This is a genomic window from Nonomuraea sp. IBHARD001 (genome assembly GCF_056106265.1).
In genome coordinates, this window is record NZ_JBWBBW010000002.1 from 5,146,779 (window position 1) to 5,257,910 (window position 111,132).

The following is a 111,132-nucleotide window of genomic DNA, read 5'->3' on the forward strand; positions in this document are numbered from 1 at the left end:
GCCTATGTGATCTACACCTCCGGCTCGACCGGGCGGCCCAAGGGGGTCGCCGTCCAGCATCGGCAGGTCGTCAACTACCTGGCCGACGTGCGCGAACGGTTCGAGGTGGGCGAGGGCGAGTCGTTCGCGCTGCTGCAGTCGCTGGCCTTCGACTTCGGTATGACGGTGTTCTACCTGTCGCTGATGACGGGAGGTGCCCTGCACCTGCTGCCCTCGCGCATCTCCGGGCCCGAGCTCGCCGAGCGCATGGGCGGGATCGACTACCTCAAGATGACGCCCTCCCACCTGGGCGCGCTCGCCGCCGACGTGCCCGACGTCGGGCAGCTGCTGCCCAGGCGGCTGCTCGTGCTCGGCGGCGAGGGGTCGAGCTGGGAGTGGACCAGACGGCTGGCCGCACTGCGCCCGGTCGTCAACCACTACGGGCCGACCGAGGCCACCGTCGGCGTCTCGACCTACCGGGTACGGCCGGGCGTCGAGCCCACGGGACCGATCACCCCGATCGGCCGCCCGCTGGGGCATGCCGAGCTGCGCGTGCTCGACGCCCACCTGCGCCCGGTGCCGGTCGGCGTGCCCGGCGAGCTGTGCATCGGCGGCGACCGGCTGGCCCGCGAGTACCTCGGCAAGCCCGAGATGACCGCGGAGAAGTTCGTCGCCACGCCGTACGGCCGGTTGTATCGCACCGGCGACCTGGCGCGCTGGCTGCCGAGCGGCGACCTGGAGTTCCTCGGGCGGCGCGACCTTCAGGTGAAGATCCGCGGCTACCGGGTCGAGATGGGGGAGATCGACGAGACGCTGCCCCTGTGCTCGGGCGTGGCGCACGGCGTCGTCGACGCCCGCGACGGCGAACTCGTCGCCTACCTCGTCCCCGAGCCGGGCGCCGAACGGCCCAGCGTGGGCGACCTGCGCCGCGACCTGGCCACCCGCCTGCCCGAGTACATGGTGCCCACCAGGTACGTCTGGCTGGCCGAGCTCCCGCTCAAGGGCCACGGCAAGGTCGACCGTGCCGCGCTGCCCGCGCCCGAGGACGCGCGGCCCGACCAGGACGTGCCCTTCGAACCGCCCGCCGATGAGCTGGAACGGATCGTCGCGGCGGCCTGGTGCGAGGTGCTCGGGCTCAAGCAGGTCGGTGTGCTCGACGACTTCTTCGACCTGGGCGGCCACTCGCTGCTGGCCACCCGGGTGGTGGCCAGGCTGCGCCGCGAACTGCCCGAAGGGGCCAGTCCGATCGGCCTGCTGGACATGTTCCAGCACACGACCGTGCGCGCCCTGGCCGCCGTCGCCGGCGCCGATCCCGCCGAACGCGGCCTGCTGCACCGCCTCACCCCCGCTGCGGCGACCGCGACGCACCACCTGGTCTGCGTGCCGTACGGCGGCGGCAGTGCGGTGGTCTACCAGCCGCTCGCCGACGCCCTTCCCGGCGGGTGGGCGCTGCACGCGCTGGCGGTGCCCGGTCACGACCTGGGCCTGGCCGAGGATCCCAGGCCGCTTGAGGAGGTGGCCGCGCAGTGCGTGGCGGAAATCGTTTCCGGCATCGAGGGCCCGCTGACCCTCTACGGGCACTGCGGGGTCGGCGGCGCGCTCACCGTGGAGATCGCCAGGCGGCTCGAGGCGGCGGGCCGGCCGATCGAGGCGATCTACCTGGGCGGCATCTTCCCCTTCGCCAGGCCGACGCGCGGGCTGATGGGCCGCTGGGCCAAGCTCACCAGGCTGGAGCGCCTGCGCAGCGACAAGGGCCAGCTGAACTGGCTGACCGCGCTCGGGGCCGACCTGTCGGGCCTCGACGACGAGCAGAAGGCGTTCGTCATCCGCAACATGCGCCACGACGCGCGGGCGGCCGAGGACTACTTCACCCATCTCATCGACACCGGCGCCGACCGGCTCGCCGCGCCGATCATCTCGGTCGTGGGCGAGTACGACCCGGCGACCGACTACTACGAGGAGCGCTATCGGGAGTGGTCGTTCATCACCGGCACGACGGCGCTCGTCGTGCTGGACGAGGGCGGGCACTACTTCCTGAAGTACCGCCCGGACGAGCTCGCGGCCGTGGTGACCACGGCGCACACCGAGCTGGAACCCGAGCCGGAACCCGAGCAGGCCGAGCAGGCGCCGCGTGCGCTGAGCGCGGTGCGGCAGCGGCTGCTCGCCTCCGTGAGCAGGAGCGGCGAGCAGGCGCGCGGCGGTCCCGAGCCGACGATGAGCAGGTTCCTCGTCGTGGCGCTCGGGCAGATGGTGTGCCTGATCGGCTCGACGCTGACGGAGTTCGCGCTGCCGATCTGGGTGTACCTGCAGAACCGGTCGCTGGCCGAGCTCGCCGTGCTGCAGGTGCTCGCGATCATTCCCGGGGTGCTGATCGCGCCGCTGGCCGGCGCCATCGTCGACCGGAGCAGCCGCAGGACGGTGATGATCGCCGGCAATGCGGCGGCGCTGGCCGTACAGCTGGTCACGGGGGCGCTGGTGTGGGGCGGGGCGCTGCAGGTGTGGCATCTGTACCCGCTGCTGACCGTGCTGTCGTTCGCGCTGACGTTCCAGCGGCTGGCGTTCCAGTCGGCGGTGCCGCAGCTGGTGCCCAAGCGCTATCTCGGGCATGCCAACGGCGTGGCGCAGATGACGCTGGGGGTGGCGCAGTTCATGGCGCCGCTGGCCGCTGTCGGGTTGATGTCGGTGTCGGGGCTGACGGGCGTGCTCGTGCTCGACGTCGTCGGGCACGTGGTCACGCTCGGGGTGCTGGCCGTGGTCGCCTTCCCCGCGACGATGGCGCATCGGCGCAGGGAGACGGTCGGCAGGGAGATCGCCGAAGGGTTCCGGCTGTCGATCGGCAATCGGGCGTTCCGTGCGATGGTCGTCTTCTTCGCCCTGTTGTCGCTGGGGTTGTCGCCGGTGTTCATGATGTACTCGCCGCTGGCCCTGACGTTCGGCTCGCTCGCGGACGCGGGCACGATCGCGCTGGTCGCGGGCATCGGGGCGGTGGCGGGCGGTCTGACGATGGGGCTGTGGGGCGGTCCGGCCAGGCGCCGGATGCGGGGCATGCTGCTGGCCACACTGATCATCGCGGTGTCGTGCGTGGTCGTGGGGCTGGACAAGTCGGTGACGGTGATCGCGATCGGGGCGTTCGGGGTGTCGTTCGGGCTGGCGCTGGTCAACGGCGTCTACGCGACGATCATCCAGGTGAAGGTGCCGCAGCGCTTCCACGGCCGGGTGTTCGCGCTCAACCAGATGGTGGCCTGGTCCACGATCCCGATCGGCGTCGGTGTGATCGCGCCGCTCGGCACCCGGCTGCTGGGCGACATCTCGCTCATGTACCTGGTGTTCGGCGCCTACATCGGGCTCGTCGTGCTCGGCGCGCTCACCGTGCGGACGCTGAAGCGCTTCGACGCCGACGTGCCCGATGCCACACCCGACGACCTGGTCGGCCTGGAACGCAAGGCGGCCAAGGCGTCGTAGGACCCACCCGGGCGGGCGGTGTCAGCCCGCCCGGGTGAACACGATCGCCGCACCCAGCGCCGCGTCGGCGGGCACGAACACCTCGCCCGCCTCGGTGCGGCGCACGGCGATCCCCCGACCGGCGAGGAAGCGCTCGCTCTCCCGCGGATCGCGCACCGCCACCGCGTACCCGGCGAACCCGGGCAGGCTCGGCGGCGGGCGCTCACCGGGCAGCACCAGCCCCAGCGCCGACGCGGCGACCACCCGCAGCACCGCCGTGCCGAGGTCGAACACCCACGACGCCCCGTCGGCACGCGCCTCCCGCGCCAGGTACCCCTCGTAGCGCCGCAGCATCTCCTCCAGCTCCTCGTCGGCCACGCACAGCACGCACCCGGCCAGCCCGACGGCTCCGTTGGCATGGGCGGGCCGCGCCACCCGCGCCGCCGTCGCCGCGATGCCGATCCGCCCTTCGGCCGTGCCGTCCGCGTCGAACTCCAGGAAGCGCACCTCCTCCATCCGCGCGCCCGCCTCCCCCTCGACCGGCCGCCGTACGGCATGCACACCGCCGTGGCCCGTCGTGCGCCCGGCGGCGGCGTCTAGGTCGGGCGAGTCGAACATGACGATGTGCACGCCCTCGAAGCGCCGCAGGGAGGCGGCCAGGTTCGCGGCCGTGGCCCGCACGGCGGCCAGCACATTCGCCAGCCTGTCCCCTGGCACCTTCAGCTCGACGGTCTCGGCCCCGTCGGGCAGCACGCCGTCCGACACGGTGACGAGCTCGACGAAGTCGTCGGGGAAGTACGCATGGGTGTTGCCCGCGCCGACCGGCTGCGGCGCTCGGCCTTCGGCGGGGGCGAGCGCGGGGAAGACGGCGGGCGGCAGGGTGAAGCCGAGCTGCCGGTAGCGTTCGAGCGCCTTGCCCATGTCGTGCACGACGTGCCCCACGTGGTGCAGTTTCGCGATGTCATACGCCATGACCGGCCTCCTCACCCACACGCCTGACCGGGCCGTATGCCGCCTGCTCGAAGTCGCGGCCCAGCCGTTCGAAGACCGCGACGGCATCGGGCGCGGCGGCGGCGAACCTGTCGGCGGGCGGCGGCGGGTCCGGCTCGAACGCGCGGCGCAGTGTGTCGGCCAGGTGCCCGGCCTTGGCGTCGAGGTCGAGGCCGAGATCGGGCGGCAGCAGCGGTTCGACGGCGAAGAAGCCGTAGACGACGGTCGGCAGCACGTAGTCGAGGTCCTCGGCCTTCAGGCCCTCGCGCAGCAGCCCCGCCCCGGCGAGCACGCCGAGGTAGTCGCGCGAGGCGAGCAGCTTGGCGCTCTGCAACGGCTGCCTGGCCGGACTGGACAGGAACTTGTCGAGCATGTCGGCGTCCCGGGTGAACACCGCCCGCAGCACGGGACGCCGCATGGCCTCGACGAAGAAGCGCCGCATGTAGGCGTGCAGTGCGATCTCGGCCGGGTCGGCGCGCATGGCGGCGGTCACGGCGTCGAGCATCGCGACCGCCTCACGCGCGCCGACCGCGAGGAACAGCTCCTCGCGGGTGCGCCAATGCAGGTAGAGCGTGCCTTTGCCGACTCCGGCCCGTTTGGCGATCTCGTCGATCGTCACCCGCCGGTAGCCCCATCGCAGCAGGAGCTCCTTGGCGGTGTCGAGGATCCTGTCGGCCCGCTCTCGCCTGGCGTCTGACGCGTCCATGGCCTGCACTCCTATCTGGTGACCGATGACCAGATTAGCACTTTGGTCACACCTTGCCACCCGAAGGCCACTCCACCCGGCTGCGCGCCTGGGCGTTGTCCTCCTTGGCCTGGCGGTTGCGCTCGCCCACGACACAGACCTGGTCGCCGAGGAAGGCGTCACGCCACACATAGCCCCACACGCAACTGCGCGGGCCCCACGGGCCGTCGGTCCACCTGCTCGCCGCCGCGGCGTTGTCCTCGATCGTCTGCATCCTGGTCGCGAGCGTGACGCACACGTAGTCGGAGGAGTCGGCGCCGCGCCAGACGTGTTCGCCCGCGCAGAGGTTCGGGCCCCAGACCTGGCGGGCCGGGTTGGTCCGCGCGGGAGAGGCCTGGGTGTCGGCGGCGGTCTGCTGCCTGACCAGCGGCGTGACACACACGCCGTCGCCCGCGACGGCCTCGCGTGCGACCAGGCCGACCAGGCAGGAGCCGTCGTCGTCGCGCCGGTTGGGCGCGTCGAGGGTGTCGGCCGCCGCCTTGGCCCTGGCCTCGGGCGTCACACAGGCCGCGTCGCCCGGCGTCGCACGGCGGTGCACGTAGCCGGGCAGGCACCGGGTGGTCACGGTCGTGCTGACGGTGACGGTGGCGTACTCGGCGGCCACCTCGTCCACGCGCACGGTGACGCCGCGCGCGTCGAACGACTGGACGGGATCGCCGCCTGGCCCGGTCCTGACCAGGCGCGGGACGCCGGCGGCATAGTCGTGCACGAGTACGGTGTCACCGGGTATGCCCTGGCTCACGCCGATCCTCCTCCGGAACTCCACCGTGAGGAAGCGCGAGACGTCCTCCGGGTCGAACGGCACCCGGACCAGCAGGGCGCCCGGCAGGTCCGGCCGCTCCAGCGGCGCCAGCCGTACCGTTCTGGACGGCACACCGTCCTTGCCGAGGGTGATCACCCGTTCGCCCGGCAGCCAGCCGAGCTCGTCCAGGTGCGGGCCGCTGAGCCCGGCCGTACCCCTGCCGTAGTTGCGGGTGGGCGCCGGGTGGGTCCGCGTGCCGCTCATCGCGTCCCATTCGTCGGGGCCGGCGCCCTGGCCGAGGTCGGGCGTGGTGGAGGTCGAAGGGTCGAGGCCGAGGCGCAGCAGGACGCCGGCCACGACGTGGGCGAGCGTCCAGCTGGAGGAGTCCAGGACCATGGGGGCCTCACGACCGGCGCTCGCCGCGCTCTCGCCGCCCTGGGGGGTGTTGACCATGACGGCCAGCCGGTGGCCGGCGGGCGCGCGGTAGCCGTCGACGGTCTCGGCCGTCCTCGTGCAGTCGGCGACGCGCTCGGCGAGCGGCTTGGCCGCCCAGGCGGTCGCGGTGATCGGCATCCGGTACCAGCCGCGCACATGCGTACCGGCCATGGACACGCGCCCGCGTGACTGCTGCCTGACGAAGTCGGCCAGCCCGCCGGTGCCGACGCCCTCCTCGGTGAACAGGTGCCTGAAATACCCCATGTCCTTGGCCGGGGCCGGGGCGCCGGTGAAGTCGCACAGCAGCACCGCCCACGGCCGCGCCCCCTGGACGGACACGGCCGAGGCGGGCGCGGCGGGCAGCAGCAACAGCAGCAGGCCGAGGACGACCGGCAGCGAGAGGAACGTTCTTCGGGGCGACACGGGCTCTCCTCAGGGGACGACGCATGATCGCCTCGACCGTGCACCGGCGCACTTGCGCCGCCCTGGGATGTGACTGCAACCGCCCTTTCGCCCGGGCGGCGTCAGAGCGGCGCGATGTCGACCGAGGGCCACCGCTTCAAGGACTACGCGGTCAGGTCGCTGGAGTTGTGGGACGGCTACCGCGAGGGCGGGCCCGGCCCGTCGGCGCTGACCGGCACGCTCGGCCTGTTCGCCACCGTGACCGCGTGCCAGGCGCTGCTGCCCGATCTGCTCGCGCCCTTCCAGGCGGCGCACCCGATGGCACGCGTCGAACTGCGCACCGGGGACGCGGGGGCCGCGCTGGCCAGGGTGGACGAGGGCGAGAGCGACGCCGCCGTCGCGGGCATGCCCGCCCGCCTGCCCGAGTCGCTGATCGGCCGTACCGTGGCGCGGAGCGACCTGGTGTTCGTCACGGCGCGCGGACGCGAGGACGGCGCGCTGGCGGGTCCTTTCGTGCTCCCGCACCGGGGCCTGGTGCGGGAGGCCGCCGAACGCTGGTTGCGCGAGCGCTCGCCCGGCAGGCGCCGCCCCCTCGACGTGGCGGCCGAGCCCGAGGGGCACGAGGCGCTGCTCACGCTGGTCGCCCTGGGATACGGCACCGGCATCGTGCCCAGGCTGGTGCTCGACACCGGCGTCACCCGCGACCGGCTCTCGGTCGTGCCCGCCGAGCCGTCGCCCGGCGTGTACACCGTCGGCCTGTGCGTGCGCCGGGCCGATCTGCGCCGTCCGCTGGTCGCCGCGCTGTGGAGCCTGGCCGGGCGCGGTGTTGCCCCTGACACCGTGTGAGGGGATAGACCTGATGCCATGCATATCGAAGGGCATAGCGAAGGGGCGGATCGGCCCTGGTTCCTCTGGTCGGCCGGCGAGGCCGCCCGCGCCGTGGCCGACGGCCGGGTCTCGGCGCTTGAGCTGCGGCGGGCCCTGCTGGAGCGCATCGCATCGGTCGGCGCGGGCCTCAACGCCGTGGTGGCGACCGCCGACCACGACGACGGCGACGGCCCGCCGGGGCCGCTCGGCGGCGTGCCGATCACCGTCAAGGACTGCATCGACGTCGCGGGCCTGCCCACGACCTGGGGCGAGCCCGCGAACCGGGGCTACCTCCCGCCGCGCGACGCCACCCTCGTCGCACGCCTGCGCGCGGCGGGAGCCGTACCGGTGGGCAAGACGAATGTGGCTTACATGCTCGCCGACTTCGGGCAGAGTGCCAACGACCTCTACGGCGCGACGAACAACCCGTGGGACCCGGCCCTGACGCCCGGGGGTTCGTCAGGCGGGGCCGCCGCCGCGGTCGCGGCCGGGCTGAGCTTCCTCGACTACGGCACGGACCTGGCGGGCTCGATCCGCATCCCGGCCGCTTACTGCGGTGTCTACGGGCTCAAGCCGAGTGCGGGCATCGTCCCGCTGACCGGCTTCCAGCCGCCGGGGCCGCCCGCACCGCCCAGCGACATGACGTACATGTCGGCCGTGGGGCCGATCGCCCGCACCGCCGCCGACATCAGGACGGCGCTGCGCGCCACCGCCGGACCCGAGGGCGCCGCGGCCCGCGCCTACACCTGGTCGCTCGCGCCCGCACGACGGCGCGACCTGCGCGACTTCAGGGTCGGGTACGTGCTCGACCACCCGGCGGCTCCCGTCACCGCCGAGGTGGGCGACGTGCTCGCCGCCACGGTCGAGGCGCTGCGCGCGGCCGGAGTGACGCTGCGCGAGGGCTGGCCCGATGGGATCGACCCGCTGCCCGGCTACGAGTCGTTCGGCTACCACGTGCGGATGTTCCTCGCCTTCCAAGGCCAGGGCTTCGCCGAGGACGAGGCGAGCGGCCTGTCCGCACTCGTCGAGCAGGACCGGTTCAGGATGGCGGCGCGGGCCGCGTGGGAACGCTACTTCGACGACGTCGACGTCTTCCTGTGCCCGGTGAGCTTCACCACGGCCTTCCCGCACGACAGCCGCCCGTTCGAGGAGCGGGAGATCGCCGGACGCCCCTACGACGCCCAGGCGTTCTGGATCGCGCACGCCTCGCTGGCCGGGCTGCCCGCGCTCGCCGCGCCCGCCGGGCCCGGCCGGTCCGGGCTGCCGGTCGGTGTGCAGGTGGTGGGGCCGTCGCAGGAGGACGACACCGCGATCACCTTCGCCGAGGCGATGGCCGACGTGATCGGCGGCTGTGCGCCGCCTGCGGATTTCGCCGGGCCCTGAGCGGAAAGGCGTCCACATTCGCAGCGAAAGGTCTGCTGCGGCCGCGCGCGGCCCTAGGCTTCTGGAGTCGCTATTGGGGAGATTCGCTTCGGGGAGAGGTCGGGTCATGGCTACGGTTGTGTTGATCCATGCGTTTGGCGCCAGTGGCCGGGCATGGGAGTCGCAGGCGGCCCGCCTCCGCGCCAAGCACGTGGTGATCGCGCCCGACCTGCCGGGACACGGGCAGCGGCCCGGCCCGATGTCGGTCGACGGCGCGGCCGACGCCGTGCTCGACGTGCTGGCCGAGCAGAACGAGGCCGCGTACCTGGTGGCGATCTCGGGCGGGGTGAGCGTCGCCCTGCTGGCCGCGCTGGCCGAGCCCGGACGCGTCTCGGGGCTGATCCTGTCCGGCGGCGTGGCCAAGGCGCCCGCGTCCGACGCGGTGCAGCGCGCGATGATGGCATTGATGCCCGAGGCGGTGCTGGTCAACGTGCTCAAGGCCATGTACGCCGGAGGCGAGGAGCGCCTGCTGGAGCGGGCGGCCGAAGACCTGCGGCGGCTCGGCAAGAAGGGCTTCCTGGCCGGCCTGCGCGACCTCGGCCGGCTGGACCTGCGCCCGAGGCTGGCCGAGATCAAGGTGCCCACGCTGGTGCTGTGCGGCGAGAAGGACAAGGCCAACGTCGCCCACTCCCGGGCCATCGCCGCCGCGATCTCCGAGGCCGATCTGCGCCTGATCCCGCAGGCCGGGCACATCTGGAACCTGGAGCAGCCCGACCTGTTCTCCCGCATCATCTCCGACTTCGTGGACAAGGTGGAGCACGGCGAGAGCCCCTACGGCCCGCCCTCCGCCGACCACGAAGGCTGAGCGGCCCGGACATGGACGTGAGATACCCCGCTCCCCTGCGCCCCGGCGACCGCATCGGCGTCACCTCGCCTTCGAGCGGCGTCGCCCCGAGCCTGCACGGGCGCCTGCGCGTGGCGACCGGCCTGCTCGCCGAGCGCGGCTACGAGGTCGTGACCGGCGCCTGCATGGACGGCACCGGCCACCTCAGCGCGCCCGCCGCCGAGAGGGCCGCCGAACTGACCGCCATGCTCCTCGATCCGTCCATCAAGGCGATCGTGCCGCCGTGGGGCGGGGAGTGCGCGATCGACCTGCTGCCCCTGCTCGACTTCGACGCCCTGGCCGGGGCGAGCCCCACGTGGGTCGTCGGCTTCTCCGACATCTCGACGATCATCACACCGCTGACCCTGCTGACCGGTGTCGCGACCGTGCACGGCAACAACCTCATGGACACGCCGTACCTCACGCCGGACGGCCTGCTGTCCTGGCTCGACATCGTGACGATGGAGCCGGGCACGACGTTCACCCAGACGCCGCCGGGCAGGCACCGGGCCGCGGGCTGGGACGACTACGCCGCCGATCCGGGGGTGCGCGACCTCACCCTCGACACGCCCGGCCGCTGGACGCGGCTCGACGGCGAGGGCGAGGTCCGAGCCGAGGGCAGGCTGATCGGCGGCTGCGTCGAGACCCTGTGCAACCTCATGGGCACGCCCTACGCCGACACCTCGGCCCTGGCCGGCGAGGGCCTGCTCGTCTATGTCGAGGCGACGGAGGAGAACGCCGCCGCCATCTGCAGGTACCTGCACGGGATGCGGCTGGCCGGGTTCTTCGCCCACGCGAGCGCCGTGCTCGTCGGCCGCACCCGGGCGCCGGGCATCGCCTCGCTGACCCAGCACGAGGCGGTGCTCGACGCGCTCGGGGGGCTCGGCGTGCCGATCGTCGCCGACGTCGAGTGCGGCCACGTCCCGCCGTACCTGCCGATCGTCAACGGCGCGTACGGCAGGCTGCTGCACACGCCGGAGCGCCAGGAGCTCACCCAGTCGCTGACCTGACCCGCGCGGTCGCTGTGTCGGCCCGTACGGGCTCCTCGGTGAACGTCGCGCCGATCGCGGCGATGCGGCGCAGCGCGTAGCCGGGGTCGATCAGGGACTCGGGCGTGTGCAGGCCGGGTGCGACGGCGTCGCCGCGCAGGCCGAGCAGGCGTTCGGCGCCGAGCGCGACGCCGAGTGCGGTCAGCGGGCGCTGGCCTTCGGGGTGGGTCAGCCGCCACCGGGCGACGACCGGCGCGCCCGTCGCGTCCCGGCCTTCCAGGTCGAGCACGACTTCGGCGGACACGCCCTGCGAGCGGCCGAGCGCGAAGTCGAAGCGCACGTCCCGGGCGCCCGTGGCCAGGGCGATGCTGGGCACGTCCAGGATGGCGATGGCCTGCCCGGCGACCACACGGCCGTCGGCGCCGCGCACCTCGGCCTCGACCTCCTGCGGCGAGATCCACACGAACGCGCCGTCCCGCCGTACGAACGCCGACGAGGTGACGTCCATCCAGCGCGCCAGGTCGGCCACCCCGGCGGGCCCGCCCATGTCCTGCTCGTCGAACAGCGCCCCGGCCCTGACGCTCTCCACCTCGGCCAGCCCCTTGGCCGCCGCGCGCGCCGCCACGACGACGAGACCGGCCAGGCAGTGGCTGGCCACCAGGATCGGCGCCGCCCCCTGGCCCTGCGCCCCGGCCACCACCTCGGGCGCGATGTCGAGCAGCCCGCTGGAGATGCTGAGGTAGGGCAGGCCGCGGCGCTGGGCGTACCTCAGGCCGTTGAGCCGCTCGTCCCACAGCATGGCCAGCACGCCCGAGTACGCGCCCGCGTCCGGCAGGCCGAGGTCCTCGCGCGACAGGTCGACGGTCACGGCGTCGGCATGGCCGAGATCCCGGGCGACCTGCCGGGCCCGGCCGAGGTCGCGCCCGGCGATGGTCAGCGGGAGCTCCGGATGCCACCGGCGCAGCAGGGCCGCCGTTCCGGAGCCCGCCTGGCCGGAGCCGCCCAGGACGAGTACGGATGTCGAGTGCTTCATGGAACCGCCCTCTCAAGTTACATTTTGTAGCTTACATTTTGTAGCTAAACTGGGACGGCAACGCAAGCCGGAGGGGAAACGACGATGGGCCGCCTGCCGAAAGAGGCCAGACGTGAGCAACTGCTCGACACCGCCATGGCCACCGTGCGTGAACACGGCGCCGACGCCCTGACGCTCGTCACACTCGCCGAGGCCGCGGGCGTCAGCAGGCCGATCGTCTACGACCACTTCGGCACCAGGCCGGGTCTGCTGCTGGCGCTGTACCGCAGGCTGGACGCCAGGCACCGGGCCGCCTCCGAGCAGGCGCTGCGCGAGGCCGGGCCGGCGGCACGCGACGTGGCGCGTGTGCTCAGCGGCGCGTACTTCGCCTGCGCCACCGACATGCCCGAGCTCACCGCCGTCTCGGCCGCGCTCAGGGGCGATCCCGAGATGGAGCGGATCCAGCACGAGATGCTCGACGACTACCGCGACCTGATCGCCGCCGCACTGCGTCCGCACTCCGGCCTGTCGCCCGATGCGCTGCGGCTGCGCTGCGCCGGACTGCTGGGCGCCGCCGAGAGCATCGCCGCCGAGCTCAACAGGGGGCACACGACGGCCGACGGCGCGGTCGCGGCGCTGAGCGACCTCATCGTCGGCAGCATCGCCGCCGAACCGTCAGGCGCCGGGTGAGCGGTCCAGCAGGGCCAGGCCGGTCTCGGTGGCCCGGTGCAGCACGTTGCTGCGGTGCCTGCGGGTGGTGATCAGGCCGCCCTCGCGCAGCACGGCGGTGTGCTGGCTGACCGAGGGCGAGGAGATGTTCAGCCGGTCGGCCAGCGAGCCCGTCGTGCTCACGCCGTCGGCGATGGCGGTGAGGATCGCCGCGCGGGTACGGCCGAGCAGTCCGGCCAGCGCGCTGGGCGAGGCCGGGCTCCGCCAGATGTCGGCCGCCTGGCCGAAGCCGAGCACGGCGGGATAGAGCACCAGGCAGTCGTTCATGTCGCGCGGGTCGAACATCACACCCGGCGAGCGCAGGAAGAACGTCGACACCAGCAGCAGTCCCTGCCCTTGCAGGTGGATCTCCTGCGGGCTCTCGTCGCCGTTGCGCACGTGCAGCGTCGGCGCCTCCCACCTGACGTCCGGGTGCAGCGTCGACAGCAGGCCGTCGATGCCGTGGTCGAGCAGGATGGTGCCGCGCTGGGCGCGCTCGGCCTCCAGGTGGGCCTGGATGCGCTTCCAGTGCGGCGCGACGGCGCCGCGGTGGTAGGACTCGACCGTGGCCAGCACCTCACGGCGTTCGCCGAGGTCGTCGGCGATCCCGCCGAGCGTCGCGGGCATCCGGCCGTGGTGGTCGGCGTAGTAGTCGAGCTCGGCCCTGACGGCCTGCCTGCTCCTGGCCAGGAAGCGCTCGCCGCTCTCGGCGAACTCACGGCTGATGCCCGCCAGATTGGCCAGGTCGAAGCTCGGCGCCCTGACCGGGATCACCGCGCCGAGCACCGCGTGCCTGGCGTCCAGCCCGGCCCTCGCGCGGTGGCGCCAGGCGTTGAACGTCGCCTCCTGCGACCAGCCGCGCAGCATGGTCAGGCTGAACATGGTCTCGGCGAGCGGGCCCAGCGAGGAGGCCACCCGCACCCGGGCGAGGTCGGCTGCGGTCAGGTGAATCCGGTGCACTCCCACACTCCAGGTCGCGACGGCATCGGCGATCCGGGCAGCCCGAGTCTAACTCCCGCGAACGCGCGGCAGGCCCGGCGGTCGTAGAGTCTGGACCTGTGGAGGACTTCGAGGCCCATCGCCGTCACCTGTGGGCGGTGGCCTACCGCATACTCGGCTCGGTGGCCGACGCCGACGACGCGGTGCAGGAGACCTGGCTGCGCTGGCGGCAGGCGGACCGCGACGGCGTCGCCGAAGCCCGCGCCTACCTGACCACGACGGTGAGCCGCGTGTGCTACGACGTGCTCGGATCGGCCCGCTCGCGCCGCGAGTCCTACGTCGGGCAGTGGCTGCCCGAACCGGTCGTGGCGGAGCTCGGCCCCGAGGACAGGGTGACGATGGACGAGTCGGTCAGCCTCGCCCTGCTGACCGTGCTGGAACGCCTCACCCCCGCCGAGCGCGTCTCGCTGGTGCTGCACGACGTGTTCGCGATGCCGTTCAAGGAGATCGCGGGCATCGTCGGGCGCACGCCAGAGGCGGTCAGGCAGCTGGCCTCGCGGGCCAGGGGGCGCGTGCGGGACTACGCGCCGAGGAGCACGCCGGACCGGGCCGAGCATCTGAAGGTCGTCCAGGCGTTCGCCGCCGCCGCGGCCTCGGGCGACCTGCCGGGCCTGGTCGCGGTCCTGGATCCCGATGTGGTCTGGCGCTCCGACGGCGGCGGTGTGGTCAGTGCCGCCCCGCTGCCCGTCCTGGGCGCCGATCGGGTCTCCCGGCTGGTGGCCGGGCTGGTGGCCAGGTGGTACGAGGGGATGTCGGCGCAGTTCGCCGAGGTGAACGGCGCACCCGGTGTGGTGATCCGCACGGCGGAGGGCGCCGTGGACGGCGTCCTGGCCTTCGCCGTGGCCGACGGCCTGATCACCGAGGTCTCCTACATCCGCAATCCCCACAAGCTCACCCACCTGCCCACCGGTCCGCTCCCTGATCCGCTCACCGGTCCGCTCGCCGATCTGTGAGCGGGATCACTCTCACGTTCCGCGCCGCCGTGTCGTCTGTGCCGCAGACGACCTTCAGGAGGCGGGCATGGAATCGGACACCGGCACAGGCGCCGGCGCGGCGGGCACGGTGGTCATCGGAGCGGGCTACGCGGGGATGACGGCCGCACTGCGGCTGGACCGCAGCGACCGCGTCACCCTGATCAGCGCCGGAGCGCACTTCACCGAACGCGTCAGGCTGCACGAACTGGCGGCGGGCCGCCCCAGCGTGCGCATCCCGCTGGCCGACCTCACCCGGGGCACCGGCATCACCACCGTCGACGCCGAGGTCATCGCCGTCGACCCCGTCGCCAAACTGGTCCGTACGGCAGGCGGGCGGCCGGTCCCCTACGACACGCTGATCTACGCGCTCGGCAGCACCACCGACCTGTCCACACCGGGTGTCGCCGAGCACGCCCACACCGCCGAACGCGCCGCCGACCTGCGCGCCCGGCTCGCCGCCGGGCCGGGCAGCCTGCTGGTGGTGGGCGGCGGGCTGACCGGCATCGAGATGGCGAGCGAACTGGCCGAGGCCTGCCCCCAATGGCAGGTCGGCCTGGTGAGCGGCGGCGTGCCCGGCGCCGGGCTCTCGGCGAAGGGCCGTGCGCACGTGGCACGCGGCCTGGCCCGGCTGGGCGTCACCACACACGCCGGTATGACGGTCACCGCCGTCGAGGCCGGTCGCGTGCTCGTCTCGCCTGGCCCGGAGGCGACGCGAGGGCCGGGCGCGCTGACGGCCGATGTGATCGTCTGGGCCGGTTCGTTCGCGGTGTCGCCGATCGCGGCCGAGGCCGGGCTGGCCGTCGACGGGCAGGGGCGGATACGGGTCGACGGGACGCTGCGCTCGGTGTCGCACCCCGACGTGTACGCGATCGGCGACGCGGCGGCCGTCGAACTGCCCTGCGGCGACGTCTCGCGCATGTCGTGCGCGGCCGGTATGCCGATCGGCGCGCACGCGGCGGACGTCGTCAACGCCAGGGCGGCCGGGCGTGCGGCCGGGCCGTTCCGGTTCCGGTATGTCGTCCAGTGCGTCAGCCTGGGGCGGCGTGACGGGCTCGTCCAGTTCGTCCGGCCCGACGACTCCCCCGTCGAACGGGTGCTCGGCGGCCGGGTGGCGTCCTGGGTGAAGGAGGCCATCTGCCGTTTCACCGTACTGTCGCTGCGTCTCGAACGCCTGCGTCCCGGTAGCTACCTGTGGGCGAAGGGCGGTCGCAGGGCGCCGGATCGCGGGCAGGCCGGGGATTCGGTCCGGGCCAGGGCCGGTGGACGGTAGATACGCGACAGAGTGTCGCATCTCGCGACCCGTTGATGTTAGGGTTGGCTAACCTAACTCCGGAGTGTCCCGTGGCGTACTCGAAGCTCGACCGGCTGCAGATCAAGGTGATCGGCAAAGTCGTGTCGATGGTGATGGCGGCCCCCACCTCACGAGGGCAGTACGAACAGTTCCTCATGACCGTGACCCGCGTGGACAGGCTGGCGCCGCACATCACGCGCATCACCTTCCACGCCGAGGAGTTCCGCGTATTCGGCGTGAGCGGGCCCGACGAGTACTTCGCCCTCCTGATGCCGCCCCCGGGCGCGAGCGGCTTCACCCTGCCGGACGCCGACCGCATCAACGTACGGCAGGCCATCCAGAAGATCCCGGCCGACCGGCGGCCCGAACTGCGCTGGTACACCGTGCGCGCGCACCGGCCGGACCTGGGCGAGATCGATGTGGACTTCGTCCTGCACGGCGACGCCGGGCCCGGCTCACGCTGGGCCATCGCGGCCGGGCCCGGCGCCGTGGCGGGCTTCAAGGCCAGCGGATCGGCCTACGGCCCGCCCACCTCGGCGGGCACCCGGCTGATCGTCGCCGACGAGGCCGCACTGCCCGCGATGTCGGCCATCCTGGAGTCGGCGCCGCACTCGGACGGCCGGGTGCCGGCCCTGGCCGAACTGCCGGACGAGAGCTACCGGCTGCCGCTGACCTGCCGCGACGAGCCCCGCTATCTGTACCGCGACGCCGGGCAGAGCGCGCTGGCGGTGCTCGCCGAGGAGTCGCTCGACGACCTCGCCTACGCGTGGGTGTGCGGCGAGTCCAGCATGGTGAGCGCCGTCCGGCGTCATCTCGTACGGGAGCGCGGGGTCGACCGTCGCAAGATCATGTTTTCCGGCTACTGGAAAATCGGCCAGGCCCGTAACTAGGGACCATGTGCCTCGCACGACATGCGGCCAAGGCCCGATGGACCCCCTCCACCAGGCCTTGGCCGCACTCCACGCGGGCAACACCCCCGACTCGTTGCCACATGAAAAGCATAGAGTAACCAGCCCACTACACACAGCTTCTTTGAGTAAGCCCCCCGTTCACTCCCCCCACGCGTCAGGCGGTCACCGCACGACCGGCACGCCATTCACGGGCCAGCAGCCACACCAGGTAGCACCCGCCCGCCACTCCGGTCAGTACGCCGACCGGCAGCTGGGTGGGCGCGAGCAGCCGCTGGGCGGCCAGGTCGCCCGCCGTCAGCAGCAGCGCACCGGCCAGCACCGAGGCGCCCACATTCGGCCCCTGCGCCCGGGTCAGGCGCCTGGCGATCTGCGGGGCGACGAGCGCGACGAAGGCGACGGGACCGACGGCCGCGGTCGCACTCGCCGTCAGGGCCACGCCGACCACCATCACACCCGCCCTGACCGGCTCCATCCGCACGCCGAGCCCGGTCGCCACCTCGTCGCCGAGTTCGAGGACGCGCAGCGGCCCGCTGAGGGCCAGGGCGGCGGGCAACAGCAGGAGCAGAACGCCGAGCAACGGCCAGGCCTGCTCCCACCCACGGGCGTTCAGGCTGCCGACCATCCACACCGAGGCGCTCTGCGCGTCCCCGAAGGACGCCTTGGCCAGCAGGTAGGCATTGAACGACGACAGCAGCGCACTGACCCCGATCCCCACCAGGACCAGCCGGTACCCCCGGATACCGCCGTTCCACGCCAGCAGGTAGACGGCCGCGGCGGTGAGCGCCCCTCCGGCCACCGAGCCGCCCGCGACCACGGCCACACCGCCGCCGCCGATCATGATGGCCAGCAGTGCGCCCGTCGCCGAGCCCACCGTGAACCCGATCACGTCGGGACTGCCGAGCGGATTGCGCGCCAGGCTCTGGAACAGCGCTCCGGCCGCCCCCATCGCCGCCCCGACGAGCACCGCGACCACCAGACGCGGCAGCCGTACCTCCATGACGATGTAGCGCTGGGCGCGTTTGCCCGCGCCGCCGAGCACGCGCAGCACGTCCTCGATCGGCAGCACGTAGTCGCCGCTGGCCAGCGTGCAGGCGGCCACGGCGGCCAGTACGAGGCCGAGCGCCAGCAGCACCACGGCCGAGCGCAGGCCCTGCTTCGTCCTGTGTCTCACAGCTCAGCGATCTTCCTGCGCCGCACCAGCGCGATGAACAGCGGAGCGCCGAGGAAGGCGGTGACCACGCCCGCCTCCAACTCCTCCGGATGGAGCACGACCCGCCCGAGAATGTCGGCGGCCAGCACGACGACCGCCCCGAGCACCGCCGAGTACGGCAGCGCCCAGCGCAGATCCGGCCCGGCCACCCGCCGCACGACATGGGGTACGGCGAGCCCGACGAAGGCGATCGGCCCGACGGCGGCGGTGGCGGCCCCGCACAGCAGCGTGACGGCCAGCATGCTCAGCGCGGTCGTACGGGCGGGCCCGGCCCCCAGCGCGCGTGCGGTGTCGGCGCCGAGCGCCAGGGCGTTGAGCGAGCGCCCGAGCCCGAACGCGATGAGCGCACCGGCGGCGAGGAAGGGCAGCACCTGGAGCGCGACCGAGCCGCCGACCCCGCCGAACGTGCCGATCTGCCAGAACCTGAACCTGTTGAGCGTCAGCGGGTCCAGCAGGATGAGGCCGCTGACGAACGAGGTGAGCACGGCCGTGATCGCCGTTCCGGCCAGGGCCAGCCGTACCGGGGTGGCCTTGGTGGCGCCGAGGCTGCCGAGCACGTAGACGGCCACGGCCGCGAGCGCCGCGCCCAGCAGGGCGAACCAGACGTAGGAGGTGAAGGATCGCAGGTCGAACAGCGCCGTGCCCGCCGCGACCATGGCGGCGGCTCCGCCGTTGACGCCCAGCAGGCCCGGATCGGCGAGCGGGTTGCGGGTGAGCGCCTGCATGAGGCACCCGGCCAGGCCGAGCGCGGCGCCGACGGCCATGCCGAGCAGCGTCCTGGGCAGGCGTGAGGTGTGCACGACGATCCAGTCGTCATCGGCGGGCGCGTGGGTGAACAGGGCGTGCAGCACGTCGCCGGGCGCGATGGCCTTGGCGCCGATCGCGAGCCCGGCCACGCCCAGCAGCGCCACCGCGCCCAGCCCGGCCAGCAGCCCCCCGAACAGGCCGAGGCCGGGCGGCGCCGCAGGCTTGGCGGGAGCTTTCACGCGTGCTCGTCGTCCTCGTGGTGGTCGTGGTCGGCGGTGCCGCGCTTCCAGTAGCCGTCGACGTCGACCTGCTCCTTGGCCAGGCCGCACTCCTGGCGCAGGTAGCGGCGGATCGGCTTGAGCGTGTGCGCCTCGCCCGCGACCCAGGCGTAGCCCATGCCGCCCGGCAGGACGGTGTCCTTGATCGCACGCTCCAGCAGGTCGGTCGTGCCCGGCTCGGCCGATCCCCTGTGCAGCCAGGTGAGGGTGAGGTCGGCGGCCGTGGTGAGCTCCTGCTCCTCCTGCGGACCGCTCACCTCGGCGAACGCGACGACCTTGACGCCTTCGGGCAGCGCCTCCAGCCAGCGGCCGAGCGCGGGCAGCGCGGTCTCCTCGGCGGCCAGCAGGTACCAGTCGTGTACGAGCGGCACGACCTCGGAGCCACGCGGCCCGAGCACGCCGATCCGCATGCCCGGCTCGGCCGCCTCGGCCCACGTGGAGCCGACGCCCCCGCCGTGCACGACCATGTCGACGTCGAGTTCGAGCACGTCGGGGCGGTGGTGGCGCACGGTGTAGTCGCGGGTGATGGGCTCGACGGGCGCGTCCATCCACTGGTCGTTCTCGATGACGGGCTCGACGGGCAGTCCCGCGCCCGGCTCGGCGAAGCAGAGCTTCACGTGATCGGTCGGCGCCTGCTCGCAGAAGCCCGCCAGCGCGTCGCCGCCGAGGGTGACCCTGATCATGGAGGGGGTGATCCGCCGTACGCGCCTGACGTCGAGCAGGCGGTAGGTCAGCGGGTGGCGCACGATCGCCATCTTCGGCGGTGTCGCCGTCCTGTTCGGCATGTCAGGCATCTCAGGCATCTCAGGCATGTCGGGCTAGAGGCCCTTCAGGATGGTTTCGAGCTGGTTCAGCAGGTCGACCGAGGTGCCGTACCTGTCGGTGGTGGCGTAGGTGATCGGCAGCACCTTGCCGGACTTGGCGGCCTTGAGCAGCTTGAAGGCGGGCTTGGCGATGAGGTCCTGGGTCTCCTGCGGCACCTTGCCGGTCGCGAACATCTTCGGCACCAGGATCACATCCGCGTCCGCCAGCACGCCGATCTTCTCGTCGGAGTAGGTGACCTCGTGCTCCTTGCCGTCGTCTGCGGCCTTGGCGAAGCTCACGCCGGAGTCGGCGAGCACACGGCCGACCCAGGAGGTACGCGTGTCGACGAGGAACTCGCCGCCGCCGTAGGAGGAGGCGATGGCCCACTTGGTCGCGGCCAGCTTGTCGGCGTAGGTGCTCTTGATCGAGGCGGCCTTGGCGTCGTACTCGCCCTTGAGCTTGGCGAACTCCGCCTCCTTGCCCACCGCCTGGGCGATCTTCTCCTGGGCGTTGAGCAGGTCGACGGGGGTCTCGATGCCGAAGTACAGGGTGGGGGCGATGCCTTCGAGCTTCTTGACACCCCAGTCGAACGCGGTCGCGCCCTCGACGATGATCAGATCGGGGGCGAGCGAGGCCACCTTCTCGATATTGATCTCGATGCCCGAGCCGATGGACTCGATCTTGCCCGCCGCCTCCGTCTGCGAGGGCAGCAGCTCCATCGGGTTGTTCTCGTCGATGGCGCTGGTGCCGACCGGCTGTACGCCGAGGTCGAGCAGGGCGCCGGTGGCGTAGGAGATCGACACGATGCGCTCGACGCCGGCCGGGACCGTGATCTTGCCGTTGGTCGCCTCGATCACCCGCTCGGCGGGCGCGGCCTGGCTGCTCTCGGGCGCGGGCGCACCGGTGGCGGCGGGCGCGGCCGAGGTGCCGCCTCCGCACGCGGTCAGGGCCACGAAGGCGAGTACGGAAACACCGGCGAGCAGACCACGGCGCAGCAGGTTGGAACTCATCTCACTCCATTACTTAGGCAAGGCTCACCTAAAATGGCGGAGCGCAGGTCAGATGTCAAAACAACCGAAAAATCCCACCCCTTCACCCCACGTCACGGGGATCCGCTTCACACCCCGACCAAGCCGTTCCTCCCTATCCATCCGACACCTGAGCACTGAGCAACCCGGCGGCGACGCCTCGACCTCAGGCAGCCCCGTCTATCCGGCCGACGCCTCGGCCCTGGGCAGTCTGGCCCTGCGTACCGCCGGAAGGGCTGCCGCGACCACCCCGGCGACGACGACGCACACCACGCCGTTGACCACCGCGGCCCCGCCGGGGCTGAACAGCCTGGCCACCACGGCCGCCTCGGTGTTGCCGACGATCTCGCCCGATGTGCCCTGCACGGTCAGGACGCCGGTGATGCGGCCACGCAGTCCGTCGGGCGTGTGGTGCTGGATCAGCGCGTACTCCAGCACCTCGAAGATCACCCCGGCGGCCCCGGCGATCCCGAGTGCGAACAGCGCCACCCCGAGGCTCCCGCTCAGCCCGAACCCGATGACGCCGAGCCCTCCGGCCATCGCCGCCACCAGCAGCGCCACACCGGGCGAACGCAGCCGCCCGATCCACCCGCTGGCCGCCGAGGCCAGCAGCGCACCCGCGGCCGGAGCGGTGTAGAGCAGGCCGAGCACCATCTCCTCGCCGCCGAACCTGGTCGCCACGATCTCGGGGAACAGCGCCACCGGCACCCCGAACACCGCCACCACGCTCCCGAGCAGCAACACCCCGCCCACCACCCGCTCCCGCACCGCGAACCTGAACCCGTCGGCCAGCGCCGCGAACCCACCCCTGCCCTCATGCGGAGGCACAGCGGGCAGATCACGCACCCTGGCGACGAGCACGGTCGTGACGGCCGTGGCCACCGCGCCCACCACGTACGCGGGCCCGGTCCCCCAGGAGGCCAGCAGCACTCCCCCGAGGAAGGGCCCGACGATCGCCCCGATCTCCCCGGTGATCGACAGCAGCGCCCCGGCGGCGGGCAGCTGGTCCGGCCTGACCAGGGCGGGCATGACGGCCATCAGCGCGGTGACACTGATCCCGCTGGCCAGCCCGTCCCAGGCCACACACACGTAGACGACGACCAGGCTCGGCTCGCCGGAGAACGCGTTGATCGCGAGCGCGACGAAGGCCAGCCCGGCCGCGGCCCTGGCCACGACGATGAGCAGCCGCCTGTCGACCCGGTCGGCGAGCACGCCGCCGACCAGCGAGCCGATCAGCATGCTCAGGCACAGGATGACGCTGGTTGTGGCGACGCCGAGCGAGGAGCGGGTGAGGTCGAACACCTGGTCGGCCAGGGCGACGGCGACCATGCCGAGGCCGAGCAGCGAGACCGTTCGGGCGATGAACAGCGCCCTGAATCCGGGACTGGTGCGCAGCGGCCCGAGGTCGAGCATCAGATCACGTGGTCGCACCGGGCACCTCCGGAAGATCTCTTAGGTAAGGCTTGCCTAAGATCTCAGCCCAGAGGTCCCGAGTCAACCGCTCACCTCACCACCCCCTCGACCGCCCGCCCCTCCGCATCAACCGGCACCAGCACCGGCACCGGCACCGGCCCCTTGACCGTCCAGCCCTCCGCCTTGACCGACACCGTCACCGAGCCGTGCTCCACCTGCTCGCCGCACGAGCGACACACCAGCACGGGGTCGAGCGCCGAGCCGCACGCGTGCCCGAACTCCGTCGGCGGCCGTTCGACCAGGTGCCGGTCGCCCCACTGGCGCAGCAGGTGCAGCACGCCCTGCAGCTCCAGGCCCGCCTCGGTCGGCCGGTACTCGTAGCGGGTCGGCCGTTCCTGGTAGGCGACCTTCTCCAGCACTCCGGCCTCGACCAGCCGCCGCAACCTGGCGGCCAGCACGTCGCGCGGCGCGCCGGTGTTGCGGGCGATGGCGTCGAACCTGCGCACGCCGAGGAAGGTCTCGCGCAGCACCAGCAGGGCGTACTTCTCCCCCACGACGCTCAACGCCTCGGCGGCGGAGCAGGGACGGGATGTGGGCATGCTCACATCCTAAAGCGACGCGTTGGAAATCCAAACGCTCCGAGTTACAGTGCATCCAGTTTTCCAACTCAGCGCCCTGGAGGCAGCCATGCGTGACGCCGTCATCGTGCAGGCCGTACGCACGCCGATCGGCAAGGGCAAGCCGGGCGGCGCGCTCGCCGCGGTGCATCCCGTCGACCTGCTCGCCCACACGCTCGGCGCGCTGATCGAACGGGCGGGCGTCGACCCCTCGCTGGTCGACGACGTGATCGGCGGCTGCGTCGACCAGGTCGGCGAGCAGGCCATGAACACCACGCGCTACGCCTGGCTGGCGGCCGGGTTCCCCGACTCGGTCCCGGCCGTGACCGTCGACCGGCAGTGCGGCTCCTCGCAGCAGGCCGTGCACTTCGCCGCACAGGGGGTGATCTCGGGCGCCTACGACCTGGTGGTGGCGTGCGGGGTGGAGTCGATGAGCCGCGTGCCGATGTGGTCGAACGTGCCGCCCGGCGCGGATCCCTTCGGCCCTGGCGTGGCGGCGCGCTTTCCCGAAGGGCTGGTGCCGCAGGGCATCAGCGCCGAGCTGATCGCGGCCAAGTGGTCGCTGTCGCGCGAGAGCATGGACGCCTTCGCCGTCGACTCGCACGCCAAGGCGGCGGCGGCGCACGCGGCGGGGCTGTTCGAGGCCGAGATCACACCGGTCGCGGGGCACGCACGCGACGAGTCGGTACGGCCGGGCACCTCGATGCGGGCCTTGGCCGAGCTCAGGCCCGCGTTCGCCGACCCGGGCCACGCCGAGCGCTTCCCGCAGATCGGCTGGTCGGTGACGGCGGGCAACTCCAGCCCCATCAACGACGGCGCCGCCGCACTGCTCATCACCACCGGTGAGAAGGCCGCCGAGCTCGGGCTGCGCCCGCTGGCGAGGCTGCACTCCTTCGCGGTGACCGGCTCCGATCCGCTGCTCATGCTGACCGGCGTCATCCCGGCCACCGAGCGAGTGCTGCGCCGAGCCGGGCTGGGGCTCGGCGACATCGACCTGTTCGAGGTCAACGAGGCGTTCGCGAGCGTGGTGCTCGCCTGGCAGCGGGAGACCGGCGCCGACCCGGCGAAGGTCAATGTGAACGGCGGCGCGCTCGCACTCGGTCATCCGCTCGGGGCCAGCGGCGCCCGGATCATGACGACGCTGGTCAACGCCATGCACCAGCGCGGAGCCCGTTACGCCCTGCAGACGATGTGCGAGGCGGGCGGCCTGGCCAACGCGACCGTGCTGGAGCGACTCGGCTGAGCGCCCGGGTTCACCCGGCGAGCGGCCTGCTGGGCAGTTCCCTGCGCAGGACGGGGGCGATCTCGGCGAAGAACAGCTCCAGCGTCCCCAGGAAGTCCTCGCGGCCGAGCACGGCCTCGTCGACGTGGATGTGCAGGATCTCGTGGCCGAAGTGGCGGTGCTGCTCGTGCACCTTGTCGATGATCTGCTGCGGGCTGCCGACCAGCACCGAGCTGTGCTCGATCCAGTCCTCGACGCTGTCGTAGCCGATCGAGGCGCCGTCGTATGCCTTGTTCACCGCCAGCCTGGCCTCGAAGACCGGGCGGTAGCGCTCGATCGCCTCCTGGGAGCTGCGCGCTCCGTAGTAGCCCGCCGTACCGGCGCCGACGAGGGCGTCCTTCGGGTCGTGGCCGTGTGCCTCGAAGCGCTGCCGGTAGTGCTCGATCAGCCTGCCGTAGCGCTCCGGTGGGCCGCTGCCGTTGGAGGAGAAGATCGGGTCGCCGTGCCTGGCGGCGTAGTCGGCCGAGTCCTCGCTGCTCGCACTGCCGTGCCAGACGCGGATGTGCTTCTGCAGGGGTCTGGGCAGCGGCTCGGCCTCGTCCAGGCTGCGGCCGAGCGCGCCCTGCCAGCTCACCCGTTCCTGGCTCCACAACCGGCGAAACAGCTCGTAGTTCTCCTGCAGCAGCGCCCACTGGTTGCCCGGCGTCGCGCCGAACAGCTTCGAGCTGCGCGGGTAGCCGCCCTTGCCGATGATGAGATCGAGCCGCCCGCCCGCGAGGTTGTCGAGCGTGGCGTAGTCCTCGTAGGCGCGCAGCGGGTCCAGCATGCCGAGCGTGGTGACGGCGGTGAACAGCCTGATGACCGAGGTACGGGCAGCGGCGGCGGCCAGCAGCACCGGCGGCGCCGACGACACGGCGGGCCTGTCGTGCCGCTCGCCGATGCCGTAGGCGTCGAAGCCGAGCTCCTCGGCCAGCACCGCCAGCTCGACCAGCTCGTTGAGCTGCGCCTCGTGCGATCGGCCCTGGTCGGGCACGTGCGGAAGCAGCATGAACTTCACGGGGTCCCCTGTCTTATGAGTTGATGTGTCAACCGAACAATGAAGCCGTTCGAGGTGATATGTCAACTCACCTGGCTGCTCATAAGATCAAGCCATGCACGACATCAGCGACTGGCTCGACGAGCACGAGGACCGTGCCTGGAGCGCCTTCTTCGACATGCAGGTGCTGTTCTGGCGCAGGCTCGCCCAGCAGCTCCAGCAGGACACCGGCCTGTCGGAGCCCGATCTCGCCATCCTCACGGCGCTGCTGCGCGCACCCGGCGGAAGGTTGCGCGCCTACGAGCTGAGCGGCGTCACGCAGTTCGAGAAGAGCAGGCTGCACCACCATCTGACCAGGATGGCCAGGCGCGGCCTGATCAGCAGGGAGAGCAGCGCCGAGTCCGCACGCGGCTCGGTGATCGCGGCGACGCCCGAAGGCCGCGAGGCGATCGAACGCGCCGTGCCCCTGCGCGCCGCCCACATCAGGCAGTGGCTGCTCGACCCGCTCGACCGGGCGCAGCTGGAGTCGCTCACCGGGATCTCGGCCGCCATGCTGGAGCGCCTGCGCGCGGCCGGGCCGCCCGTGCCCGCCGTACCCGGCGACTGCTGAGACGCCGCTGTGTTACCCGCCCTTCGCAGGCCTGCCGCGCCCGGTGCGACGATCACCGTGCAGACGGTGGCCGTCGCGGTCATGTGCGTGGTCGCCGACGCGCTCACCCTGATCCTGACCCGGCCGCACGACGACACCGCCTTCTGGCTGCTCATGGCCCTGCTGGTCCCCGTCGACCTGCTGCTGGCCGCGCCGCCCCGCCTGACGTTGCTCATCGTGAGCGTGCACGCGGCCGTGGCGGCGATCGTGCCGCTGCTGGCGGGCAGCGGGCCTCCCGGCGTCGGTGAGATCAACAACGCCGGGCTCGTGGTCGCCGCCTTCCTGGCCGGGTCGTGGTTGCGTACCCCCGTGGCCTGGACGGCGCTGGTCCTGCTCATGGTCGGGCTGGCCGTCAATCCGTGGATCGAGGGCAGCGAGATACCCGACTGGCGGATGAGCGCGGTCGTCACCATCACCAGCGGCGTGCTGCCCTGGCTGGTCGGCAGGCTGACGATGGCCAGGCGCACCTACATCGACGAGCTGGAGCACGCGGCCGAACAGGCCCGAAGGGACGAGCGCACCGCCGTGAGCAGGGCCGTGGCCAGTGAGCGCACCGCCATCGCCCGAGACCTGCACGACGTCATCTCCCATCACGTCGCCACGATCGGCGTGCACGCCGGGGCCGCCAGGCTGAGCCTCGCCGAGCCGGTGCCCGCCGTACAGCGGTCGTTGTCGGCCGTGGAGAGTGCCAGCAGGGCGGCGATGGCCGACCTGCGACGGCTGCTGGACGTGCTGCACGGCGACGGCGGGCGCGGCGCGGGCCGCCAGGCCGGACTCGACGACCTGGAGTCCCTGCTGGACGGCGTCCGCACGGCCGGCCTGCCCGTACGGCTGGCCACCCGGGGCCGGGCGCGCGAGCTGACCGGCTCGGTCGACGTGGCCGCCTACCGCGCGGTGCAGGAGGCGCTGACCAACGCGGTACGGCACGGCGACGGCAGCGGGGCCGACGTGGAGCTCACCTACCTGGGCGACGGGGTGCGCGTCTCGGTGCGCAACGGCACGCGCCCGCACGAGCGGCGGCAGCCGGGCACGGCCGGGGCCAGGCGCGGGCTGGCCGGGCTGCGGCAACGGGCCGGGCTGTTCGGCGGCAACGTGCGCTACGGGCCCGAGCCCGGCGGGCACAGCTGGCTGTTCGAGGCCGACTTCTCCGAGGAACGGACATGACGCTCACCATCCTGCTCGCCGACGACCACGCGATGTTCAGATCCGGCGTGCTGGCCGTGCTCGACACCCAGGACGACCTGGAGTGCGTGGCCGAGGTCGGCGACGGGAGCGCGGCGGTGCGCGAGGTGGCGAGGCTGCGCCCCGACGTGGCACTGCTGGACGTCAGGATGCCCAGGCTCGACGGCATCGAGGCCACCGAGGCGATCATGCGAACGCCCGGCAACACGACCAGGGTGCTGGTGCTGACCACCTACGACGCCGACGACTACGTCTACCGGGCGATCAGGGCGGGCGCGAGCGGGTTCCTGCTCAAGAGCCTGCCGCCCGAGGAGCTGATGTCGGCGATCAGGGTGGCGGCGCGCGGCGACGCGCTCATCGACCCGTCGGTCACCAGGCGGCTCATCGCCAGGTTCGCCACCACGCTGGAGACGCCCTCCGCCGCGCCCGGCCTCGACCGGCTGACCGCACGCGAGCGCCAGGTGCTGCTGCTCATAGCCGAGGCCAGGAGCAACGCCGAGATCGCGGGCACGCTGCTGGTCGGCGAGGAGACGGTCAAGACGCACGTGTCCAGGGTGCTGGCCAAGCTCGGCCTGCGCGACCGGGTGCACGCCGCCGTCTACGCCTACCGCAACGGCCTCGTCGACCGCTGAGCCCCGGGCGGGGCCCTCAGGGTCGCGTCCCCCGTACAGGGGATGGCCGCTCCCGCTTCGCCGTGACGACCGGGGCGGGGCCGCGTTCGTAGCGTTGCCCTCGATGAATCCCAGACCTTTCGCCCGAGCCGTGGCCGCCGTGGCGCTCGTCGTACTCGCGGGCGGCGTGCTGCCCGTCGCCGCGTACGCCGACGGCGCGCTGAGCGGCAACGACATCCAGGTGGCGCAGTCGCTCGGCGAGCGCGAGCTGACCGTGCTGATCCGCCGGGTCGGCGCGGTGCCAGGCCCACTGCGCGTCGAGATCGTCGCCCACAAGGGCACCCCGCCCGGCCGCCTCGACCTGCGCCTGGCCCCGACCGGACCCGACAGCGGCCCGGACGACGCCCTGCCGCCGTCCGGCACGGTGACCAGCGCGGGCCCGCTCGCACTCGGCACGAGCGCCGGGCTGTACGGGCGCACGCTCCGGGTGGACCGGCCAGGCCCGTGGGAGCTCGCCGTCGACGACGGGGCACGCGTCGCGCGCATCCCGTTCGTGGTGCCCGCCAAGGTGGTGACGCGGTGGGAGCTGGCCGCCTACGGCGGGTTCTCGGCGGCGGGTGTGCTGCTGCTGGCCTCGCTCGTGCTGGCCGTGCGCTCGCGCGCCTCCTGGCCGGTGCTGGTGGCGACCGGCGCCCTGGTGGCGGCGGTGTCGGTGGCCGTGACGGCGGCGGTGCTGTCGTCGAGCCTGCCGCCGCCCGAGCCGCCAGGCAGCCGCCTCGACCCGACCAGGGCCAATGTCGCAGACCCCTACGCCGTGCCCGCCGTGCCCGCGACCGGCTGGTCGCGCCCGCCCGTCGTCCTCGCCCTCGACGCCGCTCGCCCGGTGGCGGGACGGACGAGCGAGGTACGGCTGACGCTGACCGACGGCTCCACCGGCAGGCCGGTCGACGACCTGCTCGTGCACCACGACGCCTTCGTGCATCTGGTGATCGTCGGGCCTTCGGGGCGGCTGTGGCACCTGCACCCGTTCAGGACGGGGCCCGGCCGCTACCAGGCCGCCTTCGTGGCGCCGCAGGCCGGGCGCTACGCGGTCGCGGCCGAGCTGTCCAGACGAGGCGGCGGGCTGCAACTGCTCAGGGCGCCGGGCGGCATCACCGTCGCCGGAGCCCCGGAGCCGGAGGCCGCCGTGCCGGGGCCGGGCCCGAGGGTCGTGGACGGGACGCCCGTGACCGTGTCGGCCACCACGACCGGCGGCTCGACCACCGTGCGCGCCCGTATCGGCGGGCGGGCCGATCTGCAGCCGTGGCTCGGCATGCTCGCCCACATGATCGTCGTCGGCCCGCTGCCCGACGGCGAACCGACGGGCCTGGCCGCGCTGAACGCCACCACCTGGGCGCACGCCCACGCCATGGCGCCGGTCAGCAACGCGCTGGAGAACCCGCCCGACGAGAGCGTGGCGGCCTTCGGACCCGATGTCGGCTTCACGTTCGCCTTCGGGGCGCCCGGCCGCTACCTGCTGTGGATCCAGGCCCAGCGCGACTACGCGCTGATCACGGTGCCGGTGGAGCTGCGCGTGCCGGTGCGCGAAGGCGGCACGCCGTGACCGGCCGTACGGTGTTCGGCGTCGCCGTGACGCTGGTGGCCGGGCTGCTGGTGTGGATCCTGTGGCCGTCAGGCGCTCGCGGCCCCGACACCTACCGCGCCGCGACCGAACGGCACACCGTACGGCTCACCGTCGAGGGGCCGCGCACGTGGCTGGTCGAGGTAGAGGACCGGAGCGGCCGGCCGGTCGCGCCCGACGGCCTGCTGGTCGAACCCGTGATGACCCACATGGGCCACGCGCTCGCCCCGCTGAGCACCACCGCCTCCGCGCCCGGCCGCTACCGGATCGCCCAGGTCGCGCTGCCGATGCCCGGCGTGTGGGAGATCAACGTCACCCTCACCCTGAACGGCGTCGCCGAGCGCGTCGTCATCCCGCTCCTCGTCGTCTCCTGACCTCCGCTCTCCGCTCTTCCTCATCGAAAGGACTTCGACATGCATGTCAGCGCACCAGTCGCCGCGGCCGTCGCCCCGGCCCGGACCAGCGGGGTCAGGGGGTGGCCCGGCGTCGCCGTCCTCGTCGGGACCGCGATCTCGCTGGCCGGGCTCGCGTGGGACGCGCAGTGGCACACCGACGTGGGGCCCGACACCTTCTTCACGATGCCGCACCTGTTCCTGTACGCCGGCAGCGCCATCGCCGGGCTGGCCAGCCTGTTCGCCGTGCTGGTGACGACGGCGGCGGCGCGTGCCGGGCGCACGTCCGACCCGTCGGCGGGCGGGCGCGGCGTGCGGGTGCTCGGGGGCAGGTTCACCGCGCCGCTCGGCTACCTGGTGTCCGGCGTGGGGGCCGCCTCGTTCCTGCTGTACGGGCTGTGGGATCTGTGGTGGCACCAGATCTACGGGTTCGACGCCGTGCTCGACTCGCCCCCGCACGTGGGGCTGCTGCTGTCGATCAGCGTTTCGATGGTCGGGGCGGTGATGGTGTTCGCGGCGGCGGGCACGCGGGGACGGGCCGGGCTGGTGCTGGGGGCGAGCGTGCTGATGGCGTTCAACACCCTGACCGTGCTGGCGCTGGCGGCGTTCGGCGGGCCCGTCGACGCGGTCGCGACCGGGCTGGCGTTCCTGACCGTGACGATGCTGCTGACCGCCGCGTCGTTCACCGGCGGGCCCGGCGTGATGCCGGTGATCGGGGTGGCGCTCGCCGGGGTGCAGGCCGTGCTGTGGTGGTTCACGCCGTGGGCCACGGTGGTCTACGCCGACGCCAGCGGCCTGCCGATGCGCGACTACGTCTCGGGTGTGCCCACCATGCCCGCCCTCATCCCGATGGGCACGGTGCTGGTCGCCGCCGTGCTCGCGACCCTGTCGTGGGCCGCCGGTCGCACGGGGGCGCCCGCCCGTCTCCTGTCACCGGCGCTCGGTGCGATCGGCGGGGTGGCGCTGGTCTCGCTGCAACCGGTGCAGTACGTGTTCGTGTACGGCCAGGCGCTGCCCGCCGCCGCCACCCTCGTCGCCACCGGGCTCGCGGGAGCGGTCGCGGGGGCCGTGGCCGGTTTCGTCGGCGCGCGTTTCGGGCGGCTGCTGCGCGCCCTGTCCACCGGGCCGGTGACGGCATGAGGCGCACATGGCTCCGCCAGGCGCTCGCACTCGGCCTGGCCGCGGCACTCGGGCTCGGCCTGCCCGCCTCGCCCGCCGCCGCCTCCCCCACTCCCGCTCCCGCTCCTCCGGCGGGCGACTACCAGCCGGTGGGCACCGTGCACACCGAGCGCCTCACCGCGGGGCCGTACGCCATCACGGTGGGCTTCAGCACCTGGCCGTTGCGGGCGCTGCGCTCGCTCGACTTCACCTTCACCGTGGACGGCGGCATCGCCGGGAAGTCGGGCGTGCTCACCGTCGCCGGTCCAGGGCACGAGGAGAGCGAGCCGCTGGCCAGGCATCCCCGCAAGCGCGAGGTGTGGGGCCTGGACATCAGGGCGCTGCCCACCGAGGGCGACTGGACGCTGCGCTTCGCCGTCGACGGGCCGCAGGGCCGGGGCACGGGCGAGCTGAAGCGCCTGGCCGTACTCGAACAGCCCGGGCCGCCGCTGCTGCTGAGCTGGTCGGTCAGCACGCTGCCGCTGCTCGGACTGGTGGGCTTCATCGCCGTCGCGTGGCGGCGCGAAGGACGCGCCCGGCGCTCCCTATAGGCTCGTGTGCCGCCCGGCCAGGGGTATGGCCGGGCGGCACACGTCTGGGGGAGCACATCGTGAGAGAACCTTATCCGCCGATCGAGCCCTACGAGCACGGCATGCTCGACACCGGCGACGGCAACCTCGTCTACTGGGAGGCCTGCGGCAACCCGGAGGGCAAGGCGGCGCTGGTCGTGCACGGCGGGCCGGGCTCCGGGTGCTCGACCGGGATGCGCAGGACGTTCGACCCGGCCCGCTACCGCGCCATCCTGTTCGACCAGCGCAACTGCGGCCGCAGCACGCCGCATGCGAGCGACCCGGCCGCCGACATGAGCCTGAACACCACCGAACACCTGCTGGCCGACATGGAACGCCTGCGCGAGCACCTCGGCGTCGACCGCTGGCTGCTGTACGGCGGATCGTGGGGCTCCACGCTGATCCTCGCCTACGCCGAGCGCCACCCGGAGCGCGTCTCGGAGATCGTCATCCCCGGTGTCACGATGACACGCCCGCGCGAGGTCGACTGGCTGTATCGCGGCGTGGCCAGGTTCTTCCCCGAGGCGTGGGCGGCGTTCCGGGCCGCCGCGCCGCCGGGAACGCCGGACGACGGCCTGGTCGCCGCCTATGCCGACCTCATGGAGAGCCCGCACGCCCGCATCCGCGAGCAGGCGGCACGCGACTGGCTGGCCTGGGAGGACGCCGTCATCTCCCAGGAGAGCAACGGCAACCCGGGCGCCTACGGCGACAGGCCGCCGGACGCGGCGCTGGCCTTCGTCCGGATCACCACACGGTACTTCGCCAACGCCGCCTGGCTGGAGGACGGCGTGCTGCTGCGCGAGGCGGGCAGGCTGGCCGGTATCCCGGGTGTGCTCGTGCACGGCCGCCTCGACATGGGCTCGCCCGTCGGCACCGCGTGGGAGCTGGCCCAGGCCTGGCCGGACGCCAGGCTCGTGGTGATCGGCGACTCCGGGCACACGGGCAGCGCCACGATGCGCACGGCCCTGATGGAGGCCGTCGACGCCTTCGCCGAGCGGTGAGCGCCGCGCCTACTCCCCCGCGTCCGGCAGCAGGCCCGCGTCGTGCACGAGCAGGGCGATCTGGACGCGGTTGTTCAGGCCGAGCTTGGTCAGGATGCTCGACACGTGTGTCTTGATGGTCGGCACGCTCAGGTACAGCACGGCCGCGATCTGGGCGTTGGAGCGCCCTTCTCCCACCGCGACGGCGACCTCGCGCTCGCGCTCGTTGAGCAGGGCGAGCCGCCCTCTGGCCCGGGTGCTGCGCAGGTCGTGGCCCGCGTCGGCGACCCTGGCGATGAGCCGTCTGGTCACGGCTGGCGACAGCACGGGCAGTCCGGCCGCGACCTGACGCACGGCGGTGACGATCTCGGCGGGCGGCGTGTCCTTGAGCACGAACCCGGCCGCGCCCGCCCGCAACGCCCGCAGGACGTGCTCGTCGGCGTCGAACGTGGTCAGCACGATCACCTCGGGCGCGTGCGCCGAGGCGCGCAACGCCTCGGTGGCGGCCAGGCCGTCGACGCCGGGCATCCTGATGTCCATCAGCACCACGTCGGGCGCGTGTCTGCGGACCAGGTCGGGCACCTCGCCGCCGTCGCCCGCCTCGCCGACGACGCGGATGTCGGGCGCGCCGCCCAGCATCATGCGCAGGCCCGCACGCAGCAGGGGGTCGTCGTCGACGATGAGCACGCCGATCGGCTCGGGCTCGGGAAGGGTCATGACGGCCAGGGTAGCCAGGCCGCGAGCCGCCAGCCGCCCCCCTCGGCCGGGCCGTGCGTCAGCCGCCCGTCGGCCAGCGTCACCCGCTCGGTCAGGCCGATCAGCCCCTGCCCGGCGCCGGGGCTCGCCGCGAGCTCGCGTCCGGGCGCGGTGTTGGCGACCTCGACGCTCAGCCCCTCGCCAGGCCCGCCCGCCAGCTCGACCGCGACCGCCCCGCCCGGCGCGTGCTTGCGTGCGTTGGTCAGCGCCTCCTGCACGATCCGGTAGGCCGTACGGCCAATCAGTTCGGGGGCTTCGGCCGACACCGAGGTGCGCAGGTCGACATGCATCCCGGCGCGCACGGACTCGGCGACGAGCTGCCTGACGTCGGCCAGGGTCGGCTGGGGCAGCTCGCCGTCGGGGGCGCGCAGGACGCCGATCACCTCGCGCAGGTCCTGCAGCGCCTGGTGCGCGCTCTGCCTGATGACCTGGGCGGCGTTCGCGATGTCGGCGGCGGGGGCGTCGGGCCTGAACTCCAGGGCGCCCGCGTGCACGCTCAGCAGCGACAGGCGGTGGCCGAGCACGTCGTGCATCTCCCTGGCGATGTCCTCGCGGGCGCGCAGCTGGGCCTGTTCGGCCCGCAGCCGCGCCTCGGCCTCCGCCCTGACCGCGCGCTCGCGCAACGACTCCACGAGCTGACGCCGATGCTGGACGAACAGGCCCCACCCGACGACGGCGCTCTGGATCGCGACGCCGAGCGCCACGTTCACATAGCCGGGCACCTCAGGCTCCGGCCGCAGATGCGAGTAGGTGACGGCCGACAGCAGGCTCAGCGCGTAGACGGCTCCCGTCGTGCGCAGCGGCCTGTGCACCGCGACCGTGAACAGCGCCAGCAGCATCGCCCCCGAGACCAGCTCGGAGAACGTCGACATGACGATCAGCGCGACCGCCAGCCCGACCGGCCAGCGCCTGCGCAGCCACAGTGCGGCGCAGCCGACGGCGGCGGCGAGCTGGTCGAGTGCGAGGACGCCGCCCGCGGGCAGCGTGCCCTCCTCGATGCGTATGCCGATGAGGACGAGCCCCATCAGCGCGGCGAGCAGGAACATGACGATGTCGACCAGCCAGTCGCGCAGGCTTCGCCGGGTCGCGTTGGCTCTCACCAGGCCGACCTTACCCACCGTCGCGGCCGGTGTGAGCGCGCGTGCGGCCTGGCCATACCTAAGTCGCGCACGCATGTCCTTCGGTCGCGACCTAGGTCGGCGCCGGGGCTCCCTCCGGCCGATGCCTCGCCCCGGCCGTGCTTCCTAGCGTCGGAGCATGCGCAAAGCCATGCAGCTGACGGGGATCGTCCTGATTCTCCAGGGCGTCAGCGGGACCATCGACCATCTGGGACACCAGCCGGTGTTCGGCCTGTTCCTCAACCTGTTCAACCGGCTGGTGGCCGAGAAGGTGGACGCGCTGGCCGGGTACGAGGTGCATGCGAACCTGGGCCTGGCCCTGCTCGGCGCCGCCGTGCTCATCGCGTCCGGCGGTCTGCGCCAGTCGGCGTGAGGCCGGGCTCGGCGCCCTGGCGCATCGCCTCGGCGTAGAGGCCGAACACGCGGGGCCGCTCCCCGGTCAGGCCGAGCTCGGCCCAGCAAGCGGCCATGAGGGCGCGGGCCCCCGCGCCGGGCCACGGGTCGGGCAGCAGCTCGGGCGGCAGCAGCGGGTCGGGCTCCATCGCCCTGGTGAACGCGGTGGCCAGCTCGACCGCGACCGTCAGCCGTTCGGCGTGCGAAGGGCCCGGCGCGGCCTCGGTGAGCGTGGCCAGCCGTTGCCCGGCGAGCTCGGCCAGCCGTTCGTGGCCTTCGGCGAGGCGATCCAGCGGCCACAGCGCCGCCGCCAGCAGCCTCGGGTCGGTCGTGCCGCCGACGCGCAGGTCACGGCTGGTGAGGAAGGTCAGGTGGGCGAGCACGCCGAGCTCGGACGCCTCGGCCTCGACGAGCTCCTCCCAGGCGTTGGCCGAGACGTAGAGCCCGCCGTGCAGGGCGGCTCCGCCCAGCCGCACGATGGCGTCGCGCAGCGCGTCGCGGGCCTGTCTGGCCGTTTCGGGCACGGCGAACGCCACCAGGTGCCACACGCCGTCCCACGGCAGCAGCCCCCGATCGCGCAGGTAGGCGAACCTGACGAACTCCACATCGGGCGCGAGCGCCGCCCGAAGCCCCTCGCCCGCCCGCAGCACGGCCTGCCGCCCTCGGCCCTCCTGGGTGAGCTCCCCGGCCGCGACCAGGCGCTTGACACACAACCTGACCTGCTGGTCGCTCATGCCGAGCGCGTCGCCGACGGCATAGAGCTCGCCGGCCTCGATCGTGCCGTCCGGCCGGACGAGGGCCTCGACGAGGGTTCTGGTGGGGACGTCTATCCGCATGCGTTCAATTCTAGTACGGTCGTATGGAAAACGATAGTTCTGGGGGTGTGTCATGCGGAGATGGATGGTCGCCGTGCTGGCCGTGGTGCTCGTCGTGGCCGGTGCGGGCCTGTGGGTGGTGTACGCGGCCGAGTTCGACCTGCGTGAGGAGCGCGTCACCGTCACCGGGGGCGCCCAGCCGCTGAACGGCGTCCTCGCCTGGCCGACCGGCGGGCGCGGGCCGTACGGGCTGGTGGTGTTCGTGCACGGCGACACGTGGATCGACGCCACGCACGACTCCTTCTACCGGCCGATCTGGGAGGAGCTCGCCAAGGCGGGCTACGCCTCCCTGTCCTGGGACAAACCGGCCGACTGGCTGGAGCAGAGCATGGCCGACCGCGCCGCCGAGACGGCCGCGGCCGTGCGCTGGGCCAAGGGCAGGCAGGGCATCGACGCGCGCCGGATCGGGCTGTGGGGGGCCAGCCAGGCCGGTTGGGTACTGCCCAAGGTCGCCCAGGCCGAGCCCGGCCTGGCGTTCGTCATCGCGGTCTCCCCCGCGATCAACTGGATGCGCCAGGGCCGCTACAACCTGCTGGCCGAGCTGAAGGCCGAAGGCGCGAGCGCCGAACGCACCCGCCAGGCGATCGCCCGCAGCGACACGACCAGGCGGCTGCTGCGCGAGGGCGCCTCCCACGAGGACTACCTCGCGTCCGGCGGCGACCCGGCCGAGATCACGGCCGCCCGATGGCGCTTCATCGTCAAGAACCACACCGCCGACGCCACCGGCGACCTGGCCGCCCTGCGCATGCCCGTCCTGCTGGTGCTGGCCGGGCACGACCGCAATGTCGACGTCGCCGAGACCGAGCGCGTCTACCGCGACAAGCTCGGCGGCGGCGGACTGCTGCGCGTGACGCGCCTTCCCGACGCCTCCCACGCGATGCTCCACATAGCGGTGGACGACTCCGAGTTCCTGACCCTCGTGGTCGGGCTGGCCGCGCCCAGGTCGCTGTTCGCCGACGGCTTCCTGAGCGGCCAGCGGGACTTCCTGCGCGGCCTCGCCGACCCGCGATAGCTACTTTCGGCTGATTCGCGGCCCCGGCCTGCGGCGATAGCGTCCGAGCATGGAGGACAAGCCGCTGCTGCTGGTCGGGCGGGTGGCGCCCGGCAGGCGGCCCGCCGTCGACGCCGTGGCGATCGCCCTGCTGGGCGGGGTGATGTGCGTCGCCGCTGTGCTGAAGGGGGACGCCGAGGCGCTGCCGTACGTCCTGGGGGCGCTCGGGCCGCTGGTCGTGCGCAGGCGGTGGCCGGTGCCGGTGTTCGCGGTGGTGACGGGCGTGGCGGTGGCCTCGCTCGCGGTGGGCGCACCGCAGCCCGTCCAGGACATCGAGCCGTACTTCTGGTACCAGCCGATGGCCATCGGGATCGCCGTCTACTCGGTGGCCAAGCTGGAGCGGCGGGCGCTGGGCGTGGGCGCGCTCGTCCTGGCGCTGGCCGGGATCGGCGCCGGTGTGGCCTACGGGCCGGAACCCGAGGGCGGGGCGGCCCTGGTCGTCGCGTTCTTCTGGATGGTGCTCGTCGCCGAGTGGGTGACCGGGCTTTCGCTGCGCGAGCGGCGCATCCAGGCGATGCGTCTGGCGGCCCAGGCGGCGGACGAGGCCGTGCTGCGCGAACGGCTGCGCATCGCCCGCGACCTGCACGACAGCCTCGCCCACCGGATGAGCGTCATCACCGTACGCGCCTCGGTGGCCAGGCACCTGGCCGGAAGCAATCCGGAGGAGGCCGGAAGGGCGCTGGCCGTCATCGAGGAGAGCGGCAGGGCGGGCCTGGCCGACATGCGCCACCTGCTCGGCGACCTGCGCCGCGACGGCGCCGGAACGCGGCACGCGCCCGGCGTGCCCGGCCTGGCCTCGCTCGGCGACCTGGCCGAGCAGGCACGTGAGGCCGGGGTCGAGGTCGACCTGCGCGTCGCCTCCGGGCTCAGGGCGCCCGACGCGGTGGGCATCACCGTCTACCGGCTGGTCCAGGAAGGGCTCACGAACGTGGTCAAGCACGCCGCCCCCACCCGATGCCTGGTCCGCGTCGAGGCCGACGAGCGCGGCGGCCTCGACGTCCGCGTGCACGACGAGGGGCCGGGCGACACCGCGGCGCGCACGCGCGTTGCGCCTCGGGGCGGGCACGGCCTGGCCGGGATGCGCGAGCGCGTCTCGCTGCTGGGCGGCACGCTGGCCGCCGGTCCGCACGCCGGGGGCGGCTTCGTCGTGCATGCCGTGCTGCCGGTGCGGGAGGCGTGATGGAGCGGCGCACCGTGCTGGTCGCCGACGACGAGGAACTGCTGCGGGTGGCGTTCAGGATGCTCATCGACAGCTCGCCCGACCTGGTCACGGTCGGCGAGGCGGCCGACGGCGCGCAGGCGGTGGCGCTGGCCGAGAAGCTGCGGCCCGACATCGTGCTCATGGACGTGCGGATGCCGGGGCAGAGCGGCCTCGATGCCACCGAGCGCATCTGCGCCTCGCCGCTCACCTCGGGCACGCGCGTGCTCGTGCTCACCTCCTTCGACCTCGACGAGTACGTGTACGCCGCACTGCGGGCGGGTGCCAGCGGCTTCCTGCTCAAGGACACGCCGCCGGAGGAGCTGCTGGCCGCGCTGCGCGTGGTCGGCGAGGGCCAGGCCCAGCTGTCGCCGGTCGTCACCAGGCGGCTCATCGCCGAGTTCGCCAGACGCCTGGACCCCGGCGTGCCGCCGCTGGCCGACCTGGCCGGGCTCACCCACCGCGAGCGCGAGGTGCTGCTGCTGGTGGCGCGCGGCCTGGCCAACCAGGAGATCGCCGACGCGATCGGCGTCGGCATGGCCACGATCAAGACCCACATCCGCCGCATGCTGGCCAAGCTCGGCGCGCACGACCGCGCCCAGCTGGTGATCATCGCCTACGAGTGCGGCCTGGTCGTCCCCTCCGACCGAAGGTGATCGGAGGTACGCCCAGGGGCGTACCTCACGGGCATGAGCGGCCCCGCGCGAGTTCGTCCCCGCACACGACGAACCGGGCGAATCCCACTGGAAGGCTCGGATCATGGCATCGAAAACCGTCAGCCCCCTCACCGCGGCGGCCCTGGCCGCCGCCTTCCTCCTCACGGGTACGGCACAGGCCGCGCCCGCTCCCGCCATCGCCTGGGGCCCGTGCACGGACCTGCCGCCGAGCGTGCCCGTCACGGGCCTGGACTGCGGCAGGCTGAGCGTGCCGCTCGACCACGCCAGGCCGTCGGGCGAACGCATCCAGGTCGCCCTGGTCCGGGCGAAGGCGACGGGCAAGCGCAAGAGCTCGATCGTGCTCAACTTCGGCGGCGGCGGCAGGGGCGTGCTGAACCTGGCCCTGCAGCACTCGCGTTTCGCCGCGCTGCGCCAGAGCCACGACCTGATCGGCTTCGACCCGCGCGGCTCCGGCTCGACCATTCCCGTGGCCTGCCTGTCCGACCGGCAGACCGACCGCCTGTTCGCCGTCAGGCCAGGGCTCCAGGACCGTGCGGGCAAGGCCGCCCTGCTGCGCGCGGCCAGGACGTTCGCCGACGGGTGCGCCCGAAAATCCGGACGCTACCTGCCGCACACCGGCACCGCCGACACGGCGCGCGACCTCGACCGGATCAGGGCGGCGCTCGGCCAGGACAGGCTGAACTACTACGCCCTGTCCTACGGCAGTGTGCTCGGCGGCGTCTATGCCACGCTGTTCCCGCAGCGCGTCGGCCGTATGGTGCTGGACGCGGCGCTCGACCCGCGCCAGGGCTCGCTGGAGGTCAGCAGGGAGGTCGCCGCGGCCGGACAGAAGGCGTACGAGGACTTCCTCGCCGCCTGCGTCAAGGGCGGCTGCGCGCTCGGCAAGGACGTGGCGAGCGCCGACGCCGCCGTCCGGGGTCTGTTCGAGCGGCTGGGCGAGCGGCCGATCAAGGTCGGCGGCCGGGAGCTCTCGGCCGGGCTCGCCCGCGCCGCCCTGGAGATCGCCCTGGTGCCCGACGCCTACGAGGACCTGGAGACGGTGCTCGCCGGGGCGATCAAGGGAGAGGGCGAACTGCTGCTGGCGGTGGCCGACGCCTACACCGGCAGGGACGCCAAGGGCCGCTACTCCGACCTCACCAGCGTGCACACCTCCTCGCTGTACAACAACGCCGTGTACTGCCTGGACAGGAAGCGCGTGCCGGTCGCCGGCCTGGCCTCGGCCGAGGCCGGGCTCACGCGGGTGTCGCCGGTGTTCGGGCCGTTCAGCACGGCCTCGGGGTTCATGGTGCCCGTGTGCTCGGTCTGGCCGGTGCCGGTCGACCCCGAGGGCTCCAGGGTCGACCACCGGGGCGCCTCGCCGATCCTCGTGATCAACTCCGCACACGACCTGGCCGCACCCGCCGCCGGGGCGACGGCACTGGCCGGGATGCTGCGGACGGCCGTGCGGCTCACCTACCAGGGCGATCTGCACGGGGCCTATCCGGCGGGCGGAGCCTGCGTCACCGGGGTGGTCGAGGGCTTCCTGCTCAACGGCACCGTGCCCGCACGCGCCACGTCCTGCCCCGCGGCCGGGCACTAAGCCGACGGGCCTCGCCTGGCCTTCGGCTCCCAGCCGAGGTCGGTGTGGGCCGGGGTCCAGTCCAGGACGCGGCGTTCGTGGTCGCCCGCGATCGTGTAGGCGGCGAAACCGGGCTCGTCCCTGTCGAGCGCGGCCAGGAAGGCGGCCGCCACGTCCGACGCCGCCGTCGCGCCGCTGCCGTGCACGCCGCGGTAGCCGGGCCACTCCTCGTCCGGCACCGGCGCGACCAGGCGCAACGCGGTGACCGGCAGGCCGTGCTCGCGGGCGCCCGCCTCGAACACCTGCTCGCCCAGGCGCTTGGTCAGGCCGTAGGGGTCCATGGCGTCCGGCTGGGGGCCGGTGCCGTAGTCGCGGGAGGCGTAGTCGTGGAAGACCGACATGCTGCTGGCGTAGACCACTCGCCGCACACCCGCCAGCGCGCAGGCCTTCAGGGTGAGGTACGGGCCGGTCACATTGACCGCGAAGTGGGCGGCGGCCCAGGCCGGGTCGGCGGGGCTGCCGTGCTTGGGTCCCATCGCCAGATAGAGCAGGGCGTCCTGGTCGCGGGCGGCCCTGGCCAGCGCCTCCGGGTCGGTCACACCGCCCTGGACGTGCTCGACGCCGTCGGCGGGCGGTCGCGGGTCGAGCACACGGATGTCATGTCGTCCGGCGAGGTAGGGCAGCACCATGGTGGCCACGTCGCCCGATCCGCCTGTCACCAGCACGCGCATGCTCCAGCCTCCCACACCCGCGGCCCGATGGGGCGCGACGCCGGTGCGGCGTCGCGCCCCCGGTGTCACGGCGTGCGCAGAGCGAGCGCGTTGGTGTCGCTCACCTGGCAGGCCTGGGTGCAGTTGGTGCCGTTGGCCTGGAGGGCGGCGGTGGCGGTGTAGGCGTCGGCGGCGTGCTTGGGCATGAGGCAGGTGATCTTGAAGGTCATCGTGCCTCCGGCGCTGAGCGCGATGAGCTGGTCGAGGTCACCGACGCCGCTCGCGGCCGGGCAGGCGCCGCCGGTGCTGGTGCAGGTCCACTTGACGCGCTCCCACGGCATGGGCCAGTCGGCGGTCAGCTTGGCGCCGCTGACGCCGATGGTGCCGGTGTTGGCGACGGTGAGCAGGTAGGTGAACGGCTTGCCCGGCGTGTACGGGCTGGGCGTGGAGGTGAGCTTGACCGACAGTTGCCCGTCGGGGGCGCTGACGCCGATGGTGCCGATGGTGGTGTTGTTGGTCGGGTCGGTGTCGCCGGTCGTGTCGACCGTGGCGGTGGCGGTCAGCGCTCCGGCGGGCGCGTCGGCGGGCAGGGTGACGCCGATCGTGACCGGAGGTGCGGACTGGCCGCCGGGCAGGGGGTCGGTGCGGGTGCAGGTGACGGTCTGGCCGAGCACGGTGCAGGTCCAGCCGTCGCCGCCGGCGCCGGTGATCTGCAGGGCGTCGGGCACGGTGTAGGTCGAGGTGATCGGGCCGGTCGTCGGGCCGGAGCCCTCGGCGTTCACGGTCGTCACCGTGACCGTGCCGGACGTGCCGGGGACCAGCGTGGTGTCACCGCCGACGGTCTGGCTCAGGTCGGGACCGGGCAGCGGCGGGGCCGTCACCTGGGCGTCGCTGGTGGCCACGTTGTCCTCGGGGTTGACCTCGATGCCGCCCGAGACCGTCGACACCTGGGTGACCGTACCCGTGGCGGTCACGGTGCCGGTCGTGTCCTTGGCCACGGCCACCTCGACCTTGACCGGCGGCGCGTGCGTGCCGGGCGCGATGGACCCGGCCGGGCGGTCACAGGTGACCTTCTGCCCCTGCACCGCACACGTCCAGCCGTCACCGGCGGCGGCGCTCGGCGTGAGGCCCGCCGGGACGTCGAACTCCAGCTTCAGCGGGTCGTCGATGAACCCGAACCGCTCCGACGCCGAGACGTCCAGCGTGTACGAGCCCGTCGCGCCCGCCTGCCAGGGGCCGTCGTTGGAGATGGCGAGTGCGGCGTCGGCGTCGAGCGTGCGCGCCTTGAAGCCGCTGATCTCGTGGAAGTCGCTCGCCGCGCCCGACGACGCCGCCCAGCCTACCTTGATGGTGTCGGGCAGCGGCGCCTGGTTGGGCAGCTTCGTCAGGTCGAGCCCCTCGACCATGGGGACGAGCGGAGCACCGTCGGCGAACCTGATGAAGACGTTCATCAGGCGCTTGGGCGTGATGTCGATGACCACGTGCCGCTTGGAGGAGGGCCGCTTGGCCGCACCGAGCTCCTGGCCGCCTGCCAGGTCGAGGCTCTTGCCCTCGATGTATCCGTACCCGCTCGACTCCGAGCCGCGTACGACGACCGACTCGGGCCTGAGGCCGGGGCCGCCCGAGCCGCCGATGCCGGTGGAGAAGTTGCCGAAGGTGTCGAAGCCGACGCCGACGAAGGCGCCCTTGAGCCCCTTGTACCCGAGCGCGCCGCCGACCTCGCCGGGCGTGAGGTCGGTCTGCGCGCCGTCGAGCACGTAGAAGGAGATGCCGTCGGCCCAGCGGGTGCCCGCCTTGTCGGTCAGGCTGGTGCCGCCCCACTGGTAGGTGTCGAACTCGAACGTCAGGCCCCTGTTCGAGGGAATCGCCTTGTTCAGCAGCAGGGCGCCCGCGTTGTAGAAGGAGGCGTCCGTCAGCCGGAAGACGCCTTCGCCCGGCTGGTCGGCCTGGCCCTGCAGACACGCGCCGATCCCCGGCAGCGCCACCTGGACCGAGGCCGCCGTCAGGCACGGCCGGTCCTGGCCTCCGGCGGGGCTGGCCGCCTTCCAGACCGCCGGGTTGGACAGTGAGGCACCGGCGAACGTCTCGTCGACGAGTGTGGAGGCCGAGGCCGACGGCGCCGTTGCGACGGCCCCCGCCACGACGGCACAGGCCGCCAGTGCCCCTGCCAGAGTCCGCCGCGCGGACCAGGACGACATGGAGCGTCCTTGTTTCATGCGTATCCCCCGAATATGGATGAGCCCGACCGCAAAGGGTCACAGCTGGATCTTCATCAACGGATATGCCCAGGTCATCACGGTGCGATGCGGATTCCCGTCAGCCGAAGTCGGCCCCGACGAGCGAGATCAACCGGCGTACGGCCCTGCTGGGCGAGATCAGCCGGAACTCCGGCGCGCACTGCAGCGCACGGACCAGCACCCGCAGCCCGGCGCAGTCGATGAAGTCCACCCGCGCCAGGTCGACGGCCACTCGGTCGCGCAGATGCGGCTGCAGCACGCCCGCGAGCAGGGGGGCGGTGAGCGAGTCGAGCTCTCCGGAGGCCCGGACGGTCACCCATCCCGGGCGCCCGCCGACGACGCGGCAGGAGAAACGTAGGACGAGTGCGGTGGTGTCGGTCGTCATCCTGGAGGTCCTCCCAGGGCTCGGATGCTCGCCTGGGCGTGCCCGATCAGGGGCTTCGTCACCAGTGTCGCCGCGTCCCGCCGCCCCTCGAAAGCCGTCACGCGAACAGGAAGGCCCCCAGTAGCCACGAAACGAAGGACGCGCCCCTGTTTTCCCCCTCACGCGGTGGGTAGCCGACCTTCCACAGACGAGAGCATCGCCGTACGCGTTACCCCCGTGACACTCCGTGCCCGTACGCCACACGAAAGGGCAAGCCGATGTCAGGACAGCCGACAACGTCGATCCCCCGAGGCGGCGGATGGTTCGGCCCGGTCGAATCCGCCAGGCTCAGCACCTCGACCGTGACGCTCGACGCGGCCGTCGAGCACCACGCCGAGCCGCCCGGCAGGCTCGTGCTCGCCCACGTGCTCGAAGGACGCATCGAGCGTGACACCGCGGGCGAGAGCATCAGCGCCGAGCCGGGCGACGTGTTCCTGGTCGCCGCGCCCGACCGGCCCTACACCGTGCGCTGCGACCGGGTCAGTGTGCAGCTGCTGAGCATCGACCAGGCCGTGCTCACCGACCTGGCCGCCGACACGCCCGGCGGGAGCGGCGGGCCGCCCCGCTTCACCGGGTACCGGCCGATCTCGGCGGCCACGGCCAGGCGGTGCGCGGGGCTGGCCGGGTTCCTGACCGACCACTACCTGAGCGATCCGGAGTCGCGCGCCCATCCGATGCTGCTCGACAGCGCCGCCCGGATGCTGGGGGCGAGCCTGCTCATCACCTTCCCCAACACGGTGCTGCGCGGGCCCGGCGACGAGCAGGCGGCGGCCTCGCCCGCCTCGCTGCAGCGCGCACTCGACTTCATCGACGCGCACGCCGCACGGCCGATCGGCCTGAGCGAGATCGCCGAGGCGGCGCACGTGACGCCCCGGGCCCTGCAGCTGGCCTTCCGCCGCCACCTGGACACGACGCCGACGGCGTACCTGCGCCGGGCCAGGCTCGAAGGCGCGCACCGTGAGCTGGTCGCGGCCGACGCCGGGCGCGGCGACTCGGTCACCGGCATCGCACTGCGCTGGGGCTTCGACCACCAGGGCCGCTTCGCCGCCGCCTACCGCCGGGCCTACGGCCGCTCACCCCGTCAGACGCTCGTCACCTGAGCGGCCCGCCGGATCGGGATGTAGGTCGGCGTGGCCTCACCGGTCAGGAACTCGCCGACCAGCCGGGCGCAGAGATCGGGCTTCTCGTGCAGCAGCACGTGCGAGGTGCCGGGCACGACGGCCAGCTCGGACGCCGGGATCGCCCGGTACATCGCCAGCGTGTGCTCCAGGTGCACGATGTCGTCGTCGGCGGCCACGACCAGGGTGCGTACGGCGATCGCCGCGAGCTGGTCGGGCGTGGCCACCGCCCCGCCCGCCGCGACGCCGGCCACGACCTTGGCGACGACGACGGGGAAGTGCTCGCGCCCGTCGGGCGAGACCTCGGCGTAGGCGGCGACCACGTGCTCGGGCATCTCGCCCTCCCCCGAAGGCGCGAACATCCATCCCTCAGCGCCGAAGGCCCCGCTGACCAGCACCAGCCTCTCCACCAGGTCGGGCCTGCGCACGGCGACCGCCAGCGCCACCATCGCGCCCGAGCTGTACCCGGCCAGGCGTGCGGGGCCGCCGACGACCTGGTCGAGGAAGGCGATCGTGTCGTCGGCCATGAGATCGACGGTGATCGGGCCGGGCACGTCGGGCGTGTGGCCGTGTCCCCGGCGTTCGGGGGTGTAGACGGTGAAACGGTCGGCGAGTGCGGCCAGGTTGCCCGCGAAGTCCCTCGCGTCGCTGAAGCCGCCGTGCAGCAGGACCAGCGGTTCGCCGGAGCCGTGCTCGCCGTACCAGGTGGGCACGCCGTTGACGTCGATGAGGTGGGTCATGACGGATGGTTCCTCTCGGTGACGCGGTAGGTGTCTACCGGTCATACGAGACGGGAGGCGGCAACTCATCGCCGTGCAGGCCGAAAAGAGCGAACAATCGAGGATTTTCCAGATAGGACGTCAGAGCGGCGATGAGGCCGTCCGCGATCTCCACCACCACCAGGGCGAACAGCCGGTGCCCGCCCCTGCCGTCGGGCAGGTAGTGCCCGAACGCGGGCAGCCCGCTGGCCTCGACCGGCACCAGGCGCGACCCCGCGCACGGCCCGCCGGAGGCCCGCCAGATCACCTCCATGTCCGCCCTGCCGCTGATCCACCAGCCGAAAGGCGGCATCGTCATCGTCGCGTCCTCGTGCAGCAACGCCACCAGCGCGCCGACGTCGAACCGCTCGAACGCGTCGACGTACCTGGCCAGCAGGTCACGCTGCGCCGCGTCCAACGGCTGGTACGGCTCCGCCGGGCTCGGCGCGTGCTCGCGCAGCACGGCCCTGGCCCGCTGCAGGGCGCTGTTGACCGAGGCCACCGTGGTGCCGAGCAGGTCGGCCACCTCGGCGGCCCGCCAGCACAACACCTCGCGCAGGATCAGCACCGCCCGCTGTCTGGGCGCCAGCCGCTGCAACGCCGCCACGAACGCCAGCCCGATCGTCTCGCGCCTGACGACCTCCGAGGCCGGGTCGAGCGGCGTCGGCAGCACCCACGCCTCGTCGGGCAGCGGCATCCCGAACGTGCTGCCCGCCGCCGCGGCCGGCCCCATGTCCATCGCCCTGGCCCGGCGCTGCGGCCCTTTCAGCATGTCGAGACAGATGTTCGTCGCGATCCTGAACAGCCAGGCCCGCATGCTCCCCTTGGCCTCGTCGAACCCGTCGTAGGCCCGCCAGGCGCGCAGCATCGTCTCCTGCACCGCGTCCTCCGCCTCGAAAGGCGAGCCCAGCATGCGGTAGCAGTAGGCGGTCAGGTCGCCCCGGTGCTCACCCAGGAGCGCTTCGCTCACACCGTTCCCTCCGCCCGCGTGCCTGCGCTTCAGCGTACTCGGGGCGGGTGGGTGGGAGGCGGCTCTCAGCTGCCGAACAGCCAGTTGCCGTCGGAGCGGGAGTTGTCGCTGAGATAGAACTGCCGGTAGCCGGAGACGATCTCGTCGGGCGACAGGGTGCCGCTGCCGTCGCGGTCGAGCCGGTCGAAGGCCTCCTCGGCGTCTTCGGTGTCGACGCCGAGTGCCGATGTCATCCGCTCGAACTCGGGGAAGCTCAGCACCCCGTCGCCGTCGGCGTCGAGCGAGCGCGTCACCGTCGCCGCCAACTGCAGGATGGTCTCCTCGAACATGCGCTCGTCGGCCAGGATGCCCGCGCGCATGGCCGCCTCGAACTCGCGGGCGTCGATGCGCCCGTCGTAGTCGATGTCGGCGTTGAGCGACAGCACGTGCCAGATCCGCTGGTATCCCGCCACGATCGTCGCCTGGGCCCCGGCGTCCGGGCGCACCGCATGGCACAGCCGTCCGGCCAGCACCTCGAAGTCCTTTCTGGTGATGAAACCGTCGCCGTCCATGTCGAGTTTGCGGAAGCGCAGGCTGAGCTTCCTGGTGAGCAGGTCGGTCATCGTCGACTCGCCTTTCGCCGGGGGTGACGTGCGCCATCCTCCCCCGTCACACTCCGCGACCATAGAGGTGGTCAGCTATGCGTAGCCATCAAGTAACTGCAGGTAAGTGCGTTACGCGACCTACTGTCGTTCACACAGAGCGACAATGAGGGGGCCGATGGACATCTGCGAAGGCGCCCGGTGGAGCTTCTTCTCCGCGGCCGAGTCCTTCTCCACCTACGCGGGAGTGGGCGCGGGCCTGGTCCTCGCCGTCATCGTCACCCTGCTCACCCAGGACAACGGCGGCGGGCGCCGCGTCGCGGCCCTGACCCTGTTCGCCGTGGCCCTGTTCGTCCTCGGCCTGGCCAGCCTGCTGTTCGGCATCGTCTCGGGCGAAGACGTGTGCGTACGCTCGCACATCGAGGGCATGGCGGCGTTCGCGATGCTGGAGATCGGCACCATGGCCATCTGGAACGGCATCGTGCTCCTGCTGGAGATCTTCGAAGGCGGCGCCGCCGAGCTGCAACGACTCGGCAGACTCCTGGTCTACCTCACCGAGATCGTCGCCTTCGCCCTGCTCGCGCTGTGGGCGCTGCGCTTCCTCGACATGCTCGCCGTCGTGGCCGCCTGGCGGGGGCCGCGCCCGCCCACCATCACCCTGACAGCGATCGTCGCGGTCTTCCTGCTGCTCATGGCCGGAGTGGCCCGGACCAGGCCCAAGGGCGCGGTACGCCGCAACGCGGTGCTGCGCCAGAGCTCCTACACCACCACGGCGGCCGGCATGGGAGCCGTCGTCACCTTCGTCGTGGTGTGCGCGCTGCCCGAGCACGCCTGGACACCGGGCGTGCCCGCGTGGAGCGTGTACCTGACGCTGTTCGCCTGCGTGCTGATGCCCTCGCTCGCCCTGCTCTCGCTGCAACGCACCCTGCCCAGACCCCGCCGCAGACAGGCCGAGTTCTGAACGGCCCGCGATGACGGCCTGCCCGCACTACCAGTTCCTGCCGCAGTGGGCCTCCCCCTCCTTCTCCGGCTGGTCCGGGCTGATCACCGGCCTGCTGCTCGTGATCCTCATCACCGTGCTGTCCCAGGGCCCGGACAACCCCCGCCGACCGGTCCTGGTCATGTACCTGGTCATCACCATGTTCCAGCAGGCCCTGTGCGCACTGCTGTTCTGCCTGGTACCCGCCGAACTCGACTGCGCCCGCGCCTTCGTGGTCTCCCTCGTGCCGGTGGGCATGTTCGGCTCCTCGGCGGTGTGCGCCTACATCGCGCTCAGCTGGACCGTCGAGGTGTTCGACACCTGGCACAGCCCCCTGCTCGAACGCGTCATGCGCCACGTCGCCTACTGCGTCGGAGTCGTCGGCGCGCTCTACTACCCCGCCTACACCTACAACCTCCTCAACACCCTCACCTACGCCGGCGGATGGAACGGCCCGGAACTGCCCTCGCTCACCGCACCGCTGCTCAGCACCCTGATGCTCACCGCCCTGCTCGGCGTCGTCCTGACCCGCCCACATGACGTCGGCGGGCGCATCCTGCGGGTACGGCTCGGCTGCCACACAGCCGCCTGCCTGACCATGGCGGCCTTCGCCGTCTGCGTCCTGGCCATGACCGTCGGCGACCCCGCACAGCCGATGGCCGCCTGGCTGGTACTCGCCTCCGCCGCGACCGTCCTGCTCTACCCGGCCGCCGTGATGCTGATCTTCTTCGGGACCCTCTCGCGCCCGGGCGAGCCTGCCGATCACAGGTGACGGGCGCGCGGCCCGCCTCATGTCGCGTCGTGGAAGACCAGCCCGAGCGTGTGACGACGTCCGGACAGCACCGTGCTGACCCCGTGCCGCACGGGCGAGGCCGACCACCCCCGGGCCGATCGCACGGGCCGGTCGCGCGTGGTGAACACCAGGCCGTGCCCTTGCGGCAGCGACACCGACCGGCCCCTCGACTGAGCCCGGGGACGCTGTTCGACCATGAGGAAGGCGCCGCCCTCGTAGTCGGCGCCCGGCCGGTCGAGGCCGATGACGACCTGCAAGGGGAAGACCAGGTCGCCGTACAGGTCCTGGTGCAGGGCGTTCCAGTCGTCGCGCCCGTAGCGCAGCAGGATGGGCGTCGAACGGCGCTGCCCGGCCTCGTGGCACATCGCCAGCCATTCGGCCAGGGTGTCCGGCCAGGGGGCGGGACGGCCGAGGCGCTGGGCCCACGAGCGCGCGACGGGGAGCAGCAGGGGATAGAACCTCTCGCGCAGGTCCTGCACGACAGCGGGGAGCGGGCGGTCGAAATAGCGGTACTGGCCGGCGCCGAAGCGGTATCTGGCCATGTCGATCGTCGCACGGAAACGCCGTGTGTCGTCGTACAGGGCGGCGATCTCGCTGCATTCACCCGGTGTGAGTAGCTGCGGGGTCAGGGCGCAGCCGTGCTCGTCGAGCTCGGCCGCCAGTGCGGTCCGGTCCATGCGGGGTCGCCTCCGTCTGCGTCGTCCGGTACGAGTCGTCCTCTCGCATCGTGGCCCCGACGCGGGAGCCGGGCCTGGCGGTATTCGGACGTCGTGCCGGTCGCAGGCGGGTTCAGGGCTGCAGGCGGCCTTCGCGCAGGGCGGCGACGGCCTCGGTGACACGGCGTTGCCTGGTCTCCGGCTTCTTGGCGCCTTCGACCCGCAGCACGTGCCAGCGCTTCCTGCTGTAGGACAGGCCGTCGAAGAACGCCGAGGCCGCCTCGTCCCCGGCCAGCGCCTCGGCCAGGTCGGCGGGCACCTCGACCTCGCGGGGCTCGGCGTCGGGCCGCAGCTCGACCTCGACCTCCTCCCCCGCGGCGACTCCGGCACCGGCCCGGTGCTCGACACTGACCGGCAGCATGTACTTTCCGCCCATGACGGCGACGGTGGAGCGGTAGCCGTACCCGTTGATCGTGACGTGGACGGCGGGTCGTTTGCCCGAGCCGAGTGCGGTGACGACGTCCTCGGGGACCTCGATGCCGGTCGCGCTCTTGCCGTTCAGCAGAAGTGTGGTGCGAAATCGCATGGCTGCTCCGGATCTGCTCCATCGAGATGAGTACTGAGCGGTACAGTACTCACGCGAGTACTGACCCGTCCAGTACCATGCGAGGCGAGGCGAGAGGAGCCACATGGCGGAGCAGGAGGGGCGCTCGGCGCTCAAGCGCAGGGCGATCGTCGAGGCGGCGGCCGGGCTGTTTCTGAGCAAGGGCTACCAGGGCACCAGCATGGACGAGATCGCGGCCATCGCCTCGGTGTCCAAGCAGACGGTGTACAAGAACTTCGCCGACAAGGAGCAGTTGTTCGGCGAGATCGTGCTGGGCGCCACCGACCGGGTCGGCGCGTTCGTCGAGCACGCCACGGCCACACTCGCCGCCACCGGCGACCCGGAGGACCTGGAGACCGATCTCGGCGAGCTGGCACGCCGCTATGTCGCCGCGGTGCTGCAGCCCGAGGGCCTGCGGCTGCGCCGCCTGCTGGTCGCCGAGGCCGGGCGCTTCCCCGACGTGGCCCGCGCCTACCACCGCCGCGCACCCGAACGCACGCTCGCCGCCCTGGCCGCAGCCTTCGCCGATCTCAGCGCCAGGGGCCTGCTGCGAGCGTGCGACCCGGACATGGCGGCGCGGCACTTCGCCTTCCTCGTGGTCGGGGCGCCGCTCGACCGCGCGATGTTCTACGGCGACGAGGCGGGCCACACCCCCGACGCCCTCGACAGCTTCGCCACCGAGGGTGTCCAGGTGTTCCTCACGGCCTACCGGGGCCGCTGACACGCCCCGGCCCCGCCGGGCGGCCCCGCGTCCTACACGGTCGGGCGGGCGCGGGCCGCGGCGGCGGCGAGGTGGGAGCAGATGGTGATGACGGCCAGGACCTCGCGCGGGTCGGCGCACACGCCTTCCAGGGTGCGGTCGCCGGTGCGGGTGAAGGTCGGGATCAGGGCGCCCATCTCGGTCGCGGCGGGGCTCGGCATGTCGATCTCCAGGCGTAGTTCGGCGGGGATCGGCACCTGGGTCAGCGTGCCCGCCGCCGCGACGGCCTCGGCCGCGGCCGCCCTGATCAGCTCGCGTGCCGCGGACGGCGCGAGGCTGTCGGCGGCGAAGAAGCCGTGCGAGGTCTTCACCTCGACCGTGCGCGTGCCGGGCATCCGGGACTCGATCGTCCGGCAGATGACGTCGTCACCCGTCACCAGCCCGACCGGCACGCCGACGACCGCCGCCTGCAACGCGTTGACCTCGGCCTCGGAGACCGGCACGCCGTTCAGCCTGATCTCGGCGAAATGCGAGGAGTAGGTGTGGGCGAGCACGCCCGGCTCCCCGGCGGCGGCGTGATAGCCGAGGAACAGCGCCACGTCGTGCTCGGCGCTGAGCCCTTCGGCCATGCAGTCCAGCTTGGGCTGGCCGAACAGCAGCCTGGCCCTGGGGTCGAGATCCTCGTGGATGAGGTTGTCCATGGTGCCGTGACTGTCGTTGACCAGTACGGCGGTGGCACCGGCGTCGAAGGCCCCGGCGATGGCGGCGTTGGCCTCGCCCGTCATCAGCCGCTGGGCGGCGGGGAAGCCGTGGCCGCCCCTGATCACCTGGTCCGCGGTCGCGACCCCGGCCACACCCTCCATGTCGATCGACACGTACACCTGCATGGACGACACACTCCTCGCTCGTAGACCTGGCGCCCCAGCCTCTTGGGCACCAGGTCCGTCAGGCTACGTCGCAGCGTCCAACACGCGCCTCCGAGTTTTGGACCGGCGTCCCAAGCACCCCGCTGACCTGCGACGCATGGTCGGCGGCGGTCGCGGGAAGGATGCCCCGGCACGCTTCAACGACTCAGAATCGAGATGTCGCCATGGGGACGAAGATATTCGTCAATCTGCCGGTCAAGGACCTCCAGCGCTCGGTCGCCTTCTTCACCGCGCTCGGCTTCTCCTTCAATCCGGACTTCACCGACGAGAACGCCACCTGCATGGTCATCGGCGACGACATCTTCGCGATGTTGCTGGTCGAGCCGTTCTTCAGCACGTTCACCACGAAGCGGATCGCCGACACCTCGGGCACGGCCGAGGTGATCGTCGCCCTGGGACTGGAGAGCAGGCAGCGCGTGGACGAGGTCGCCGACGCCGCGCTGGCGGCCGGAGGGCAGCCGTCGAACGACCCGGACGACAGGGGTTTCATGTACACGCGCAGCTTCCAGGACCTCGACGGCCATCTGTGGGAGGTCGCCTGGATGGACATGTCGAGCGAGCCGGCCTGAGCGCGGGAGGCGGGCGGCCGGGCCGCCCGCCTTTCCCATATACGCGGCCATTCGAGTCCGGCCCGAAATGGGATCGGCTATCCGTCACCGGCTGACTACATATTTGACCAGATCGCGGAATCGTCTTCAGATTGTTTCCCTCCCGTCACGGAACGCCGCCCTTCCGGGTGGCCGGTAAAGCCGCGAAAGCCAACATCCGCCCGCCCGGCACCCATGCACTACTCCTGCTCGGCCGCGAATCTGGCTATACCTTTATTGGATTCGTTCGGGAAAAGGTATTGAGTCTTTCCCGCTGCGGTGCTTGCGTGTATTGCGGCAGTGAACATCGGATACTCCGGCTCCAGGAGGATTCATGGACGTCCGCACCGGTCCGGAGATCATCATCTGGGACACCACGTACGCGTGCCCGCTGAGGTGTGTTCACTGCTACTCCGAGTCGGGCAGGCGCCCCTCGCGGCAGCTGCGCCACGAGGAGATGATGCGGGTCACCGACGCCTTCGTCGAGCTCAGGCCCAGGGTGGTCTCGCTGGCCGGCGGCGAGCCGCTCATCATCAAGGGCATCTTCGACATCGCGGGCAGGCTCAACGCCGCCGGGATCGGCACCTGCATCTACACCAGCGGCTGGGTGTTCGACACCACCATGCCCGACCGCCTGGCCGAGGTGTTCAACCAGGTCACGGTGAGCGTCGACGGCGCTACCTCCACCATGCACGACCGGATCAGGGGCAGGGCCGGATCGTTCGACCGGGCCATGAAGGCGCTCGACCTGCTCGACACCGCCTCGGCCAGAAGGGCGCACGAAGGGCTGAAGGCACTCAACTTCACCGTCGAATGCGTCGTGGTGCGCAGCAACTACGACCAGGTCGAGGAATTCACCCGGGTCATTGCCGGACGCTATTCGAGCCTGTCCAGCATTACGTTCAACGCCGCCGCGCCCTCGGGGTTGGCCAGCAGTGTGGAGTTCGGCGAAACAGAGCTTCTGCACAATGACCAGATGGCCAGGCTGATTTCCGCCGGGCTACGCGAAAGGCTGCAGGACATCGCGGGCGAGAGGACACGCGTCTACACGACCGACAATCTCGGACTCGTCATGCCGCCCGACCCGCTGGCCGAGACGAACGATTCTCAGGTAATGCAGGTGGAGCCGGACGGAGAAGTGCGCTGGATGCCCGTATACGAAGGGGCGGTCGGCAATCTTCTGCACGAGGACCCGTTCGTCGTCTGGGGCCGGGCCAAGGAGCGCTGGTCCGACCCGTTCGTGACCGAGGCGCTCGCCGGGGTCCGCACGGTCAGGGACTGGGCCACGGCCGTGCGCAGCATCGACGGCAGGTTCGCCGGGGAGCGCGACCGGATGCGCATCGCGCGCAGGAACAGGGAGTTCGTCCCGGCTGCGGGTGAGCCGCCGCGATGATGATCGCCGAAGACTACCAGCGGTTCTGCCTCGCCGATCCGGTCTTCTTCGAACACCCCGTGCGGCTGCCCGACGACGCCGAGCGCTTCGCCGCCTCCCGGCTGGGCGCGCCGAAGGGCTGGCTGCGGACCGAGGCCGACTGGTGGATCAGGCTGTGCCCCTCCCACGACGTGCCGCCGAGGCGGGGCTGGCTGGTGCACGTGTCGGTGGGCGCCGACGAGACCGAGAAGGCGGTCGAGATCGTCAGGGGTTTCTGCCTCGACCACGAGATCGCCTTCGACTTCGTCCGGAGCACGGCCGCGGCCAGGGCGCTGAACTCCGACTGGGCCGACCGTTTCGCCAGCGGCATGCCGATCACCGTGTACCCCAAGGACGAGGCCGAGCTGACCGAGACGCTGACCCAGCTGTCGGTGCTGCTCGGCGGGATGAACGGCCCGCGCGTGCTGGGCGCGCTCACCCACGGCGAAGGCCCCCTGCACGTGCGCCACGACGTCCGCGCCCCCGACGCCGGGCCGAGCCGATCGGCGCGCGCGGTGTTCGCACCGCCGGACGGCCTGGCCCTGCCGCACGTCCTGGCCGCCGACCTGGCGGCGCTGCGCGAGCGTGTGCCCGGCGACTTCCCGTACCAGGTGCTCGGCGCGTTGAAGCTCGGCAACGGCGGCGGGTGCTATCTGGCCGAGACGCGTCCGGGCCGGACGAAGGTGGTGCTCAAGGAGGCGCGCCCCTACGCCGGGCTCGACGAGCGCGGCGACGACGCGGTGACCAGGCTGACCAGGGAGCGCCTCAGCCTGGAGCGGCTGGCCGGGCTCGGATGCGTGCCGCAGGCCGGTCCCTACCGGGTCGTCGAGGGCCACCACTTCCTCGAACAGGAGTACGTCGAGGGCACCAGCCTGTTCGCCGCGAGTGTGAACCTGCCGCTGAGCACACGCGAGCACGCCGCACGCGAGGCCGGGCCGTACACCGCCTGGGTGCTCGACGTGCTGGGCGAGGTGGAGCTGGCGTTGCGCGACATCCTGGCGCGGGGGTCGCGTCTGGGCGAGCTCGACCCGAGGAACGTCATCGTCAGGCCGGACGGCACGGTCGTGCTCGTCGACCTGGAGTCGGCGGCCGACCTCGACGACGACCGCGCGCCCGCGCACGGCAGCGGCGCCTACCGGGTCGCGGCCGGGCTGAGCGGCAGGCAGGCGCACGAGGTCCTGCTGGCCGCGCTGCGGGTGGCCGCCTTCCTGCCGATCGGGTACGAGGACCCGGCGAAGCTGACGACGATCACCGATGCGATACACCGGTACTACCCGGTGCCGTCGGGGTTCGGCGCGCGCATCACGACGGCGCTGCGCCCGGACGGCGGCCCGCCTCCACCCGACGCCGCGGGCGACCTGCTGGCCGCCGACCCCCCGGACTGGCAGCGGGTGTGCGACTCCCTCGTCGAGGCGGTGCACCTGACCGCCACACCGCAGCGCCGCGACCGCCTGTTCCCCGGCACGCCGACGGGCCCGCGCACCCTGGGCGGCTACACCTTCGGCTACGGCGCCGCCGGAGTGCTCTACGCCCTGCACAGGGCCGGCGCCGAGGTGCCGGACGCCTACGTGGACTGGCTGGTGAGCGCCGCCCGCAGGGACGGCAGGCCGAGGCCAGGCCTCTACGACGGCCTGCACGGCGTGGCCTGGACACTGGAGCTGCTCGGCCGCAGGCAGGAGGCGCTGGAGATCCTGGAGCGCTGCCTGCCGATGGACGAGCACGCCGGATCCGACCTGTACGGCGGGCGTGCGGGCATCACGCTGAACCTGCTGGCCTTCGCCGAGGCGACGGGTGACGGCGCCTTCGAGGAGCGGGCGATGCGGCTGGCCGAAGAGCTGGCCCGCGAGGACCCGCAACCGGCGGCCAGGCCGGGCAGGCACGAGCCGATCGGCCTGCTGCACGGCCCGACGGGACTGGCCGCGCTCTTCCTGCGCCTGCACCGCACGTTCGGCGAGGAGCGCCACCTCGATCTCGCCGAACGCGCGCTCGGCCCCGATCTCGCGCGCTGCACGACGCTGGCCAACGGGGCCGTGCTGCTGCGCCATCCCGGCACCGCGCTGCCGTACCTGCACGGCGGGAGCTGGGGGCTCGCGCACGTGCTGCCCTATCTGCTGCGCCGCAGGCCGGACGAGGTGCTGGCCGAGGTGCTCGCCGGGGTCAGGCGCACGTGCGACCTGCTCTACGTCCGGCATGCCGGACTGCTGCGCGGGCGGGCGGGCGCCATCGCCACGCTCGCGGCGCTCGGCGATCCGGCCGACCGGCAGGTGATCGCCGGTCAGGTACGCCTGCTGTCGTGGCACGCCCAGACCTACGAGGGGCACCTCGCCTTCCCCGGTCTGCGGATGCCGCGGCTGTCGATGGACCTGGCCACCGGGTCTGCCGGTGTGCTGGCCGCCTTGGCCGCCGTACTCGATGGAGCACCAGTCCTGCCCCATCTGGATCTGCGGCCATAGCCCCCGACACCCACGAAAGGAGGTGAGCACCGTGGCCGAGATCCTCCAACTGCAGGAGCTGGAGGAGGACGCTCCCGCGCTGTGGCCGTGCAACACGGGCAGCAGCATCAGCGGTTTCGCCCTCGTGTGAGCAGACCGTGTGAGCATCCCGATCTGAAGGGGCCGAGCGGCCGCACTACGGCACCCGCCGCGGTCGCTCGGCCATGCGGAAGGAGTACTCCCCCTGGACGCCGATCCCCTGTTCACCGAGAGCCTGGAGCACGTCGACGACGAGTCGACCTGGTTCGCCGCGACCCGGGCGCCGCTGCCCGACGGGTGGCTGCGCGCCGACCAGGACGCCTGGGTCAACCTCAGCCCCGAAGGCCTGGTGCTGCCGTGGCAGGGCTGGAAGATCCACGCCTCGGCGACGGCGGAGGAGGCCGAGCGCGTCGTGAGCACGGTGGCCGGGCACTGCCTGGCGCACGGCGTCGCCTTCAAGTTCCTGCGCAGCGCGACCATGCTCAAGCACGTCAACAGCAAACCGGCCACCCGCTCGGCCGGAGGCAAGCTGGTCACCGTCTATCCCGTCGGCGACGACATGCTGGAGCTCACACTCAGGGAGCTCTCGCGGCTCCTGCAAGGGGTCGCCGGACCGCACATTCTCAGCGACCTGCGGTGGGGGCAGGGCCCGCTGTATGTGCGGTTCGGCGCCTTCAGGCTGCGCTACTGCTTCTCCGCGTCGGGCGACTACGTGCCCGCGGTGGCCAGGCCGGACGGGGTGCTGGTGCCCGACCTGCGCGGGCCGGTGTTCCGGGTGCCGCCGTGGGCCGAGGTGCCGCCGTTCGTACGCGAACGGCTCGGCCCCACCGGCCTGGGCCAGTCGGCGGCCTTTCCGTACAAGGTGGAGAAGGCGCTGCTGTTCAGCAACGGAGGCGGGGTCTACCGCGCGGTGGAGGCCGGGACCGGCCGGACGGTGGTGTTGCGCGAGGCCCGCCCGCACGCGGGTCTCGACCTGCTCGGCGACGACGCCGTCACCCGGCTGGAGCGCGAGCACGCCGTGCTGGAACGGCTCGAAGGACTGCCCTGTGTGCCGAGGACCTACGGCCTGACGAGCGGTTGGGAGCACCGCTTCCTGGTCGAGGAGCACATCGAGGGCGAGCCGCTGTACGAGGCGATCGGGCGGAGGCATCCGCTGCTGCGCTCGGGCCCGACTCCCGAGTCGATCGCCTCCTACAGCGGCTGGGCGCAGCGCACCTTCGAAGCGATCGAGGCGGCCGTGGCCCAGGTGCACGGGCGCGGCGTCGTGCTGGGCGACCTCAAGCCGGGCAATGTCATGGTCAGGCCGGACGGCGGCGTCTGCCTGGTCGACTTCGAGACCGCCTCGCTCGCGGGCGAGCAGCGCACGCCGCCGCTGGCCACCGGCGGGTTCAGCGCCCCCTGGGCCCGCGAGGGCTTCGCCGCCGACCACTACGCCCTGGCCTGCGTACGGCTGGCGCTGTTCTGTCCGGTGACCGAGCTGCTGAGGTTCTCGCCCGGCAAACTGCGTCAGCTCGTCGGGATGGCGCAGGAGAGGTTCGTGACGCCGAAGGACTTCGGGCCGTGGGTGCTGGAGCGGCTCACCCCGCCGGACGGCGCCGGTCCGGAGGCGGCCGAGCCGTCGTGGCCCGAGGGACCGGCCAGCCCCGGCTGGGAGGAACTGCTCGACGGCCTGCGCGACGCGATCGTGGCCGGGGCGACGCCCGAGCGGCTCGACCGGCTCTTCCCCGGCGACATCCGCCAGTTCGACCACAGATCGGCGAGCCTGGCCTACGGCGCCGCGGGCGTGCTGCACGCCCTGCGTGTCACCGGGCGGCACGACCATCCCGAGTTCGCCGGGCACGTGGACTGGCTGCGCGAGGCGAGCACGCGCGAGCGGTGGCCGCGTCCCGGGCTCTACGACGGCCTCTCCGGCACCGCGTGCGTCCTGGCGTCGCTGGGCTGCCGGGCCGAGGCGGACGAGGCGATCGGGCGGCTGCTCGCCTTCGACCTGGGCGGGTGCGGGCACGGCCTGTTCGGCGGCCTGGCGGGCATCGGGCTCACCCTGCTGAGGTTCGGCGAGGCCGAGCGCGCGGCCGGGATCGGCGAGGAACTGGTGCGCAGGCTCGGCTCGGGCACCGGCGAGGGGCCGGTCGGCCTGATGCACGGCTGGTCGGGCCCCGCCGTGCTGTTCACCCGGCTGCATGAGGCGGACGGCGGCACACGCTGGCTCGGGCATGCCGCCACGGCGCTCGCCCGCGACGTCGGCAGGTGCGCTGTCCCGCTCGGACGCCGGATCCAGGTACGCGACGGGCAGCGCTTCCTGACCGGCCTCGAGCACGGCGGCGCGGGCATCGGCCTGGCCCTGCAGATCTACCTCGCCCGCGCCGACGACCCCCATCTGGCCGCCGTCCTGTCCGGGATCGTCGCCGGGCTCGACGTCGAACTGATCCCCGCCGCCAGCCTCTTCGGCGGCCAGGCCGGCCTGCTGTACGGCTGCGCGCTGCTCGGCGGGCCGACCGCACCGCATCTGCGCTCGCTCGGCGTGCACGCGGTCGGCTTCGAGGGGCTGCCCGCGTTCGCGCTCGACGGGCTGCTGCGGCTGTCGATGGACCTGGCGACCGGGTCGGCGGGCGTGTTGCTCGCCGTCCATGCGGCGTTGACCGGGGAGGCGCATCTGCCGGGTCTGGACGCGATGCCGTGAGGGAGCCCGGCAGCCTGCTGCGCAACCGGGACTTCCAGGTCCTGCTGCTGGGGCAGGGCCTGTCGATGCTGGGATCGAGCGCGGCGGCGATGGCGCTGCCGCTGCTGACGCTGGCCGTCACCGGGTCGCCGCTGCGGGTCGGCCTGGTGGAGGCCGTGTGGACGGCCTCGCTGGCCGCCGCGTGCCTGGCCGCGGGGCCGCTGGCCGACCGTTACGACCGGCGGCTGCTCATGTTGTGGTGCGAGTACGGCAGGCTGGTGGCCAGTGCGGTGTTCGCCGCGCTCATCTGGCTCGGGCTGGCGAGCCTGCCGGTGCTGCTGGCGGCGGGCGTGGTGCTGGGCGCGCTCACGGCGCCGGTCAACACGGCGGGGCTCGCCGCCGTGCGGGCGATCGTGCCCGCCGACCGGCTGAGCACCGCGCTGGCGGTCACCAAGGCCCGCAGCCAGGTCGCCTACCTGCTCGGTCCCGTGCTCGGCGGCGTGCTCTACCTGGCCGGGCCGAGCCTGCCGTTCTGGCTGAACACGGTGTCGTTCGCGGTGTCGGCCGCGGGGGTGCGGGCGCTGCGTCCGGTGTCGCGGGAGGAGGCGGGCGCGGCCGAAGGGCTGGTGGCCGCCTTCCGGTCGGGGGTGCGCTTCCTGTGGCGTGACCGGGTGCTGCGCAGGCTGACGCTGCTCGCCTCCGCGCAGAACTTCGCCGTCGACGGCGTCTGCCTCACGGTCGTGGTGGTCAGCGTGCGCCACGGCACCTCCAGCGTGTCGATCGGGCTGCTGACGTCGTGCTGGGCGGCGGGCGCGCTGGTGGGGGCGCTGGTGACGCCGAAGGTGCTCGGCCGGACGGCGCACGGGAACGTGCTGGCGTGGGCCGGGGTGCTGTGCGCGGTGTGCGTGCCGCCGATGGCGTTGAGCGCCGAGCCCGTCGCCCTGGGGGCGCTGCTGGCCGTGTGCTCGTTCGCGGTGTCGCTGGCCGCGGGTGTGATCATGCTGGCCCGGGTGCTGCGCACGCCCGACCGTCTGCAGGGCCGTACCCATGCCACGATCGGGCTTTTGCTGATGGCCGCGCCCCCGCTGGGCGCGGCGCTGGCCGGGCTGCTGCTGGAGCGGTTGCCCGCGCCGGTGGCGTTCCTGTCGTTCGCCGGGCTGCTGGCGGTGCTCGCCGTGCTGACGGTCGCCGGGCGGGAGTCGCTCAGCCCGTCCAGCGCGGGTCGGTGACGCCACGCGGGCTGGCCAGGCCCTCGGCGTCGCACGCGGTGTGCCTGGCGCCCGCGCGGTAGGCGCTGTCGAGGAAGCCGAGCACGGTGGCCACCGGGTCGTCGCTCGCCCGCGCGTCGTCGTAGCGCAGGACGGCCAGATGGGCGCCCCTGGAGGGCAGCCAGCGCGCCCAGTCCGGCCACAGGGGTTCGTCGGCCAGGCCGGGCGGCTCGGGCGCGGTGTAGGAGTAGAAGGCGGGCCAGGGTCGTTCGTCGTCGCCGAACCAGAACCCGGCGCTGATCACCTCCCAGCTGTAGGCCTCCCTGGTGACCGCGTCGGCCCCGTCCGGAGCGCCGACGACCCGGCCGGTGAAGCGGGTGATCGCGATGTCGAAGGTGTGCCAGAAGTGGTGCACCGGGCTGGTCTTGCCGCAGAAGTCGGCGCCGTAGCGGTCGAGCACCTGGCCGACCTGCGAAAGGATCTGCCAGTACCGCGTGATCAGCGCGGGGTCGTAGGCGGCGTGCCCGGTGTCCTCGGCGAACGGCGTGCTGTCGCCCATGTCGAACGGCACCGCCTGGATCTCCACCGTGACGCCGAGGCGGTCCAGGACGTCGAAGAGCTCGGCGTGGAAGGAGGCGACGGATCGGCCGATGAGCGAGAAGCTCGCGCTGCGCCCGTCGAGGGTGTCGACGACGAGCCGGTGCCCGACGAGGTCGAAGTCGACGCAGAACATCGGGCCGCCGTCCAGCCCGCCGGTCGGCCTGGTGGTCAGACCTCGGCCGGTCAGGTGGAAGGGCACGTTCCACCAGTGGTTGCGGCGGTTGCTCGCGGCCAGGCGTACCTTGCCGACGATCTGCGCGAAACGATGCATCGTCTCCTTGGTGTCGGCCCAGTCCTCCAGCGGCATGGCGGGGAACAGCTCCACGACGGCCTCCTCGGTCTCACCTTCGATCGTAGCAATGCGTGCATATGCCACTACTTTGGGTGGGACGCAGTTTTTCCCGGTCCCCATGTCGAGAACGACGACGCGGCTCCGACCACCACGTGAAGCACCCGAGAACCAGTCATGAGGAGCACGACGTGAAGTACATGCTGCTGATCTACATGAACGACTCCATCTGGGCCACCCTGTCGGAGGAGCAGCGCGAGCAGGTGTTCGGCGGGCACCACTCGCTCATCAAGGACGTCACCGAGTCGGGTGAGCTGATCGGCACCGAGCCGCTGGCCCACCCCGCCACCAGCGCGGTCGTCCGCGTCAGGGACGGCGTCACCGCGGTCACCGACGGCCCGTACGCCGAGGCCAAGGAGTATTTCGCCGGCTACTACCTGCTCGACTGCGACACCCGCGAGCGTGCGCTGGAGCTGGCGGCCCGCATCCCCGACGCCGCCTACACCGGCATCGAGGTGCGGCCGCTGATGGAGGCGGGCGGCTCGGAGTCCTGATGGCCGTCAGGCGTGCGCCCCGACGGTGATCTCGCCGATCGCCGTCGTCGCGACGCCCTCCATGATCTCGCCGATCCGCTCCACCTCCGCCTCGAGCTCCTCCCTCCGGGCGGGGGTGAGCGGGCGCAACGGCTCCACGGTGACGGCGATCCTGCGCCCCGAACGCCGCTGGTGCCACACCCCCGCCACCGTGCCGTCCACCAGCAGGACCGGGAAGTTGCCGCCCTGCCCTCCGGCCAGCGCGCGCTGCGCCGCCGGTCCGGGGAACAGCAGCTCACGCGGGTGACACCCGACCGCGAACGCGTCGAAGTACGGCAGCAGCCGCACCCCCGGCGCGGGAGGCGGCTCGGGCGCGTCCAGGTCGGCGGCGAGCATCCACGCGGGCCTGCCCTCGACCTCGACGGGCACCAGCTCGTCCCCGAGTCCCGCGAACACCTGGGCCGCCCACGGACGCGACTGCGCCATCCACTGGGCGAAGTCCTGCGCGGTCGCGGGGCCGTAGGCGTACAGGTAGCGCCGGGCCAGCTCGGCCAGTGCGCTCGGGCCGTCCATCGGGGTGAGGCCGGGCAGGCCGCGGTGCGGTGAGGTGTAGGTGACGTTGCGGCCCCGGTTGGGGCCGAAGCACAGCGCCCCCCGATGCGCGGCCACCGACATCGCCATCCGCCAGCGCGGCCAGTAGCCGCCGAACGCCGGCATGACCAGCTCGCCCGCCCAGGGTCCGGTGCCCGCCACGACGGCCTCGGTGAGCTCGTCGGCGGTCATCTCGGCATCGGCGAGGGCCTCGCGCACGGCCTCGACGATCGCGTCGACCTCGCCAGGCTTCAGGCTGCGCTCCTTCGGCAGCGCCATGCGACCGATCGGCAGGGCCGACAGCGCGCCGATCCACAGGGGCAGGTCGCGCACGGGCAGCAGGTGCACGGTGCCGCGCGGGCCGTGCGTCTTGACCAGCGTGTGCTCCTGCCACAGCGCCGCGCGCACGTCCTGCCGGGTGACGCCGGCAAGGCGCAGGCCGATCGACAGCTCGGCGGCCGAGAGCACCTGGGCGTGCGCGCCGCACATGGCGGCGGCGGCGTCGGCGGGCCCGGCGCCGGGGTCCGGGGTGGTCAGGAGGTGGCGTGCCATGCGGCGGGAGGTCACCTGTGGCCAGGTCAGGCGTGCGTGCGCGTTCATGAGCCCGACTCTAGGCCCGAACTAGGTCAGAATCCGTCCTAGGCTGCGGTCGGGTCTTCGCCGCCCGCACGATATGTTCGTGCTTCCGGTCCGACCTATCGAACGAGGTGTCATGCGGACGTTCCGCGACGTGGAGGAGTTCGCCGCAGCCAAGGGCGAGCATCTGGGCTACAGCTCATGGCAGGAGGTGACGCAGGGGCAGATCGACCAGTTCGCCGATGCCACGCGCGACCACCAGTGGATCCACGTCGAGCCCGAGCGGGCGGCCGACGGGCCTTTCGGCGCCACTATCGCACACGGCTATCTGACGTTGTCGCTGGTCACGTCGTTCGTCACCGAGATCTTCACGATCGAGAAGCTCAATGCGATCGTCAATGTCGGCCTGAACAGGGTGCGCTTCCCCGCGCCCGTCAAGGTCGGCTCGCGGGTGCGTGGCGGCGCCGAGGTGGTCGAGGTCAAGTCCTCGCCCGCGGGCAAGCTGGCCACGATCAAGGTCACCGTCGAGGTCGAGGGCCAGAAGCGCGCGGCCTGTGTCGCCGAGACGCTGGCCCTGCTCACCTGAGCCCGGCTTGACCCTGCCCTCTTCACCGGGTAAAACCTCGACAAGAGTTGAGGTCGATGAAGGCGGGCCGCTATGACCGACGTGAAGGACCACATGGAGCTCACTGTCGGCGAGCTGGCCGAGCGCAGCGGCGTCGCGGTCTCGGCCCTGCACTTCTACGAACGCCAAGGGCTGATCAGCAGCAGGCGCACGGCCGGGAACCAGCGGCGCTACCGGCGTGACATGTTGCGCCGGGTCGCCTTCATCAAGATGGCCCAGACCGTCGGCGTGCCGCTGGCCAGCGTGGGCGCGGCGCTGAAGCGGCTGCCCGACGAGCGCACGCCCAACCGCGAGGACTGGGCCCACGTCTCGCGCTGCTGGCAGGACGAGCTCGACGAGCGCATCAAGCGCCTGCAGCAGCTGCGCGACGACTTCACCGACTGCATCGGCTGCGGCTGCATGTCGCTCGACAGGTGCCCGCTGGCCAACCCCAACGACGTGCTCGGCCGTCAGGGCTCGGGCCCGCGCAGGCTGCTCGGCGGCAGGACGCGCAAGGGCTGAGCGGGCTACTGGTAGCCGCGCACGGCCTGGAAGACCGCGCGCAGCGAGCGCTCCCCCGCGTCGAAGGCCAGTCCGCCGGTGAGCTCGGCCAGCCGTCTGGTCTCGCTCTCGCGGGCGTCGCCGAACCTGATGACGAACAGCGGGGGCGCGTCCTTCGGCAGGCCTCGGTAGAACCGGGCGAAGTCCTCCAGGTCCCGCCCCGTGTTGCTCTCGCCGTCGGTCAGCAGCACGACCGATCTGAGCCTGGCCTCGCCACGCGCCTTCTCCCCGACCAGCCGGTAGGCGCGTACCAGCGAGTCGTAGGTGGCGGTGTCGCCCTCCGCCTCGATGGCGTCGATGTAGCGGCGGATCTCGCCCAGCACCGGCTCGGCCGAGGTGGCGGGCACGACGAACTCGGCCGCACGCCCCGGCCTGGTCCCGTACGGCAGCAGGCAGACCTGCTCGCGCGCCCTGAACCCGTCGAACCGCTGCGCGCCCGCACCGGTCAGCGCGCCCAGCGCCGCCTTGAGCGCCCGCAGCCGCGCGCCCTTCATCGACCCCGAGGTGTCCAGCACGTAGACGGTACGGCCGGGCCTGCGCAGTCTGCCGTTGTAGACCTCCAGCAGGGCGTTGACGGTGGCCAGCCGGTCGGGGAAGGGCAGCTGGAAGAGCCGGTGCCCGGCGAGCTCGGGCGACAGGGCGATCGCGCCGTCGATCGGCCGCCGATGCGTCAGGCGCATGATCTCCTGCTGGACGCGCGGGGTGCGCAGGTACCCGGTGAGCCGCTGGAAGGCCGCCTTCGCCCGGCTCGCCGAGGCCAGCAGCGACAGCGGATAGGTCGCGGTCACGACGCCGTCGGCGGGATAGACGAGCGTCAGCCGTTGCGCGCTCGGCAGTTGGGCGTTGAAGCGCAGCAGCTCCGACTCGTAGTCGACCAGCGCGTCCACCCCCGGCCGCCCGTTCCTCAGCTCCTGCAGGTACCTCTGCGTGAGCCACGCCGTCGAGGGCCCCTTGAGCCCCTGGGCGGCGAAGAAGCCGGTCAGGGACGCCGAAGCCGTGACGTCGCCCGGCCGCAGCGCCCGGCCCTCGGCGGCGGTCGCGACCGCGACGAGCGCGGACAGGCCCGAGTAGGCGGTGGCGGGATCGGTCATGCCGAAGGTGAACTCGCCCCGCGCCGCGGCCCGCGCGATGTCGCCCCACGACACCGGCCCGGACTCCCAGCCGAGCCGCCTGGCCAGCTCCGGCCGTACGCCGAGTATGGTCGGCGTCGACATGATCTCGACCGAGCCGTCGAGCCTGGCCGCCGCGCCCTCGTGCAGCCGCAGGAAGCGCTCGGAGGCGAACCAGGTGGCGTCGTAGTCGCCGTCGAGCGCGCCGTCGAGCAGCATCTGCGTGCCGGTCAGGCTCTCCATCGTCCGCAGCCTGACCGTGACGCCGGTCGCCCTGGCCGCCTCGCGCAGGATCGGCTCCAGGTCGCCCAGGGTGCTGCCCGCCAGCACGCGAAGGGTGTAGGCGGGACCGGCGAAACGCGGCTCGGGTGTCTGCGTGCACCCGGCGACCAGCAGGAACGAACCTGCGACCGCGAGCACGGCCAGGCGCAGCCGCGCCCTATCGCGTGATCTCGGTTTCGACGGCATCGACGAGGTCCTCCAATGCGGGCGCGGCCGGTGGCTTGACGAGGAAGCGGTGCAGGCTGTCCGGCACGGCGATCCCCGCCGCCCTCATCGTCGCGGCGAACCCGGGCCGGGTACGGAAGCCGTACACGCGCTCCACCAGGGACTGCAGGGGTGGATCGGTCCCGAGGAGCTGGGCGACGCGCTCGCCGTAGCCGTTGCCCTTGGTGGGCAGCATGACGTTGTCCGACATCAGGGTGGACGACAGGTACATCGCCACCGCGTCGGCCGAGACCTGGGGCGGGCGGGCGAGCCTGGCCCTGACCAGGTCGGACTCGTAGCCGAGTGTGAGCGGGGCGCCGTCCATGCCGTTGGCCTTGTAGGCGGAGAAGGCGGTGTCGGCCGAGACCTTGAGCTGGCCCAGGCCGCGGAAGGCGGGGGCGATCTGCTCGGCGATGGCGGCGATCGTCTTCCTGTCGGACACGACCTGGCCCTCGTTCAGCTCGTAGGAGGCGGCGGCCAGGAACATCTTGCCGATGTTGGCGTGCTCGGGGTCGGGGATGTCGAGCAGCACCGGGCCGGGATTGAGATAGACGGTGTTGCCCGGGATGCCGCTCCAGCGCTTCTTCGCCCTGACCACGTCGAGGTAGGCGCGGACGTCGAAGATCAGTGTGCCGTCCGGCGCGCGCTTGGCCACGCCGAGTGTGTCCAGCAGCGGGAGCAGCGGTCGCCAGGTCAGGACGACGACCGGCGTGCGGCAGACGACGATCTCGGGCGGCTGGTAGCCGTCCAGCAGCTTGATCTTCGCCTTGACCTGCTCGGCGACCACACTGCCCGCGGGGAAGGCCAGGTCGTACCTGTCGAGCTGGACGTCGTCGACGAGTTCGCCCGAGCCGAAGCCGGTGACGCCGACGTCGTAGCCCAGCTCGCGCAGGCGCTGCCGTACGGCGGGGTCCTGCAGGAAGGTGAGGATGCTGCTGCCGCCGCCCGCCGCGATCTGGACGACGGCCAGGTTCTTCGGCTGGGCGGGCGGGACCTGGAACGCTCCGAACACGAGGACGGCGTCGAGGACGAGCACGACGGGGAGCAGGGGCCACAGGCGTCTTGGCCTGGGCGCCTGCGGGGAGAGCCCGGTCTCCGGCAGAGTGGACGACGCGGACACCCTGCCCTCCTGTCTAATCCCCATACTTCATAGTGGCATTGCCGGTTATAGCCCACGCGTCTGCGAGAAATCTCGCGTATGCCGATTTGGTGAGAGATACCTCCCCAGCCCCGGCCCGGTACGGAGGCCGTGCCATGATGCCGGGATGTCGGACACCGTGCTCGTCGCCCTGCTCGGCTTCCTCGGTGTGGTGGTCGTCGGCGTCCTCGGGCAGCAGGGAGTCGTCCTTCCCCTGCTGGAGCGGTGGCGCGGCGCCACCTCCGCCGCCTCGCGGCCCGAGGCCGAACCGCTGACGGTACGGCTGACACTGACGTTCGGCGCGCTGGCCTTCGGGCTCGCGGGCGTGCTGGTGCTGGCCGGCCTCACCGGCACGCTGGCCGCGGGCGGCGACGTCGCGTCGGGGCTGCGGGTCGTCGTGCACATCCTGTGCTACCTGACGCTGCTGCTCGGCATGGCCGGCCTGGCCAACACGCTGTCCGCCAGGCGGGAGAGCAGCATTCCGGCCATGGCCGGGCTGCTCGCGGCGGCGGGCGCGCTCTGCGCGGTGCTCGTACTGGGGTGAGCCGTGCGGGGTGACTCGTGGTGGGGTGAGCCGTCGCGGGAGCGCTTTTCTTTCGCCGTTCGCCGGGGCGCTCTAGCGTTTGAAGCCCGCCGAGGTCACGATGGCGGCCACGCTCGCGTCGGTGGCCAGGGCCGACTCGTCCATGATCGTGTTGCCGTCCAGGGTCACGCCGTCGGGGGCCGGGCCGGGATCGGCGTCCCAGTAGTTGCCCGCGAACACCACGTTGTCCAGCGGCGGCGAGACCTGGAGCACGACCGGCGCGTCCGCACGGTGCACCACGTTGCCCTCGACCCGCACCCAGGCCGCGCCGTAGTCGGTGTAAAGGCCGAAGTTGTACGACGTGAGGGTGTCGCGTACGACATTGCCCGCGATCAGCGCGCCGTCGGCATGCGAAGTGCCCTGCGTTCCCGAGACGTAGATGCCGCCGCCGTCGGCCAGGGTCGTCATCGTGTGGTGGATGAGATTGTTCAGCACCTTGGCCCCCCTGCCCTCGTAGACGACGATGCCGGCATGCGGGACGTCGTCGATCTCGTTGTGCGCCACCACCGCGTCGCGGGTGCCCGCCAGCAGGACGGCGGGCGAGCCGTGGTAGTCGCGGCCGATGCCGTGGATGTGGTTGCGTTCGATCCGATGCCGTACGGCCCCTTCGCCGACGACGAGGCCGCCGCCCGCGACCTCGTCGATCTCGCTGTCGCGCACCACGTTGTCGGCGCCCTCACCCCTGAACTCCAGTGCGACGGCGCCGAGCCGGGTGAACCTGCAGCCCTCGATCGTGATCCGCGAGGAGTTCTCGAAGATCACCTGTCCCGGTACGGCCGAAGCGTCGGCGGGCACGGTGACCTGGCCCTGCTCCTCGCCGAACGTGACGACGTACAGCTCGCCGCCCTCGTGGTAGCCGTTGCCGTGGTAGTGCAGGAACCCGCCGGGCCCGCTCGGCCTGTTCCAGGTGGCCTCGGCGAAGGTCAGGCCGAGGAAGGAGACGTCGTGCACGTCACGGGCGTGCAGCAGCGTCTCCAGCACCGGTGCGACCACCTCGTCCTCGCCGTCCTCGTCGCCGCCGGGGAACGGCAGGTAGTGCGCGACGCCGCCGCCGAGTGCGAACGTGCCCGGCGTGACGAAAGCCGGGCTGTTCTCCACGGAGGTCGGCGCGTCGGCGCCGTTGTGCTCGCCGCCGCCGCCCTCCCAGGGGATCACCGCACGATAGAGGGCGCTCGCCCTGCCGAACGCCGGTTGGGCCATCGTGATGCGGGTCGCCTCGCCGTCCGCGGTGATGGCGGTGATCGCGATACGCGCCTCCGACCAGGGGTAGACGCCTCGGTAGACCAGTTCGGGCTCGCCGTTCCAGGTGCGGGGGCCGGGATCGTCGCTGGTGTAGCCGTCGTCCGTCCTGCTCAGGGTGAGCTCCAGCGGGCGGGAGGCGCGTTCGAGTCTGCGGCCGGAGGCGTAGAGCTGGCGTGCGGCCAGGCCGGGCACCTCGGCCGTGCGCACGCCGTCCTGGCCCGTGCGCCAGCCGGTGATCGGCCTGCCGCCGCTGATCACCACGTTCTCCTGGTCCGGTGTGCCGTAGCCGTGCGCCTGGTAGACGACGCCGGAGTCGTCGGCCGTGAGCAGGAAGGGCTCGGTCAGGCGGTGCACGCCCGCCCTGAGCGTGACGACACCGCCCGGTGTGGCGGCGGCGCGGGCGCGCTCCAGTGTGGCGAAGGGCCGATCGGCCGTGCCCGGGCCACCGTCGTCGCCCGAAGGGTGCACGAAGATCATGAGGGGAAGTCCTTTCGCGTGTATGGCGTACACTTCTGGTATACACCATAGACCACCAAGGGAGGCGGCGATGAGCGATCCGGAGCGCAGCACCGAGCTGCTGTGGAGCGAGGGCGCACGACGCGGGCTCAGCCTCGACCGCATCGTCGCCACGGCCGTCGCCCTGGCCGACGCCGAGGGCCTCGCCGCCGTCTCGATGCGCCGGGTCGCCGAACGGCTGGGCTTCACCACCATGTCCCTGTACCGGCACGTCCCGGGCAAGGAGGAGCTCGTCGACCTCATGCGCGACCTGGTGTACGGCGAGGAGGCGGCGGAGGAAGGCCAGGCGCGAGACGCAGGGGAAGGCATCGGGCACGACTCCACGCCAGGCGCCGGGGAGGCCGCCTCGCAAGAGGCCGGGCAAGGCGCCGAGGAGGGCTCCACGCAAGACCCCCCACCCTCCTGGCGGACGGCGACCGAGCGGTGGGCCAGGGATTCCATGCGGCTCTACCGGCGGCACCCCTGGCTGCTGGACAGCGACAACGGGCGCAGGGTGCCCGGCCCCAACGCGGTGGCCGGGTTCGAGTGGGCGCTGGCCGCCGTCGCGCCGACCGGGCTCGCGCCCAATCGGATCGTGGCGGTCGTGACGCTGGTCGGCGGGTTCGTGGCGAGCGCCGCACGCGAGATCGTCCAGGCCGAGCGGGCCGAACGCAGCACCGGTGTGAGCGACACCGCCTGGTGGAGCGCACGCGACTCCCTCTACGAACATCTTGACCGCTATCCCACCCTCACCCGCATCTACGAGCAGGGCGGCTACGACGAGCCGCTCGACCCCTTCGAGTTCGGCCTGCGCTGCGTGCTCGACGGCGTCGAGGCGCTGGTCGACTCCACCTCCGACCCCTCCCGCGACAAAAAGCGTGACGAAACGCGTGACAAAAACCGGTGTGCGATGTGCGGCAACCCCATTCCGGTCCCGGCGACCGGCCGCCCGCGCGAGTACTGCTCCCCCGCGTGCAGACAGCGCGCCTACCGCCTCAGGCAAGCCTGACGACAGGCTCCGCACAGCGCACCCGGCACAACCGCGCTTCGTAGAACCTGACAAACCTGCGATTCCCCCGCCGAATATTGAGCCGAAAGCCCCTCCCATACGTCGAACGGGCATGAAGATCTGGCGAATCGCGGTCCTGCCGGTGCTGCTGCTGGCCCTGACCGTGACCACGGCCGGCCCGGCCCAGGCCCTCGACGCGGCGGGCGCACCCAAGAAGGTGCTGGTCGAACTGCGCAAGCAAGGCGGCTTCGCGGGTCTCGACGACCGCGTGATCGTCTACACCAACGGCTGCGTGAAGGTTCGCCACCGCAGCGGCCCGACCGTCACCAAGTGTGCGACCAAGCAGGAGATACGCGTCCTGCGCTCCCATCTCAAGCACCTGCGCGTCGGCCGCTCCCAGGCGCCGCCGCAGGGCGCCGACTTCATCAAGTACACGCTGTCGTACGGCGGCCACCACGCCAGCCGCTACACGCTGACCAAGTCGTGGAGCCCGGTCGTCAAGCGCATGGAGAAGCTGCTGGTCAAGTACTGGTCGGCGAGCTGATCCCAGGACCGGACGGCCTGGCCGCCTCCTTCCACGCGGCGGAGGCGGCCAGGCCGATCCTGAGCGCGCCGCCCAGCCGGGCCGCGACCACCACGGCGGCCGGCAGCAGCGCGTCGCGGTGGTCGTCGACGCTCCCCCGCGCCCATCCCTCGAACACACTCACGGCCGCCACCGCCTGCACGGACGCGACCGCCACCAGCGCGAGCCACACCCGCCGCCCGAGCCATACCGCGACGGCCGGCCCGATGGCGAACCCGAGTCCGACGACGACCGTCAGCAGGCCCATCGGCGTGAGCACGATCATGATCAGATCGGCCTCCGCCGCCACCACCAGGCCCAGGACCCCCAGCGCGAGCACCGGATAGGCCAGCCACGTCAGCACGGCCGGCCTGCGCCTGCCCGACGAGGCCGCCGTCAGCCCGATCAGCAGTCCGAGCAGCGCCAGCCCGACGCAGGCCGCGTACTCGGCGCCCGGGTACACCTCGGGCGCCGGACCCGGGTCGAGCTCCCCGGCCTCGTCGAACCCGAGCCTGCGCCACGTACCGGCCACGTCACGCGTGACGACGCCGTCCTCACGATTGGCCACCACCACGACATGCCCGCCCGGCACGGCACGCACGAGCACGGAGGCGGAGAACATGATCGGCGTACGGCCTCATGCCGGAGTGGACGACCGCTTCCGGACCGGGGTTCGGACCACGTCGTGATCGTGATCCACCCGCGACCGTACCGTGCCCGTCCGGGCCGGCCACGACCGCCCGCTCAGCCCAGCTCCTTCAACAGGACCCGCATCTCCTCGGCCTCGGGCACCCGCAGATGCGCATAGTGCGACAACGCGCGCTCGGCATGCTCACGGGCGAGCACCCGGTCGCCGAGCTCCAGATGGGCACGGGCGAGCGAGTCGTGCGCGTAGGCCTGCTCGAACCTGCTGTCCACCTCGACGGCGATGGCCAGGGCCGTGGTGTGGTGGCCGACGGCCTCGCCGGGGTCGCCGCCGAGCCTGGCGGCCTTGCCCAGCGCGTTGCCCGCCTCGGCCTCCCCCACCCGGTAGCCGATCTCCTGGCTGGAGCGCACGGCCAGCAGCAGGAAGTCACGCGCCTCGGCATGACGGCCGAGACCGGTGTGGGAGTAGCCCAGGTTGATCAGCGCGTCCACCTCGGCCCGCCGGTTGCCGATCTCGCGTGCCAGTTCGAGCCCGCGCAGCTGCAGCTCACGCGCCTCGTCGTAGTGCTGCTGCCAGGCCGACGCCGACCCGAAGTTGAGCAGCGTCTGGACCTCCTTGTTCCGGTCGCCGATCTCGCGCATGAGCGCCAGCGACTCCAGGTAGCTGGCGCGTCCCTTGGCGAAGTCGCCGAGCCTGCACCACACGATGCCCAGATTGTTCAGCGCACGCGCCTGGCCCATGCGGTCGCCGAGCTCCCGGCACAACTCCAGCGCCTGGCCGTAGTGCTCGGCCGCGTCGTGGTAGTCGCCGCGCCGCCAGGTGGCCGTACCGAGGTCGATCAGTGCCTCGGCCTCGCGGTCGCGGTCGCCCTGGCGCCTGCTGTCGCGCAGGGCCAGCGTGTGCAGGGTGAAGGCGCCCGCGTGGTGCTCGTTGTCGTCGAGGTAGCGGCACAGCAGGACGGCCAGCTCCGCCGTGTGCTCGAAGGCGGCGTGCGCGGCCGAGGCGATGAGGTTGGCCAGTTCGGCGTCGAGCCAGGTCAGGTCGGCCGACTCCGACGCCTGCCTGGCCCCCTGCACGTAGTGCTCGAACAGGCGTTGCAGCGCGGCCGGGTCCTCGGGCGCGCCGGACCGCGCGTACTCGCGGAGCAGGTCGTGGAAGGTGTAGCGGCCGGGCTCGTGCTGGGTGAGCATGTGCGCGTCGAGCAGGTCCTCCAGCAGCGCCTCGGCCCGCTCCACCGGCAGCAGGGCCAGCGCCGCCGCGGCGAAGGCGTCGACGTCGGGACCCGGATGCAGCCCGAGCAGCTGGAACATACGCCGCTGATGCGGGTCGAGCTGCTCGAACGAGAGCGCGAACGCCCCCGCCACCCCACGCTCGGACGTGCTCAGCTCGCCCAGCCTGCGCCGCTGGTCGCGCAGCCGCCCGGCCAGATAGCCCACCGTCCACCTCGGCCGATGATGCAGCCGCGCCGCCGCGATCCGTACGGCGAGCGGAAGGTAGCCGCACATCGTGAGCACGTCCAGCACCGCATCGGGCTCGGCCGACGCCCGCTCCCCCACGATCGCGGTGAACAGCTCGACGGCCTCGGCCACCGGCAGCACGTCGACCGACAGCGCGTGCACGCCGTCCAGATCGGTCAGCCTGCGCCGACTGGTGATCACGATGAGGCTGCCGGGGGAAACGGCCAGCAGCGGCCTGACGTGCTCGGCGTCGACGGCGTTGTCGAGGATCGCCACCACCCTGCGCTTGGCCAGCTCGGCCCGCCACAACGCGGCGCGCTCGGCGACGGAGGCCGGGATACGCGCGGGGGGCACGCCGAGCTGGCGCAGCAGGTTGTCGAGCGCGGCGTCCGCGGTGACGGCGTCCTGCCCCGCCCTCAGGTCGACGAACAGCTGACCGTCGGGATAGCGGGCGGCCAGCCGGTGCGCGGCGTGCACGGCCAGGGTGGTCTTGCCGATCCCCGCCATGCCGTCGATGGCCGCGATGGCGACCGGTGCCTGGTCGAGCCGGTCGAGTTCGAGGCCGCGCCCGACGAAGTCGGGAATGTCGTAGGGCAGGAAGGCGCTGCGCCGTGGCGGCTCGGGCTGTTCGTCGCGCATGACGGCCTGCTCGACGGCGAGGAAGGCACGGCCGGGGTCGAGCCCCTGCTCCTCGGCCAGCCGCTCGCGCAGCTGCCTGGCGACCGCGAGCGCCTCGGCCTGACGGCCGGAGCGGTGCAGGGCGAGCATGAGGAGTCCGGCCAGGCGTTCGCGCAGGGGGTGCTCGGCGTGGTGCGCGCTCAGCTCGTCGAGGATCTCGCCGTGCCTGCCTTCGGCCAGCTCCATCTCGGCCAGCTCCTCGACGGCGGCCAGGCGTCGCTCCTGCAGCCGTCTGCGCGCGCTTTCGACATAGTCGCCGTTCACGTCGGCCAGCGGGGTGCCGCGCCAGATCAGCAGCGCCTCGCGCATGAGCCGGGGATCACCGGCCGCCTTCGCCTGCGCTACCCGCGCGGTGAACTCCTCCAGGTCGAAGTGCCCCGGCTCGGGGCGGATCAGATAGCCGCCGGGATGCGTCTCCAGCGTGTGGGCCGCTCCCTGGGCGCGTAAGCCCCTGCGGATGGCGGCGATCGAGGTGTGCAGCTGCGCCCGCGCGCTGTCGGGTGGCGTGAGCCCCCACACGGCGTCGATGAGCTGCTCGGCGCTGAGCACACTCCGCGCGTGCAGCAGCAGGTAGGCCAGGATCGCCCGGTGCCGTGGAGCGGCTCCGCCGAGGGCGACCGGCCCGAGGATCGTGAAGTGCACAGCCCTGTCCGATGGCGCGTAGGAATGGGATAGGGAATGTATCAACACGCCCTCCCATGCTCTTCACATGACCGACCTGAAGATCCTCGCCATCTCCGGCAGCCTGCGCGCCGCCTCCCACAACACCGCCCTCCTGCGAGCCGCCCAGAAGTACAACCCCGGCGGTCTGGAGATCGAGATATACGAGGGCCTGCGCGAGCTGCCGCCCTACGACATGGACTTCGACACTCCGGCCGACCGGCCCGCCGTGGTCTCCGACCTGCGCCGCAGGGTGAACGAGGCCCACGGGCTGCTCATCGCGACGCCCGAGTTCAACTACTCCGTGCCCGGCACGCTGAAGAACGCCATCGACTGGCTCAGCACCGACTGGACCCAGGCCGAAGGCCTGCCGCTGCTGCACAAGCCGATCGCGATCATGGGAGCCGCACCGACCAACTTCGGCTCGGTACGCGCCCAGCTCGCCCTGCGTCAGGTGTTCGTCTGGACGCACTCCGACGTCGTGGTCAAGCCGGAGGTGATCGTCTTCCGCTCCGGTGAGCGCTTCGACGCCGATGGCAATCTGACCGACGAGACGACGGGCGTGCTCATCACCGCCCTGCTGACCGAGCTCAGGCAGAAGATCATTCGATGAGCCGCACGACCCATGCGGCCCTGGCCGCGATGACGGTCTCGTTCGGGCTCAACTTCTCCATGGGCGTCTTCTTCGCCCCGACCGCGGCCGAGTACGGCATCGGCGCCACGGCGCTGGCGCTGGCCGCGGCGCTCAGCACGGCGCTCACCGGGCTGGCCCAGTGGCGCATCGGGGCGCTGCTCGACCGGGCCGGGGCCAGGGTCGTGCTGTGCGCCGGGCTGCTCCTGAGCTCGGGCAGCTACCTGGTGCTGTCGCTGGTGCAGCAGACGTGGCAGTTCGTCGCCGCGTACATGCTGCTGGGCGGGCTCGGCTTCGCCGCCTCCTCCAGCCTGACCGTCACCACGCTGATCTCGCGTGCCTTCGGCGAGCGGGCCGGTCCGGCGCTGGCCAGGGCCGCGATCGGCATCAACCTGGGCCAGGTGCTGGCTCCGTGGGCGGCGACGGCGCTGTTCGAACCGGCGGGTGTGCGGGCGGCCTACGCGATACTCGGGGCCGCGGGCCTGGCGGTGACGGCCGTGCTGTGGTTCGTCCTGCCGCCCGACCGGGTCACGACGCCGGGAGCGGCGCGCGGGGAGTCGCTGGCCGGGCGGATGCGGGTGCTCGTCTCGTTCGGGCTGCACGCGGCGACCATGTACGTCGTCGTGCTGATGCTGCCCAGGCATGCCATCGAGGCGGGCTGGTCGGTCGCGGGGACGGGCGCCCTGGTCGCCGTCGTGGCCGTCTCGGCCGGGCTGACCTCGGCGCTGGTGGCCCGCCTGCTGCGCGGGCACAGCCCCGAAACCCTGCTGCGCCTGCTGTACGGCCTGCGTGCCCTGGCGCTGGCGCTCGCCGTACTTGTGCCGGGGCCCGGTGTGCTGGTGGCCGTCGCCGTGCTGTTCGGGGCCGCCTCGTTCCCGATGATCCCGCTGACCATGGCCGTGCTGTCGCGCGGCCTCGACCCGTCCAGGATCGGCCGGACGCTCGCGCCCGCCTGGGTGGTGCACCAGCTCTCCGCCGCCACCGGTCTCGGCGTCGCGGCGGCCGTGCACGCCCTGTCCGGCGACTACCGGGGCTACTTCGCGCTCGGGCTCGTCTTCAGCCTCGCCTCGATCCTCCTGCTCGCCTCCACACCCGGACGCCTCGCCGTCCTCCGGAAGGAATCCTCATGACCATCACCCACCACACCGCCGAGATCCAGGGCCACCAGATCTTCTACCGTACGGCGGGCGATCCGGCCCGGCCAGCCCTGGTCATGCTGCACGGCTTCCCGAGCAGCTCGGCCATGTTCCGCGACCTGATGGGCGAGCTGGCCGACTCCTACTACCTCGTCGCACCCGACCACCTGGGCTTCGGCCAGTCGGACGCCCCGCCGGTCGAGGAGTACGACTACAGCTTCGAACGGCTCACCGACATCACGCTGGAGCTGCTCGACACGATCGGCGTGCAGCGCTTCGCCCTCTACATCCACGACTACGGCGCGCCGATCGGCCTGCGGATCGCCTCGCGCAATCCCGCGCTCGTCACGGCGATCGTCACGCAGAGCGGCAACGCGTACCTGGAGGGGTTCACGCCGTTCTGGGAGCCGCTGTTCGCCCATGCGGCCGACCGGGTCACGCACGAGCCCGCCGTACGGGAACTGCTCACGCCCGAGGCGACCCGCTGGCAGCACACGCACGGCGTGCCCGCCGACCGGCTGGAGCGGGTCAGCCCCGACAGCTGGACGCTGGACCAGGCCTATCTGGAGCGGCCCGGCAACAAGGAGATCCAGCTGCAGCTGTTCTACGACTACGGGACGAACCTGCCCGGCTATCCGGTCTTCCAGGCCTACTTCCGCGCGCACCGGCCGCCGCTGCTCGCGGTGTGGGGGCGCAACGACGAGATCTTCGGCCCGAAGGGCGCCGAGGCCTTCCTGCTCGACCTGCCCGAGGCCGAGGTGCACCTGCTGGACGCCGGTCACTTCGCACTGGCGACGCACGGGCCGGAGATCGCCGGGCTCGTCCGCGAGTTCCTGGGGCGCAAGGTCGGCTGATGCGGATCCTCATGATCTGCGGCAGCCTCACGGCGGGCTCGCTGAACGAGGCCACCCTCCGCACGGCCATGGACGTCGCGCCCGAAGGCGTCGAGGCCGAGCTGTTCCCAGGCCTCGACCTGCTGCCGCACTTCAACCCCGACCACGACCACGCCCCTCTGCCCGCGGGCGTGCACCACCTGCGCACCCGCATCGCCCGGGCCGACGCCCTGCTGTTCTGCACCCCCGAGTACGCCGGAACGCTGCCGGGCCCGCTCACCAACCTCCTGGACTGGACGGTGGGCGGCGTCGAGATCGGCGCCAAGCCGAGCGCCTGGATCAATGTGTCGTGCGCGTCCACCGGGGCCGCGCACGCCCACGACAGCCTGCACAGACTGCTGAGGTACGCCGGGGCGCGGGTGGTGCCCGAGGCCTGCAAGCGCCTCCCGCTCCCCCGGCACCTGGTCGGCACGGACGGGATCGTGCGCGATGCCGGGTTCAGGCACGAGGTGCTGGACGGCCTGGCGGCGCTGGTCGCGTGAGGGACGGGGCCTCAGCCGTGCCGCGGCAATTGCCGGGTCGCGCAGTGGATGCCGCCGCCGCCCTCGCCCAGCGTGTCGACCGGGACCTGGACGACCTCTCGCCCCGGGTACAGCTCTGCGACGACGGCCGCCGCGTCCCGGTCGGCGCGTCTGTCGCCGAAGCGGGGCAGGATGACGCCGCCGTTGACGACGTAGTAGTTCACATAGGTGGCGAGGAAGTCGTCGCCACGACGGCCGATGTCGGTCGGTTCGGGCAGTTCGACGAGGTCGAGGCGCTTGCCCCGGGCGTCCACGGCCGAGGCCAGGACCGTGCGGGCCTGGTCGTGCGCGGCGCTCCAGACGTCGCGTGGGGCGTTCGCGGGCGGGGTGCCGACCACGACGACGCCCGGCTCGGCGAAACGGGCCAGCGCGTCGATGTGGTAGTCGGTGATGTCGCGGCCCTTGACGCCTTCGACCCAGATGAAGGTGGTCATGCCCAGGGCGTCGGCCAGGGCGGCCTCGATGTCGGCGCGGGATCGGCCCGGGTTGCGATTGTCGTTGACGAGGGAGCTCTCGGTGGCCAGGAGGGTGCCGGCGCCGTCGACCTCGATCGAACCGCCCTCGGCGACGATCGGCGTCTGGATCCGGGTGATGTGCCGCCCGGCCAGGAGGGCGCGTGCGACGTCCTGGTCACGGGTGTGCTCCTGCTTGCCGCCCCAGCCGTTGAAGTTCAGGTCGACCCCGGCGACCTGCCCTCCGTCCAGGACGAACGTGGGGCCGGTGTCGCGCATCCACAGGTCGTCGACCGGGATCGCGACGACCTCGACCTGCGCACCGCAGGCGCGCCGGGCGGCCTGCACGTCGCCGGGGTTGGCCAGCATCGTCACCGGTTCGAACGCGGCGACGGCACGGGCGATGCCGGCGATGTCGTCGCGTACGCCCGCGGTGTCGGACCGCCAGATCGGCTGGGTCGGCCAGGACATGAAGGTCCGCTCGTGCGGATGCGTCTCATCGGGCATCACCCAGCCGCTCTTCATACCTGCTCCCGTCGAGGGTGTGGCCTGCGTCAAGGATGAGCCGCACCCGCCCAGCGCGGCGCCGAAGGCCGCCAGGGCCGCCGCCTGGACGGCCTGACGTCGTGAGATCCGCACACCTGCTCCCCTGACTGAAAATTCCGTCAGGATCGAGAGTACCCGCTCGGATACGATGGGCCTGACTGAACTTTCAGTGAGCACGGAGGAGTCGTGGCCGACCGTCAGCAGCAGATCCTCGACGCCGCCCTGCGTGTCATCGCGCGTGACGGCGTGCGCGGCCTGCGGGTGGAGAGGCTGGCCGCTGAGGCGAAGGTGTCGACCTCGCTCATCTACTACCACTTCGACAACCGCGCCGGACTGATGCGGGCCACGCTGGAACACGTCGCCAGGCGTGCCGCCCGCTACACCGACGAGGCGCTGGGGCGGGGCGGCGACGCACGCGCCCAGGTCGAGCTGATCCTCTCCCTGGAGTTGCAGGAGCGCCCGGCCGTACGCGAGAACAGCGCCGCCTGGGGCGAACTCCGCGCCAGCGCCACCTTCGACGCCGACCTCCGCGAGCCCCTGCGAGCGGCCACCGCCGCCTGGGTCGGCGACCTGACCGCCTTGATCACCGAGGCGCGCACCGCCGGGCTGATCCCGCCCGCCGTCGAGCCGATCGACGCGGCCGAGCGCCTCACCTGCCTGGTCGAAGGGCTGAGCGGACGCTGGCTGAGCGGCGCCATGACCCTGGAACGGGCGCAACGCCTGCTGACCGGGGCGATCGAGGCGGAGTTCGGCCGCCCCTGAGGCCCGGCTCCCCCTCCCGGACCCAGGCGGGCGAGATCCAGTGCTCGTGAATGCGCCGGCCCGACGCCGTACGCACCACCGTGCCGCACAGCCGCAGCCCACTGGACAGACCGGAGGGCCTGCGGCACCTGGAGCGCCTCGACCGGCTCCTCGACGAGCTCCACGACGAGTTGCTCGCCCCGCTCTCGGCCGCCGAGCGCGCACAGTTCGTCGACCTGCTCACGCGCCTGCTCGGCCACCACACGGGAAAGGCCCCGGCGTCCTGAGACAGCCGGGGCCCTTCCCGTATGCGTGGCGGTGTGCGTGTCGCCTCTCGGCGAAAGGCACAACGCGGCTCCAGCCGAACGGTAGTCCGCGAAGGCAAAAGGTGAGGCCCGGGGACACTGGGCACACCGTCACGCGTCGTACAACCACGCCACCCCGCTTTGTGTTCCCGTACGCGGCGGCCGATTTCGCCCCAGGCGGCCCGGCCGGGACAGAGCCATGAACACCCGCGACCACCGGGCGCACGCCCTCCGGGTGAGTTGTCGCCCGCGCCTCCGAGGTCTATCCTAATTAGCCTAGGTTCAACGGCGTCACCCTAAGGAACAGGCGGTGTGGGCGTATGGCGCGGGCCGGGTTGACGGCGGAGCGGGTGACGGCGGCGGGGGCCGAACTGGCCGACGAGGTCGGGTTCGAGCAGGTGACGATGTCGGCCGTGGCCAGGCGGCTCGGCGTGAAGGACGCCAGCCTGTACGTGCACGTGCGTGGCCTTGAGGACCTGCGTGGGCGTATCGCCCTGCTCGCGGCGGACGAGAAGACGATCCGGATCGCCGAGGCCACCGCCGGGCGGGCGGGGCGCGACGCCCTGGTGGCCTACGCGCAGGCCTGGCGTGCCTATGCGCACGCCCATCCGGGGCGCTACACCGCCACGCAGACGCCCGCCCCGATCGATCCCGAGCTGGTGGCCAGGGCGGCAGGGCCACGGCGTGCGGTCGAGCTGGCCTACAGCGTGCTGCGCGCCTACGCGTTGCAGGAGCCCGACCTGACCGATGCCGTACGCCTGGTGCGCAGCACCCTGCACGGGTTCGTCAGCCTTGAGGCGGCGGGGGGTTTCGCGCACGCGCGTCCCGCCGACGCCTCCTGGGGGCGCTGCGTCGAGGCCCTGCACAACCTGCTGGAGCGCTGGCCCCGCGACTGAGCGGAGCCGCCACACCTACGCTCCGCCGCCGCCCTCGCAGAGCGCCGCCTTCTCGAACACCGGCAGCGCGGCGTCGATGGCATGCGGTCTCGGGCGTCCCGAGGCGTCCAGGGTGTTCCAGCGGACGAGGTTGAGCGCCAGCGACATCTGCCGCCGCCCGTCGGGGCTGCTCAGCGACATCGTCGCGGCTCCCCAGACGGTGCCGTCGTGCCCCCAGAAGACGCCGCAGCCCGGAAGGGTGAACCTGTGCAGCCCCAGGCCGTACTCGATCAGCTCCCCGGTCTGCGCGTACACCGGAACGGTGTCCTGCATCAGCGCCAGCGACGACGCCTTGACGATCCTGCCGCCCAGCAGCCCGGCGTAGAAGAGGTTGAGGTCCGCCGTCGTCGACACCAGCGCCGCCGCCGGCCCCACCCACGACATGTCGTACACGCTGTAGTCGCGTGGCGGCGCGACCAGGCCGTAGAAGCCTTCGTACATGCGTGAGTGCGGCCCTTCGAGACGCGGCCCGGAGGGGAAGAAGGTGTGCCGGAGCCCGGCCCTGCGGATGACGTTACGGGTGATGTACTCCTCGTACGGCAGGCCGGACACCTTCTCGATGAGGGCGCCGAGCAGCAGGTAGTTGGTGTTGGAGTACACACCGGGCGTGGACCCGGGCGCGCCGGTCGGCGGCAGGGCGACGCCCATCGCGATCAGTTCGGCCGCGCGGAAGCGCCTGAAGCGGTTGTCGTCGATGCTGCGGGGCGAGGTCTCCTGCGGCGAGGGGAAGCCCGCCAGCGAGGGGAAGGCCGCGAAGAGGTACTCGGCCAGGCCGCTGGTGTGGTTGAGCAGCATGCGTACCGTGATCTTCTCACCGCGCTCGCCCGGCACCAGGCCCGGCAGGTACCCGCCGATCGGCGCGTCGAGCCGCAGGCGCCCGGTCTCGGCGAGTCGCAGCACGGCGGCGGCGGTGAACGTCTTGGTGACGCTGCCGATCCGCTGCAGCATGCCGGGCCCGACCGGCCGTCCGGTCCTGAGGTCGGCCACGCCGGACGCGCCACGCCATACCCGCCCACCAGCCCTGACCTCGGCGAACACTCCCGGTACGCCCGCCGCACGCACACCGTCGAGCGCGGATCCCAGCTTGGCGGGATCAGCGGAGGCGGGAGCCGCTCCCGAGAGCACGGCGCCGAACCCCAGGACGGCCAGGCCGACGCAGGCCATCAGTCGTTTCATCACGTGATTCGTCCTTCCACAGGCACACCTGATTTCGCTACCTCAAGTATCGATACTCAAAGTAGCGCAAAGCCGTACCCGCGGCCACCCCTCATGCCGGGGATGCGTCGTCTGATTCCTGCCAGCGACGCCGACGGGCGCTCGGCCAGACTCTCCGACCATGAGCAAACGACTTGACGGAAAAGTGGCCTTCGTAACCGGTGGCAGCCGGGGAATCGGCGCCGCCGTGGCGCTGCGCCTGGCCCGGCAGGGCGCCGACGTGGCCTTCACCTACCGGAGCGACGGGCCGCGCGCCGACGAGGTCGTCGAGCAGGTCGAGGCGGCGGGGCGGCGCGCCCTGGCCGTCCAGGCCGACAGCGCCGACCCGGCCGCCCTGGTCGCGGCCGTCGGCCGGGCCGTCGGCGAGCTGGGCAGGCTGGACATCCTGGTCAGCAATGCCGGTGTGTTCCCGGTCGGGCCGCTGGAGCAGGTGAGCCTGGAGGAGTTCGACCGGACGATCGCGGTCAACGTCCGCGCGCCGTTCCTCGCCGCGCAGGCCGCCGTCCCGTCCATGCGGGCAGGCGGTCGCATCATCACGATCGGGAGCATGGTCGCCGACCGGGTGGTGTTCCCCGGCTTCTCGCTGTACGCGCTGAGCAAGACCGCGCTCACCGGCCTGACCAAGGCGCTCGGACGGGAGTTGGGCGCACGCGGCATCACGGTCAACCTGGTGAACCCGGGCCCGACCGACACCGAACTGAACCCCGCCTCCGGCCCGAATGCCGAGACGATCAACGGCTTCACCGCGCTCGGCCGCTACGCCGAACCGGCCGACGTGGCTGCGGCCGTGGCGTTCCTCGCCGGTGAGGACGGGCGCTACATCACCGGCGCGACCCTCACCGTCGACGGCGGATTCGTCATCTGATCACTCCGAAGACGTCAGGCGCTCTCCGCCATGCCCCAGTCGCGCAGGATGTCGACGTTCTCGTCGTGGGCGTGGCGGCCGTCGAGGCCGGTCTCGGGGGTGGCGTGGGGCAGCCATTCGTCGTAGCCGGGCTCGCCGGGCGCGATGTCCCTGACGCCGTCGACGTGGGTGCCGTCGGGCAGGTCGGTGGTGGTGGGGACACGCAGGACGCCGCCGTCGAGCAAGACGATCCTCATCGGGGTCCCCTTTCCTGCCCATCTGCGGCTCATCGCGTGGTGTCGTCAGCATAGCCCGCCCGTCCGCGAGGCGGGAGGAGGCCGTCAGGGCGGCCCGTACCTGCCGATGTCGTAGCGGCCCGACAACCACACGTACACCTCGTGCGCGATCTCCCGCTCCCCCACGAGCTGGATCAGGTGCAGGGCGTTGCGCGCCAGGACGCAGGCGAACGCCTCGGCCAGCAGCTCCCCCGGGTCCTCCCGATAGGGCGGCGCGAGACGCCTGCAGCGCCCGTGCACCCGAAGCCAGTACGGCGAGCCGGACACCATGCCGTCCAGGTGGTCGATGGCATGGCCGATCTCGTGCCCGGCGACACTGACCGACGGCGAGGCCACACTGCCCACGCCGATGCGCCGCCGCGACGGGTCGTACGCCCCGGCGCTGCGCTCCCAGGTCCCCGACTGCCGGGGCAGCGGCACATCACGTAAGTCCTCGAACCCGGGCAGGTCGGGTACGGCGCCCGGCCCGACCACGACGCCGCCCGACAGGTGGGCGGCGAGCCGGGTGGCCAGACGGCGGGGCACGGCGGCGACCGTCATGATCGCCAGCAGCGTCTCCGCGGGCGGAAAGGTACCGGCCTCCCAGGCACGGATCAGCCTCTCCTCAAGCGGCCCGACATGAAGCCAGCCGGGACGCCCTCTGCTGATGCCGGTCACGATCTCCTCTTTGTACGCGCCCGCCCGTGGTGGGGGCGGGGGCGCATGGCGCATATCGGGGATGATCACGAAATCGTAGCGACCGCCCGAACCATTACGGGAGCGGCCCACGCAAAGTGATCCTTCCGTGTTCCGCCACCGGCCCGGCGTCCCCCGGAAAGCCCGCCCCGGCAGCCGATCCCGGAGGCGGGGGTGCCCGGGAAACGCGCGCTCTCTGTGCCGCTATGGTGGGCGATCGCACCCGGCGCAGAGGCCGTGGGCGAACCTCGCCGAGGAGACCTGATGACGAAGATCGCTGTACTGGGCACGGGCGAGGTCGGCCTCCGGCTCGCCACCAAGCTGGCCTCGCTCGGCCACGACGTGGTGCTGGGCTCGCGCACCGCAGACAACGCCACGGCCGTGCAGTGGGCGGCCGACAACGGCGGCGGGCACGGCACGTTCGCCGACGCCGCGCGGGCGGCCGAGCTGGTCGTCAACGCGACCGGCGGCCTGGTCTCGCCGGCCGTGCTGGAGGCCGCCGGGGCCGAGAACCTGCGCGGCAAGGTGGTGCTCGACGTGTCCAACCCGCTGGACTTCTCCCAGGGCTTCCCGCCCTCGGTCCACACGCCGGACGGCGGCAGCCTGGCCGAGCAGCTGCAGAAGGCCTTCCCCGAAGCCCGGGTCGTCAAGAGCCTCAACACGATGACCAACGCCGTCATGGTCGAGCCCGGCCTGGTCCCCGGCCCGCACAACGTCTTCGTCAGCGGCGACGACGAGGCGGCCAAGGCCGAGGTGTCGGCGCTGCTGGGCTCGTTCGGGTGGGCGCCGGAGCAGATCGTCGACCTCGGCGACCTGTCGAGCGCCCGTGCGACCGAGCTGCTCATGCCGTTGTGGCTGCGCCTCTACCAGGTGGTCGGCCCGGTGCACTTCAACGTCGCCGTCCTCACCTCCCCCGCCGGTTAGGTCGCCGGTCATGGGCGGCCCCCCGCCGCGTCGGCCGTCCGACACGACCGGGTACGGCGGGCGTCTCTGCCCGCCGTACCCGGTGGTGGTGTGGTCAGTAGCGTTCGATCAGGCCGGTGTTGACCTCGTCGAGGAGCAGTGAGGTGTCCAGGTAGCGCAGGGTGGTCTGCAGGTTGACCGGGAGCTGCAGGGTCGCCCAGCTGTGGCGTACGGCGCCGCCCACGGTGGTCACGTCGAGCTTGTGGGTCAGCAGGGACTGGATGCGGGTCGAGGCGTTGACACGGCGTTCGCCCAGGTTGAGCAGGGTGGTCAGCACCTTGGCGCGCAGCGGTTTGGGCTGCAGGCCGATCGCGGTCAGCGCGGCGGACGCCTCGCCGTCGGCGAGCAGGCCGTCGGCGTTGGTGTCGAAGCGCTGGTCGGTGGCCTGGACCCGGGCGAGGAACTCGGCGTTGCGCGCGTTCGGGTGCAGGGCCCAGTAGACGGTGAGTTTCGGGTCGCGGCCGGGCGCGGCCTCGGTGATGCCCGTGCCCGACGTCGCGGTGGCGGGCTCGTACACGCAGCCCTTGGTGTTCTTGTAGGCGGCCGTGGCGTCGCCGGTCAGCGCGGCGCCCGCGGTGAAGAGCAGGCTCGGCCTGGCGGTGTACTCGATGCTCTTGTGCTCGGCGGCGCTCAGCGATCCGGCGTTCCAGGTGAGGGTCGTGCTGCCGTCGGCGTTGCGGGTGACGGTGCTCGGCCTCGGGCCCGCGCCCTGGTCCAGGGCCTGGCTGTAGTAGACCTCCTTGGGCAGCCGGTCGGTGACGACGGTGTCCAGGGCGCTCGCACTGCCGGTGTTGCTCGCCTTGAGCGTGACCTTCAGCGCCTCCCCGGCCTTGACGGTGGCGGGAACGGTCCTGGTCAGGGTGAGCCTGGGCGCGTGCACGGTGGTGGCGGCCGAGGCGTCGTTGTCGGTGGTGTCGGCTTCGGCTCCGCCCCCGCTGTCCTGCGCGGTGACGCTCGCCCTGTTGGTCAGGACGGCGGCGTCGGCGGTGTCGCACGGGATCGTGTACGCCAGGGTCCGCGTGGCGCTCTTCCCTGCGGCCAGGTAGGCGATGTCGCGCGTGACGGGCGGGCCGGTCGGCGGCGTGTCGGTGATCCTGACCGATCGGGCGTCGCCGGTGCCCGCGTTGTCGACCTTGAGCTGGTAGGTCAGCGTCTCGCCGGGTTCGGCGTCGGCCTTGTCGACACTCTTGGCCAGCACGACGTCGGGGTCGTACTGGTTGAAGAAGGCGATCTCCTGCCGGGCGACGGTGAGGAACGGCAGTTCCTCCCCCGATCCCAGGCAGGTCGGCGCGCCGACGGGGAAGCTGCTGCACGCCGTGCCCTTGGCGTCGGGCGAGCGCTCGGCGCGGTACTTCAGCGCGGCCCAGTCGTCGTGGTCGGTCAGGGTGTTGTTCGCGCCGTTGGCATTGATGTCGACATTGACGGTGCCCGCCTCGAAGTTCGGCGCGCCGCTCGCCGGGTTGACGGTGTCGTTCCAGTTGAGCGGCCCGTCGCCCGCGCCCGAGCGCAGCGGTCTGAAGGTGCTGGCCGGGTTGGCCAGGTTGTCGGTCCACCAGAAGGTGTGGTCGGTCCCGTCGCCGATGCCGTCGTTCTCGTCGAGCAGGTTCTCCACCAGCTGGGGCAGCGCGCCGCGCGAGTACCCCACGCGCACCGCGCCGATCTTCCAGTCCCGCATCTGGTTGACCAGCAGCGGCGGTGTGCTGTTCGGGATGCCCGACTGGAAGAAGTAGTTCATGACGCTCAGGTAGTTCGACTTCCACTGGATGTTGGAGTCGCCGCCGTGCCGCAGGTTCAGGGCGTGGCCGAGCTCGTGCATGATGGTCCCGGCCTGGTCCTGCACGGTGCCGACCTCGGCGTCGTCGGCGCCCGAGCCGACGCTCAGGACCTGCCGGTCGGTGGCGTGCGCGCTGGTGGTGTCGCAGGTGCGGTTCGGGCCGACGTGGATCTGCAGGCCGGTCCTGACGTCGTCGCCGTTCGGGGCGGTCTGCAGGGTGGCGTCGCCGCCGTAGTCGAGGCCGAAGTCCGTCACGCACATCGTGCGCCACGATCCGAAGGTGACGAGGAAGTCCTTGTTGTTGTCCCTGGTCGGCTCGCAGCACTGGCCCGAGACACCGGGCGCGGGCGCGCTGCCGGAGGCGTCGGTGACGACCAGGTCGTGGGCGAAGATGCCGTAGTGCGCGTAGGGCGCGAGCTCACGCGGCAGCCCGGCGTTGCGGAAGTTGCGGTAGTCCATGTTGTCGGCGAACCCGAGTGTGGCCTGCTCGGCGATCTGCACGCCCGGCACGTGCACGAACTCGACGCCGTCCTGTCTCGGCCCCGGGTACGGGCAGGAGGCGACGGGTGCGACGGGCGCGTCCTCGAAGGCGTCGACCACCAGGGTGATCGCCTGGGCCTTCGGCCGGTGGCTGTGCCTGGCGTCGGCCATCCAGTCGAGCTGCACGATGATCGTCTTGCGGCACGGGTCGGTGCCCGCGACCAGGACGTTCCCCGCGGCGTTCCTGATGCCGGACAGCTCCACGATGTCGGGAATGCCGTCGGCGTCGGTGTCGGGCAGCGTGGTGGTGACGCTGACGGCGATGCGGGTGATGCGGCCGTCGTTGTCCTTGGGGAAGCCGTGGTCGCCGTCGCCCTGGACGCAGTACTGGCCGCGCTCGTTGCCGCTGGTGTCGACGCACGGCGCCGGGCCGGGCAGGCCGTCGCCCGACAGCGTGCCCGAGCGCACGTCGTAGACCAGGTTCAGCTCGACGTCGTCGTTGATCGGGCTGATGTCCATCCGGTCGTCGTTGGTGTTCAGCCCGTCGTCCCAGTCCCACATCGTCACGGTGATCGGCACGGTCGGCACGTCGCCGGGCAGGTCGTTCCTGGTGAACGTCCAGCCGTTGGGCGACTCGGGCAGGCCCAGCGGGCTGAACTCGTTGTCCTCGATCCTCGGCCCCTGCTCCAGCGGGCCGTCGGCGATCCGCACGCGCGGGTAGTAGTCGCCGTCGCCGAGGCCGCCGCCGTCGGGGTCCTCGATCTGCCTGAGGTAGTCGATGGTGAAGGTCAGCGAGAACGCGGGCGCCGCCGCCCACGCGGGTGTCGCCGCCAGCATGGACAGCAGAAGTACGGCGACGCCGGTCATGGCCAATCGTCTTCGGGTGCGCACGGGGGTCCCCTCCTGAAGGTCGCTCTTGCAGGGATGGTGCTCCGCAGTGCGGCCTTTCGCCTGAGTAGGGCTACTCACGGTGCTCGTGGCGATTCGACGGCATATGCCGGACCCTGGACAGCGGCCTTCTTCCTTCGTACGGTGAATGCCGAAGCCGGGCTTGCATGTCGAGGTGGGCGCATGGCAGACAACGACTTTTCCCAGCCCCTGGAAATTCCGGATCTCGATCTGGGGTCGCTCGACGCCCTGGAGGGAACGGCACTCGGGAACATTCTCAGCGAGGTGTACGGCACCGAACTGGACGCCGTCGCCGAGAGCGGGCGGCTCGGCCAGATCTTCAGCTCCCACTCCTCGCACAGCAGATTCAGCTCGTTCAGTTCTTTCAGCTCCTTCAGCTCGTTCAGTTCCTTCAGTTCGTTCAGCTCCTTCAGCTCGCACAGTTCCTGGTCCGGCCGGTAGCCCCCGGTGGCCGCCGAGCCGTTCCGGTCGTTCATCTGCAAAGTGGCCTCGCGCTGCAATCTGGACTGCGACTACTGCTACGTGTACCGGCATGCCGACCAGTCCTGGCGCGACCAGCCGAGGCGTATGTCGATGGCCACGGCGAAACGACTCGGCACGCGTGTCAACGAGCACGCGGTGGCGCACGGCATGGCGCAGGTCGACGTCGTCCTGCACGGTGGCGAGCCGCTCATGCTCGGCCTGGACTACCTGCGCGAACTGTGCACGACCATGACCGAGAACGCCCCCGACGTGCGGATCCGCTGGAACGGCCAGACCAACGGCACCACCTACACACCCCAGGTGCAGGAGTTCTGCCGCGAGTGGGAGATGTCGTTCGGACTGAGCATGGACGGGCCGCGCGCCGCGCACGACCGCCACCGTCTCGACCACGCGGGCCGCTCGATGTTCGACCGGCTGGAGCGCGGCCTCGCCCTGCTGAGCAGTCCCGGCGGGCGGGACCTGTGGGGCGGAATTCTCGCGGTCATCGACCTGGAGAACGACCCGCTGGAGACGTATTCCTATTTCCGGTCGTTCGATCCACCGTCGATCGACTTTCTGCTGCCGCTCGGCCATCACGACTTACGGCCGCCCGGAAAGGAGAACGACCTTTCCGGCACGCCGTACGCGGACTGGCTGCTGTGTATTTTCGAGGCCTGGTACGACGAGCGGCCCCAGCCCATTCGCATCCGGCGTTTCCGGGACATCATCGCGCTCTATCTGGGCGCCAGTCGCAGTTCCGAGGAATGGGGCCTGCAGCCGGTCGATTTCGTGGTGGTCGAAACCAATGGCGAGATCCAGGCCGTGGACACGCTGAAAGTCACCTATCCGGGGGCGTGCGATCTCGGGATGAATATCTTCACGCACAGTTTCGACGCCGCACTCGCCTCGCCGAAAGTCCACGCGCGCCAGCAGAACTGGCGCACGCTCGGCGAGGTCTGCCGTGCCTGCGACCTCGTCAGGGTGTGCGGCGGCGGCTACTTCCCGCAGCGCTACTCCGCGGCCAACGGATTTCAGAACCCGTCGGTCTACTGCGCCGACCTGACGAAGCTGATCCGCGTGGTGACCGGCCGGGTCCAGGACGACCTGCTCAGGATCTCCGCCGAGGGAGCGAGATGAACGCCGAGACGATCGCCTCGTTCGTGAGCGCCACCGGGTGGACCCCGGCCAACCAGGCGGTGTTCACCGCGAGGTACTACCACACGCTCGTCGGCGTCAGGGAGCTGCGCAGGCGGCTGGGCGAACTCGCGCCCGCCACCCTGGCGGAGTCCGGCTTCGAGGCGGCCTTCGAGGCGCTCGCGAGCGCGCCGAGCCGGGTGCAGCGGCAGGTGCTCGGCCATCCGAGCGCGGGCTTCTGGGTGGACGTGGGGTGGAACCTGCTCACCCGCCGCGCCGCCGAGCGCTTCCCCGGCATGCACGTGCTGCCGCACCTGCGGGAGTTCGTCAGGTTCGCCGCCGCCGCGACCCTCCTGACCGGCCGGGGGTCGCTCGCGGGCACGGTCAGGGCCGACCACGCCGGACGGGTGAGCCTGCCCGGCGCCGGGCTGTGCGTGGCGACCGGCCGGCCGTACACGCAGGTCGAGGTGCGGGTGGCGGGCGGTGAGGTGGCGGGGCCGGTGCTGCGGGTGCCGAGGCTCGCGGCCGGGCCCGAGCTGAACTGGCTGGACGGCGACCTGCGGCTCGGCGGGCGCACCTCCTACGCCTTCGCCGACCTGGACCGGGCTCAGGCCGGCCACTGGCGGCAGGAGCTCGACGGGCATCTGGCCACGATCGCGACGGCGCTGCCCGCGCTGGCCGAGGAGCTGGCCCACGGCGTCACGGCGATCGTGCCGATCCTGTCGCCCGATCCCGCGCTGCATGTCAGCGGCAGCTTCAGGGAGGCGCCCGGCATGATCGCACTCGCCCTCGGCGAACGGCTCGCCACCGTCGAGGCGCTGGCGCACGAGTACGGTCACCAGAAGCTCTACGCCGTGCTCGTGCTCGATCCGATGATCGTCGGCGATCACGGCGAGGCCGTGCACTACTCGCCGTGGCGCGCCGACCCGCGTCCGCTGAGCGGGCTGCTGCAGGCCGTCTACACGTTCGTGCAGGTGCTCGACCTCCATCTGGCGCTGCTCGACGTGCCCGGCGGGCCGGACCGCGCGGCGGTGGTCGAGCGCGCCTACCAGGTCGGGCGTCAGGTGGAGATCGGCCTGGAGGTGCTGAGCGAGCGGGCGAGCCTGTCGCCCGCCGGGCAGGTGCTGCTCGCCACCCTGCACAAGCGGCTGCAGGAGGTGCGCGACGCGCTGCCCCTGCCTGCGGCCGACGTACGCGATCGGGTGGACGCCGCCTGCGCCGCGCACCGCGCACGGCACAGCAGGCCCGCGCCCGCCCCGGCCGAGATCCCGGCGGACGGCGATCCCGCGACGCCCGCCGCGCTCGGCCTGCCGCCCGGCTGGAGCGCCGAGGCCATCCTGGGCCGCTGGTACGCCGGCGACTCGCTCCTGGACGCCGTGCGCGAAGCGCCCGCCGACCTCGTCCTGCCGCCGGGCGACTCCCTGGTCGCCGACCTCGCCGCCGCCCACCTCGCCTACGTGCGCGACGACTTCCCGGCCGCCGCCGCCCACTACGCCGCCTGCGTACGGCGCAGCCCGCGCACGCCGTACTTCTGGCAGTGTTACGCCTTCGCGCTGCGTCATCTCGGCCGCCGTGGCGAGGCGCTGCACGTGCTCACCCACACCGCCGAGCTCATGCGCGAGGCCGAGCCGCCCGGCGGGCTGACCGCGCACCTCGTGCTGCCCGAGCCCGAGCCGCGCCCCGTCGTCGCCGATCGGCCGCCGCCGTCCTTCGTCGGGCCAGGGATCGGCGAGCGGGCGGTGCGGGAGTTGTGGTCCAGCCGCTACCGCGACTTCGCCGAGGCGACGGGAGGGGCACAGTTCCCGACGCTGATCGCGGTCGAGCGGGGGCTGAAGCCGTCGATGGACGTCTGGATCCCGGCCGAGCACTGGCAGGCGTTCCTGCGGGCCGTGCACGACCTGGACCTGCTGTCCTGCGTGGACGCCTGCTTCGACCGCGACTCGCCGCAGATCGCCGAGGTGCCGGCCGACCAGCTCACCACGACCAGGGCCGCCTTCGCGCCCGAGCTGATCCCCGGCACCGAGGCGCACGTGTTCCTCGCCCGTGATCCCGGCGCGCTCGACCGGGTCGTCGGCGCGGGCTGGTACCCGCTGATCGTCGACGGCGTGGTCGTCAACAAGCACCGGGCCGACCACGACAAGTTCGGGGACGCGCTCGGCTATCCGGCCTGCTGCCAGGACTTCTTCAGGCGGCGTAACAACTGGAACGACGACAACACCTACTACGCCGCGCTGCTGAACACGCGGGGCACGCCGTCGCCGCTGTGCAATCCGTTCCTGCGGCACACGCTGTTCGGGCTGGTGCCGTACATGCCGTGCTCCTACGACTGCGCCGCGACGATCGAGTACGCCGGGCGGCTGCGCGCGCACCTGGCCGGCGAGCTGCCGGGCTACACGGCGGCCATGGACGCGGCCCTGCGCAGGAGTGTGCTGTGCGTGTCGGAGTTGCGGACCTACTCCTTCGACGGCGAGCGGATCGAGCGCCACGGCGAGCGGGTGGAGATCGGCTACGACGGTGTGCGCTCGCTCTACCGCGTCGAGGCCGAGGACCCGTTGTGCGACCTGCTGGGCGCGGGCGACCGGTGCGTGCTCGACGGGGAGGTGCTGCGCGTCCATCGCGGGCAGGCCTACATCGGCGGGTATCGGACCAGGGGCGACAGGCACGGGCCCGAGTACCCGTTCGTCATCTCCTTCTCCGGGCCTGGATAAGCTCGTGGAACATGACCGACATCAGGATCGATCCTCCCTTCGTCGCCGACGAGCCGACCATGCTGACCACCTGGCTGGACTGGCACCGCGAGACCCTGGCCGTCAAGTGCGAAGGCCTGAGCGTCGAGCAGTTGCGGCTGCGTTCGGCGCCGCCCTCGACGATGTCGCTGCTCGGGCTGGTCAGGCACATGGCCCATGTGGAGCGCGTGTGGTTCCGCCGCGTGCTCGACGGTCAGGACGTGCCGCTGCTGTACAAGACCGACGACCCCGACGCCGACTTCAACGACGTGGACGACGCCTCGGCCGACGAGGCGTTCGCCACCTGGCGTGCGGAGGTCGAGCACGCCAGGCGGCTCTCGGCCGGTGTGCCGCTCGACGCCGTGGGCAAGGCGCTGCGCCACGGGCAGGAGTGCTCGCACCGCTGGATCCTCGTGCACATGATCGAGGAGTACGCCCGCCACAACGGCCACGCCGACCTGCTGCGCGAACGCATCGACGGCCGGACCGGCGAGTAGCCCTCAGGCGACGGTGCCCGCCGTCCCGTCGACGGTCACCGTGGCGCCGTCGGCGATGCGCTCGGTGGCGTGCGCCACGCCGACGACGGCGGGAATGCCGTACTCCCTGGCCACGACCGCGCCGTGCGAGTTGGCCCCGCCCATCTCCATGACCAGCCCGCCCGCGGTCAGGAACAGCGGCGTCCAGCCGGGGTCGGTCGAAGGGCAGATGAGGATCTCGCCCGGCTCCAGGTGCGCGCCGAGCGGATCGAGGACGACCCTGGCCCGGCCGGTGACGCTGCCCGACGAGGCGGGCGTGCCGGTGAGCGCGCCGTCGGGCGCCGGGTGGGCCGCACTCGCGACCGCCTCGGGCTCGGTGCCGTCCGACAGCAGCACCCTGGGCACGTGCCTGCGCCGCAGCTCCCTGGCGTGCACGGCACGGCGTTCGGCGACGGTCGCGACCAGGGCCGCGCCCTCCAGCCCGGCCTGCGCCTCCCGCAGGGTCAGGAAGAACACGTCGTCGGCCCGCCCGACCCGCCCGTCGGCCGCGAGCGACTCCCCGACCAGCAGCAGCTCACGCCGCATCGCCGCGACCAGGGTGACCAGGTAGAACTTGGGCAGCTCGCGCAGCCCGGCCAGCTGCCTGGTCCGGCCGAGCGCGAACCTGACCACCCGCCCGCGCAGCCCGCCCGCCCTGCGGCCGAGCTCGGCGATCATGCGTTCGGCCTCGGCCGCTCCCTTGGCGAACTGGGCGTCGGGCGCGAGCGCGGTGTCGTCCAGGCGCAGGTAGTTGGCCAGGACGCCGATGATGTGCGTGGGATCGTCGGACCAGCGCGGCACGCCCATGTCGATCTCGGCGACCGCCCGATGCCCGTACCTGGCCAGGAAACGCCCGAGCCCTTCGGCGATCACACCGGGCAGCGCCTCCCCCTCGCCCAGGTACCTGCGTGCCAGCCCGGCCGCCGGTTCGGCACGCAGCACGGCGGCCGACGCGGCGTCGGCGCGGATCCGCTGGGCCAGCCGCCACAGCTCCAGGTCCATCTCGGTGGTCACGTTGTACGGCAGGCCGCGCAGCACGGTCGGCAGGTCGCCGGGCCTGGCCCGCTCGCCGAGCAGACGTGCGGCCAGGCCGAGCATGGCGAATCCCATGCCCGCCACCGGGATGAGCTCGGGCACGAGCGCGGGCAGCTCGGTGAGCAGGCTGCGCCGCACGCGCTCCAGCCGCTGCTGCGGGGTGTCTCCGGGGCGAGGGACCAGCCTGGCCTTCAGGTCGAGGCCGATGCGCTCGACCCGGACCCTGGCCGCGCGCGGGTTGCGCAGCGCGCGCAGGGCCTTGCCCGGCATGCCGGTGCGCAGGGCGAGCCCGCCGACGCGGCGCGCGAACGGCAGTGGCGAGCGACGCGTGAGGCTCAGCTCCCGCTCGCCGAACAGCCCGCGCAGCACGACCGCCGACCTGGCCTCCATGACGTCGAGCACGGCGGGCAGCAGCGTGCGCCCGACCCGGCTGCGCAGCACGCCCGTCACGTCGACGAACAGCCTCTCCCCCGCGACCGCCAGCACGTGTGCGCCCGCGAGCGGCTCGGCGACCGGGAACCCGGCGAGCCTGGCCGCGCCCGAGGTGATCAGCCGGAAGCCCGCCACGCACATGGGCGTGAACGGCCGCTCCACGCCCTGGGCGACGTTGACGGAGAAGTACACGCGCATCCCCGATGGGCCGCCTTCGGGCAGCGGGTAGAGCGTGGTGATCGGCCTGGCCTGGGTCAGCCAGAGGCGGCCCGTGTCGTCCAGCGCCCACTCGGTGTCCTGCGGCGCGCCGTAGTGCGCCTCGACCTCGGCGCCGAGCGCGGCGAGCGCCAGGACCTGCTCGTCGCTCAGGCAGGCCCGCATGTCGCCTTCGGGCTCGTCGTTCGTCAGGTGCTCGGTGCCGCCGCCCGGCAGCGACCGTATGACCGTGCGCTTGTCGCCGATGCGGCGCTCGGTGATACGCCCGGCGGCGACGACGAAGTGGTCGGGGTTGACCGCGCCCGACACGACCGACTCGCCGAGTCCGGGCGCCGCGTCGATGACGGCCTGGTGGCGGGTGCCCGTGACCGGGTTGGCGGTGAACATGACGCCCGCGACGCTTGCGTGCACCATGTCCTGGATGACGACGGCCAGCCGTACGGCGCGGTGGTCGATGCCGTTGGCCGTGCGGTAGGCGACGGCACGCGCGGTCCACAGCGAGGCCCAGCATCGGCGCACGGCGTCCAGGACGGCGTCCGGGCCGACGACATTGAGGTAGGTGTCCTGCTGACCGGCGAAGCTGGCGTACGGGAGGTCCTCGGCGGTGGCGGACGAGCGCACGGCGACCGGGCCCGTGGCGGCCTGCCGCACTGCTTCGGCGATGTCGGCGGGGACGTCGGCGGCCAGGACGAGGTCCCTGGCGGTCGCGGCCAAGGCGGCGCTGTCGTCGCCCGCGTGCTCCAGCTTGGTCAGGACCTCCTCCAGCGCGCCGCCGACGACGCGGGCGTAGGCGTCGGTGGTGACGACCAGGCCGGGCGGCACGGGCAGCCCCGCCCTGGTCAGGACGCCGAGGTTGGCGGCCTTGCCACCGACGAGGGGGAACATCTCCGGCTCGATGTCGGAAAAGGCAACGATGAGCGTCATCGCGGAGTCTCCTCGCTGGACGTCTGGTTAAAAGTCATCGTCTGATGAAATAACCGCCCGCGCAAGGCTCACACCCCGGTGAGCCGCGTCACCTTCCGGCCTGTGCGAGCGCTGTGCGGCGGCGAATCCCCAGATACGGAGCGCACTACTGATAGCGCCACGGATGTTTCATCCCGCCCGCCGACCTACGTTCACGGCAGGGGCCTTCGCCGCAGGATCCCGCCCCGTCACGGTCACCTGCGGCTCGCCGGCCCCGGAACGAGAACCGGTACGAGCACTGCGGCAAAGGAAAAGTCATGACCGCCACGATCGAGTCCGGCACGGACGAGGCGCCCGAAGGCCGGCACAGCGGGGGCCGGACCAGATTCGACCAGTATCCGAGCACCGTGGTGCGCTCGTGCCGCACCCACCCGGGCGTGCAGACGACCGGCTCGTGCCCGGCCTGCGTCCGCGACATGCCTCAGCCCCAGGAGGAGCCGGAGCCCGTGGAAACGAGCACGGAAGCGGGCACGGAAGAGAGCACGGAAGAGCCGCCACTCAGCGTCACCTAGACGTGCGGGGGCTGGGCCGGGCGGGCGCGGCGTGTTCAAGTTCAGCTATGACGACCGCGAACTCTCCCCTCCTGGCCTACGACCCCGCGACCGTGCGCCCCCTCTATCCCGCGCTCGCCGACGGCGCCGCCTACCTCGACGGCGCCGCGGGGACGCAGGTGCCCAGCTCCGTCATCGATGCCATAGCCGAGGCCTACCGCGCCGGTCTCGGCAACGTCGGCGGCGCCTTCGCGGCCAGCCGCCGCGCCGACGCCGTCGTGGCCGCCGCCCGTCAGGCCCTCGCCGACCTGACGGGCGGCCAGGCCGAAGGCGTGATACTCGGCCCGAACATGACCACACTCACCTACCGCCTGTCCTACGCCCTGGCCAGGACCTGGCGGCCGGGCGACGAGATCGTGCTCTCGCGCCTGGACCACGACGCCAACGTCAGGCCGTGGGTCCAGGCCGCGGCCAGGGCGGGCGCCGTCGTACGCTGGGCCGAGGTCGAAACGGCGACCGGCGAACTCCCCGCCGGGCAGTACGCCGAACTGGTCGGCGAGCGCACCCGGCTGGTGGCGCTCACCGCGGCCAGCAATATCCTGGGCACCAGGCCGGACGTGGCCGCCGTCGCCGCGCACGCGCACGCGGCGGGCGCGCTGACCTTCGTCGACGGTGTGCACGCCGCCGCGCACGGCCCGGTCGACATGGTCGCGCTCGGCGCCGACTTCTACGCCACCAGCGCCTACAAGTGGTCGGGCCCGCACGTGGGCGCCGTGGTCGCCGATCCCGCCCTGCTGGCCGGGCTCGAACCCGACAAGCTGGCCTCCTCGCCCGACCGGGTGCCCGAACGCTTCGAGACCGGCACGGCGCCCCTCGCCGACCTGGCGGGAGTCGCCGCCGCCGTCGACCATCTGGCCGCCCTGACACCCGCCCGCGGCAGCAGGCGCGAACGCCTGCTCGCCTCGTCCGCCGCGGCCGAACGGCACGAGCTGGAGCTGCTGGAGGTCCTGCTGGCCGGGCTGGCCGAACTGCCGGGCGTGACCCTGTACGGCGGCGCGGCGGCCAGGACGGCCACGGCGTACTTCACGCTCGCCTCGCACACGCCGAGGCAGGTGGCCGAGCATCTGGATCTCGCGGGGGTCAATGTGTGGAGCGGGCACAACTACGCCTGGGAGCTGACCGCCGCGCTCGGCATCCGCGACAGCGGCGGGGCCGTACGCGCCGGGCTCGTGCCCTACAACGACCGCTCCGACGTCGACCGGCTGCTGGCGGCGCTGGCCGGCCTCGTCTAGGCGGCACGGGCGCGCGCCTCGCCCGTGCGGCGGGGCGCGTGCGCCTAGGATCGTGCGGGTGAGCGCGAATCCGCCTGCCGTACCCTCCTCAGGCCCCGGGCCGGCGCAGGCGACGCGCGACCCCTACGACGTCTACCTCGGGTCGCTGACCGGGGAGCAGTCGCGGCGCACGATGCGCGGCTGCCTCGACCGCATCGCACGGCTGCTGACCGGGGTCGAGGGCTCGACGGGTGCCGGGCAGCCATGGCACCTGCTGAGATACGAGCACACGGTACGGCTGCGCACGCTGCTGGCCGAGCAGGGGTGGTCGCCCTCGCATGTCAACAAGCACCTGGTGGCGCTGCGGCGGGTGCTCAAGGAGGCCTGGCGGCTCGGCCTGATGAGCGCCGAGGACTACCAGCGTGCGATCGACCTGCCGACCATCAAGCACACCAGGCTGCCGACCGGTCAGCACATCCCGCCCGAGGTGGTCGGCGCCGCGCTCGCGGCCTGCGACGACTCGACCGCCGGACGGCGTGACGCCGCGCTGCTCGCGGTGCTGTACTCCACCGGCTGCCGCAGGGCCGAGGTCGCCGGGCTGGCGCTGGCCGACTACGACCCCGGCGGCCGTTCGCTCCGGGTGCGCGGCAAGGGCGACAAGGAACGCCTGGTCTATCTGACGACCGAGGCGGTGTCGCTGGTGGAGCGCTGGCTCGCCGCGCGCGGCACGGCCAGGGGCGCGTTGTTCTGCCCGGTGAGCAGACAGGGCAGGCTGCGCATGCGCGAGGGCGGGCCCGCGACGATGACGGGCCAGGCCGTGGCCGACATCCTGCATCGGCGGCTGAGCGAGGCGGGCGCGGCCAGGCGCACGGCGCACGACTTCAGGCGCACGTTCATCGGCGAGTTGCTGGACGCGGGCGTCGACCTGGCCACCGCGCAGGCGCTCGTCGGGCACTCCTCGCCCGCGACCACGGCACGCTATGACCGCCGCCCCGAACGCCGTCGCCGCGAGGCCGTCGACCGGCTCACGCTGCCGGCGCCGAAACCGCTCTAGAAAAATAGTGAAATCGATGCGGTCGCACCGGTAATTTCCGCCGACTTCACCTCCCGCATTCGCCCGATAACAATACGATTTTTCGCGATATTTCGTTATTCATGGGCTCTGACCTGCCCGAACAGCATCGTACAAGTCAGCTCCAAGAGATCGACAAGCCGCCGCCAGCAATCTCTGCCCCCGGAAGGCCGTCGCACCAGCGGGACGCGACGGCGAGCACCAGGAGGGGGCGACTTTTGAAACTAGGCGAAACGCACATAAAGCCGACGCAGGCCTGGTGGGCGGCGGGAACCAGTCTGTCCGAGCGCACGGCGAACCCCGGCGACCACACACCGGCGCAGAGCCCAGAGAACCCCGACAGCCCCGAGAGCGCGGCCACGCGCTGGCGGCTCGAGCAGTGGCAGGAACGCCACGAGCTGCGGCAGAACGGCCAGTTCGACAGGCGGCTCGCGGCCACCGGACTCACCCTCGACCGGCTGCGCGCCCTGCTGGAGGAGCCGCCCGCCGCCCTGGAGGCCAGGCTGGCCAGGCCGGTGTGGGCCGACCAGGTCGCCGACGCGATCGGCGCACCCGACGAGCCCGACGCCGCCGACGGACCGGCCGGCACGCTGACGCCGTTCGCCAGGCCCGCCCTGCACCGCATCCGCGCCGCACTCACCCCTCTCACCCCGGCCTGCGACGTGGGCACCCTGCTGGCCGGTTGGTCGGAACGGCTGCACCGCGGCCTGCTCGACCTGGCCGGACGCACGCTCGTCCTCGAACTCAACGTGCTGCGCGTCAGCGGCCACCTGCTCGGCGAGACGCCGCAGGAGCGCTATGCCAACTTCGTCCGCCACTTCAGGCGAGCACAGGCGCGGGCCGCCCTGTGCGAGGAGTACCCGGTGCTGGCCCGGCTGCTGGCCCAGGAGGCCGACCAGTTCGCGACCGGGCAGGTGGAGATGCTGCGCAGGTTCGCCGCCGACCGCGCCGACGTCGTCGCCCACCTGCTCGACGGCGCCGACCCCGGCGCGCTGAGCGAGGTGAGCCTGGGCGGCGACAGCCACCAGGGCGGCAGGTCGGTCGCCGTGCTGACGTTCGCGAGCGGCGCCAAGGTGGTCTACAAGCCGCGCCCGCTCGGTGTGCACCGCCACTTCAACGACGTGCTCGCCTGGCTCAACGACCGGGTGCCCGGACTCGGCCTGACCAGGCTCGGCGTGCTCGAACGCGACGGCTACGGCTGGGTGCGCTTCGCCGAGCACCTGCCGTGCGAGGGGCCCGAGGCCGTCGACGCCTACTACCACCGGCTCGGTGCGCTGCTGGCCGTGCTCTACGCCCTCGACGGGGCCGACTTCCACTGCGAGAACCTCATCGCATGCGGCGACCAGCCCGTGCTCGTCGACCTGGAGGCGCTCTTCCATCCGGCGTTCGAGCCTTCGGCGCCCGAGTTCCGCGGCGATCCCGCGCTGGCCGCGGCCGAGGCGTCGGTGAGCCGCAGCGCCCTGCTGCCCGTCCTCATGGTCGGCGACAGCGGTGTGATCGACATGTCGGGGCTCGGCGGCGACAAGGACGCCCTCATCCCGATCAAGGCCCCTGCCTGGGCCGACGCCGGCACCGACATGATGCGCCTGGTCCGCGACCACCCGGTGTTCACCGGCAGGCAGAACCGCCCGCACCTGGCGGGCGAGGACACCGTGCCCGAGCCCGCCGACCACCTGCCCGCCCTGCTGGCCGGGTTCGGCAGCGCCTACGACGCCATCGCCGCGCATCCCGAGGAGATGGTCGCGCTGATGCGGGCGTTCGCGGGCGACGAGGTGCGCGTGGTCATGCGCGCCACCCAGACCTACGCCACGCTGCTCGGCGAGTCCACCCATCCCGACCACCTGCGCCACGGCCTGGACCGCGACCGCATCCTGGACTACCTGTGGGCGCTCTCGCGCGACGACGAGGTCACCGAGCGCCTGATCGAGCACGAGGTCGCCGACCTGTGGCGCAACGACGTGCCGATCTTCATGACCAGGCCGGGCAGCACCGACCTGCTCACCTCCGACGGCTCCCGCCTGGAGGGCCTGCTGCGCGAGCCTCCGCTCGACCGCGCCGTACGCAAGGTCCGTGCCATGGGCGCGAGCGACAGACGGCGTCAGGAGTGGATCGTCAGGGCCTCGATGATCAGCCGCGACACGACGGGCATGACCGCCTTCATCGGCACGGCCGAACCCGGCACCGGGCCCGACACCGCCGCCACACCCCAGGAGCTGGTCGCCGCCGCACGCGGCATCGCCGATCTCATCGCCGACCAGGCCTGGCTCGCGCCCGGACGGGCCAACTGGCTCGGCCTGGAGATGCTCGACGACAGGTACTGGGCGCCGCAGCCGCTGCGCGGAGAGCTGTACGGCGGCTATGTCGGCGTGGCGCTCTTCCTGGCCCAGATCGCCGTCGCCACCGGCGAGCAGCGCTACGCCGATCTGGCCCGCGCCGCCGTCGCACCGATGCCGCACGTCGTCGACCGGGCGGCCGACCGCCCCCTCATGGGCGCCTACAGCGGCCTGGCGGGCTCGGTGTACGGCATGGTGCACCTGGCGGCGCTCCTGGACGACCCGGCGCTGGCCGACGCGGCCGAGCCGGTGGCGCTGCTGTGCGCCGAGGCCGCCGGGAGCGACGACATGCTCGACGTCATCGGCGGCAGCGCGGGCACCCTGGCCGCCATGCTCGCCGTGCACCGGGCCACCGGGCTCGGGGCCGCCTTGCGTGCGGCCGAGGCGTGCGCCGAGCGGCTCGTGGCCACGGCGGCGACCATGCCTGACGGCTTCGCCTGGCACACCGCCATGCCCTCCTCCCAGCCGCTCGCGGGCTTCTCGCACGGGGCAGCGGGCATCGGCTGGGCGCTGATGGCATACGCCGACGCGTCGGGGGACGCGGCCTGTCGCGGCGTCGCACTCGGCGCGTTCGCCTACGAGCACAGCCTGTACGTCCCCGAGCGGCGCAACTGGCCCGACTTCCGTGAGGGGGTGGGCGGCGACGGCATCCTGCACGCCTGGTGCCACGGCGCTCCCGGTGTCGGCCTGTCCAGGCTCACGCTGCCGGGCGACCCGGACCTGGCCAGGGCGCTGGCCGCCGAACTGGCGCACGGGCCGATGACCAACCACAGCCTCTGCCACGGCGAGCTCGGCAATCTGGAGCTGCTGCTGCGGCTGCGCGAGCACCCGGAGGCGGCGCACGCGCTGGCCGTACGCGGTGGCAGGCTGCTGCGCGACCTGCGCACGCACGGCCCCCGCTGCGGCGCGCCCGGCGACACCGGCACGCCCGGCCTGATGAACGGCCTGGCCGGGATCGGGCACGGGCTGCTGCGCCTGGCCGCGCCCGACGACGTGCCCTCGGTGCTGCTGCTGGAGCCGCCCACGGCGCGGGTGTCGCGCTGATGGCCCGGGTACCGCTGCGCCACCAGCTCACCACCACCGAGTGCGCCGCCGCCTGTCTCGCCATGATCGCCAGCTACCACGGCAGGGACACCAGGGTGGCCGAGTGCCGCGACCTGCTCGGCATCGGGCGCGACGGCGTCTCGGCCGCCCATCTCGTCGCCGCCGGGCCCAGGCTCGGCCTGCACGTGCGGACCGAGCGCGCGGCCATCGGGCGCGACCTGGACGAGCCGCTCATCGCCTTCCTCACCGAGCAGCACTTCGTCGTGGTCGAGCGGGCCGACGCCAAGCGCGTGCGGATCGCCGATCCCGGCTCGGGGCGCGCCTGGCTGAGCCGGGCCGACTTCGACCGGCGATACAGCGGCGTCGCCGTCAGGGTCACCCCGGCCTCCGGGTTCGTCAGGCGGCGCACGCCGATGCGCGACCGGCTGACGATGCGCTACCTGCGCGACTTCGTCGCCATGCCGGGCAGCAGGCCGCTGCTCGTCGCGGTCGTCGCCTGCGCGATCGTGCTCAAGCTGCTGGCGCTGGTCCTGCCGCTGGCCACCCAGCAGGTCGTCGACAGCTTCGCGCCCGGCAACCGGGCCGACGTGCTGCCCGCCTTCGTCGCGGTCGTGGCGGGCACCACGCTGATCGCCGGGCTGATGACGCTGCTGCGCGAACTCGTCGTGCTCACCCTGCGCATCAGGGCCGAACGGGTGCTGGGCAGGCGGCTGATCAGGCACATGTTGCGCCTGCCGCTGTCGTTCTACATCCAGCGCAGGCGCGGCGACCTGCTGGCCAGGCTCGGCAGCGTCTCCACCACCAGGGAGAACGTCACCCAGCGGCTGCTGACCACGGTGCTCGACGTCGCCCTGCTGACCGGGTACCTGGCGGGCCTGGCGCTGATGGCGCCGGGCTACGTGCCGATCGTGGTGACGCTCGCGGCCGTGCAGGTGCTCATGGTGGTCCGCGTCTCGCCGAGGGTCGGCGCGGTCTACCAGCGGGAGCTGACGACCAAGGCCGAGGAGCAGAGCTACCTCACCGAGACGCTGGAGGCGATCGTCCCGGTCAAGGCCAACGGCGTCGAGCCGAGGGCGGAGGCGCACTGGAGCGTCCTGCTGGAACGCTACTGCGAGGCGGTGATCGCACGCAGCCGCATCACCGCCGTGCTGGACGCCGTCAGCCAGGCGCTGTCGACGCTCGCGCCGCTGCTGTTGCTGCTGTGCGGGCTGGTGTTCGTCCTGTCGGGGCAGATGTCGCTCGGCACGGCGCTGGCCGCCAACGCCGTCGCGCTCGCCGTGCTCGTTCCCGTCCAGGCGCTGGCGAGCACCGGGCAGAGCTATCCGATGCTGCGCAGCCAGATCGAGCGCGTGTACGACATCGTCGACTCCGTCGAGGAGCCGACCGGCGTCCTGCGGCTGCCCGAGGGCGCGGCGAGCCGGGTCGAGGTGTCGGGCCTGACCTTCCACTACCAGGCCGACGCCCCCGCGGTGCTCAGGGACGTGTCCTTCACCGTGCCCGCCGGGTCCAAGCTCGGCATCGTCGGCCGTACCGGGTCGGGCAAGTCCACCATCGCGCTGCTGGTGCTCGGCCTGCTCAGGCCCACGCACGGCGTCGTGCGCTTCGACGGGCAGCGGCTCGACGACCTCGACATCCACCACCTGCGCTCGCGCTGCGGCGCCGTGCTGCAGGACCTGAACCTCTTCAACGGCTCCATCAGGGACAACCTCACGCTGGGCCGCCCCGACGCCGACGAGGCCGACCTCGTACGGGCGGCGCGCATCGCCGGGCTGCACGACGACGTGCTCGCCATGCCGATGGGCTACGGCACGCTGGTCGGCGAGGCCGGGGCCGCGTTGTCGGCCGGGCAGCGCCAGCGTGTCGCCCTGGCCAGAGCCCTGGTGCACCGTCCTCGTCTGCTCATCCTGGACGAGGCCACCAGCCACCTCGACCCCGACACCGAACGCCGCGTCGACGCGGCGCTGTCGCGGCTCGAGGTCACGCGGATCGTCGTCTCACATCGGTTGAGCGCGGTCCGCGACGCCCACCAGATCCTCGTGCTGGACAGGGGGCGCGTGTGCGCCCTCGGCAGGCACGAGGAGCTCGTCGCGCAAGGAGGTGTCTACAGCAGGCTCTTCGCCGATCACCTGATCCATCCCTCTCAGGGACAGGCCAGCCGGCCTGCCCCCATCGGTTAAGGAGTAGCGGTATGTCCGAGCGTGAGCTCATTCAGCAGTGGAAGTCCCCGCACCTGCGCGGCGCGGAGGCCACGCACCCGGCGGGCGAGGTCGTCCTGGACGACCTGATCGTCGGCGGCCGGCCGAAGACCGAGTTCTTCTGGAGCGTCGGCTGCTGCCCGACGTACACCAAGTCGGAGAACTGCGGCGGCGGTTTCTGACCCGCCTTTCCCTTCCGCACACCTACACACAAGGAGTTGCCATGTCCGATCACGAGCTCGTCCGGCAGTGGAAGAACCCGCACGCCCGTTCCGCCGACGTCGAGCACCCGTCGGGTGACGTCGTCCTGGCCAGGTTCCTCGTCGGCGGCCGTCCTCCGGCCACCGAGGGGTGGGACACCTGGGGCTGCTGCAAGACCTCGTGGAGCTTCTGCACCATCGTCTGACCGTCCCCGCCACCATCACGAAGGAGAACGCTCACATGTCCGGACAGGACCTGATCGAGCAGTGGAAGAACCCGCACACCCGTACGGCCGGCGCCTGGCACCCGTCGGGTGAGGCGGCCCTGGAGGAGCAGCTGGTCGGCGGCAAGATGTCGATCACGTACGTGATGTTCACCTACGGCTGCTGCAAGACGTCCATGAGCGTGTTCTGCGGCTGATCCCGCCCGCGTTCGTGAACCGTCCAGCGCCTCGGGTGCGATCCGAGGCGCTGGACGCCCGGCCTCGACCGGATTCACCACAGGACAGGCTGGCATGCCCGTCCCTCGCCGTAAAGCCGTAAAGGAGTACACGTGACAGCCGATCACGAGCTGATCCTGCAGTGGAAGAACCCGCACGCCCGTGCGGCCACGACCGCGCACCCGGCAGGTGAGACGGTCCTCGACCGTTTCGTCGTCGGCGGCGCGCCGCGCAACACCGAAGAGCTCAACACGATGCGCTGCTGCCCGACGCTCAGCGGTCCCATGTGCGGCTTCGCCCCGCTGTAGCCTCCAGGCCGTGAACGCCCGTCCCCGCGCCGCGCGGGGACGGGCCTTCCGGTCCCGAGGCAGTGATCACGAACGTTAACCGCCTGCTTATCGCCGTTCTGCGGGAATGGGGGCATGCGCATTCTGGTGGCCGAGGACGAGCGGGTGCTGGCCGACCTGGTGGCCGAAGGGCTGCGGCGGCAGGCGATGGCGGTCGACGTCGCCTACGACGGCGAGACGGCCCTGGCGAGCCTGGCGATCACCTCCTATGACGTGCTCGTCCTGGACCGTGACCTGCCGCGCAGGCACGGCGACGACATCTGCCGCGAGCTCTCCCAGCGCGGCGACCCGGTGCGCATCCTGATGCTGACGGCCTCCGGCGCCGTGCACGAGCGCGTCACCGGGCTGAACCTCGGCGCCGACGACTACCTGGCCAAGCCGTTCGCCTTCGACGAGCTGGTGGCCAGGGTCAGGGCACTGGCCAGGCGTGCCGGGCCGCCGCTGCCGCCGGTGCTCGAGTTCGGCGGCATCACCCTCGACACCGCCCGCATGCAGGCCTTCCGCGAAGGCCGCAGCCTGACGCTGACCCGCAAGGAGTACGGCGTGCTGGAGGTGCTGATGCGGGCGCGCGGTGCGACGGTGAGCGCCGAACAGCTGCTGGAGCGGGCATGGGACGAACACACCGACCCGTTCACGACCGTCGTCAAGGTGACGATGAGCAAGCTGCGCGCCAAGCTCGGCCCGCCCTCGGTCATCGTCACCGTCCAGGGCAGCGGGTACCGCTTGTGAGGTCACGGCGGCCGTGGCCGATGCCGCGCGGCTCGGTGCGCCTGCGGATGACCCTCCTGTACGGCGGCGTGTTCACCGTGATCACCCTGGGTGTGCTCGTCGTCGCCCAGCAGTTCCAGGTGATCGCCGTCGGCCGGTCGCTGCAGGACATGCCGCAGTTCTCGATGAGCGAGGTGCCGTGCGAGCTGCGCCCGCCCGGCTCCTCCTGCGCCGTCATCCCCTACGCGCCGCCCGGGGCCGTGCCCGAGGGCGCCGCCGACGCCCTCGACCGCACGGCCGCGATCGAGCAGGACCTGGTGCACACCCAGCGCGTCATCATGCTGGGCACACTGGGGGTGATCGCGCTGCTGGCGTTCACGGTGTGCTGGTGGCTGACGGGTCGGCTGCTGCGACCCCTGCAGCGCATCACCGCGACCGCCCGCAGGCTGTCGCTGTCCACGCTGCACGAACGCATCGCGCTCACCGGCGCGCAGGACGAGCTCAAGGAGCTGTCCGACACCTTCGACGCCATGCTCGACCGGCTGGAGCGCGCGGTGGAGGGCCAGCGGCGCTTCGTCGCCAACGCCTCGCACGAGTTGCGCACGCCGCTGGCCGTCCAGCGCACCGCGGTCGAGGTGGGCCTGGCCGACCCCTCGCCCGAACGGCTGGCCTGGGTCAGGGCCGAGCTGCTGCGCAACACCGAGCGCTCCGAGCGCCTCATCGACGGGCTGCTGGTGCTGGCCCAGGGCGAGCGCGGTCCCGGCGTCCGCGCTCCGGTCGATCTGTCGGTGCTGGTGGAGACGGCCGTGGCCGAGGAGCACGCCGCGGCGCTCGCCTCGGACGTCACCGTGTCCGTGCTGATCGTATCGCGTCCGGTCGTGGTCTCCGGGGATGAGGTGATGCTGGCCAGGATGGTGGCCAATCTCGTGCAGAACGCCGTCAGGCACAACCACGCCGGGGGCCGGGTCAGCGTCTCGCTCACGCGGGAGGCCGGGCTCGCCGTCGACAACACCGGTCCTCAGGTGCCCGCCGAACGCGTCGGGGAGCTCTTCGAGCCCTTTCGCCGACTGCGCCAGGACCGGACCGGCTCGGGGGACGGCGCCGGGCTCGGCCTCTCGATCGTCTCGGCCATCGTCGAGGCGCACGACGGCTCGGTGCGGGCGGTGGCCAATCCGGGCGGCGGGCTGTGCGTCACCGTGACCCTGCCCTAGCGTCGGCGCAGGGACGCCTCCAGCAGGGAGGGCGGCGTGTCGTACTTCTCCTCGGGCGCCAGGTCGACGCCGGGTGCGACGATCGCGTCGACGGCGTCGAGCACGTCCGCGCTCAGCACCGTGTCGGCGGCGGCGAGCTGGGCGCGCAGGTGTTCCACCGTACGGGGGCCGACGAGGGCGCAGGTGACGGCCGGGTGCGCGGCGACGAAGCCGAGCGCCAGCTGGATCATCGTCAGCCCGGCCTCGTCGGCGACGACGGCCAGCCGTTCGACGGCGTCGAGCTTGGCGCGGTTGACGGGCACGCTGGTGTCGAAGCGGTGCGGCATGAACCGCGACCTGCCGGTGGTGATCGGCCTGCCCTCGCGGATCGCGCCCGACAACCAGCCCGAGGCCAGCGGGCTCCAGACCAGCACGCCGAGCCCGTACTCCTCGGTCACCGGCAGGACGTGCGCCTCAGCCGCGCGCTGCAGGATCGAGTAGCCGGGCTGTTCGGTGACGTAGCGGCTCAGGCGGCGCTCCCTGGCCGCCCACTGGGCCTGCACGATGCGGTGGGCGGGGAAGGTCGAGGAGCCGAAGTAGCGGATCTTGCCGGCCCGCTGCAGGTCGGTCAGGATCGACAGCGTCTCCTCGTCGTCGGTGGCGGGGTCGGCGCGGTGGAGCTGGTAGAGGTCGACGTGGTCGACGCCGAGCCTGCGCAGGCTGTCGTCCAACGCGGTGGTCAGCCAGCGGCGCGAGCCGCCTTTGCGGTTGCGCTCGTCGCCCATCGGGGTGCCCGCCTTGGTGGCCAGCACGATGTCGTCGCGGCGTCCGGCGATGGCCTTGCCGACCATCTCCTCCGACTCGCCCGCGCCGTACATGTCGGCGGTGTCGATGAGGTTGACGCCTGCCTCCAGGGCGGCGTCGACGATGGCGGTGGCCTCCTCCTGTGTGGTGCCGCCGATGCGGCCGAAGTTCATCGCGCCGAGTGCGAGCGAGCCGACCTGCACGCCTGTGCGGCCCAGCGTACGGTACTGCATGGGTGTCTCCTTGGTCGTCCGGCGCCATGGAAACGGGACAGCGTCCCGCTTTACTCTCCGGACGATACGGAACGACGTCCCGTTTAGCAAGCCGGGCAGAGGAGAAAGTGGCGTGGTGAACGACAGCGACCCCGGCGTCGAGTGCACGGGCAAGCCGAAGCGTGCCGACGCGAAGCGCAACGAGGCGACCCTGCTCGACGCCGCCGCGGCCGTCTTCGTGACGTCGGGCGTCGAGGCGCCGGTCCGCGACATCGCGGCGCGGGCAGGCGTCGGCACAGCCACCATTTACCGACATTTCCCGACCCGGGCTGATCTCATCATCGCGGTGTACCACCACCAGGTCGAAGCCTGCGCCGAGGCCGGGCCCGCCCTGCTGGCCAGCAGTCCGAGCCCGCATGCCGCACTCGCCCGGTGGGCCGACCTGTTCGCCGGATTCCTGGTCACCAAGCACGGCCTCGCCGCCGCGCTGCAGTCCGACGAGGCCGGGTTCGCCGCCCTGCACACCTACTTCGTCGACCGGCTCGTGCCCGTGTGCGGCGCCCTGCTGAAGGCCGCGGCCGACTCGGGCGAGGCCAGGTCCGACGTCCAGCCGTACGAGCTCATGCGGGGCATCGGCAACCTGTGCATCGGGTCGGGCACCGACCCGCGCTACGACGCGCGCCGCCTGGCCGCGATCCTGGTCGACGGCCTGCGCACTCCCCCGGCGTGACGCTCAGATCGCGGCCAGCGCCTCGGTCGGGGTGAGCCGGGCCGCACGCCTGGCCGGGTACAGTCCGGCCAGCACGCCGACGAGCACCGAGGCCGCCACGCCACCGCCGATCGCCCGCATCGGCAGCACGGGCGGCCAGCCCCGGTAGGCGGCGAAGCAGAGGCAGACGACCAGCCCGGCGAGCACGCCCGCCGCCGCGCCGAGCGCCGACAGCACGACGGACTCGGTGAGGAACTGCAGCCTGATCTGCCCCCGCGTGGCGCCGAGCGAGCGGCGCAGGCCGATCTCCTGACGGCGTTCGAGCACCGAGATCACCATGATGTTCGCGATGCCGACCCCGCCCGCCAGCAGGGCCACCCCGCCGAGTCCGAACAGCAGCGCGTCGAACGCCTCGTCGGCCGCCGCCTTCGCCACCAGGGCGTCGGACGGACGGCTGACCCGCACCTCCTCCGGATGCTCGGGATGCACGGTGGCCGCCATCACCGCACGCACCGACGGCACGCGGCCCTCGTCCGAGCGCGCGTACAGCGTCGTCGCACGGCCGTCGAACCCGAGCTGTCGCGCGTACGACCAGCCGACCAGCGCCGAGCGGTCGATCTCGGGAGCCAGCGGCAGCCGTTCCAGGACGCCGACGACCGTGAACCACCGGCCCGCGATGTAGACACGCCCGCCCGCGCGCTCGCCCCCCAGCCGGGAGGCGGCGATCGCCCCGAGCACCACGACCGGGTAGCGCCCCGTGGCGTCGTTGAGGAAGACACCCGACCCGACCGAGCCGTTCAGCGCGACCGCGAGATCGCTCCTGGCCGCCTGTACGGCGATGCCGTTGGTGGTGGCCGGTGCGATCCGGTCGGTGCGCCTGACGGTGGCGTGGGGCACGACGCCGGTCACCGACACGCCGACGACGCCCGGAATGCGGGCGGCCATGCGCTCGGCCGTGTCCGGGAGGTGCGAGGGCTCGCCCAGCAGCGTGCTGCCGGGCGAGACGGTGAGCAGGGTGGTGCCGAGCCTCTGGATCTCGGCCAGCAGTCCGGCCCGTGCGATCGTGCTGATGCCGACCAGGCCGACCATGGCGGCGACGCCGACCGCGACACCGAGTGCGGACAGCACCGCCCGCATCGGCCTGGCGCGCAGCCCGTCCACGCCCACCAGGACGAGATCGGCCCAGCGGAGCCCGGCCGGTTCCGGAAGAGCGATCATGACAGGCTTCCCTCCAGCGGCGCTGCGGAGTCGGCGTGCATCCGGCCGTCGCGGATCTCGACACGCCGGGGCAGCGACGCGGCGACCTCCCTGTCGTGGGTGATGACCACGACCGCGGTGCCGTCGCGGTTCAGCTCGGTGAGCAGGTCGAGCACGCCGGATCCGGCGGCCGAGTCCAGATTGCCGGTCGGCTCGTCGGCCAGCAGCAGCGGCCGTTCACCCGCCACCGCGCGGGCGATCGCCACCCGCTGCCGCTCGCCCCCGGACAGCTCGTGCGGCCGGTGGTGCAGCCGATGGCCGAGCCCGACCCGCTCCAGCGCGACCTGGGCCTGGCTGCGCCGCCGCGTCTGCGACAGGCCGTGGTAGAGCAGCCCGGTGGCCACATTGCCCAGCGCGGTGAGGTGAGGGGTGAGGAAGAACTGCTGGAAGACGAAGCCGATCCAGCGCGCCCGCACGGCGGCCAGCCGCCCGTCGGTCAGCGTGGCCACGTCGTGCCCTCTGAGCAGCACCCGCCCCGTGGTCGGCCGATCCAGCGCGCCCATCAGATGGAGCAGCGTGGACTTGCCCGACCCCGAAGGCCCGGCGATCGCCACCATCTCCCCCGCCGCGATCCTCAGCGACACCCCGCGCAACACCGCCTCCGTCCCCGCGTACACCTTGCTCACCCGCTCCACCGCGACGACGGGCACCCGGTCCGCACCGCTCACGCTCGGGGCCGCCTGCACGGCGGGCGCCTGGTTCTCGCCGCTCACGATCGGAGCGCCCTGCACGGCGGGCGCCTGGTTCTCGCCGGTCATGATCGGGGCACCTGGACCCGGGCGCCCTCGCTCAGGGCGCCGCTCACCTCGACGTCGCCGCCGTCGAAGATGCCCAAGGTGACCGCCACCGAGCGCACCGCGCCCGTCGCGCCGACCACGTTCACCGCGTAGCCGCCGCCGGGCCCGGCCAGCAACGCCTCGACCGGTACGGCCAGCACGCCCCTGTGCTCGGTGCCCGCGAACCCGACGGTGACCGGGGCCGCGTCCAGGCCGCCCGCGCCGCGTGGCTCGTCGAGGGCGATGGAGACGGTGACGGTCGCGCTCTCGGTGCCCTGCCCGGTCTGGGCCCGCGCGCCGCCGGGCCCGGATGTCGCCACCCTGCCGACCCCGGTGACGCGTCCCCTGACGACCTTGCCGCCCGGCAGGGTGACGCGCACCCTGCCGCCGCGCCTGGCGACGCCCTGCTCCCCGACCGGTACGGGGACGGTGACCAGCCGTTCGCTGCCGCTCGCGGTGAGCAGGACCCCGGCGGCCTTCGCGCCGGGCACGGCCTTGACCGCGACCACGCGGATCGCGCCCGGCGCCAGGACGGCGTCGCCGGGCCTGACCACGCCCGTCCTGGTGACGCCGACGGCATGCTGCCAGCGCATGACCGCTCGTGCGGTGGCCCAGGTGAAGGTGCGGTCGACGGTCATGGCGAGCCCTCCGGCGTGGCCGAGCGCCCTGAGGTTGCGCTCCAGGTCGAGCACGTCACGGCCGGGGGTGACCCCTTGTCGCAGGTCGCGCCAGAGCGGTGCGGAGCCGTAGAGGAGCGGCACGCTGTGGCCGTCGACCTGGTGGACGCGTTCGCCTCGGGTGATCGTGTCGCCGGGCTCCGGCAGCCAGGTGATCACTCCGCCTCCGGCCCCGAGCACGGTGTGCCTGCCCGCGTAGCCGAGTGTGCCGTCCATGTCGCGTATGTCGACCATGTCGGTCCTGATCACCTGGGCCGTGGGCAGTGCGGGGGGAGCCGGTGGCGGTTGGCCACCGCCCGAGCGCAGTACGTACGCCCCTCCGGCCACGGCCACGGCCAGGACGACGCCCCCGCCCAGCAGCGCACGCCCCCCACCCCTGCGATCCAGCATCCCGGCCTCCCGTCGCACGACTGCACGGCGCTCAGCCTGCCCGGCGACCGGTTTCGCCCGGGTGAACGCGGGCGTTGACCCGGGCGAAACCGGTCGCGGGTCATGGTCGTGCCATGAAGAGACTCACGGTCATGGTGCTCGCCGCCGCGACGCTCACCTGGAGCGGGTGCGGGGCGGGCCGGGAGCGGGCGCCCTCGACGGAGCAGGAGGACCTGCGCAAGATCCGGCAGTACGCCGCCTGTATGAAGAAGCACGACATCGACATCCCCGTGCCCGTACCCGGCGAGCCCGCGCCCGAAGGGGTGCGCACGTTCGACGCGGCCGATGGGAGATACCGCGCCGCCGACGCCGTCTGCGCACGGTACGCGCCCGCGCCGCACATCGAGGGCGAGCTGTCGCCCGAGCAGGAGGCCTGGGCGCTGAACACCGCCGAATGCCTGCGCGAGCAGGGCGTCGACGCCAAGGACCCCGCGCCGGGCAGCATCGACGTCACCCTCGGCGAGGACCCCGGCGTCACCCAGGAGCGCCTCGCCGCGGCGTTCAGGACGTGCGACAGGCGCTGGCCCGCGCCCGACTGACGGCCTAGCCGAACTGGCCGGGCTGGTAGTCGCCCGCCGGCATCTGGACGATGACATTGGCCCGGTTGAAGGCGTTGATGAGGGCGATGAGCGAGACCAACGCGGCGAGCTGGTCCTCGTCGTAGTGCTTGGCGGCGTTCGCCCACGCCTCGTCG

106 protein-coding genes (2 of these 106 running past the window's edge) are annotated in these 111,132 nt (G+C 72.4%); 64 read left to right on the top strand and 42 right to left on the bottom strand.

Annotated features, from left to right (window positions below; genetic code table 11):
- Window positions 1-3,441, top strand: partial view of an amino acid adenylation domain-containing protein gene (locus ACTWNK_RS25510; protein ID WP_474307047.1) — the 3' portion only. 1,731 nt of this gene lie to the left of the window's left edge; 3,441 of the gene's 5,172 nt are visible here — the last part of the coding sequence; its start codon lies off the left edge, out of view; its stop codon occupies window positions 3,439-3,441.
- 21 nt (window positions 3,442-3,462) lie between these two features.
- Here the strand turns inward: ACTWNK_RS25510 and ACTWNK_RS25515 are convergent, their stop codons facing one another.
- The 3 genes from ACTWNK_RS25515 to ACTWNK_RS25525 are packed head-to-tail and all read right to left on the bottom strand — an operon-like array spanning window position 3,463 to window position 6,755.
- Window positions 3,463-4,392 carry a VOC family protein gene (locus ACTWNK_RS25515; RefSeq protein ID WP_474307048.1) on the bottom strand — a complete coding sequence of 310 codons (930 nt, stop codon included), beginning with the start codon at window positions 4,390-4,392 and terminating at the stop codon, window positions 3,463-3,465.
- Complete coding sequence (locus tag ACTWNK_RS25520) at window positions 4,382-5,116, bottom strand: TetR/AcrR family transcriptional regulator (protein ID WP_474307049.1); 735 nt, start codon at window positions 5,114-5,116, stop codon at window positions 4,382-4,384. The genes ACTWNK_RS25515 and ACTWNK_RS25520 overlap by 11 nt, the downstream gene beginning before the upstream one ends.
- Window positions 5,117-5,162: 46 nt before the next feature.
- Window positions 5,163-6,755 carry a metallopeptidase domain-containing protein gene (locus ACTWNK_RS25525; protein WP_474307050.1) on the bottom strand — a complete coding sequence of 531 codons (1,593 nt, stop codon included), beginning with the start codon at window positions 6,753-6,755 and terminating at the stop codon, window positions 5,163-5,165.
- Window positions 6,756-6,824: 69 nt separating this feature from the next.
- On the opposite strand from ACTWNK_RS25525, the gene ACTWNK_RS25530 reads away from it, so the two are divergent.
- From ACTWNK_RS25530 to ACTWNK_RS25545, 4 genes are all read left to right on the top strand, one after another.
- Window positions 6,825-7,580, top strand: coding sequence for a LysR substrate-binding domain-containing protein (locus tag ACTWNK_RS25530; RefSeq protein WP_474307051.1), 756 nt, complete (start codon window positions 6,825-6,827; stop codon window positions 7,578-7,580).
- Between the two features lie 18 nt (window positions 7,581-7,598).
- Window positions 7,599-8,984: an amidase family protein gene (locus ACTWNK_RS25535; RefSeq protein ID WP_474307052.1), complete on the top strand. Its 1,386-nt coding sequence runs from the start codon at window positions 7,599-7,601 to the stop codon at window positions 8,982-8,984.
- Between the two features lie 106 nt (window positions 8,985-9,090).
- The gene (locus ACTWNK_RS25540; RefSeq protein WP_474307053.1) at window positions 9,091-9,828 is read left to right on the top strand and encodes an alpha/beta fold hydrolase; all 738 of its coding nucleotides are present in this window, start codon (window positions 9,091-9,093) and stop codon (window positions 9,826-9,828) included.
- Between the two features lie 11 nt (window positions 9,829-9,839).
- The gene (locus ACTWNK_RS25545; RefSeq protein WP_474307054.1) at window positions 9,840-10,856 is read left to right on the top strand and encodes a S66 family peptidase; all 1,017 of its coding nucleotides are present in this window, start codon (window positions 9,840-9,842) and stop codon (window positions 10,854-10,856) included.
- Here the strand turns inward: ACTWNK_RS25545 and ACTWNK_RS25550 are convergent.
- Window positions 10,837-11,868 (bottom strand): hypothetical protein, encoded by a 1,032-nt coding sequence (locus ACTWNK_RS25550; protein ID WP_474307055.1) that lies wholly within the window; start codon window positions 11,866-11,868, stop codon window positions 10,837-10,839. The two genes, ACTWNK_RS25545 and ACTWNK_RS25550, sit on opposite strands and share 20 nt — an antisense overlap.
- An 84-nt stretch (window positions 11,869-11,952) precedes the next feature.
- Between ACTWNK_RS25550 and ACTWNK_RS25555 the strand changes: the two genes are divergently transcribed.
- Entirely contained in the window at window positions 11,953-12,537 is a 585-nt protein-coding gene (locus tag ACTWNK_RS25555) for a TetR/AcrR family transcriptional regulator (RefSeq protein ID WP_474307056.1), read from the top strand.
- Here ACTWNK_RS25555 and ACTWNK_RS25560 read toward each other — a convergent pair.
- Entirely contained in the window at window positions 12,523-13,515 is a 993-nt protein-coding gene (locus ACTWNK_RS25560; protein WP_474307057.1) for an ArsR/SmtB family transcription factor, read from the bottom strand. The two genes, ACTWNK_RS25555 and ACTWNK_RS25560, sit on opposite strands and share 15 nt — an antisense overlap.
- A gap of 98 nt (window positions 13,516-13,613) precedes the next feature.
- Between ACTWNK_RS25560 and sigJ the strand changes: the two genes are divergently transcribed.
- The 3 genes from sigJ to ACTWNK_RS25575 all read left to right on the top strand — a co-directional run bounded on the left by sigJ (window position 13,614) and on the right by ACTWNK_RS25575 (window position 16,709).
- Window positions 13,614-14,507 (top strand): RNA polymerase sigma factor SigJ, encoded by an 894-nt coding sequence (gene sigJ, locus ACTWNK_RS25565; RefSeq protein WP_474307058.1) that lies wholly within the window; start codon window positions 13,614-13,616, stop codon window positions 14,505-14,507.
- 67 nt (window positions 14,508-14,574) lie between these two features.
- Complete coding sequence (locus ACTWNK_RS25570; protein WP_474307059.1) at window positions 14,575-15,798, top strand: NAD(P)/FAD-dependent oxidoreductase; 1,224 nt, start codon at window positions 14,575-14,577, stop codon at window positions 15,796-15,798.
- A 71-nt stretch (window positions 15,799-15,869) separates the two neighbouring features.
- Entirely contained in the window at window positions 15,870-16,709 is an 840-nt protein-coding gene (locus ACTWNK_RS25575) for a siderophore-interacting protein (RefSeq protein WP_474307060.1), read from the top strand.
- A 175-nt stretch (window positions 16,710-16,884) separates the two neighbouring features.
- On the opposite strand, the gene ACTWNK_RS25580 is transcribed toward ACTWNK_RS25575, so the two are convergent.
- The 6 genes from ACTWNK_RS25580 to ACTWNK_RS25605 all read right to left on the bottom strand — a co-directional run bounded on the left by ACTWNK_RS25580 (window position 16,885) and on the right by ACTWNK_RS25605 (window position 22,809).
- The gene (locus ACTWNK_RS25580) at window positions 16,885-17,901 is read right to left on the bottom strand and encodes a FecCD family ABC transporter permease (protein WP_474307061.1); all 1,017 of its coding nucleotides are present in this window, start codon (window positions 17,899-17,901) and stop codon (window positions 16,885-16,887) included.
- Window positions 17,898-18,926 carry a FecCD family ABC transporter permease gene (locus tag ACTWNK_RS25585; protein WP_474307062.1) on the bottom strand — a complete coding sequence of 343 codons (1,029 nt, stop codon included), beginning with the start codon at window positions 18,924-18,926 and terminating at the stop codon, window positions 17,898-17,900. Before ACTWNK_RS25585 ends, ACTWNK_RS25580 begins: the two co-directional genes overlap by 4 nt.
- Window positions 18,923-19,759, bottom strand: coding sequence for a siderophore-interacting protein (locus ACTWNK_RS25590; RefSeq protein WP_474307063.1), 837 nt, complete (start codon window positions 19,757-19,759; stop codon window positions 18,923-18,925). The genes ACTWNK_RS25585 and ACTWNK_RS25590 overlap by 4 nt, the downstream gene beginning before the upstream one ends.
- A gap of 24 nt (window positions 19,760-19,783) precedes the next feature.
- Window positions 19,784-20,779: an ABC transporter substrate-binding protein gene (locus tag ACTWNK_RS25595; RefSeq protein WP_474307064.1), complete on the bottom strand. Its 996-nt coding sequence runs from the start codon at window positions 20,777-20,779 to the stop codon at window positions 19,784-19,786.
- Between the two features lie 198 nt (window positions 20,780-20,977).
- Window positions 20,978-22,228, bottom strand: a complete 1,251-nt coding sequence (entS, locus tag ACTWNK_RS25600) for an enterobactin transporter EntS (protein ID WP_474307065.1) — start codon at window positions 22,226-22,228, stop codon at window positions 20,978-20,980.
- Window positions 22,229-22,299: 71 nt separating this feature from the next.
- A complete protein-coding gene (locus tag ACTWNK_RS25605; RefSeq protein WP_474307066.1) occupies window positions 22,300-22,809 on the bottom strand; it encodes a winged helix-turn-helix transcriptional regulator in 510 nt (169 codons plus the stop codon).
- Between the two features lie 88 nt (window positions 22,810-22,897).
- Here ACTWNK_RS25605 and ACTWNK_RS25610 point away from each other — a divergent pair, with 88 nt between their 5' ends.
- Complete coding sequence (locus ACTWNK_RS25610; protein WP_474307067.1) at window positions 22,898-24,070, top strand: thiolase family protein; 1,173 nt, start codon at window positions 22,898-22,900, stop codon at window positions 24,068-24,070.
- A gap of 10 nt (window positions 24,071-24,080) precedes the next feature.
- On the opposite strand, the gene ACTWNK_RS25615 is transcribed toward ACTWNK_RS25610, so the two are convergent.
- Window positions 24,081-25,097: an LLM class flavin-dependent oxidoreductase gene (locus ACTWNK_RS25615; protein ID WP_474310979.1), complete on the bottom strand. Its 1,017-nt coding sequence runs from the start codon at window positions 25,095-25,097 to the stop codon at window positions 24,081-24,083.
- A gap of 103 nt (window positions 25,098-25,200) precedes the next feature.
- Between ACTWNK_RS25615 and ACTWNK_RS25620 the strand changes: the two genes are divergently transcribed.
- The 8 genes from ACTWNK_RS25620 (at window position 25,201) to pip (ending at window position 32,268) form a co-directional block, all read left to right on the top strand.
- Entirely contained in the window at window positions 25,201-25,695 is a 495-nt protein-coding gene (locus ACTWNK_RS25620; RefSeq protein WP_474307068.1) for a MarR family winged helix-turn-helix transcriptional regulator, read from the top strand.
- 9 nt (window positions 25,696-25,704) lie between these two features.
- Window positions 25,705-26,898, top strand: a complete 1,194-nt coding sequence (locus tag ACTWNK_RS25625) for a sensor histidine kinase (protein ID WP_474307069.1) — start codon at window positions 25,705-25,707, stop codon at window positions 26,896-26,898.
- Window positions 26,895-27,548, top strand: a complete 654-nt coding sequence (locus tag ACTWNK_RS25630) for a response regulator (protein WP_474307070.1) — start codon at window positions 26,895-26,897, stop codon at window positions 27,546-27,548. The genes ACTWNK_RS25625 and ACTWNK_RS25630 overlap by 4 nt, the downstream gene beginning before the upstream one ends.
- A 103-nt stretch (window positions 27,549-27,651) precedes the next feature.
- Window positions 27,652-29,130, top strand: coding sequence for a hypothetical protein (locus tag ACTWNK_RS25635; RefSeq protein WP_474307071.1), 1,479 nt, complete (start codon window positions 27,652-27,654; stop codon window positions 29,128-29,130).
- Complete coding sequence (locus tag ACTWNK_RS25640; RefSeq protein ID WP_474307073.1) at window positions 29,127-29,522, top strand: FixH family protein; 396 nt, start codon at window positions 29,127-29,129, stop codon at window positions 29,520-29,522. The genes ACTWNK_RS25635 and ACTWNK_RS25640 overlap by 4 nt, the downstream gene beginning before the upstream one ends.
- Window positions 29,523-29,561: 39 nt before the next feature.
- Complete coding sequence (locus ACTWNK_RS25645) at window positions 29,562-30,680, top strand: hypothetical protein (protein ID WP_474307074.1); 1,119 nt, start codon at window positions 29,562-29,564, stop codon at window positions 30,678-30,680.
- Window positions 30,677-31,249, top strand: coding sequence for a hypothetical protein (locus tag ACTWNK_RS25650; protein ID WP_474307075.1), 573 nt, complete (start codon window positions 30,677-30,679; stop codon window positions 31,247-31,249). Before ACTWNK_RS25645 ends, ACTWNK_RS25650 begins: the two co-directional genes overlap by 4 nt.
- Window positions 31,250-31,308: 59 nt before the next feature.
- Complete coding sequence (gene pip / locus ACTWNK_RS25655) at window positions 31,309-32,268, top strand: prolyl aminopeptidase (protein WP_474307077.1); 960 nt, start codon at window positions 31,309-31,311, stop codon at window positions 32,266-32,268.
- Window positions 32,269-32,277: 9 nt separating this feature from the next.
- Here pip and ACTWNK_RS25660 read toward each other — a convergent pair whose 3' ends face one another.
- Window positions 32,278-32,964, bottom strand: a complete 687-nt coding sequence (locus tag ACTWNK_RS25660) for a response regulator (RefSeq protein ID WP_474307078.1) — start codon at window positions 32,962-32,964, stop codon at window positions 32,278-32,280.
- Window positions 32,961-34,103: a sensor histidine kinase gene (locus ACTWNK_RS25665; protein ID WP_474307079.1), complete on the bottom strand. Its 1,143-nt coding sequence runs from the start codon at window positions 34,101-34,103 to the stop codon at window positions 32,961-32,963. The genes ACTWNK_RS25660 and ACTWNK_RS25665 overlap by 4 nt, the downstream gene beginning before the upstream one ends.
- A gap of 157 nt (window positions 34,104-34,260) precedes the next feature.
- Here ACTWNK_RS25665 and ACTWNK_RS25670 point away from each other — a divergent pair, with 157 nt between their 5' ends.
- Window positions 34,261-34,494 carry a hypothetical protein gene (locus tag ACTWNK_RS25670; protein WP_474307081.1) on the top strand — a complete coding sequence of 78 codons (234 nt, stop codon included), beginning with the start codon at window positions 34,261-34,263 and terminating at the stop codon, window positions 34,492-34,494.
- Here ACTWNK_RS25670 and ACTWNK_RS25675 read toward each other — a convergent pair.
- Window positions 34,460-35,350 carry a PaaX family transcriptional regulator C-terminal domain-containing protein gene (locus ACTWNK_RS25675; protein WP_474307082.1) on the bottom strand — a complete coding sequence of 297 codons (891 nt, stop codon included), beginning with the start codon at window positions 35,348-35,350 and terminating at the stop codon, window positions 34,460-34,462. The genes ACTWNK_RS25670 and ACTWNK_RS25675 overlap by 35 nt on opposite strands.
- A 52-nt stretch (window positions 35,351-35,402) precedes the next feature.
- Here ACTWNK_RS25675 and ACTWNK_RS25680 point away from each other — a divergent pair, with 52 nt between their 5' ends.
- The 4 genes from ACTWNK_RS25680 (at window position 35,403) to ACTWNK_RS25695 (ending at window position 39,894) form a co-directional block, all read left to right on the top strand.
- Complete coding sequence (locus tag ACTWNK_RS25680; protein ID WP_474307083.1) at window positions 35,403-36,401, top strand: alpha/beta hydrolase family protein; 999 nt, start codon at window positions 35,403-35,405, stop codon at window positions 36,399-36,401.
- A gap of 49 nt (window positions 36,402-36,450) precedes the next feature.
- Window positions 36,451-37,620: a sensor histidine kinase gene (locus tag ACTWNK_RS25685; protein WP_474307085.1), complete on the top strand. Its 1,170-nt coding sequence runs from the start codon at window positions 36,451-36,453 to the stop codon at window positions 37,618-37,620.
- The gene (locus tag ACTWNK_RS25690; protein WP_474307086.1) at window positions 37,620-38,294 is read left to right on the top strand and encodes a response regulator; all 675 of its coding nucleotides are present in this window, start codon (window positions 37,620-37,622) and stop codon (window positions 38,292-38,294) included. The genes ACTWNK_RS25685 and ACTWNK_RS25690 overlap by 1 nt, the downstream gene beginning before the upstream one ends.
- Window positions 38,295-38,397: 103 nt before the next feature.
- The gene (locus ACTWNK_RS25695) at window positions 38,398-39,894 is read left to right on the top strand and encodes an alpha/beta fold hydrolase (protein ID WP_474307087.1); all 1,497 of its coding nucleotides are present in this window, start codon (window positions 38,398-38,400) and stop codon (window positions 39,892-39,894) included.
- On the opposite strand, the gene ACTWNK_RS25700 is transcribed toward ACTWNK_RS25695, so the two are convergent.
- The 3 genes from ACTWNK_RS25700 to ACTWNK_RS25710 form a co-directional block, all read right to left on the bottom strand.
- A complete protein-coding gene (locus ACTWNK_RS25700) occupies window positions 39,891-40,604 on the bottom strand; it encodes an NAD-dependent epimerase/dehydratase family protein (RefSeq protein WP_474307088.1) in 714 nt (237 codons plus the stop codon). The genes ACTWNK_RS25695 and ACTWNK_RS25700 overlap by 4 nt on opposite strands.
- A gap of 65 nt (window positions 40,605-40,669) precedes the next feature.
- Complete coding sequence (locus ACTWNK_RS25705; RefSeq protein ID WP_474307090.1) at window positions 40,670-42,781, bottom strand: hypothetical protein; 2,112 nt, start codon at window positions 42,779-42,781, stop codon at window positions 40,670-40,672.
- Window positions 42,782-42,899: 118 nt separating this feature from the next.
- Window positions 42,900-43,205, bottom strand: a complete 306-nt coding sequence (locus ACTWNK_RS25710; protein WP_474307091.1) for an STAS domain-containing protein — start codon at window positions 43,203-43,205, stop codon at window positions 42,900-42,902.
- Between the two features lie 257 nt (window positions 43,206-43,462).
- On the opposite strand from ACTWNK_RS25710, the gene ACTWNK_RS25715 reads away from it, so the two are divergent.
- On the top strand, window positions 43,463-44,344 hold the full coding sequence (locus ACTWNK_RS25715) for a helix-turn-helix transcriptional regulator (RefSeq protein ID WP_474307092.1): 882 nt from the start codon (window positions 43,463-43,465) through the stop codon (window positions 44,342-44,344).
- Here ACTWNK_RS25715 and ACTWNK_RS25720 read toward each other — a convergent pair.
- From ACTWNK_RS25720 to ACTWNK_RS25730, 3 genes are read right to left on the bottom strand one after another with little or no spacing between them, the layout of a single operon-like run.
- A complete protein-coding gene (locus ACTWNK_RS25720) occupies window positions 44,326-45,102 on the bottom strand; it encodes an alpha/beta fold hydrolase (RefSeq protein ID WP_474307093.1) in 777 nt (258 codons plus the stop codon). The two genes, ACTWNK_RS25715 and ACTWNK_RS25720, sit on opposite strands and share 19 nt — an antisense overlap.
- Window positions 45,103-45,136: 34 nt before the next feature.
- Complete coding sequence (locus tag ACTWNK_RS25725; RefSeq protein ID WP_474310980.1) at window positions 45,137-46,174, bottom strand: sigma-70 family RNA polymerase sigma factor; 1,038 nt, start codon at window positions 46,172-46,174, stop codon at window positions 45,137-45,139.
- Window positions 46,156-46,692: an EF-hand domain-containing protein gene (locus ACTWNK_RS25730; RefSeq protein WP_474307094.1), complete on the bottom strand. Its 537-nt coding sequence runs from the start codon at window positions 46,690-46,692 to the stop codon at window positions 46,156-46,158. Before ACTWNK_RS25730 ends, ACTWNK_RS25725 begins: the two co-directional genes overlap by 19 nt.
- A gap of 157 nt (window positions 46,693-46,849) precedes the next feature.
- Between ACTWNK_RS25730 and ACTWNK_RS25735 the strand changes: the two genes are divergently transcribed.
- A complete protein-coding gene (locus ACTWNK_RS25735; protein WP_474307095.1) occupies window positions 46,850-47,632 on the top strand; it encodes a hypothetical protein in 783 nt (260 codons plus the stop codon).
- 10 nt (window positions 47,633-47,642) lie between these two features.
- Entirely contained in the window at window positions 47,643-48,422 is a 780-nt protein-coding gene (locus ACTWNK_RS25740; RefSeq protein WP_474307096.1) for a hypothetical protein, read from the top strand.
- A gap of 17 nt (window positions 48,423-48,439) precedes the next feature.
- Here ACTWNK_RS25740 and ACTWNK_RS25745 read toward each other — a convergent pair whose 3' ends face one another.
- Together ACTWNK_RS25745 and ACTWNK_RS25750 are read right to left on the bottom strand one after the other, a co-directional pair.
- A complete protein-coding gene (locus tag ACTWNK_RS25745; protein ID WP_474307098.1) occupies window positions 48,440-49,120 on the bottom strand; it encodes a 2OG-Fe(II) oxygenase in 681 nt (226 codons plus the stop codon).
- A 112-nt stretch (window positions 49,121-49,232) separates the two neighbouring features.
- Window positions 49,233-49,685, bottom strand: coding sequence for a YdeI/OmpD-associated family protein (locus ACTWNK_RS25750; protein WP_474307099.1), 453 nt, complete (start codon window positions 49,683-49,685; stop codon window positions 49,233-49,235).
- Between the two features lie 103 nt (window positions 49,686-49,788).
- Here ACTWNK_RS25750 and ACTWNK_RS25755 point away from each other — a divergent pair, with 103 nt between their 5' ends.
- Window positions 49,789-50,424: a TetR/AcrR family transcriptional regulator gene (locus tag ACTWNK_RS25755; RefSeq protein WP_474307100.1), complete on the top strand. Its 636-nt coding sequence runs from the start codon at window positions 49,789-49,791 to the stop codon at window positions 50,422-50,424.
- 32 nt (window positions 50,425-50,456) lie between these two features.
- Here the strand turns inward: ACTWNK_RS25755 and ACTWNK_RS25760 are convergent, their stop codons facing one another.
- On the bottom strand, window positions 50,457-51,290 hold the full coding sequence (locus ACTWNK_RS25760) for a M55 family metallopeptidase (protein ID WP_474307101.1): 834 nt from the start codon (window positions 51,288-51,290) through the stop codon (window positions 50,457-50,459).
- 203 nt (window positions 51,291-51,493) lie between these two features.
- Between ACTWNK_RS25760 and ACTWNK_RS25765 the strand changes: the two genes are divergently transcribed.
- From ACTWNK_RS25765 to ACTWNK_RS25785, 5 genes are all read left to right on the top strand, one after another.
- A complete protein-coding gene (locus tag ACTWNK_RS25765) occupies window positions 51,494-51,898 on the top strand; it encodes a VOC family protein (protein WP_474307102.1) in 405 nt (134 codons plus the stop codon).
- Between the two features lie 352 nt (window positions 51,899-52,250).
- Entirely contained in the window at window positions 52,251-53,309 is a 1,059-nt protein-coding gene (locus ACTWNK_RS25770; RefSeq protein WP_474307103.1) for a radical SAM protein, read from the top strand.
- Window positions 53,306-55,780 carry a class III lanthionine synthetase LanKC N-terminal domain-containing protein gene (locus tag ACTWNK_RS25775; protein WP_474307104.1) on the top strand — a complete coding sequence of 825 codons (2,475 nt, stop codon included), beginning with the start codon at window positions 53,306-53,308 and terminating at the stop codon, window positions 55,778-55,780. The genes ACTWNK_RS25770 and ACTWNK_RS25775 overlap by 4 nt, the downstream gene beginning before the upstream one ends.
- A 238-nt stretch (window positions 55,781-56,018) precedes the next feature.
- On the top strand, window positions 56,019-58,478 hold the full coding sequence (lanKC, locus tag ACTWNK_RS25780; RefSeq protein WP_474310982.1) for a class III lanthionine synthetase LanKC: 2,460 nt from the start codon (window positions 56,019-56,021) through the stop codon (window positions 58,476-58,478).
- Window positions 58,475-59,686, top strand: a complete 1,212-nt coding sequence (locus tag ACTWNK_RS25785) for an MFS transporter (protein ID WP_474307105.1) — start codon at window positions 58,475-58,477, stop codon at window positions 59,684-59,686. The genes lanKC and ACTWNK_RS25785 overlap by 4 nt, the downstream gene beginning before the upstream one ends.
- On the opposite strand, the gene ACTWNK_RS25790 is transcribed toward ACTWNK_RS25785, so the two are convergent.
- Entirely contained in the window at window positions 59,661-60,590 is a 930-nt protein-coding gene (locus ACTWNK_RS25790) for a DUF5996 family protein (RefSeq protein ID WP_474307106.1), read from the bottom strand. The genes ACTWNK_RS25785 and ACTWNK_RS25790 overlap by 26 nt on opposite strands.
- Window positions 60,591-60,754: 164 nt before the next feature.
- On the opposite strand from ACTWNK_RS25790, the gene ACTWNK_RS25795 reads away from it, so the two are divergent.
- Window positions 60,755-61,108, top strand: a complete 354-nt coding sequence (locus tag ACTWNK_RS25795) for a YciI family protein (protein WP_474310984.1) — start codon at window positions 60,755-60,757, stop codon at window positions 61,106-61,108.
- Between the two features lie 6 nt (window positions 61,109-61,114).
- On the opposite strand, the gene ACTWNK_RS25800 is transcribed toward ACTWNK_RS25795, so the two are convergent.
- Window positions 61,115-62,278 (bottom strand): winged helix DNA-binding domain-containing protein, encoded by a 1,164-nt coding sequence (locus tag ACTWNK_RS25800; RefSeq protein WP_474307107.1) that lies wholly within the window; start codon window positions 62,276-62,278, stop codon window positions 61,115-61,117.
- A 112-nt stretch (window positions 62,279-62,390) separates the two neighbouring features.
- Between ACTWNK_RS25800 and ACTWNK_RS25805 the strand changes: the two genes are divergently transcribed.
- Both ACTWNK_RS25805 and soxR read left to right on the top strand, forming a co-directional pair.
- Window positions 62,391-62,840, top strand: coding sequence for a MaoC family dehydratase (locus ACTWNK_RS25805; RefSeq protein ID WP_474307108.1), 450 nt, complete (start codon window positions 62,391-62,393; stop codon window positions 62,838-62,840).
- Window positions 62,841-62,912: 72 nt separating this feature from the next.
- Window positions 62,913-63,380: a redox-sensitive transcriptional activator SoxR gene (gene soxR / locus ACTWNK_RS25810; protein WP_474307109.1), complete on the top strand. Its 468-nt coding sequence runs from the start codon at window positions 62,913-62,915 to the stop codon at window positions 63,378-63,380.
- Between the two features lie 5 nt (window positions 63,381-63,385).
- Here soxR and ACTWNK_RS25815 read toward each other — a convergent pair whose 3' ends face one another.
- Together ACTWNK_RS25815 and ACTWNK_RS25820 are read right to left on the bottom strand one after the other, a co-directional pair.
- The gene (locus ACTWNK_RS25815; protein WP_474307110.1) at window positions 63,386-64,996 is read right to left on the bottom strand and encodes a vWA domain-containing protein; all 1,611 of its coding nucleotides are present in this window, start codon (window positions 64,994-64,996) and stop codon (window positions 63,386-63,388) included.
- Window positions 64,968-66,134 carry a hypothetical protein gene (locus tag ACTWNK_RS25820; RefSeq protein WP_474307111.1) on the bottom strand — a complete coding sequence of 389 codons (1,167 nt, stop codon included), beginning with the start codon at window positions 66,132-66,134 and terminating at the stop codon, window positions 64,968-64,970. Before ACTWNK_RS25820 ends, ACTWNK_RS25815 begins: the two co-directional genes overlap by 29 nt.
- 145 nt (window positions 66,135-66,279) lie before the next feature.
- On the opposite strand from ACTWNK_RS25820, the gene ACTWNK_RS25825 reads away from it, so the two are divergent.
- Window positions 66,280-66,696, top strand: a complete 417-nt coding sequence (locus ACTWNK_RS25825; RefSeq protein WP_474307112.1) for a hypothetical protein — start codon at window positions 66,280-66,282, stop codon at window positions 66,694-66,696.
- A gap of 72 nt (window positions 66,697-66,768) precedes the next feature.
- Here ACTWNK_RS25825 and ACTWNK_RS25830 read toward each other — a convergent pair whose 3' ends face one another.
- Window positions 66,769-68,454, bottom strand: coding sequence for a right-handed parallel beta-helix repeat-containing protein (locus ACTWNK_RS25830; protein WP_474307113.1), 1,686 nt, complete (start codon window positions 68,452-68,454; stop codon window positions 66,769-66,771).
- A 70-nt stretch (window positions 68,455-68,524) separates the two neighbouring features.
- Between ACTWNK_RS25830 and ACTWNK_RS25835 the strand changes: the two genes are divergently transcribed.
- Together ACTWNK_RS25835 and ACTWNK_RS25840 are read left to right on the top strand one after the other, a co-directional pair.
- Window positions 68,525-69,481 carry a TetR/AcrR family transcriptional regulator gene (locus ACTWNK_RS25835; RefSeq protein WP_474307114.1) on the top strand — a complete coding sequence of 319 codons (957 nt, stop codon included), beginning with the start codon at window positions 68,525-68,527 and terminating at the stop codon, window positions 69,479-69,481.
- A 112-nt stretch (window positions 69,482-69,593) separates the two neighbouring features.
- Window positions 69,594-70,025, top strand: coding sequence for a hypothetical protein (locus tag ACTWNK_RS25840; protein WP_474307115.1), 432 nt, complete (start codon window positions 69,594-69,596; stop codon window positions 70,023-70,025).
- Here ACTWNK_RS25840 and ACTWNK_RS25845 read toward each other — a convergent pair.
- On the bottom strand, window positions 70,003-70,665 hold the full coding sequence (locus ACTWNK_RS25845; protein ID WP_474307116.1) for a hypothetical protein: 663 nt from the start codon (window positions 70,663-70,665) through the stop codon (window positions 70,003-70,005). The two genes, ACTWNK_RS25840 and ACTWNK_RS25845, sit on opposite strands and share 23 nt — an antisense overlap.
- A 122-nt stretch (window positions 70,666-70,787) precedes the next feature.
- Window positions 70,788-73,466 (bottom strand): AfsR/SARP family transcriptional regulator, encoded by a 2,679-nt coding sequence (locus tag ACTWNK_RS25850; RefSeq protein WP_474307117.1) that lies wholly within the window; start codon window positions 73,464-73,466, stop codon window positions 70,788-70,790.
- Window positions 73,467-73,533: 67 nt separating this feature from the next.
- Between ACTWNK_RS25850 and ACTWNK_RS25855 the strand changes: the two genes are divergently transcribed.
- From ACTWNK_RS25855 to ACTWNK_RS25870, 4 genes are read left to right on the top strand one after another with little or no spacing between them, the layout of a single operon-like run.
- Complete coding sequence (locus ACTWNK_RS25855; RefSeq protein ID WP_474307118.1) at window positions 73,534-74,097, top strand: NADPH-dependent FMN reductase; 564 nt, start codon at window positions 73,534-73,536, stop codon at window positions 74,095-74,097.
- The gene (locus tag ACTWNK_RS25860) at window positions 74,094-75,245 is read left to right on the top strand and encodes an MFS transporter (RefSeq protein WP_474307119.1); all 1,152 of its coding nucleotides are present in this window, start codon (window positions 74,094-74,096) and stop codon (window positions 75,243-75,245) included. Before ACTWNK_RS25855 ends, ACTWNK_RS25860 begins: the two co-directional genes overlap by 4 nt.
- Window positions 75,242-76,105: an alpha/beta fold hydrolase gene (locus ACTWNK_RS25865; RefSeq protein ID WP_474307120.1), complete on the top strand. Its 864-nt coding sequence runs from the start codon at window positions 75,242-75,244 to the stop codon at window positions 76,103-76,105. Before ACTWNK_RS25860 ends, ACTWNK_RS25865 begins: the two co-directional genes overlap by 4 nt.
- Window positions 76,105-76,626: an NADPH-dependent FMN reductase gene (locus ACTWNK_RS25870; protein WP_474307122.1), complete on the top strand. Its 522-nt coding sequence runs from the start codon at window positions 76,105-76,107 to the stop codon at window positions 76,624-76,626. Before ACTWNK_RS25865 ends, ACTWNK_RS25870 begins: the two co-directional genes overlap by 1 nt.
- A gap of 11 nt (window positions 76,627-76,637) precedes the next feature.
- Here the strand turns inward: ACTWNK_RS25870 and ACTWNK_RS25875 are convergent, their stop codons facing one another.
- Window positions 76,638-77,756 carry an agmatine deiminase family protein gene (locus ACTWNK_RS25875; RefSeq protein ID WP_474307123.1) on the bottom strand — a complete coding sequence of 373 codons (1,119 nt, stop codon included), beginning with the start codon at window positions 77,754-77,756 and terminating at the stop codon, window positions 76,638-76,640.
- 93 nt (window positions 77,757-77,849) lie between these two features.
- Between ACTWNK_RS25875 and ACTWNK_RS25880 the strand changes: the two genes are divergently transcribed.
- From ACTWNK_RS25880 to ACTWNK_RS25890, 3 genes are all read left to right on the top strand, one after another.
- The gene (locus tag ACTWNK_RS25880; protein WP_474307125.1) at window positions 77,850-78,425 is read left to right on the top strand and encodes a TetR/AcrR family transcriptional regulator; all 576 of its coding nucleotides are present in this window, start codon (window positions 77,850-77,852) and stop codon (window positions 78,423-78,425) included.
- Between the two features lie 50 nt (window positions 78,426-78,475).
- Entirely contained in the window at window positions 78,476-78,691 is a 216-nt protein-coding gene (locus tag ACTWNK_RS25885) for a hypothetical protein (protein ID WP_474307127.1), read from the top strand.
- A gap of 338 nt (window positions 78,692-79,029) precedes the next feature.
- Window positions 79,030-79,605 carry a TetR/AcrR family transcriptional regulator gene (locus ACTWNK_RS25890; protein ID WP_474307128.1) on the top strand — a complete coding sequence of 192 codons (576 nt, stop codon included), beginning with the start codon at window positions 79,030-79,032 and terminating at the stop codon, window positions 79,603-79,605.
- A 15-nt stretch (window positions 79,606-79,620) separates the two neighbouring features.
- Here the strand turns inward: ACTWNK_RS25890 and ACTWNK_RS25895 are convergent, their stop codons facing one another.
- Window positions 79,621-80,820, bottom strand: coding sequence for a serine hydrolase domain-containing protein (locus ACTWNK_RS25895; RefSeq protein WP_474307129.1), 1,200 nt, complete (start codon window positions 80,818-80,820; stop codon window positions 79,621-79,623).
- Window positions 80,821-80,980: 160 nt separating this feature from the next.
- Here ACTWNK_RS25895 and ACTWNK_RS25900 point away from each other — a divergent pair, with 160 nt between their 5' ends.
- Window positions 80,981-81,724, top strand: a complete 744-nt coding sequence (locus tag ACTWNK_RS25900) for an SDR family NAD(P)-dependent oxidoreductase (protein WP_474307131.1) — start codon at window positions 80,981-80,983, stop codon at window positions 81,722-81,724.
- Between the two features lie 14 nt (window positions 81,725-81,738).
- Here the strand turns inward: ACTWNK_RS25900 and ACTWNK_RS25905 are convergent, their stop codons facing one another.
- Window positions 81,739-81,960, bottom strand: a complete 222-nt coding sequence (locus ACTWNK_RS25905) for a hypothetical protein (protein WP_474307133.1) — start codon at window positions 81,958-81,960, stop codon at window positions 81,739-81,741.
- Window positions 81,961-82,044: 84 nt separating this feature from the next.
- Window positions 82,045-82,656, bottom strand: a complete 612-nt coding sequence (locus tag ACTWNK_RS25910; RefSeq protein WP_474307134.1) for a hypothetical protein — start codon at window positions 82,654-82,656, stop codon at window positions 82,045-82,047.
- A gap of 282 nt (window positions 82,657-82,938) precedes the next feature.
- Here ACTWNK_RS25910 and ACTWNK_RS25915 point away from each other — a divergent pair, with 282 nt between their 5' ends.
- A complete protein-coding gene (locus ACTWNK_RS25915) occupies window positions 82,939-83,598 on the top strand; it encodes an NADPH-dependent F420 reductase (protein WP_474307135.1) in 660 nt (219 codons plus the stop codon).
- Window positions 83,599-83,692: 94 nt separating this feature from the next.
- On the opposite strand, the gene ACTWNK_RS25920 is transcribed toward ACTWNK_RS25915, so the two are convergent.
- Window positions 83,693-86,782, bottom strand: coding sequence for a DUF7507 domain-containing protein (locus tag ACTWNK_RS25920; protein ID WP_474307136.1), 3,090 nt, complete (start codon window positions 86,780-86,782; stop codon window positions 83,693-83,695).
- A gap of 180 nt (window positions 86,783-86,962) precedes the next feature.
- On the opposite strand from ACTWNK_RS25920, the gene ACTWNK_RS25925 reads away from it, so the two are divergent.
- The 4 genes from ACTWNK_RS25925 to ACTWNK_RS25940 are packed head-to-tail and all read left to right on the top strand — an operon-like array spanning window position 86,963 to window position 91,619.
- A complete protein-coding gene (locus ACTWNK_RS25925; protein WP_474307137.1) occupies window positions 86,963-87,241 on the top strand; it encodes a hypothetical protein in 279 nt (92 codons plus the stop codon).
- A gap of 6 nt (window positions 87,242-87,247) precedes the next feature.
- Entirely contained in the window at window positions 87,248-88,399 is a 1,152-nt protein-coding gene (locus ACTWNK_RS25930; protein ID WP_474307138.1) for an FxsB family cyclophane-forming radical SAM/SPASM peptide maturase, read from the top strand.
- The gene (locus ACTWNK_RS25935; protein WP_474307139.1) at window positions 88,396-91,104 is read left to right on the top strand and encodes an aKG-HExxH-type peptide beta-hydroxylase; all 2,709 of its coding nucleotides are present in this window, start codon (window positions 88,396-88,398) and stop codon (window positions 91,102-91,104) included. The genes ACTWNK_RS25930 and ACTWNK_RS25935 overlap by 4 nt, the downstream gene beginning before the upstream one ends.
- An 11-nt stretch (window positions 91,105-91,115) precedes the next feature.
- Window positions 91,116-91,619, top strand: a complete 504-nt coding sequence (locus ACTWNK_RS25940; protein WP_474307140.1) for a DinB family protein — start codon at window positions 91,116-91,118, stop codon at window positions 91,617-91,619.
- Between the two features lie 3 nt (window positions 91,620-91,622).
- On the opposite strand, the gene ACTWNK_RS25945 is transcribed toward ACTWNK_RS25940, so the two are convergent.
- Window positions 91,623-94,244 (bottom strand): PEP/pyruvate-binding domain-containing protein, encoded by a 2,622-nt coding sequence (locus ACTWNK_RS25945; RefSeq protein ID WP_474307141.1) that lies wholly within the window; start codon window positions 94,242-94,244, stop codon window positions 91,623-91,625.
- Window positions 94,245-94,540: 296 nt separating this feature from the next.
- Here ACTWNK_RS25945 and ACTWNK_RS25950 point away from each other — a divergent pair, with 296 nt between their 5' ends.
- From ACTWNK_RS25950 to ACTWNK_RS26000, 11 genes are all read left to right on the top strand, one after another.
- Window positions 94,541-94,795 (top strand): hypothetical protein, encoded by a 255-nt coding sequence (locus ACTWNK_RS25950; RefSeq protein ID WP_474307142.1) that lies wholly within the window; start codon window positions 94,541-94,543, stop codon window positions 94,793-94,795.
- Between the two features lie 47 nt (window positions 94,796-94,842).
- Window positions 94,843-96,066: a cysteine desulfurase-like protein gene (locus ACTWNK_RS25955; protein WP_474307143.1), complete on the top strand. Its 1,224-nt coding sequence runs from the start codon at window positions 94,843-94,845 to the stop codon at window positions 96,064-96,066.
- Window positions 96,067-96,124: 58 nt separating this feature from the next.
- Window positions 96,125-97,099, top strand: coding sequence for a tyrosine-type recombinase/integrase (locus ACTWNK_RS25960; protein ID WP_474307144.1), 975 nt, complete (start codon window positions 96,125-96,127; stop codon window positions 97,097-97,099).
- A gap of 236 nt (window positions 97,100-97,335) precedes the next feature.
- Window positions 97,336-100,494: a type 2 lanthipeptide synthetase LanM family protein gene (locus ACTWNK_RS25965; RefSeq protein ID WP_474307145.1), complete on the top strand. Its 3,159-nt coding sequence runs from the start codon at window positions 97,336-97,338 to the stop codon at window positions 100,492-100,494.
- Window positions 100,494-102,671, top strand: coding sequence for a peptidase domain-containing ABC transporter (locus ACTWNK_RS25970; protein ID WP_474307146.1), 2,178 nt, complete (start codon window positions 100,494-100,496; stop codon window positions 102,669-102,671). The genes ACTWNK_RS25965 and ACTWNK_RS25970 overlap by 1 nt, the downstream gene beginning before the upstream one ends.
- A gap of 11 nt (window positions 102,672-102,682) precedes the next feature.
- A complete protein-coding gene (locus tag ACTWNK_RS25975; protein ID WP_474307147.1) occupies window positions 102,683-102,871 on the top strand; it encodes a hypothetical protein in 189 nt (62 codons plus the stop codon).
- 41 nt (window positions 102,872-102,912) lie between these two features.
- Complete coding sequence (locus tag ACTWNK_RS25980) at window positions 102,913-103,095, top strand: hypothetical protein (protein WP_474307148.1); 183 nt, start codon at window positions 102,913-102,915, stop codon at window positions 103,093-103,095.
- A 35-nt stretch (window positions 103,096-103,130) separates the two neighbouring features.
- Window positions 103,131-103,310 carry a hypothetical protein gene (locus ACTWNK_RS25985; protein ID WP_474307149.1) on the top strand — a complete coding sequence of 60 codons (180 nt, stop codon included), beginning with the start codon at window positions 103,131-103,133 and terminating at the stop codon, window positions 103,308-103,310.
- 132 nt (window positions 103,311-103,442) lie between these two features.
- The gene (locus ACTWNK_RS25990; RefSeq protein ID WP_474307150.1) at window positions 103,443-103,637 is read left to right on the top strand and encodes a hypothetical protein; all 195 of its coding nucleotides are present in this window, start codon (window positions 103,443-103,445) and stop codon (window positions 103,635-103,637) included.
- A 114-nt stretch (window positions 103,638-103,751) separates the two neighbouring features.
- Entirely contained in the window at window positions 103,752-104,405 is a 654-nt protein-coding gene (locus ACTWNK_RS25995; protein WP_474307151.1) for a response regulator transcription factor, read from the top strand.
- Between the two features lie 20 nt (window positions 104,406-104,425).
- Complete coding sequence (locus ACTWNK_RS26000) at window positions 104,426-105,595, top strand: sensor histidine kinase (RefSeq protein ID WP_474307152.1); 1,170 nt, start codon at window positions 104,426-104,428, stop codon at window positions 105,593-105,595.
- Here ACTWNK_RS26000 and ACTWNK_RS26005 read toward each other — a convergent pair.
- Window positions 105,592-106,611, bottom strand: coding sequence for an aldo/keto reductase (locus ACTWNK_RS26005; RefSeq protein ID WP_474307153.1), 1,020 nt, complete (start codon window positions 106,609-106,611; stop codon window positions 105,592-105,594). The two genes, ACTWNK_RS26000 and ACTWNK_RS26005, sit on opposite strands and share 4 nt — an antisense overlap.
- Window positions 106,612-106,726: 115 nt before the next feature.
- On the opposite strand from ACTWNK_RS26005, the gene ACTWNK_RS26010 reads away from it, so the two are divergent.
- Complete coding sequence (locus tag ACTWNK_RS26010; RefSeq protein ID WP_474310985.1) at window positions 106,727-107,320, top strand: TetR/AcrR family transcriptional regulator; 594 nt, start codon at window positions 106,727-106,729, stop codon at window positions 107,318-107,320.
- Between the two features lie 3 nt (window positions 107,321-107,323).
- Here the strand turns inward: ACTWNK_RS26010 and ACTWNK_RS26015 are convergent, their stop codons facing one another.
- Genes ACTWNK_RS26015 through ACTWNK_RS26025 form a run of 3 tightly spaced genes read right to left on the bottom strand, consistent with a single transcriptional unit; the run spans window position 107,324 to window position 110,399 of the window.
- Window positions 107,324-108,517 (bottom strand): ABC transporter permease, encoded by a 1,194-nt coding sequence (locus ACTWNK_RS26015; RefSeq protein ID WP_474307154.1) that lies wholly within the window; start codon window positions 108,515-108,517, stop codon window positions 107,324-107,326.
- Window positions 108,514-109,314, bottom strand: a complete 801-nt coding sequence (locus ACTWNK_RS26020; RefSeq protein ID WP_474307155.1) for an ABC transporter ATP-binding protein — start codon at window positions 109,312-109,314, stop codon at window positions 108,514-108,516. The genes ACTWNK_RS26015 and ACTWNK_RS26020 overlap by 4 nt, the downstream gene beginning before the upstream one ends.
- Window positions 109,311-110,399 carry a peptidoglycan-binding protein gene (locus ACTWNK_RS26025; protein ID WP_474307156.1) on the bottom strand — a complete coding sequence of 363 codons (1,089 nt, stop codon included), beginning with the start codon at window positions 110,397-110,399 and terminating at the stop codon, window positions 109,311-109,313. Before ACTWNK_RS26025 ends, ACTWNK_RS26020 begins: the two co-directional genes overlap by 4 nt.
- A gap of 113 nt (window positions 110,400-110,512) precedes the next feature.
- Here ACTWNK_RS26025 and ACTWNK_RS26030 point away from each other — a divergent pair, with 113 nt between their 5' ends.
- Complete coding sequence (locus ACTWNK_RS26030) at window positions 110,513-110,977, top strand: hypothetical protein (protein WP_474307157.1); 465 nt, start codon at window positions 110,513-110,515, stop codon at window positions 110,975-110,977.
- 4 nt (window positions 110,978-110,981) lie between these two features.
- Here ACTWNK_RS26030 and ACTWNK_RS26035 read toward each other — a convergent pair whose 3' ends face one another.
- A protein-coding gene (locus ACTWNK_RS26035) for a carboxymuconolactone decarboxylase family protein (RefSeq protein ID WP_474307158.1) crosses the window boundary here: on the bottom strand, window positions 110,982-111,132 show its 3' portion. The gene runs 323 nt beyond the window's last position; 151 of the gene's 474 nt are visible here — the last part of the coding sequence; its start codon lies beyond the right edge, outside the window; the stop codon is at window positions 110,982-110,984.

Excerpts from the sequence above, each read along its gene's own strand:
- ACTWNK_RS25515 (WP_474307048.1), bottom strand. The coding sequence starts at position 4,392 with ATGGCGTATGACATCGCGAAACTGCACCACGTGGGGCACGTCGTGCAC.
- ACTWNK_RS25520 (WP_474307049.1), bottom strand. The coding sequence starts at position 5,116 with ATGGACGCGTCAGACGCCAGGCGAGAGCGGGCCGACAGGATCCTCGAC.
- ACTWNK_RS25535 (WP_474307052.1), top strand. The coding sequence starts at position 7,599 with ATGCATATCGAAGGGCATAGCGAAGGGGCGGATCGGCCCTGGTTCCTC.
- ACTWNK_RS25540 (WP_474307053.1), top strand. The coding sequence starts at position 9,091 with ATGGCTACGGTTGTGTTGATCCATGCGTTTGGCGCCAGTGGCCGGGCA.
- ACTWNK_RS25545 (WP_474307054.1), top strand. The coding sequence starts at position 9,840 with ATGGACGTGAGATACCCCGCTCCCCTGCGCCCCGGCGACCGCATCGGC.
- ACTWNK_RS25550 (WP_474307055.1), bottom strand. The coding sequence starts at position 11,868 with ATGAAGCACTCGACATCCGTACTCGTCCTGGGCGGCTCCGGCCAGGCG.
- ACTWNK_RS25555 (WP_474307056.1), top strand. The coding sequence starts at position 11,953 with ATGGGCCGCCTGCCGAAAGAGGCCAGACGTGAGCAACTGCTCGACACC.
- ACTWNK_RS25570 (WP_474307059.1), top strand. The coding sequence starts at position 14,575 with ATGGAATCGGACACCGGCACAGGCGCCGGCGCGGCGGGCACGGTGGTC.
- ACTWNK_RS25590 (WP_474307063.1), bottom strand. The coding sequence starts at position 19,759 with ATGCCTGACATGCCGAACAGGACGGCGACACCGCCGAAGATGGCGATC.
- ACTWNK_RS25595 (WP_474307064.1), bottom strand. The coding sequence starts at position 20,779 with ATGAGTTCCAACCTGCTGCGCCGTGGTCTGCTCGCCGGTGTTTCCGTA.
- ACTWNK_RS25605 (WP_474307066.1), bottom strand. The coding sequence starts at position 22,809 with ATGCCCACATCCCGTCCCTGCTCCGCCGCCGAGGCGTTGAGCGTCGTG.
- ACTWNK_RS25610 (WP_474307067.1), top strand. The coding sequence starts at position 22,898 with ATGCGTGACGCCGTCATCGTGCAGGCCGTACGCACGCCGATCGGCAAG.
- ACTWNK_RS25615 (WP_474310979.1), bottom strand. The coding sequence starts at position 25,097 with ATGCTGCTTCCGCACGTGCCCGACCAGGGCCGATCGCACGAGGCGCAG.
- ACTWNK_RS25620 (WP_474307068.1), top strand. The coding sequence starts at position 25,201 with ATGCACGACATCAGCGACTGGCTCGACGAGCACGAGGACCGTGCCTGG.
- ACTWNK_RS25630 (WP_474307070.1), top strand. The coding sequence starts at position 26,895 with ATGACGCTCACCATCCTGCTCGCCGACGACCACGCGATGTTCAGATCC.
- ACTWNK_RS25635 (WP_474307071.1), top strand. The coding sequence starts at position 27,652 with ATGAATCCCAGACCTTTCGCCCGAGCCGTGGCCGCCGTGGCGCTCGTC.
- ACTWNK_RS25645 (WP_474307074.1), top strand. The coding sequence starts at position 29,562 with ATGCATGTCAGCGCACCAGTCGCCGCGGCCGTCGCCCCGGCCCGGACC.
- ACTWNK_RS25650 (WP_474307075.1), top strand. The coding sequence starts at position 30,677 with ATGAGGCGCACATGGCTCCGCCAGGCGCTCGCACTCGGCCTGGCCGCG.
- ACTWNK_RS25660 (WP_474307078.1), bottom strand. The coding sequence starts at position 32,964 with ATGACCCTTCCCGAGCCCGAGCCGATCGGCGTGCTCATCGTCGACGAC.
- ACTWNK_RS25670 (WP_474307081.1), top strand. The coding sequence starts at position 34,261 with ATGCGCAAAGCCATGCAGCTGACGGGGATCGTCCTGATTCTCCAGGGC.
- ACTWNK_RS25675 (WP_474307082.1), bottom strand. The coding sequence starts at position 35,350 with ATGCGGATAGACGTCCCCACCAGAACCCTCGTCGAGGCCCTCGTCCGG.
- ACTWNK_RS25680 (WP_474307083.1), top strand. The coding sequence starts at position 35,403 with ATGCGGAGATGGATGGTCGCCGTGCTGGCCGTGGTGCTCGTCGTGGCC.
- ACTWNK_RS25685 (WP_474307085.1), top strand. The coding sequence starts at position 36,451 with ATGGAGGACAAGCCGCTGCTGCTGGTCGGGCGGGTGGCGCCCGGCAGG.
- ACTWNK_RS25690 (WP_474307086.1), top strand. The coding sequence starts at position 37,620 with ATGGAGCGGCGCACCGTGCTGGTCGCCGACGACGAGGAACTGCTGCGG.
- ACTWNK_RS25695 (WP_474307087.1), top strand. The coding sequence starts at position 38,398 with ATGGCATCGAAAACCGTCAGCCCCCTCACCGCGGCGGCCCTGGCCGCC.
- ACTWNK_RS25700 (WP_474307088.1), bottom strand. The coding sequence starts at position 40,604 with ATGCGCGTGCTGGTGACAGGCGGATCGGGCGACGTGGCCACCATGGTG.
- ACTWNK_RS25705 (WP_474307090.1), bottom strand. The coding sequence starts at position 42,781 with ATGTCGTCCTGGTCCGCGCGGCGGACTCTGGCAGGGGCACTGGCGGCC.
- ACTWNK_RS25710 (WP_474307091.1), bottom strand. The coding sequence starts at position 43,205 with ATGACGACCGACACCACCGCACTCGTCCTACGTTTCTCCTGCCGCGTC.
- ACTWNK_RS25715 (WP_474307092.1), top strand. The coding sequence starts at position 43,463 with ATGTCAGGACAGCCGACAACGTCGATCCCCCGAGGCGGCGGATGGTTC.
- ACTWNK_RS25720 (WP_474307093.1), bottom strand. The coding sequence starts at position 45,102 with ATGACCCACCTCATCGACGTCAACGGCGTGCCCACCTGGTACGGCGAG.
- ACTWNK_RS25730 (WP_474307094.1), bottom strand. The coding sequence starts at position 46,692 with ATGACCGACCTGCTCACCAGGAAGCTCAGCCTGCGCTTCCGCAAACTC.
- ACTWNK_RS25735 (WP_474307095.1), top strand. The coding sequence starts at position 46,850 with ATGGACATCTGCGAAGGCGCCCGGTGGAGCTTCTTCTCCGCGGCCGAG.
- ACTWNK_RS25740 (WP_474307096.1), top strand. The coding sequence starts at position 47,643 with ATGACGGCCTGCCCGCACTACCAGTTCCTGCCGCAGTGGGCCTCCCCC.
- ACTWNK_RS25745 (WP_474307098.1), bottom strand. The coding sequence starts at position 49,120 with ATGGACCGGACCGCACTGGCGGCCGAGCTCGACGAGCACGGCTGCGCC.
- ACTWNK_RS25750 (WP_474307099.1), bottom strand. The coding sequence starts at position 49,685 with ATGCGATTTCGCACCACACTTCTGCTGAACGGCAAGAGCGCGACCGGC.
- ACTWNK_RS25755 (WP_474307100.1), top strand. The coding sequence starts at position 49,789 with ATGGCGGAGCAGGAGGGGCGCTCGGCGCTCAAGCGCAGGGCGATCGTC.
- ACTWNK_RS25760 (WP_474307101.1), bottom strand. The coding sequence starts at position 51,290 with ATGCAGGTGTACGTGTCGATCGACATGGAGGGTGTGGCCGGGGTCGCG.
- ACTWNK_RS25765 (WP_474307102.1), top strand. The coding sequence starts at position 51,494 with ATGGGGACGAAGATATTCGTCAATCTGCCGGTCAAGGACCTCCAGCGC.
- ACTWNK_RS25770 (WP_474307103.1), top strand. The coding sequence starts at position 52,251 with ATGGACGTCCGCACCGGTCCGGAGATCATCATCTGGGACACCACGTAC.
- ACTWNK_RS25775 (WP_474307104.1), top strand. The coding sequence starts at position 53,306 with ATGATGATCGCCGAAGACTACCAGCGGTTCTGCCTCGCCGATCCGGTC.
- ACTWNK_RS25795 (WP_474310984.1), top strand. The coding sequence starts at position 60,755 with ATGCTGCTGATCTACATGAACGACTCCATCTGGGCCACCCTGTCGGAG.
- ACTWNK_RS25800 (WP_474307107.1), bottom strand. The coding sequence starts at position 62,278 with ATGAACGCGCACGCACGCCTGACCTGGCCACAGGTGACCTCCCGCCGC.
- ACTWNK_RS25805 (WP_474307108.1), top strand. The coding sequence starts at position 62,391 with ATGCGGACGTTCCGCGACGTGGAGGAGTTCGCCGCAGCCAAGGGCGAG.
- soxR (WP_474307109.1), top strand. The coding sequence starts at position 62,913 with ATGACCGACGTGAAGGACCACATGGAGCTCACTGTCGGCGAGCTGGCC.
- ACTWNK_RS25815 (WP_474307110.1), bottom strand. The coding sequence starts at position 64,996 with ATGCCGTCGAAACCGAGATCACGCGATAGGGCGCGGCTGCGCCTGGCC.
- ACTWNK_RS25825 (WP_474307112.1), top strand. The coding sequence starts at position 66,280 with ATGTCGGACACCGTGCTCGTCGCCCTGCTCGGCTTCCTCGGTGTGGTG.
- ACTWNK_RS25830 (WP_474307113.1), bottom strand. The coding sequence starts at position 68,454 with ATGATCTTCGTGCACCCTTCGGGCGACGACGGTGGCCCGGGCACGGCC.
- ACTWNK_RS25835 (WP_474307114.1), top strand. The coding sequence starts at position 68,525 with ATGAGCGATCCGGAGCGCAGCACCGAGCTGCTGTGGAGCGAGGGCGCA.
- ACTWNK_RS25840 (WP_474307115.1), top strand. The coding sequence starts at position 69,594 with ATGAAGATCTGGCGAATCGCGGTCCTGCCGGTGCTGCTGCTGGCCCTG.
- ACTWNK_RS25845 (WP_474307116.1), bottom strand. The coding sequence starts at position 70,665 with ATGTTCTCCGCCTCCGTGCTCGTGCGTGCCGTGCCGGGCGGGCATGTC.
- ACTWNK_RS25855 (WP_474307118.1), top strand. The coding sequence starts at position 73,534 with ATGACCGACCTGAAGATCCTCGCCATCTCCGGCAGCCTGCGCGCCGCC.
- ACTWNK_RS25860 (WP_474307119.1), top strand. The coding sequence starts at position 74,094 with ATGAGCCGCACGACCCATGCGGCCCTGGCCGCGATGACGGTCTCGTTC.
- ACTWNK_RS25865 (WP_474307120.1), top strand. The coding sequence starts at position 75,242 with ATGACCATCACCCACCACACCGCCGAGATCCAGGGCCACCAGATCTTC.
- ACTWNK_RS25870 (WP_474307122.1), top strand. The coding sequence starts at position 76,105 with ATGCGGATCCTCATGATCTGCGGCAGCCTCACGGCGGGCTCGCTGAAC.
- ACTWNK_RS25885 (WP_474307127.1), top strand. The coding sequence starts at position 78,476 with ATGCGCCGGCCCGACGCCGTACGCACCACCGTGCCGCACAGCCGCAGC.
- ACTWNK_RS25890 (WP_474307128.1), top strand. The coding sequence starts at position 79,030 with ATGGCGCGGGCCGGGTTGACGGCGGAGCGGGTGACGGCGGCGGGGGCC.
- ACTWNK_RS25895 (WP_474307129.1), bottom strand. The coding sequence starts at position 80,820 with ATGAAACGACTGATGGCCTGCGTCGGCCTGGCCGTCCTGGGGTTCGGC.
- ACTWNK_RS25900 (WP_474307131.1), top strand. The coding sequence starts at position 80,981 with ATGAGCAAACGACTTGACGGAAAAGTGGCCTTCGTAACCGGTGGCAGC.
- ACTWNK_RS25905 (WP_474307133.1), bottom strand. The coding sequence starts at position 81,960 with ATGAGGATCGTCTTGCTCGACGGCGGCGTCCTGCGTGTCCCCACCACC.
- ACTWNK_RS25915 (WP_474307135.1), top strand. The coding sequence starts at position 82,939 with ATGACGAAGATCGCTGTACTGGGCACGGGCGAGGTCGGCCTCCGGCTC.
- ACTWNK_RS25925 (WP_474307137.1), top strand. The coding sequence starts at position 86,963 with ATGGCAGACAACGACTTTTCCCAGCCCCTGGAAATTCCGGATCTCGAT.
- ACTWNK_RS25935 (WP_474307139.1), top strand. The coding sequence starts at position 88,396 with ATGAACGCCGAGACGATCGCCTCGTTCGTGAGCGCCACCGGGTGGACC.
- ACTWNK_RS25940 (WP_474307140.1), top strand. The coding sequence starts at position 91,116 with ATGACCGACATCAGGATCGATCCTCCCTTCGTCGCCGACGAGCCGACC.
- ACTWNK_RS25945 (WP_474307141.1), bottom strand. The coding sequence starts at position 94,244 with ATGACGCTCATCGTTGCCTTTTCCGACATCGAGCCGGAGATGTTCCCC.
- ACTWNK_RS25950 (WP_474307142.1), top strand. The coding sequence starts at position 94,541 with ATGACCGCCACGATCGAGTCCGGCACGGACGAGGCGCCCGAAGGCCGG.
- ACTWNK_RS25955 (WP_474307143.1), top strand. The coding sequence starts at position 94,843 with ATGACGACCGCGAACTCTCCCCTCCTGGCCTACGACCCCGCGACCGTG.
- ACTWNK_RS25970 (WP_474307146.1), top strand. The coding sequence starts at position 100,494 with ATGGCCCGGGTACCGCTGCGCCACCAGCTCACCACCACCGAGTGCGCC.
- ACTWNK_RS25975 (WP_474307147.1), top strand. The coding sequence starts at position 102,683 with ATGTCCGAGCGTGAGCTCATTCAGCAGTGGAAGTCCCCGCACCTGCGC.
- ACTWNK_RS25980 (WP_474307148.1), top strand. The coding sequence starts at position 102,913 with ATGTCCGATCACGAGCTCGTCCGGCAGTGGAAGAACCCGCACGCCCGT.
- ACTWNK_RS25985 (WP_474307149.1), top strand. The coding sequence starts at position 103,131 with ATGTCCGGACAGGACCTGATCGAGCAGTGGAAGAACCCGCACACCCGT.
- ACTWNK_RS25995 (WP_474307151.1), top strand. The coding sequence starts at position 103,752 with ATGCGCATTCTGGTGGCCGAGGACGAGCGGGTGCTGGCCGACCTGGTG.
- ACTWNK_RS26000 (WP_474307152.1), top strand. The coding sequence starts at position 104,426 with ATGCCGCGCGGCTCGGTGCGCCTGCGGATGACCCTCCTGTACGGCGGC.
- ACTWNK_RS26005 (WP_474307153.1), bottom strand. The coding sequence starts at position 106,611 with ATGCAGTACCGTACGCTGGGCCGCACAGGCGTGCAGGTCGGCTCGCTC.
- ACTWNK_RS26015 (WP_474307154.1), bottom strand. The coding sequence starts at position 108,517 with ATGATCGCTCTTCCGGAACCGGCCGGGCTCCGCTGGGCCGATCTCGTC.
- ACTWNK_RS26020 (WP_474307155.1), bottom strand. The coding sequence starts at position 109,314 with ATGACCGGCGAGAACCAGGCGCCCGCCGTGCAGGGCGCTCCGATCGTG.
- ACTWNK_RS26025 (WP_474307156.1), bottom strand. The coding sequence starts at position 110,399 with ATGCTGGATCGCAGGGGTGGGGGGCGTGCGCTGCTGGGCGGGGGCGTC.
- ACTWNK_RS26030 (WP_474307157.1), top strand. The coding sequence starts at position 110,513 with ATGAAGAGACTCACGGTCATGGTGCTCGCCGCCGCGACGCTCACCTGG.